Genomic DNA, 114,954 nt, shown 5'->3' on the forward strand with positions numbered 1-114,954 from the left:
GGCGGTTTCCGTCGTGATGACCGTGGTGGCGACAGCCGTGGTGGGGACAACCGCGGCGGTGGCTTCCGCCGTGATGACCGTGGTGGCGACAGCCGTGGCGGGGACAACCGTGGCGGTGGCGGTTACCGCCCGCGTGACGATCGTGACCGTGGTCCCCGTCGTGACAGTGACCGTCCTCCCTTCCGTCGTGACGACCGTGGTGGCGACAACCGGCGCGACGACCGTCGTGACAACGACCGCGGTGGATACCGTCCGCGCGATGACCGTCGCGATGACAACCGCGGTGGTGGCTTCCGTCGTGATGACCGTGGTGGCGACAACCGTGGCGGTGGCGGTTTCCGTCGTGACGACCGTGGTGGTGACAACCGTGGTGGCGACAGCCGCGGCGGTGGCGGTTACCGCCCGCGTGACGACCGTGACCGTGGTCCCCGTCGTGACGACCGTCCCGGTGGCGACCGCCCCGCCTTCCGTCGCGATGACCGTCGTGACGACAGCCGCGGTGGCGACCGCCCCGCCTTCCGTCGCGATGACCGTCGTGACGACAGCCGCGGTGGGTACCGTCCCCGTGACGACCGCCGTGATGACAACCGTGGTGCCGGCTTCCGCCGTGATGAGCGTCGCGACGACCGGCGTGATGACCGGCGTGACGACAATCGCGGTGGTGGCTTCCGGCGCGACGACAGTCGAGGTGGGGGATACCGTCCCCGCGACGACCGTGACCGTGGGCCGCGCCGCGACGACCGTGATGGGCGTCCCGGCGGGTTCCGTGGGCGTGACGACCGTGGGCAGGACGACCGCCGTGGCGGCGGCCGCTTCCGCGATGAGCGTGACCGCGACCGCGAGCCCATCCGCCGGCTGCCGATCCCCGAGGAGGTCACCGGCGACGAGATCGACAAGGACGTACGGCAGGAGCTTCAGAGCCTGCCGAAGGGGCTGGCCGAGGACGTCGCCAAGAACCTGGTTATGGTCGCCAAGCTGATCGACGAGGACCCCGAGCAGGCCTACGAGTATTCGAAGATCGCGCTGCGGCTCGCTTCCAGGGTCGCCGCCGTGCGCGAGGCCGCCGGTTTCGCCGCGTACGCGAACCAGAAGTTCAGCGAGGCGCTCGCCGAGTTCCGCGCCGCCCGGCGCATGACCGGCAACGTCGAGCTGTGGCCCGTCATGGCGGACTGCGAGCGCGGTCTCGGGCGGCCCGAGAAGGCTCTCGACATGGCCGGTGCGCCCGAGGTGGCCAAGCTGGACAAGGCCGGACAGGTCGAGATGCGGCTCGTGGCCGCCGGTGCCCGGCGTGACATGGAACAGCTCGACGCGGCCATCGTGACGCTGCAGAGCCCCGAGCTCGCTTCGAACTCCGTGCAGCCGTGGACCGCGCGCCTGCGGTACGCGTACGCCGACGCGCTGCTCGCCGCCGGTCGTGAGGACGAGGCGCGCGAGTGGTTCGCGAAGGCCGTCGAGTCCGACCGGGACGGCAGCACCGACGCGTCCGACCGGCTCGCCGAGATGGACGGGGTCGAATTCGTCGACGCCTTCGAGGAGGACTCGGACGAGGCACCCGCCGCCGTCGCAGGGGCCAAGGCTCCCGCGGGTGACGACGACGAGCCCTGGGTCGAGGACGAAGAGGGCGTCGAAGAGTTCTACGACGAGGACGACGAGGAGTTCGAGCCCGAGGACGACAAGGGCTGAGCTCGGCGGTGTGAGCGGCTGACTGCCGGCCGCGTATGACCAAGCATGACGAACGGGCGGGATCCCAGCGATGGGGTCCCGCCCGTTCGTCGTATGCGCCTACGCGCGCGTAGCTCGTGGTCAGTCGGCGAGTGTGCGCAGCACCAGACCCGTCGCCGGCTTCGGCCCGAAGGACGTCGACTTGCGGGGCATCGTCACGCCCTGCCGCGCGAGGTCGCGGACCACTTCCTCGCGGACCGGGTGCATGAGGACCGCCGTGCCGCCGTCACGTTCCGCCTTCGCCACGGTGGCGGCCGCGTCATGGATGTACGCGATGTGTTCCGGCGCGTCCTCGGGGATGCGCCAGACATGGTCGAGGAGCGTGGAGTGCAGGACCGTCGCGTCGAGCGAGCGCCAGGCCTCCGGGCGGTCGGCAGGGATCGTACGGGCCAGGAGGTCCGGGGACGGGGCGTCCGCGAGGTGGAAGGAGCCGGCGCCGGCGAGGAGGAACGCGTTGCCGTGGGCGGCCGCGTCGGCCAGGGCGTCCAGGGCGTGCGACAGCGGGCCGGGGACTTCGCGCAGGCGGAAGGAGCCCTTCAGCGCGGCCAGGGCGTCCGGGACCGGAAGGCGGTGCAGGAGGCGGTGGATGGCGCGGACGCGCAGCGGGTAGCGGGCCGTGTCGACGAGGAGGACCAGGCCGTAGTCCCACGGGGTCGGGGACGGTTGTTCGGAACGTAGGCGCAGATACGTCGCCCAGCGGTGGTGGCCGTCCGCGATCAGGGCCTGGTGATGGGCGAGGTCCGCGCGGATCTCCGCCAGCTCGGCCGGGTCGGTGACCGACCACAGGCGGTGGCCGAAGCCGTCCTCCGTGGTCGTCGCGAGGAGCGGGGGGCGCTTGACCGTGCGTTCGATGACCGCGGTCGCGCCCGTCGCGTTGCCCTCGCTGCGGTAGGTGAGGAGCAGGGGTTCGAGGTTGGCGGCCGTGGCGCGCATCAGGCCCGCGCGGTCGGCGACCACGTGCGGCATGACGTCCTCGTGGGGCAGGACGACCCCTTCGGACGGTTCGGACAGGCGCAGGGCACCGATGACGCCGCGCTGGAGATGGTCGCCGCCGCGCTGCTCGTAGACGTACAGCCCGGGGATCTCGTCGGGGGCCAGGATGCCCTCGGACAGCCAGCGGCGCAGCGTGTCGGCAGCGAGGGCGTTGCGGGTGTCCGGGGAGACGGCCTGCGGGAGGATCAGGCGGACGATGTTGTGCGGGTCCGCGGACTCCAGGTGGAGCAGACCGTCGGGGCGGACGACCACGTCGTAGGGCGGTGACGTCACGGCGGCGAGGCTGCCCACGCGCTCGGGGACGTACCGCACACCCCTGAACGGGATCAGGTCGAGGCCGTCGCTGCCGGTCGGACCTGGGGGACCTGCAGAGTTCATTGCTGCATCGTATGTGTGTCAGTGGCATGAGCGATGATCGGGGAGTGGGATCGAACGAGGAGCGATGTGTAATGAGCCAGATCGTCAGGACGCGGCCCGAAGGCAGCGAGCGGGCGCTGAACGAGGCGTACGACACGGCGCTGCTCGACCTCGACGGGGTGGTGTACGCGGGCGGTGACGCCATCGCGCACGCCCCCGAGTCACTCGCCGTGGCGCGGCGGGCGGGCATGGGCCTCGCGTACGTCACGAACAACGCGCTGCGTACGCCGGACGCCGTCGCCGAGCACCTGACGGAGCTGGGGATTCCGACGGACGCGGCGGACGTCATCACGTCGGCGCAGGCCGTGGCGCGGCTGATCAGTGAGCAAGTGCCGGACGGGTCACGGGTGTTGGTGATCGGCGGAGAGGGGCTGCGGGTCGCGCTGAGAGAGCGCGGGCTCGAGCCGGTGGACTCGGCCGACGACGAGCCGGTGGCGGTGGTGCAGGGGTACGGCGGGCCGGACATGGCCTGGGGGCGGTTCGCGGAGGCCTGTTACGCGATCGCGCGCGGTGTGCCGTGGTTCGCGTCCAATACGGACCTGACCATTCCGAGCGCGCGCGGCATCGCTCCGGGCAACGGCGCGGCGGTCGAGGTCGTCCGGATCGCGACGGGTGCGCAGCCGCAGGTGGCCGGTAAGCCGCTGCCTCCCATGCACCGCGAGACGATCCTGCGTACCGGCGCGGAGCGGCCGTTGGTGATCGGGGACCGGCTCGACACGGACATCGAGGGCGCGTTCAACGGAGAAGTGGATTCGCTGCTCGTCCTGACCGGCGTCACCGACGGCGCGCAGCTGCTCGCCGCGCCGCCCCAGCACCGGCCCACGTATGTCGACGTCGACCTGCGGGGCCTGCTCACCGGGCAGCCGGACGTCGTGGCGCAGGGGAACGGGTTCGCGTGCGGCGGCTGGGTCGCGACCGCGGGCGACGAGCATCTTGAGCTGGAGGGGGAAGGCGAGGCGATCGACGGGCTGAGGGCCCTGTGCGCGGCGGCGTGGACGGCGGCCGGGGACGGGACCTGCGAGCTCAGCGGTGCGAAGGCGCTGGCGCGGCTGGGGGTTTGAGGCGACGCGAAGGCGCGGCGCGGCTGAGGGCTTGAGACGGCGCGGGCGGGGAGGCGTCCCGGCGGGTGCGGATTCCCCGGGCCTCCTGCGCCTGTCCGGGCTTCCTTGCGCTTCCCCGCGCCTTCCCGCGCATCACCCGTCGTGAGTGACGCCCGCCCGCAGCGATGCCGGTAGCGACCTCGAAGAGGGCGGGGAGGGTAGGCTAACCTAACCTCGTGTTGGTCGACAGTCCCCCCGAACAGCGCGCGGACACTGCTGCCGCGCCCCCGAACCGCCGGGCGATACGTACGGTCGGGCTCCTCGGAGCCGTCGTCGTACTGCTCGTGCTCCTGGTCGTGAGCATCGCGATCGGGGCGAAATCCCTGTCCGTGGACCAGGTGTGGCACGGCCTGTTCGAGGACACCGGGACGTTCAGTGACGTCGTGGTGGGCGAGCGGCTCGCGCGTACGCTGCTCGGGCTTCTCGCCGGTACCGCGCTCGGGCTCTCCGGTGCGGTCCTCCAGGCGCTGACCCGCAACCCGCTGGCCGACCCCGGACTCCTCGGTATCAACATGGGCGCCTCGGCGGCCGTCGTCACCGCCGTCAGCTTCTTCGGCGTCACCTCGCTGACGGGCTATGTGTGGTTCGCCTTCCTCGGAGCCGCGGCCGTGGGCGTTCTCGTCTACGTCCTCGGGGGGACCCGCAACGCGACGCCGGTGCGGCTCGCGCTCGCCGGGACCGCCATCAGTGCCGCGCTCTACGGTTATGTCCAGGCGGTGATGATCATGGACGACGCTGCGCTCGGCAAGATGCGCTTCTGGACGGTGGGTTCGCTCGTCTCCGCCGACATGTCGACCATCCGGCAGGTGCTGCCGTTCATCGCAGTCGGCTCGGTGCTGGCCCTCGCGCTCGCGCGGCCGCTCAACGCCATGGCGATGGGCGATGACACGGCCCGCGCCCTCGGCGCGAACCTGAACAGAACCCGCGCGCTGTCCATGGCGGCCGCCACGCTGCTGTGCGGCGCGGCGACCGCCGCCTGCGGGCCCATCGTGTTCGTCGGCCTGATGGTGCCGCACGTCGTGCGCTCCTTCACCGGCCCCGACCTGCGCTGGATCCTGCCGTTCTCGGCCGTCCTGTCTCCCGTGCTGCTGCTCGGCGCGGACGTCGTCGGCCGGCTCGTCGCGCGGCCCGCCGAGGTCCAGGTCGGCATCGTCACCGCGATCATCGGCGGCCCGGTCTTCATCTACCTCGTGCGCCGGCGGAAGGTCACCCAGCTGTGAAGGCGATCCGTACCCGGGGCGGGATCTCCCTGCGCCTCGACTTCCGCGCGTTCGTGGTCGTCCTCGCGCTGCTGTGCGCCGCGCTCGCCGCGAGCGTCGCGCTGATCGGCACCGGCGACTTCCCCATCTCGGCCCCCGACGTGGTCCGTACGCTGCTCGGCAACGGTGACCCGGGTCAGGAGATCATCGTCAACGACCTGCGGCTGCCCAGGGTCCTCGTGGGCCTCCTCGTGGGCGCGGCGCTCGCGCTCGGGGGCGCGCTCTTCCAGGCCATCTCCCGTAATCCGCTGGGCAGTCCGGACATTCTGGGCCTCGGGCAGGGCTCCACGGCCGGTGCGCTCGTCATGATCGTGCTGTTCTCCGGGAGCGCGGCCCAGGTCGCGCTCGGGGCGCTCGTCGGCGGTCTGGTCACCGGGTTCGGCATCTACCTGCTCGCCTGGAAGCGCGGCGTGCACGGATACCGGCTCGTCCTGGTCGGCATCGGAATGTCCGCCATCATGACCGCGGTCAACGGCTATCTGCTGACCAAGGCCGACATCGTCGACGCCGCCCGCGCGACGGTCTGGATGACGGGATCCCTCGACGGCCGCGACTGGAAGCAGGTCTGGCCGCTGCTCGCCCTGTGTGCCGTCCTCGTGCCCGTCGTCCTCACGTACGCGCGTCCGCTGCGCATGCTGGAGATGGGCGACGACGTGGCGAACGCGCTCGGGGTGCGGGTCGAGCGGACGCGGCTCGTCCTGCTCGTGGCCGCCGTGCTGCTCACCGCCGCGGCCACCGCCGCCGCGGGGCCCGTCGGATTCGTCGCGCTGACCGCCCCCCAGCTGGCCAGGCGGCTGACGCGCTCGCCCGGCCCGAACATCGCGGCGTCCATGTGCATGGGCGCGGCCCTGCTCGTCACCGCCGACTGGATCTCGCAGCGCACCTTCGGCGCCGGCCAGCTGCCCGTCGGAGTGGTCACCGGAGTCGTCGGCGGTGTCTACCTGCTGTGGCTCCTGGTCTCCGAGCGGAAGGCCGGCCGGATATGAGCGACAGGAACCCCAGCCAGAGCAACAACCGGAGGAGCAACCCCGTGAACCGACTGTCCGCCGAGAACGTCACCCTGGGCTACGACCAGCGCGTGATCGCGTCGGAGCTCTCGGTCGAGATCCCCGACAACTCCTTCACCGTGATCGTCGGCCCGAACGCCTGCGGCAAGTCCACGCTGCTGCGCGCGCTGTCCCGGATGCTGAAGCCCTCGGCGGGCCGGGTGCTCCTCGACGGGCAGGCCATCCAGTCGATGCCGGCGAAGAAAGTGGCGCGCACGCTCGGGCTCCTGCCCCAGTCGTCGATCGCGCCCGACGGCATCACCGTCGGCGACCTCGTCTCCCGCGGCCGCTACCCCCACCAGGGCCTGCTGCGCCAGTGGTCCAGCGAGGACGAGCGCATCGTGCAGGAGTCGATGGCCGCCACCGGAGTCGCCGAACTCGCCGATCGCTTTGTCGACGAACTGTCCGGCGGACAGCGACAGCGCGTATGGATCGCGATGGCGCTCGCCCAGCAGACCCCGCTGCTCCTCCTCGACGAGCCGACCACGTATCTCGACATCCAGCACCAGATCGACGTGCTCGACCTGTGCGCGGAGCTGCACGAGGAGCAGGGGCGGACGCTGGTCGCGGTCCTGCACGACCTGAATCACGCGGCCCGCTATGCCACCCACCTGATCGCCCTGCGCGGTGGCGAGGTCATCGCCGAGGGAGCGCCGGGCGACATCGTCACCGCAGACCTCGTCGAGCGGCTCTTCGGGATGAAGTGCCAGGTCATCGACGATCCGGAGACCGGTACTCCGCTGGTGGTGCCGGCCGCCCGCAAGGCCAGGAAGGCCCCGGTCCGGGACACGGAGGCGCCCGCGAAGGCGGTGGTCAAAGCAGCGTCCTGAGCCGCAGCAGGTCGCGGAAGCCGGCCTCCAGCCGGATCCGGCCGGAGGCCCAGGCCCGCGCGAAGTTCAGCCGGCCGTCGACCATCGCGACCAGGTCGTCGCCGGTCATCGCGAGCCGGATCTGCGCCCGGTCCGGCGGCGGCCCGTCGACCGTGTCGAGGACCTCGATCCGGCCGTTCTCGAGCCGGCCCGTGAACGTGATCCCGAGGTCCGTGACATGGCAGCTCAGAGAGCGGTCGAGCGCAGCAGCACTGCGTACCCCGCCCTCCGCGCCCGCCAGATTGTCCGAGAGTTTGTCGAGTGCGGCACGGCACTCCTGCGTCGTCGCCATCGCGGTCGACCGTACCCCAGTGCTACGCGGTAGCGTCGAGGCATGAACGACTCTCATCCGGACCCCGACCAGGTGCCGGACCAGGCGGCCGGGGCCCCGGAGGTCCGGGACGAACCGTCGTACGAGCCGGCGGCCCCGGCTCCCCTGGGCGTCACGCGCACCCCCACCGGCAACGCGGACGTGGACGCCGGGCTCGACCGGCTGGCCGACGTCGACCACCTCCCTGCCGACGGGCACATCGAGGTGTACGAGGATGTACACCGGGGCCTGCGTGACGCGTTGACCGCGCTGGACGCACGCCCCGAGCCCGCACCCCCGAACCGACACAGGAGCTGAACCGAACGTGGCAGGAGTGGCACGACGCCGCCTCGACGCCGAGCTCGTCCGCCGGAAGCTCGCCCGCTCGCGCGAGCATGCGAGCCAGCTGATCGCCGCGGGGCGCGTCACGGTCGGCAAGACCACCGCGACCAAGCCCGCCACGCAGGTGGAGACGGCCGCCGCCATTGTGGTCACGCAGGACGACAGCGACCCCGACTACGTCTCGCGCGGCGGCCACAAGCTCGCCGGCGCCCTCGCGGCCTTCGTGCCGCAGGGGCTCGCCGTCGAGGGGCGCCGCGCGCTCGACGCGGGGGCGTCCACGGGCGGCTTCACCGACGTACTGCTGAGGGCCGGCGTCGCCCATGTCGTCGCCGTCGACGTCGGGTACGGACAGCTCGCCTGGTCGCTGCAGAGCGATGACCGCGTCACCGTCAAGGACCGTACGAACGTACGCGAGTTGACGCTGGAGGCGATCGACGGAAAACCCGTGGACCTGGTCGTCGGTGACCTGTCCTTCATCCCGCTCGGCCTGGTGCTGCCCGCCCTCGCGCGGTGCGCGGCGCCCGACGCGGACCTGGTGCTCATGGTGAAGCCGCAGTTCGAGATCGGCAAGGAGCGGCTCGGCAGCGGCGGTGTCGTGCGCAGCCCGGAACTGCGGGCCGAGACGGTGCGCACGGTGGCCCGGCAGGCGTTCGAACTCGGCCTCGGCGTACGGGGTGTGACGGCGAGCCCGCTGCCCGGGCCGTCCGGAAACGTCGAGTATTTTCTGTGGCTCCGCGCCGGTGCGCCCGCACTCGACCCGGCGGATGTCGACCGTGCAGTGGCGGAGGGGCCGTGTTGACACAGACTCGAGCTCGAACTGTTTTCCTGCTCGCGCACACCGGGCGGCCCGCCGCCATCCGGAGTGCCGAACTCGTCGTCGAGGGCCTGCTGCGCTGCGGCATCGGCGTACGGGTCCTGGAGTCGGAGGCGGCGGACCTGCCGCTCCCGCCGTCGGTGGAGCTCGTGAAGGAGGCGACCCCCGAGTGCCTCGACGCCTGTGAGCTGCTCGTCGTCCTCGGCGGTGACGGGACGCTGCTGCGCGGCGCCGAGTTCGCCCGCGCCTCCGGCGTCCCGATGCTCGGAGTCAACCTCGGCCGCGTCGGCTTCCTCGCCGAGGCCGAGCGCGACGACCTCGACAAGGTGGTCGACCGCGTCGTCACCAAGGCGTACGAGGTCGAGGAGCGCATGACCATCGACGTCGTCGTGCACAGCAACGGCGATGTCGTGCACCGCGACTGGGCGCTCAACGAGGCCGCCGTGCAGAAGATGTCGGCCGAGCGGATGCTCGAGGTCGTCCTGGAGATCGACGGGCGTCCCGTCACCGGCTTCGGCTGCGACGGCATCGTGTGTGCGACGCCCACCGGCTCCACGGCCTACGCGTTCTCGGCCGGCGGTCCCGTGGTGTGGCCCGAGGTCGAGGCGCTCCTCATGGTGCCGATCAGCGCGCACGCCCTGTTCGCCAAGCCGCTGGTGACGTCTCCGGACTCGGTGCTCGCCGTCGAGGTGCAGCAGCACACTCCGCAGGGCGTGCTGTGGTGCGACGGGCGGCGGACCGTGGAACTGCCCGCGGGCGCGCGCGTCGAGGTGCGGCGCGGGGCGGTGCCGGTGCGGCTCGCGCGGCTGCATCACGCCTCGTTCACGGACCGGCTTGTCGCCAAGTTCGCGCTGCCCGTCTCCGGCTGGCGCGGGAAGCCGCACTGAGCGGGAAGCCTCACCGAGTACGTGGGTGATCACGGTCGTACGACCGTGATCACGTCCGTACGACCGTGATTGCGCTGCGGCGCATCACCGACCGCACCGGGACACCGGTCGCGAGCAGCGTCAGCAGGAGCGTGCCCGCGACCGTCCCGGCGGCCAGTGTCCAGGGGACGTACGGCACCGGGGAGCCGAACGCCGTGTCGAGGATCGGCGCCAGCGTGACGAGCGCGATCAGGGCGCCGAGCAGCAGCGCCGTACCGGCGACGACGACGGCCTCCCACGCGGCCATGGAGCGCACCTGGCCGCGCTGGGTGCCGACGACCCGAAGCAGGGCCACGTCCCGGCGCCGCTCGAACGAGATCATGGCGAGCGTGTTGGCCGCGGCGATGGCGGCGAACCCCGCGTACAGCGCCGTACCCATGTAGTCGAGCCACACTTCGCCGGTGCTGCCCGCCGAGCCCGTGCGGTGCTGCGCCGTCGTGTGCAGCGTGACCTTGGTGAGGCCGAAGCCGACGACGAGGACGAGCGGGACGACGGCGGCCGAGAAGCGGCGGGGCTGCGAGCGGACGTTGAGCATCGCGAGCCGCGCACTCGCGCCGAAGCGGCCCACGAGCGCCGAGACCAGCCAGGCCGCGGGGCCCACGATGCGCGGTCCGAGCAGGCCCACTCCCACGCAGAACAGGATCAGGACGAGGAACGCACCCTGGCCCGCCTCCTCGGCATCCTGCCGGGACAGCAGCACCGAGAGGAAGCACGCCCCGGCCACCGCGACCAGGCCGAGCGGCGCCCTGAGCAGGCCGAGGCGCCGCCTGCCCGCCGCCGCCTCGGACAGGGCGTGGGCGGGCCGCAGAAGAGAGAACCGCAGCGACGAGAGCAGCGCGGCGACGGTCGACGTCACCACGGCGGCCCCGAGACAGACCGGCAGCGCGACCCAGCTGAAGCGGAACTGCGCCCCCGGCGGAATCAGACCGTGCGTGACCATGCCGGAGAACCAGGCCCTGGCGAGCAGCCCGCCGGCCGCGAAGCCCGCGAGCGCCGCGGGGACGGACGCGGCGAGGGCCTGCCTCGCCACCGCGCGGCGCACCTGACGGGGGCGGGCCCCAATGGCGCGCACGAGGGCGAGCTCGCGGTGCTGCTGCGTGACGGCGGTACCCATCGTCGAGACGACCACAAAAATCGACATGTAGATCGAACCGATGAGGAGAACGGCCGCGATGTCGCCGACGCCGTTCTCCGTGATGCGGTGGCGCGCGCCGGGCGGCAGTCCGTCGGTGCTCGTGGCGAGCAGCACGGTCGTCGACGCGCTCACCACCGTCGCCGCGAACAGCGCGGCGACGGCCGTGCCGACGAAGGCGGGCCGGTGTGCGGTCAGCGCTGCCCGGGCCAGTCCGGTAGTCATGCGATCCAGGGTGCGGGCGCGCGGGGCGCGGGCACCATACGGCGGGCATCCGCTCCGGCAGGGGGATATCCCCACCCTGGCGGGTGACAACGGATGACAAAAGGGCCCGGCGCAGCCGCCCACGACCTGCGGATTCGGACCGTGGGGCGGGAAGCGGGGCAGGGCCCGTCGCACACAGGGCCCCCGACCTCGTAAGGTCGTGTCCGTGTTGGAGGAGATGCGGATACGGTCGCTCGGAGTCATCGACGACGCGGTGGTCGAGCTGTCACCGGGATTCACCGCCGTGACCGGCGAGACCGGTGCGGGCAAGACGATGGTGGTCACGAGCCTCGGCCTGCTGCTCGGCGGGCGCGCGGACCCCGCCCTCGTACGGATCGGAGCCAAGGCGGCGGTCGTCGAGGGCCGGATCACCGTGCCCGAGGGCACGGCGGCCATCGTGCGCGCCCAGGAGGCGGGTGCCGAACTCGACGACGGGGCGCTGCTCATCAGCCGTACCGTCTCGGCGGAGGGGCGCTCCCGGGCGCACCTCGGCGGGCGTTCGGTGCCGGTGGGCATGCTGACGGAGCTCGCCGACGAACTCGTCGCCGTGCACGGCCAGACCGATCAGCAGGGGCTGCTCAAGCTGTCCCGGCAGCGGGGTGCTCTCGACCGGTACGCGGGCGACGCGGTCGCCGGGCCGCTCGCCAAGTACCAGGCCGCGTACCGCCGGCTGCGGGCCGTCAGCGCCGAGCTCGACACCATCGTCACGCGCGCGCGTGAACGCGCCCAGGAAGCCGATCTGCTGCGCTTCGGACTCGACGAGATCGCGGCCGTCGAGCCGCGCGCCGGCGAGGACGTCGAGCTGTCGGCGGAGGCCGAGCGGCTCGGTCACGCGGAGGCGCTCGCCTCGGCCGCCTCCTCCGCGCACGCCGCGCTCGCGGGCAACCCCGAGGACCCCGAGGGCGTCGACGCGACGACGCTCGTGGGCGGCGCCAACCGGGCACTCGAAGCCGTGCGTTCCCACGACCCGGCCCTGTCCGCGCTCGCCGACCGGATCGGCGAGATCGGCATCCTCCTGTCCGACGTGGCGGGGGAACTCGCCGGATACGCCGACGACCTGGACGCCGACCCGCTGCGGCTCGCCGCGGTCGAGGAGCGGCGGGCCGCGCTGACGCAGCTCACGCGCAAGTACGGTGAGACGATCGACGCGGTCCTCGCCTGGGCCGAGCAGGGCTCCGCGCGACTGCTCGAACTCGACGGCGACGACGACCGGATCGGTGAGCTGACCGCCGAGCGGGACGGCCTGCGCGGTGAACTGGGTGCCCTGGCGCAGGCGTTGACGGACGCCCGCACCGAGGCGGCGGCGCGCTTCGCAGCCGCCGTCACCCAGGAGCTGGCCTCGCTCGCCATGCCCCACGCGCGTGTGTCCTTCGACATCCGCCGCACCGACGACCCGGACGGCGTCGAACTCGACGGGCGCACCGTCGCCTACGGCCCCTCCGGCGTGGACGAGGTCGAGCTGCTGCTCGCCCCGCACCCCGGCGCCCCGCCGCGGCCGATCGCCAAGGGGGCCTCGGGCGGTGAGCTGTCCCGCGTGATGCTCGCCGTGGAGGTCGTGTTCGCCGGGACCGATCCCGTGCCCACGTATCTGTTCGACGAGGTCGACGCGGGCGTCGGCGGCAAGGCGGCCGTGGAGATCGGCAGACGGCTCGCCAAGCTCGCCAAGTCGGCGCAGGTCGTGGTCGTCACGCACCTTCCGCAGGTGGCGGCGTTCGCCGACCGGCAGCTCCTGGTCGAGAAGACGAACGACGGGACCGTGACGCGGTCCGGTGTCACCGTCCTGGAGGGCGAGGACCGGATCCGTGAGCTGTCCCGGATGCTGGCGGGCCAGGAGGACTCCGAGACGGCGCGGGCGCACGCGGAGGAACTGCTCGCCACCGCCCGAGCGGACGCGTGACCGGCCATGGACAAGCGTGTGGGCAAGAGTATGGACAAGCGTGTGGTGGGCCGGTTCGCGGCTCTCGCGGCCGGTGCCGTCGTGGCCCGCGCCGGGTATGCGGCGCTGCGGCGGGCCAGGCCGGGTGGGCCGGCCCTGTGGGAGCGGACGAACTTCGCGGGCCGGGCGGTCGACCTGTGCGCCGGGCCGGCCGTCGTGGCCGGGGCCGTCGCCGGTGCGGCCGCGGCCACCTCGGGGCGCCGGCGCGGGGCAGCCGTCCTGGCCGTGCTCGCCGCCGGGGCGTGCGGCGCGTACGACGACGTGGCGGGCGCCGGTGACCCGCGCAGCGGCTTCCGGGCCCATCTGTCGGCGCTGCGCGACGGTGAACTTACCAGTGGGGCCGTGAAGTTGATCGGCATCTCCGCGGCCGGGCTCGCCGCCGGCGCGTTGCTCGAGGAACGGATCGTGGACAAGGCGCTCGCCGGTGTCGTGATCGCGGGCGCGGCCCACTTCGTGAACCTGGTGGACGTACGGCCCGGACGGGCGGCCGCGGCCGTGCTCGCGCTCGGGGCGCCCGGACTGCTCAAGGGGGCCCTCGCCGCGGCCCCCATGGGTGCCGTCGCCGCCGTCCTGCCGGAGGACCTCGACGGGCGCACCATGATCGGCGACACCGGGGCGCACGCCCTCGGTGCGGCGCTCGGCGTCGCCGTCGTCGCGGGGAACGCGCGCGCCGGACTCCTCGCGCACGCGGCCGGACTGGTCCTCGCGGCGGCATACGGGGACAAAGTGACCGCACTGGCCCGTGGCGCGGAGTCAGTCCGACACACCTGAATTCACGCGTGTGAGTGATCCCGTACGACGTGTTGCCCATTCCGACACGGTCGGGACTCCGGGCCGGTGCCGGAACGCCGGTACGGGCTGGCATCCTTGGCCCAGACCGTTACGGCGCGACAGCCCCGCGCATTCCGCACCGACCGACCCAGGAGCCCCGGCCACGTGAGTCGCGTGAGCAGCCAGCCAGCGCACGGCCAGTCGCCGCTTCGCACCGTGCAAGTGCTGGGCGGCAAAAGCGCCGGAAGCAGCACGCACGTCAGGTCGCTGGCCGCCGGGCTCGTCGCCAGGGGAGTACGCGTCACGGTGTGCGCCCCCATCGAGGCCGCGCACGCCTACGGCTTCGCGGACGTCGGCGCCCAGCACGTCGCGGTGCCCCGCAGCAGCGACCCCGGGTCCGTCGCGGCGCTCCGGCTCGCCTGCGCCGACGCCGACCTCGTCCACGCGCACGGGCTGCACGCCGCGCTGCGTGCGTCCCTCGCGCTCAGCGGCAGGACCACGCCCCTCGTCGTCACCTGGCACACCCGCTCCCACGCCGAGGGCGCCCGCGCCCACCTGCTGCGCCTGCTCGAACGACGCGTGGCCAGGTCTGCGTCCGTGGTCCTCGGCGCCTCGTCGGACCTCGTCGAGCGGGCCCGCCTCCGCGGCGCCCGCGACGCCAGGCTGGCCGCGGTCGCCTTCCCGCCGCCGCGTCGCCCCGATGCAGCGGAAGCCGCGCCGGTGCCAGGGCCCGAGGGACCCGAGGACCCGGAGCGCCTGCGGCACAAGTCACGGGCCGAACTCGGCTCTGTGGACCGGCCGTTGCTGATGGCTGTCGGCAGTCTCGTGAAGCACCGCGGCTACGGGACGCTGCTGGATGCCGCGCGCGCCTGGCGCCACCTCGATCCCGTGCCGCTGCTCGTCATCGCGGGGGAGGGGCCGGAGCGGGGAGCGCTCCAGCACCGCATCGAGAGCGAGCAGCTGCCCGTACGGCTCGTGGGGCGCCGTGACGACGTCTCCGAGCTGCTCGCGTCCGCCGATGTGGCTCTGCTGACCAGCAGTTGGGAGTCCCGGTCGATCCTCGCGCAGGAGGCGCTCCACGCGCGCGTGCCGCTCGTCGCGACGGACGTCGGCGGCATTCCCGAACTCGTGGGCGACGCTGCGGAACTGGTCCCTTACGGCGACGCGCGCGCCCTCGCCGACACCGTGACGCGCCTGCTGTCCGACTCCGCACGTCGTGACCAACTCAGGGAGCGCGGCACCGTACAGGCGGCGTCGTGGCCCACGGAGGACGAGACGGTGGCCCAAGTGCTCAGTGTCTACGACGAGTTGACGGGGGCGCGGCCGGCGGGCTGAGCCGCTTCGGCCTCACGCGCCCCGGCAGGATGCCTCACCCCACGTGCCTGCGCGCCCGCAGCGCAAGGCTCAACGCGAGCACCGTCTGCGGGTCGTCGAGGTCCGTACCGAGCAACTCCCCTATGCGGGCCAGGCGGTTGTACAGGGTCTGGCGGTTCAGATGGAGCTCGCGGGCGGTCTCCGCCTTGCGGCCCGCGTGCGCCAGATACGTCTGGAGCGTGGGAAGCAGCGGGGGCTTGGCGCGGCGGTCGTGGGCCTGGAGGGGGCCGATCGCGCGCTCCACGAACGCCGCCAGGTCCGGATGGTCCCGCAGCCGCCACAGCAGCAGATCGATGTCGAGACGCCGCGCGTCGTACCAGGGCCGGTCCGACAGGCCCTGCGCCGCCGTGGCCGTCTCGGCCGCGTGCCGCAGGCCGGCCGCCGCCGCGGCCCAGCCACCCGCGCCGCCGACCACGACGACCGGCGGCTGCGTCCCGGCGCGCTGCATGCCCGCCCGCTCGACCCCGGCCCGCAGCGCGGCCGCCACCCGGTCCGCGACCGCCGTGCGCTCCGAGTCCGACCGCAGCCCGAGCAGCAGCGGGACGCGCCCCTCGACGGGCCGTACGCCCAGCAGGACCGGAACGCCCACCGCGGCCAGCTCCTCGGCGACCGCCCGCGCGAGGACCGCCCAGCCGCCGCCGGGGGAGAGGCCCACCGAGCCCACCGACGCCTCGGGCAGCCGCATCACGACCGGCAGCAGCGGCCCCTGCCCGCACGGCTTGAACCCGAGGACGCGCGCCTGCGCCGGGGCGTCGTCGGGCGTGATCCGGCCCTCCGCGAGATCCGTGAGGAAGTCGCCACGGCCGCGCGCCGCCAGCTCCTCCTCCTGGCGGGCCTGCATCAGCACGACGGCGAGGCTGCTCGCCGCCCGCTCCGCCGCGATCCGGTGCACGGGCGCCAGCGGGGCCGCGACCGGCAGCAGGACGAGGCGCGCCCGCACGGACCCGGTGCCGGGTCCGCCGCCCGGCACGTCGACGAGCACAGCCCCTGCCGGCGGCTCGTCCCGATCGGCGGGACGGCCGCGCATCCCCTCCCACACCTGGAGCGGGTCGGCGACCTCGGGCTCACCCCCGGCCGCGTACAGGAGCTGCCCGTCGGCCGTCTCCAGGAACACCGGGTTACCGCTGAACTCCGCGAGGATGCGCAGGACTTGGGGCACTCCGCCGCCGCCGAGCAGGGCCTCCGTGCAGCGCCGGTGCACCTCCTCGGCGCGCTGGAGGAGCGCGTAGTGCCCGTTGACGATCTCGGTGTGGACCTCCTCGGTGACCGTCACGAACGGCACCTCGCGGTGCAGCTGCACCAGCGGGAGGCCGGCCGTGCGCGCGGTCTCCACCAGCGCGGCCGGCAGCCGCGCGAAGCGCTGGCCCAGCTCGATGACGAGCGCGGAGATGCCGCGGTCGGCGAGCTTGCGGACGAAGGCCCGCTGCTCGGCGGGGCGCGTACCGATGCCGAACCCGGTGGTCAGGAGCAGCTCGCCGCCCTTGAGGAGCGAGGCGATGTTGGGCACCTCGCCCGCGTGCACCCAGCGCACGGTGCGCTGCAGCCGGTCACCGCCCGCCACCACTTCCGGGAGCCCGCTGCGCAGACCCGGCAGTTCCAGGGCCCGCTGCACGGTGATGCCGCCCTGGGTGCCGGGCGCGCTGCTGTGGGGGGCCTGAGTGTCCATGGTGCGGACGCTACCTGCGCGCACGTTCCGGGAAAACCTCCGGCCACCGGGCAGGACGCGGTTGACGCCGCCGGCGGCGCGTCCGCAGGGGGAGCGCGCCGCCGGAAAGGTGATCAGGGAGCCTGGCCGGATCAGGCCTGATCCGGCTGGATCAGGCCTGATCCGAACGAAAGGGCTCTAGCCGCCGTACGCCCCCGAGGCCGTCAGCCGCAGTGCCGTGTCGATCAGGGGCACGTGGCTGAACGCCTGCGGGAAGTTGCCGACCTGGCGCTGCAGACGCGAGTCCCACTCCTCCGCGAGCAGCCCCAGGTCGTTGCGCAGCGACAGGAGCTTCTCGAAGAGCGTGCGGGCCTCGTCCACGCGGCCGATCATCGCGAGGTCGTCGGCCATCCAGAACGAACAGGCGAGGAACGCGCCCTCGTCGCCCTCCAGGCCGTCGACGCCCGCGTCCTCGCCCGTCGTCGGGTAACGCAGGATGAACCCGTCCGGCGTCGAGAGCTCCCGCTGGATCGCCTCGATCGTGCCGATGACGCGCTTGTCGTCGGGCGGCAGGAAGCCCATCTGCGGGATCAGGAGCAGCGAGGCGTCCAGCTCCTTCGAGCCGTACGACTGCGTGAACGTGTTGCGCTCCTTGTCGTAGCCCCGCTCGCACACGTCCCGGTGGATGTCGTCGCGCAGTTCGCGCCACTTCTCCAGCGGCCCGTCCGCGTCACCCGACTCGATGAGCTTGATCGTGCGGTCCACGGCGACCCACGCCATCACCTTCGAGTGAACGAAGTGCCGGCGCGGCCCGCGCACCTCCCAGATGCCCTCGTCCGGCTCGTCCCAGTGCTTCTCCAGGTAGCGGATCAGCTTGAGCTGGAGCAGGGACGCGTAGTCGTTGCGGGTCAGGCCCGTCATGTGCGCCAGGTGCAGCGCCTCGGTGACCTCGCCGTAGACGTCCAGCTGGAGCTGGTGCGCCGCGCCGTTGCCGACCCGTACCGGCGCCGAGTTCTCGTAGCCGGGCAGCCAGTCGAGCTCCGCTTCGCCCAGCTCACGTTCGCCCGCGATCCCGTACATGATCTGCAGGTTCTCCGGGTCGCCCGCGACCGCGCGCAGCAGCCAGTCGCGCCAGGCGCGGGCCTCCTCGCGGTAGCCGGTGCGGAGCATGGAGGAGAGGGTGATCGCGGCGTCGCGCAGCCACGTGTAGCGGTAGTCCCAGTTACGGACACCGCCGATCTCCTCCGGCAGCGACGTCGTCGGCGCGGCGACGATGCCGCCGGTCGGCGCGTACGTCAGGGCCTTGAGCGTGATCAGTGAACGGACCACGGCCTCGCGGTAGGGCCCGTGGTACGTACAGTGCTCGACCCACTCGCCCCAGAACTCCTCCGTCGCCTCAAGGGACCCCTCCGGGTCGGGGAGGGCCGGCGGCTTCTGGTGCGAGGGCTGCCACGAGAGGGTGAACGCGATCCGGTCACCCGGCGCCACCGTGAAGTCGGAGTACGTCGTCAGGTCCTTGCCGTACGTCTCCGCGGACGAGTCGAGCCACACGGAGTCGGGGCCCGCGACCGCGACCGTACGGCCGTCGACCTTGTGCACCCACGGCACGATCCGCCCGTAGGAGAAACGCATGCGCAGCGCCGAGCGCATCGGGACGCGGCCGCTGATGCCCTCCACGATCCGGATCAGCTGCGGCGCGCCGTCACGCGGCGGCATGAAATCGGTCACGCGGACCGTGCCGCGGGGGGTGTCCCACTCGGATTCGAGGATCAGTGAATCGCCGCGGTACGTCCGGCGCGCCGCTGCCGGCGGCCCGGCTTCCGCGGAATGCGCCGGTCCCAGCCGCCAGAAGCCGTGTTCCTCCGTGCCCAGCAGGCCGGCGAAAATGGCATGCGAGTCGAAGCGTGGGAGGCACAGCCAGTCGACTGTTCCGTCCCGGCAGACCAGGGCTGCGGTCTGCATGTCTCCGATGAGTGCGTAGTCCTCGATGCGCCCGGCCACGTGCATCTCCAGTCGAACGGCCACGTACGCCCCCGGAAGGGCGATCGCTCTGCGGTCTCTGCGGTCAAGGGTTCGTGTTGGTACGTCGTCGTAAGAACGAACTGACGAGCTCTTGTTCCGGGAGTAACGGGCGGGGGTAGTGCCGTTTGCCGGCCTGGCTCGGCAGCGAGTGTCCGAGCAGGATACGACGCAGCGCGGTGATCCGCGCGCCGGTCCCGGCAACGAGAGTGGGCCGAAAGGGTGAGCGATGGGTGAGGCTTCGGTGATGCTGTGGTGAGGCATGTGCGGAGCGTGGCCGGAAGCAGCCTCGCCCACTCGCTGTTACCCTGGTAGCCCGTGGACCGGTGCGCTTCTGCAAGCAGTCGAAGCCCCCGAACCGCAGCGACGGCACCCCCGGAAATCTCCGGACCAGGCAAGCCGGTACGCATTCCAGACCGCGACCACGGGAGCCCCCTCTTGGCCATGACGCCCAAATCCACGACGACCAAGCACATCTTCGTCACCGGGGGTGTCGCCTCCTCCCTCGGCAAGGGCCTGACGGCCTCCAGCCTGGGTGCGCTCCTCAAGGCGCGTGGTCTGCGGGTCACGATGCAGAAGCTCGACCCGTACCTGAACGTCGACCCCGGCACGATGAACCCCTTCCAGCACGGTGAGGTGTTCGTCACCAACGACGGCGCCGAGACCGACTTGGACATCGGCCACTACGAGCGTTTCCTCGACGTGGATCTGGACGGCACGGCCAACGTCACCACCGGCCAGGTCTACTCCCAGGTCATCGCCAAGGAGCGGCGCGGCGAGTACCTCGGCGACACCGTCCAGGTCATCCCGCACATCACGAACGAGATCAAGCACCGCATCCGCCGCATGGCCACGGACGACGTCGACGTCGTCATCACCGAGGTCGGCGGCACGGTCGGCGACATCGAGTCCCTGCCCTTCCTGGAGACCGTCCGTCAGGTCCGCCACGAGGTCGGCCGCGACAACGTCTTCGTCGTGCACATCTCGCTGCTGCCCTACATCGGCCCGTCCGGTGAGCTGAAGACCAAGCCGACCCAGCACTCGGTCGCCGCCCTGCGCAACATCGGTATCCAGCCGGACGCGATCGTCCTGCGCGCCGACCGCGAGGTGCCCACCGCGATCAAGCGCAAGATCTCCCTGATGTGCGACGTCGACGAGGCGGCCGTCGTCGCGGCCATCGACGCCCCGTCGATCTACGACATCCCGAAGGTCCTGCACACCGAGGGCCTGGACGCCTACGTCGTGCGCAAGCTGGACCTGCCGTTCCGCGACGTGGACTGGACGACCTGGGACGACCTGCTCGACCGCGTCCACAACCCCGACCACGAGATCGTCATGGCGCTCGTCGGCAAGTACATCGACCTGCCCGACGCCTACCTGTCGGTGACCGAGGCGCTGCGCGCCGGCGGCTTCGCCAACAAGGCCCGCGTCAAGATCAAGTGGGTCACGTCCGACGACTGCAAGACCGCGGCCGGCGCCAAGAAGCAGCTCGGTGACGTGGACGCGATCTGCATCCCCGGTGGCTTCGGCGACCGCGGCGTGTCCGGCAAGGTCGGCGCGATCCAGTACGCCCGCGAGAACAAGATCCCGCTGCTCGGCCTCTGCCTCGGCCTGCAGTGCATCGTGATCGAGGCCGCGCGGAACCTGGCCGACATCCCCGACGCGAACTCCACCGAGTTCGACGCCGCCACCGCCCACCCGGTCATCTCCACGATGGCCGAGCAGCTCGACATCGTCGCCGGCGAGGGCGACATGGGCGGCACCATGCGCCTGGGCATGTACCCGGCGAAGCTCGCCGAGGGCTCCATCGCGCGCGAGGTGTACGACGGCAAGGAGTACGTCGAGGAGCGCCACCGTCACCGCTACGAGGTGAACAACTCCTACCGCGCCGAGCTGGAGAAGAAGGCCGGTCTGCAGTTCTCCGGCACGTCGCCGGACGGCAAGCTCGTGGAGTACGTGGAGTACCCGCGCGAGGTGCACCCTTACCTGGTCGCGACCCAGGCGCACCCCGAGCTCCGCTCCCGCCCGACCCGCCCGCACCCGCTCTTCGCGGGCCTGGTGAAGGCGGCCGTCGAGCGCAAGACCGGCGCCGCCGCGAACGGCAAGAAGGCCAAGTAAGCCGTGTAGGACAAGGGTTGTACGGTTGCCGGGGTGCGTGCCTTTTGGGGTGCGTGCCCCGGTTTCTGTTACCCCGGTTCTTTTTATGCGCGTAGGAGGATGTGTCGACATGACGACGATCAAGGACACCGCCGAGGAGTGGGAGGTCCGTGCGACCGAGACCCCCTTCGTCGGGAACAAGACCTCTGTGCGCACCGACGACGTGGTCATGCCCGACGGCTCGGTCGTCCGCCGCGACTACCAGGTCCACCCCGGCTCCGTCGCCGTCCTCGCCCTCGACGACCAGGGCCGCGTCCTGATCCTCAAGCAGTACCGCCACCCCGTGCGGCACAAGCTCTGGGAGATCCCGGCCGGACTGCTCGACATCCCCGGCGAGAACCCGCTGCACGCGGCCCAGCGCGAGCTCTACGAGGAGGCGCACGTCAAGGCGGAGAGCTGGCGCGTCCTCACCGACGTCTACACGACCCCCGGCGGCTGCTCCGAGGCCGTCCGCGTCTTCCTCGCCCGCGACCTCTCCGAGGCGGAGGGCGAGCGCTTCGAGGTGGAGGACGAGGAGGCCGACATGGAGCTGGCCCGCGTCCCCCTGGAAGAGCTCGTACGCGGCGCGCTGGCCGGAGAGCTGCACAACAACTGCCTGGTGGTGGGGGCGCTCGCGCTCACCGCTGCGCTGGGCGGGGACGGGTTGTCGTCGTTGCGGCCCGCCGAGGCGCCCTGGCCTGCGCGGCCGTTCGAGGCGTAGGTCGTCGGTGGCCGGTGTTCTGGGGGCTGCCGCCCCCAGAACACCGCTGTCGCCCTTCCGGCTCGTCCTCAAACGCCGGACGGGCTGACATGTGCGTGCCCGGGCAAGAAATACCTCCGGTCCTACCATCCCTTGATCCGATCAGGGGACTTCCCCGTGCCGCCCGCCGCGGAACGCCATTCCGCCTGAACTAGGCTCTGAAAGCGTCCCGCCCGAACTCCCGGCGGGTTCGGCACAGGTGGACGGAGCGTGGCCCGTGACGGATCAGGCGGTCGAACCGAAGGGCGGGCTGAAGAACAGTCAGTTCCTGGGCCGCAGCCGTGAGTTGAAGGAACTGCGCGCCGACATCGAGCGCGCCGGACTCGACACGATCGCCGGGCGAAAAGCGCCACGCGCGCGCGTGCTGCTCATCGCGGGCCGCCCGGGATCCGGTCGCACCGCGCTCGCCGAAGAGCTCCTCGGACAGGTCGCCGCCGACTATCCGGACGGCATCCTGCGGACCCGCCTCACCGCCCCGGACGGCACCCGTGTCCCCACCGAACGCACCGCACGCGAACTCCTCGACGCCCTCGACCTGCCGGCGCCCCCCGGCGAAGGCGAGGACGACCTCGCCGAGCGGCTGCGCGAAGGGCTCTCCGTCCGCAGGGCCGTGCTGTTCCTCGACGACGCGGCGGACGCCGAACAGGTCGACCCGCTGCTCCCCGAAACCCCCGACTGCCTGGTCGTCGCCGTGTCCGAGGGGCCGCTGACCGGAATCTCCGACGTGCGGCCCTGCACACTCGGCGGCCTCGACACGAAATCCGCGCTCGAGCTGCTCGGCCGGCACACCGGATCGGTCCGCATCACCGTCGACCCGCGCTCCGCGGAGTCCCTGGTCGAGGAATGTGGGTCCCAGCCCGCGGCGCTGGTGCTGGCCGGCGGCTGGCTCGCCGTACGGCCCAAGGAAGCCGTGGCGGACCTGGCCAAGCAGCTGCACGCGCAGACCGATGACGGGCCCGCGCTCGCCCGCGTCTTCCAGCACGCCTACGCGTCCCTGCCGGTGCCGGCCGCCCGGATACTGCGCTACCTGTCCCTCGCCCCCGAGGGGCATGTCGACCCGCACACCGCGTCCGCGCTGGCCGGCTGCTCCGTCTCCGCCGCGCAGACCACCCTCGATGACTTCACCGTGCTCGGCCTGGTCGGGCGGGTCGAGTCCGAGCTGCCCCAGTACGAGGTGCCCGGCTGCCTGATGCCGCTCCTGCGCGGCCTGACCGAGACCCACGACCGGCCCGGCGAGGTGCAGCTGGCCCGCGCCCGGATGCTGGAGCGCACCGTGCGCCTGCTCCAGTCCTGCCGCGCGGTCACCGAACCGGACGGCTCGCCCGCGCGCAAGAAGCTCGCGGGGCTGCCCCGCGCCCTGCGCTTCCCGAGCCCCGCGGCGGGCGCCGAGTGGCTGCGGGTCCGGCGGCCGGCGCTGCTGGCCGCCGCCCGCCTCGCCGTCGCCGACGGCGAGCTCGACACCCTGGCCAGGCGCCTGATGGCGGCCCTGACGCGGGCCCTGGCCGCGCACGTCGGCACGGAGGCCGCCGCCCCCGACCTCTACGGCATCCACCGCCTCGTCCTCGACGTCGCCGAGCGCAGGAAGCTGCCCCGTGAGAAGGCCGCGGCCCTCCTGAACCTCGCCGACCTCGACGCGCGGACCGGCCGGACCCAGGACGCGCTCACCCGCTACCGGGCCGCTCTGGACGCCGGACGCGAAGCCAGGGACCCGTATGCGACCGGCCGCGCGATGGAATCCGTAGGCGGTGCGTACCAGCAGCTGGGGGACTGGCACCGGGCCGCCGACTGGTACGGGCGCGCCCTCGCCCAGCGGCTCACCCGCGGCGAGCGCGCCGACGCCGCGCGACTGCACGGCCGCATCGGCACGGTGAACACCTACGCGGGCCGCTACGGCGACGCGCTGCGCAGCTGGCGCTCGGCCGCCGCCGGGTACCGCAAGGAGGGCGATGTCGCAGCTCAGGCGCGGGCGTTGAGCGAGATGGCGCGTGTCCAGGAGTATGCGGGCCGGCCCGAGGAATCGCTGCAGACCTGCCAGGAAGCGGTCGAGTGGGCGCGCCAGGCCAAGGATGTGCGGCTGCAGGCCGCGCTGCAGCTCCGCCTGGCCGACACCCTCGACCGGCTCGGGGACCCCGCGGCGGCCAAACTGCACCGCGGTGCGGCCGAGCGCATGCTGGGAGAGGAGCTGCCGATCGAAGGAAAGACCTCAGAACAGGGCACTGGCACCTACGAAATCCGCAGTGCATCCGAAGAAGATTGATGCTTTGAAAGGCTAGACAGCTAGAAATCCTTCATTAGACTGGCTCCGCCGCGTACTTCCGTGGTGTCTCCCGGTGCGCCCCCTAACGCACTGGTATGTAGTGCATTGCCCGAGAAATCCCTGAGCCAAGGACCGTGATCGACGATGAAGGTCGGCATCCCCCGCGAGGTCAAGAACAACGAGTTCCGGGTGGCCATCACCCCCGCCGGTGTGCACGAGCTCGTGCGCAACGGCCACCAGGTCTTCGTCGAGCAGAACGCCGGCGTCGGCTCCTCGATCACGGACGACGAGTACGTCTCGGCCGGTGCCCAGATCCTCGGCACCGCCGACGAGGTCTGGGCCACCGCTGACCTGCTCCTGAAGGTCAAGGAGCCGATCGCGGAGGAGTACCACCGCCTCCGCAAGGACCAGACGCTCTTCACCTACCTGCACCTCGCCGCCTCCAAGGAGTGCACGGACGCGCTCCTCGAGTCCGGCACCACCGCCATCGCGTACGAGACGGTCGAGACCGCGAACCGCGCGCTCCCGCTGCTCGCCCCGATGTCCGAGGTCGCGGGCCGCCTGGCCCCGCAGGTCGGCGCCTACCACCTGATGGCCGCCCAGGGCGGCCGCGGTGTCCTGCCGGGCGGTGTCCCGGGCGTGCTCGCCGCCAGGGCCGTCGTCATCGGCGGCGGCGTCTCCGGCTGGAACGCCGCGCAGATCGCCATCGGCATGGGCTTCCACGTGACCCTGCTCGACCGCGACATCAACAAGCTCAAGGAAGCCGACAAGATCTTCGGTACGAAGATCCAGACCGTCGTCTCCAACGCCTTCGAGCTCGAGAAGGCGTGCCTCGAGGCCGACCTGGTCATCGGTGCCGTCCTCATCCCGGGCGCCAAGGCCCCGAAGCTGGTCACCAACGAGCTCGTCTCCCGCATGAAGCCGGGAAGTGTCCTTGTCGACATCGCGATCGACCAGGGCGGCTGCTTCGAGGACTCGCACCCGACGACGCACGCCGAGCCGACCTTCCCGGTCCACAACTCGGTCTTCTACTGCGTCGCCAACATGCCCGGCGCCGTGCCCAACACGTCGACGTACGCGCTGACGAACGCCACGCTGCCGTACATCGTCGAGCTCGCGAACCGCGGCTGGGCCGAGGCCCTGCGCCGCGACCCGGCGCTCGCCCTGGGCCTCAACACCCATGACGGCAAGGTCGTTTACCGCGAGGTCGCCGAGTCCCACGGCCTCGAGTACACCGAGCTGGAGTCCCTGCTCGGCTGAAGCTGACGCCTCTTCGACCACTTTCGTCAACGGAAGTCGTCAATCTCACGCCTGCGGCCGGACCTTGTGAGGGGTCCGGCCGTATGCGTATCACTTGCGCATCAATACGGACTTGGTCAACTCGCCTCGAACGTAACCCTTTAACCGATTCGCGCACCCGCGAAACGCTTCGAACCGACGCCGCGCACCCTTGACACAAGGGTGTTCCGTTGCCGACACATCGGGCCGGGTCCGGCGGATTGTGTTGCTGCGGAGTGGTGACACGCCATAGAGTCGCCAACCGTCGGCATGGTGCCACGCTGACCTATCTAGAAGTTTCCTGGTCACCAAGGAGGTAAGACGACTTGTGAATGAGTCGACATTTACTCCCGGGGGTGGTCAACCAGGAACGGTTGCGAGGGAGCAAGGTCCCGCGGGGCTCGAGGCTGTCGGCTCCGTCGCGGTCCGTACCTTTGCCGCCCGTCAGAGCAGCCCCCTGCAGACGCAGACAGCACCCCAGAGCATGGATGGCCATCACGTGAACGCCATGGCCGGCGACCGAAGTGGCGAACGCACCCACTTCGCCGACTACGACGAACTGCCCGAGGGGCACTTCTACGACCCCGACGCCGAGTACGAGCCGGACCCCGAGTACGCGGCCACGCTCGCGCCCGACGCTGCCCGTCAGCGCCGCGAGCGCGTCGGTCCGACCGGACGCCCGCTCCCGTACTTCCCGATCCCAGGCCCGCTGACCGACCACGGCCCCGCGAAGATCATCGCGATGTGCAACCAGAAGGGCGGCGTCGGCAAGACCACGTCGACCATCAACCTGGGTGCCGCCCTCGCGGAGTACGGACGCCGGGTCCTGCTCGTCGACTTCGACCCGCAGGGCGCGCTCTCGGTCGGTCTCGGCGTGAACCCGATGGAACTCGATCTGACGGTCTACAACCTGCTCATGGAGCGGGGCATGGCCGCGGACGAGGTCCTGCTGAAGACAGCGGTCCCGAACATGGACCTGCTGCCGAGCAACATCGACCTGTCCGCCGCCGAAGTGCAGTTGGTGAGCGAGGTCGCGCGCGAGTCAACGCTCCAGCGGGCGTTGAAGCCGCTGATGGCCGACTACGACTACATCGTGATCGACTGTCAGCCCTCGCTCGGCCTGCTCACCGTGAACGCCCTGACGGCGGCTCACAAGGTGATCGTGCCCCTCGAGTGCGAGTTCTTCGCGCTGCGCGGTGTCGCGCTCCTCACGGAGACCATCGAGAAGGTCCAGGAGCGGCTCAACCCCGACCTGGAGCTCGACGGCATCCTCGCCACGATGTACGACTCCCGCACGGTGCACAGCCGTGAGGTGCTCGCACGCGTGGTCGAGGCGTTCGACGATCACGTCTACCACACCGTGATCGGCCGGACCGTGCGCTTCCCGGAGACCACGGTCGCCGGTGAGCCCATCACCACGTACGCCTCCAACTCGGTCGGCGCGGCCGCCTATCGCCAGCTCGCCAGGGAGGTGCTCGCCCGGTGTCACGCCGAGTGAGTCTGCCGGGGGCCGACGAACTGTTCCGTACGACCGGGGGAATGGGGCTCCAGGCGTCCTCCCCGAGGCGCCCGGTCAACGGCGAGGCACGGGTACCCGCTCCGGCGGGTGAGAGCGACGCCGTCGCCGCGGAGGACAAGCAGCGCGGCGAGGGTGGTGAGAGCGCCGAACACGCGGCGGCGGACGACGAGTCGGGCGAGTCCCGCAGCCGTGCCACCGAGGGCGACAAGCCCGCGGGGCGCCGTCCCCCGCAGGCGCAGGAAGGTTCTGCCTCCGCGGGGTCGTCGCGCAAGCGCTCCCGGGCGGCCGCCAACCGGCGGCCGAGCGGGCGTGAGCGCCACGACGAGAAGATCACGGTGTACGTCTCCGCCGAGGAGCTGATGGACCTCGAGCACGCGCGCCTCGTGCTCCGCGGGGAGCACGGGCTCGCCGTGGACCGCGGCCGCATCGTCCGCGAAGCGGTCGCCGTGGTGCTCGCCGACCTCGAATCGCGCGGAGACGCGAGCATTCTCGTACGCCGACTGCGCGGGCGGTAGCGGTAACGTCCGCCTGATGCCCGGATACGACGACGACTCCTCCATGCCCGGCCGGGGCGCGCGGCGACGCGCGCTGGGCCGGGGACCGGGGACGACGCGGCTGCCGGAGCCGGAGCCGGAGGTTGTTCCTGAGCCGGGGTCCGTTCCTGAGCCGGATGCCGACCCGGAGCCGGAAGTTCAGGAGCTTGCGGGTCCCGGCCCGGATCTGGAGATTCAGGAGCCCGCGGGCTCCGACCCGGAACCGGAACTTGAGCAGCCTGTGCCCGATGACGGGCGGTTCAAGGTACGGCTGGCCAACTTCGAGGGGCCCTTCGATCTGCTCCTCCAGCTGATCTCCAAACACAAGCTGGACGTCACCGAGGTCGCCCTGTCCAAGGTGACCGACGAGTTCATGGTGCACATCCGTGCCATGGGGCCCGAGTGGGATCTCGACCAGACCACCGAATTCCTCGTCGTCGCCGCCACGCTCCTCGATCTCAAGGCGGCCCGGCTGCTGCCGACCGCCGAGGTCGAGGACGAGGCAGACCTCGCGCTCCTCGAAGCACGCGACCTCCTGTTCGCCCGGCTGCTCCAGTACCGCGCGTACAAGAAGATCGCCGACATCTTCAGCGAGCGGCTCGACGAGGAGGCGCGGCGCTACCCGCGGACCGTCGGTCTGGAGCCGCACCACGCCGAGCTGCTGCCGGAAGTCGTCATCAGCATCGGGGCGGAAGGGTTCGCCCGGCTCGCCGTGAAGGCGATGCAGCCCAGGCCGAAGCCGCAGGTGTACGTCGACCACATCCACGCCCCGCTGGTCAGCGTGCGCGAGCAGGCCGGGCTCGTCGTGGCGCGGCTGCGGGAACTGGGCGAGGCGAGTTTCCGGGTACTGGTGGAGGACACCGACGACACCCTGACCGTCGTGGCCCGCTTCCTGGCGCTCCTCGAGCTGTACCGGGAGAAGGTCGTCAGCCTGGAGCAGGAGGAGGCCCTCGGGGAGCTTCTCGTGCGCTGGACCGGCGGGGAGAGCGAGGGGGAGCCGACCGTCACGGACGAGTTCGACAGGCCTCCCGAGACGGCCGGCAAAGACGGTGGAGAGACGAAGGCCGAGCGGGGCGGGGCGGAGGAGGAGCAGGCATGACGGGCATGAGCGGGCAGGAAGTCGTCGCCGGGGCCGACCGGGTCGCGGAGCTGGATCTCAGGCCGGCCCTGGAGGCCGTACTGATGGTCGTCGACGAGCCGGCGACCGAGGAGCACCTCGCAAAGATCCTGGACCGGCCCCGCAGGGCCGTGGCGGACGCCCTGCGGGAGCTGGCGGACGAGTACACCGTCCAGGGCCGCGGCTTCGAGCTGAGGCTCGTGGCGGGCGGCTGGCGGTTCTACACCCGGCCGCAGTACGCGGCGGCGGTCGAACGCTTCGTGCTCGACGGGCAGCAGGCCCGCCTCACCCAGGCAGCACTGGAGACCCTCGCGGTGGTCGCGTACCGGCAGCCGGTGAGCCGTTCGCGGGTCTCCGCCGTGCGCGGAGTGAACTGTGACGGCGTGATGCGAACCCTGCTCCAGAGGGGTCTCGTCGAGGAGGCGGGCGCGGAACCCGAAACAAGTGCGATCCTGTACAGGACGACGAACTACTTTCTGGAGCGGATGGGCCTGCGAGGCCTGGACGAGCTCCCGGAGCTGGCGCCCTTCCTCCCCGAGGCGGACGCGATCGAGGCCGAGACGCAGGAAGGGGTCCCGTCGTTCGACCCGGACGCACCCGATGCGCCGGGTTACGAGGACGCAGACGACTAGACGGAACTTTTGATGCGAAGCAGCAGCAGCGGCAGGAACAGCAGCGGAAACAACGGCGGGAGCCGTGGTGGCAACAGCGGCGGCCGCGGCAGCAGCGGTGGCGGCGGCCGGAGCGACGGCGGCCGAGGCGGCAGCGGTGGCGGCAGTGGCCGCGGCGGCAGCAGCGGTGGCGGCGGCCGCGGAAACTACCGGGGCGCCGGCAACGACCGTGACGACAAGCAGCAGGGCCGGCCGAGCAAGCCGCGCCCCGAGGAGCGGCGCTACGACGTGAGCCCCGCCGACGGCGGGCCGAAGAGGGGCCGGGGCGCGGCAGCGCGCGGCGGCGCCAAGGGCGGCCCCCGCACCTCCCAGGGCACCGGCGCCCGCGGCAGCGGTCGGGGCAGCGCCCCGTCGACCTCGCGGGAGTACGACGTCCGCCAGGAGGAGCGCAACCGCGACCGGTACGCGGGCAAGCCCACGGTCAAGACCCCCAAGACCTTCCCGGGCGCCGAGCAGGAGGGCGAGCGGCTCCAGAAGGTGCTCGCGCGGGCCGGTTACGGTTCCCGGCGTGCCTGCGAGGAGCTCGTCGAGCAGGCCAGGGTCGAGGTCAACGGCCAGATCGTGCTGGAGCAGGGTCTGCGCGTCGACACGGAGAAGGACGAGATCAAGGTCGACGGCCTGACCGTGGCCACGCAGTCGTACCAGTTCTTCGCGCTGAACAAGCCGGCCGGTGTTGTCTCCACCATGGAGGACCCCGACGGCCGGCAGTGCCTGGGTGACTACACGAACAACCGCGAGACGCGGCTGTTCCACGTCGGGCGGCTCGACACGGAGACCGAGGGCATCATCCTGCTCACCAACCACGGAGAGCTGGCCCACCGCCTCACTCACCCCAAGTACGGCGTGAAGAAGACCTACCTCGCGCACATCGTGGGCCCGATCCCGCGCGACCTGGGCAAGCAGCTCAAGGACGGCATCCAGCTGGAGGACGGGTACGCGAAGGCGGACCACTTCCGCGTCGTCGAGCAGACCGGCAAGAACTACCTCGTCGAGGTCACCCTGCACGAGGGGCGCAAGCACATCGTGCGGCGCATGCTCGCGGAAGCCGGGTTCCCGGTCGACAAGCTGGTGCGGGTGTCCTTCGGGCCGATCGCGCTGGGCGACCAGAAGTCGGGCTGGCTGCGACGCATGTCCAACACCGAGGTCGGCATGCTGATGCAGGAAGTCGACCTCTAGGAGCCCTGTCCGGGCTGCGGCCCGGTCCCGGCAGCGGCCCGCCTCTTGTGTGCACCACCCCCTCTCTTTATAGTCGGTAAGACCATAAAGAGAGGGGGTGGTGTGCGTGCGGGGCTATGACAAGCACGCCTTCGAGCCCTTCGCCGTCACCGTCGATCTGGCCGTCTTCACGATCCGGGACGGCGCGCTGAGGGTGCTGCTCGTCGAGCGGGGGCAGGACCCGTACGTGGGACGACTGGCGCTGCCCGGGGGCTTCGTCCTGCCCGACGAGTCGGCCGAGACGGCGGCGGCGCGCGAACTGGCCGAGGAGACCGGCCTGTCCGACGTCACCGGACTGCACCTGGAACAGCTGCGCACCTACAGCGACCCGGACCGCGATCCCCGTATGCGGGTCGTCTCCGTCGCGTTCGCGGCCCTCGTGCCCGACCCGCCCGAGGTGCGCGGGGGCGGTGACGCCGCCCGCGCGGACTGGCTGCCGTACGGCACGGGCGCGTACGGGCCGCTCGCCTTCGACCACGACCGGATCCTCGCCGACGCGCACGACAGCGTAGGCGCCCGCATCGAGAACACCTGTCTGGCCACCGCCTTCTGCCGGCCCGAGTTCACCCTCGGCGAGCTGCGCGGGGTCTACGAAGCGGTGTGGGGCGCCGGGCTCGACCCCGCGAACTTCCGACGCAAGGTCCTCGCGACTCCTGGGTTCGTCGAACCGGTGCACGGCGCCGCCCGGCTCACCGGCGGCCGCGGCAAACCCGCCGCGCTGTACAAGGCCGGGCCCGCCACCGCCCTGCACCCGCCCCTGCTCAGGCCCCTCGCGGAAGGACGACCCTCATGAAGAAGCGTGCGGCGACCGGCTCTCTCGTAGGGCTCGCCCTGGGGGACGCGCTCGGCTTCCCGACCGAGTTCAACGACGTCCCTTCGATCCTCGCCAAGTTCGGTCCCTGGCGGCAGATGGCCCTGCCCAAGCCCGCGATCGTCACCGACGACACACAGATGACACTCGCCCTGGGGCGCGGTCTGCGTACCGCGATGGACCGCGGCGTGCTCGCGCCCCTGCGTATGACCCGGCCCGTGCGCGAGGAGTTCATCGACTGGTACCAGTCACCGGAGAACAACCGCGCCCCCGGCAACACCTGCCTCCAGGCCTGCGACCTCCTCACGCGCGGCAGGCCCTGGCAGGAGGCCAGCCGCATCGGGTCCAAGGGCTGCGGCGCCAACATGCGCGTCGCGCCGGTCGGCCTCGCCCCCGGCCTCAGCGGCGAACAGCGCGCGGGCGCCGCCCAGTTGCAGTCCGCACTCACCCACGGCCACCCCACGGCCCTCGCCGCGTCCGACCTCACCGCGCATGTCGTCCACCTCCTGGCGCAGGGCGCGGAGCCGACCGGCCTCGTCGGGATGCTGCGCTCGTACGCGTACGAGAACCGGCAGAAATACCACGAGCCCTGGCTCGGCGACCTGTGGGCGCAGGCCGCCGATCCGAGCCCGGAGCACTTCATCGCGCGCGGCTGGGACGACTGCCTGGCCGCGCTCGAACGGCTCCAGGAGGCGCTGGCCTCGCCGTCGCCCGAGACCGACCCCTGCCTGGCCACCGGGGCGGGCTGGATCGCCGAGGAGGCGCTCGCCACGGGCCTGCTCTGCTTCCTGCTCTTCGTCGACGAACCCGTCACCGCCCTGCGCCGTGCCGCCTGCACCTCGGGCGACTCGGACTCGATCGCCTGCCTGACCGGGGCGTTCGCCGGGGCGTACCTGGGCGACGAGGTGTGGCCGGCGGACTGGTCGGAACGCATCGAGTACCGCAGCGACCTGCTGTCGCTCGGGGCGCTCTGGGACGCTTGAATGCTGAGGTCGAGCACGGGGCGGCCGTCGTCGGCCACGCGCGCGTGGCCGACGACATAGAGGCGCTGCACGCCGTCCTCGACCAGCGCAGGAGGGCTCAGTGCTGCCGGACGCCCCGACCGTCCACGACGCCCCGACCGTCCACGACGCCCTGCACGACCTCGTCGTACGGCTCCGGCTGAAGGGCTGACGCCCGCCGGACGTCGAACAGGAAGTCCGCCACCCGCGCCCGGTCCGGCTCGGCCGGCAGCGGGGTGCGGGTGGCCGCCTCCTCCGCCTCGGCGCCCAGGCGTGCCATCCGGGCCACCACGTCGTCCCAGGAGACCTCGCCCCGCCTGACCGAGAGGAGCCCCTCGCGGTCCTCGCCGACGTCGAGGGTCAGCCGGCCGGTGCGGAGCAGGTCGCGGCAGGAGGCGAGGAGGCGCAGCAGATGCATCGCGTGCTTCCAGCGCGGGGCGCCGTACTGCCGGACATCCGCGTCGAGCTTCTTGCGCTGGCCCAGCGCGTAACCGGTGAACGTGGCGTGGACCTGCTGGGACAGGAACGCCTCGCGCAGGTCGAGCAGTTCGCGGCCGGTGTCGGTGACGTGCTCCACGAGCGGTGAGTGCAGGCACTCCAGGATGTTCGGATTGGCCCGCAGGGCGAGCTCGCAGAAGCGCTCGAGCTCCCAGGAGAACTGCTCGTCCGCCGGGCCGTCGACATGCGTCGGCGGCTTCTCGAACCGCCAGAACATCCGCGTCGGCGCCACGTAGACGCCCCGGCGGTCGGTGTCGCTGCCGTCCGTGGCCAGGCCGAACGCCCGCGAACCCATCACGCAGGAGTAGATCGTGTGGTCGCGCACCAGGTCCAGGGCCTCAGTCATGGACGGAGCGTACGGGCCGTGTCCGGCCGGGGCGGACTGAATTTCCGGCGCCGTTGATCTGGCGCCAGGGATCTTCCGGAGGGCGGGCCGGCCAGTGCTGCCTGAGTGGCGACCGAGTGTGGTTCGGGTCACATTGGCATGGTCCGTGGACTCCAGAAGTGGGCCCGCGCAAGACTCCAAGAACGTTCCGAAAGGCGTGACCATGGCGGGTAACAACGATCTGGGAAGCCTGCTCAGCGGCCTCCTCGGTGACAAGGCGGGCGGCTCGGCGGGCGGGGTCCTCACCTCGCTCCTGGCGGCGTTCACCCAGGGGCAGGGCGGCTCCGCGGGCGGCAACCCGCTGGGCGGCCTCCTGGAGACGCTCGCCAAGTCGGGCCTCGGCGGGCAGGCGAATTCCTGGGTCGGCACCGGCGCGAACGAGCAGGTGACCCCGGACCAGGTCAAGGAGGCCCTGCCGGACGCCACGCTCCAGAAGGTGGCGGCCGAGTCGGGCGTCAGCCCGGACCAGGCGGCGCACGACATCGCGAAGGCCCTGCCCACGGCCGTCGACAAGCTGACCCCGGAGGGCCAGGTACCGAGCGTCTCGCTCGACGAGCTGGTCAAGGAGCAGAAGCTCTGACGTACCGCATCCCTGCGCGGCGTCCGTCTCGGCAGGCGGGCGCCGCGCGCCGGTGTCCGCGGGGCTGACTAGGCTTGGCACGTCAGCAGCCTGTACGTACGCAAGCAAGGAGCGACACCGTGGCGGTACGAGCGGTCCGGGGCGCCGTCCAACTCGATCGGGACGAAGCCGGACACATGGACGAGCAGGTCAGCGAGTTGCTCACCGCCATCCTTGAGCGGAACGGACTGACCTCCGAGGACCTGATCTCGATCTGGTTCACGGCCACGCCCGATCTGCACTCCGACTTCCCGGCGGCCGCCGCGCGCAAGCTGGGCATCGTCGACGTGCCGCTGATCTGTGCGCAGGAACTCGACATCGAGGGCGCGCTGCCGCGGGTCGTACGCGTCCTCGCCCACATCGAGTCCGAGCTGCCGAAGCCGGGGATCGCGCATGTGTACCTCGGCGCCGCCGCCGCCCTGCGCAAGGACATCGCCCAGTGAGAACCGCCCTTGTCATCGGCACCGGCCTCATCGGCACCTCCGCCGCCCAGGCGCTCGCCTCGCGCGGCGTGCAGGTGTACCTCGCCGACCACGACCCGACGCAGGCCAGCACCGCCGCCGCGCTCGGAGCGGGCACGGACGAGGCGCCCGAGGGACCCGTAGACCTGTGCGTGGTCGCCGTGCCGCCCGCGCACGTCGCGACGACCCTCGCCGACGCGATGGACCGGGGGGTGGCCCGCGGATACCTCGACGTCGCCAGCGTCAAGGGCGGCCCGCGCCGCGATCTCGAGGCACTCGGCCTCGACCTCAGCCCCTACATCGGTACGCACCCCATGTCGGGCCGCGAGCGCAGCGGGCCCCTGGCGGCCACCGCGGATCTCTTCGAGGGCCGCCCCTGGGTGCTGACCCCCACCCGCGACACCGACACCGAGGTCCTGAACCTCGCCCTGGAACTGGTCGCGCTGTGCCGCGCCGTCCCCGTCGTCATGGACGCGGACGCCCACGACCGCGCCGTCGCTCTCGTCTCCCACATGCCGCACTTGCTCTCCAGCATGGTCGCGGCGCGCCTCGAGCACGCCGAGGAGTCGGCCGTACGCCTGTGCGGCCAGGGCATCCGGGATGTGACGCGCATCGCGGGCTCCGACCCCCGCATGTGGATCGACATCCTCTCCGCGAACCCGGGCCCGGTCGCCGACCTGCTCTCCGCGGTCTCCGCCGACCTCGACGAGACGGTGAGCGCCCTGCGCTCCCTCCAGTCGTCGGACGAGGCGAAGCGGAGCGAGGGCGTCACCGGCATCGAGGACGTCCTGCGCCGTGGGAACGCGGGCCAGGTCCGCGTCCCCGGGAAGCACGGCGCGGCCCCGGCTGCGTACGACACCGTGGCGGTTCTCATCTCCGACCAGCCCGGCGAGCTGGCCCGGATCTTCGCCGACGCGGGTGCCGCGGGGGTCAACGTCGAGGACGTCCGTATCGAGCACGCGACCGGCCAGCAGGCGGGCTTCGTCCAGCTGCTGGTCCAGCCGGCCGCGGCCCCGAAGCTGACGGCGGCGCTGCGCGACCGCGGCTGGGCGATGCGCCAGTAGGGCCTGTCCCCAGGGGCTGTAAGGGCAGGGTGCTTGAGCCAGTAACCTTGTGCGGGGCGCCTTCGCGCCCCGCCTCCCTGTCCCGTGCACTGAGAAAGGTGTCCGCAGCCCCGTGGAAACCGCCGCAACCGCCGCAACCGCAGCCCCGGCAGCAGTGATCGTCGCCATCGACGGGCCCTCCGGCACGGGCAAGTCGAGCACCTCGAAGGCCGTCGCCGCCCAGCTCGGCCTCAGCTACCTGGACACCGGCGCCCAGTACCGGGCGATCACCTGGTGGATGGTGAACAACGGCATAGACCTGACCGACCCGACGGCCATCGCCGCCGTGGCCGGCAAGGCCGAGATCGTCTCCGGCACCGACCCGTCCGCCCCGACGATCACGGTCGACGGCACCGACGTCGCCGCTCCCATCCGCACCACCGAGGTCACCTCGAAGGTCAGCGCCGTCAGCGCCGTCCCCGAGGTGCGTGCCCGCATCACCGAGCTGCAGCGCTCCATCGCCGCCTCGGCGGAGCAGGGCATCGTCGTCGAGGGCCGTGACATCGGTACGACCGTCCTGCCCGACGCCGACCTGAAGATCTTCCTCACCGCTTCGCCGGAGGCCCGCGCGGCCCGCCGCAGCGGTGAGCTCAAGGGCTCCGACGTGAAGGCGACCCAGGAGGCCCTGATCAAGCGGGACGCCGCGGACTCCAGCCGCAAGACGTCCCCGCTGGCCAAGGCCGACGACGCCGTCGAGGTGGACACCTCCGAGCTCACGCTCCAGCAGGTCATCGAGTGCGTCGTGACCCTCATCGGGGAGAAGCAGGCAGCGAAGTGACCGCGCCTTCCCCCTCGGAAAGAGGCGCGGAGGTCGGCCGCCGCATCGGGGTCGGCCTCATGTACGGGCTGTGGAAGCCCCGTGTCCTCGGCGCCTGGAAGGTCCCCGCGACCGGCCCGGTGATCCTGGCCGTCAACCACGCGCACAACGTCGACGGGCCGATGGTCATGGGCGTCGCGCCCAGGCCGACCCACTTCCTGATCAAGAAGGAAGCGTTCATCGGACCGCTCGGCACGTTCCTGGGCGCCATCGGCCAGGTCGAGGTGGACCGGTCGACGGCGGACCGTACGGCGATCACGCGTGCGCTGAGCGTGCTCGACGAGGGGGGCGTCCTCGGGATCTTCCCCGAGGGCACCCGAGGGGGCGGCGACTTCGCCTCCCTGCGGGCCGGCCTCGCCTACTTCGCCGTGCGCAGCGGGGCGCCCATCGTGCCGGTTGCGGTGCTGGGAAGCACGAAGAAGCGCGGCCGGCTGATAAAGGCGCTGCCGCCGCTGCGCAGCCGCGTCGACGTCGTCTTCGGGGACCCGTTCCCGGCGGGCGACGGCAGCGGGCGGCGCACGCGCAAGGCGCTGGACGAGGCGACCGTGCGCATCCAGGAGCGGCTCACCACCCACCTGGAAAACGCCAGGCGCCTCACCGGGCACTGAGCGAGACTTTCAGTAGTGGACCGCCGTAAGCGATCAGACGGTCCACCGATCACCACGATGAACGACGAGGTACGGACTTCATGAACGACCAGATCCAGCCGGAGGGCTCGGCCGAACACGAGCACGGGGCCCTTGGCGACGCGGAGTACGCGGAGTTCATGGAGCTCGCCGCGGTAGAGGGCTTCGACATCGAGGACGTCGAGGGCGCGATCGAGGAGGCGGGCCACGGTCCGCTGCCCGCCCTCGCCGTCGTCGGCCGCCCCAATGTCGGCAAGTCGACCCTGGTGAACCGCATCATCGGCCGCCGCGAGGCCGTCGTCGAGGACAAGCCGGGCGTCACCCGCGACCGCGTCTCGTACGACGCCGAGTGGGCGGGCCGCCGCTTCCGGCTCGTCGACACCGGCGGCTGGGAGCAGGACGTCCTCGGCATCGACGCGTCCGTGGCCGCGCAGGCCGAGTACGCGATCGAGACCGCCGACGCCGTCGTCTTCGTCGTCGACGCGACGGTCGGCCCGACGGACACCGACCTCGCGGTCGTCCGGCTGCTGCGCAAGGCCGGCAAGCCGGTCGTGCTGTGCGCCAACAAGGTGGACGGTCCGAGCGGCGAGGCGGATGCCACCGCGCTGTGGTCCCTCGGTCTCGGCGAGCCGTACCCGGTGTCGGCTCTGCACGGCCGCGGCACCGGCGACATGCTGGACGCCGTCATCGAGGCGCTCCCCGACGCCCCGGCGCAGACCTTCGGCACCGCGATCGGCGGCCCCCGCCGCGTCGCCCTCATCGGCCGCCCGAACGTCGGCAAGTCCTCCCTCCTGAACAAGGTGGCGAACGAGGACCGCGTCGTCGTGAACGAGCTGGCGGGCACCACGCGCGACCCGGTCGACGAGCTCATCGAGCTCGGCGGCAAGACCTGGAAGTTCGTCGACACGGCGGGCATCCGCAAGCGGGTCCACCTCCAGCAGGGCGCGGACTACTACGCCTCCCTGCGCACGGCAGCCGCCGTCGAGAAGGCGGAGGTCGCGGTCATCCTGATCGATTCGTCCGAGCCGATCTCGATCCAGGACCAGCGCATCGTGACGATGGCCGTCGAGGCGGGCCGCGCGATCGTCGTCGCGTACAACAAGTGGGACACGCTCGACGAGGAGCGGCGCTACTACCTGGAGCGCGAGATCGAGACGGAGCTCGCGCAGGTCGCGTGGGCGCCCCGGGTGAACGTGTCGGCGACGACCGGGCGCCACATGGAGAAGCTCGTACCCGCGATCGAGACGGCTCTGGAGAGCTGGGAGACCCGCGTTCCGACGGGCCGGCTCAACGCGTTCCTGGGTGAGCTGGTGGCCTCGCACCCGCACCCCGTCCGCGGCGGCAAGCAGCCCCGCATCCTCTTCGGTACGCAGGCCGGCACGAAGCCGCCGCGGTTCGTGCTCTTCGCCTCTGGCTTCATCGAGGCCGGCTACCGCCGGTACGTGGAGCGACGCCTCCGCGAGGAGTTCGGTTTCGAGGGGACGCCGATCCACATCTCGGTCCGGGTGCGCGAGAAGCGCGGCCGCAAGAAGTGAGCTAGCGCGCAGCGCCTAGCGCTCGCGGCGTGGACCGGGCGGCAGTGCGGCAGGGAGGTTGCTCCCGGAGCCGTGCTGCCGCCCGTTCGTGTGCCAGGAGGCGGTCGGCGGCGAGCTGTGTGCGTGCTGGGGTTCGGGGTACGACGCGCTGTGCCGCCCGCTGCTGCTGTGGTGCAGGGCGTACGGGCCCGAGGCGAACGCGGAGAACGAGAGGTTCTCCTCGCCGCTGCGGTCGCCCGGCAGGGCCCGGAAGGACCGGCGGTACTCCGAGTACAGGGCGTCGTAGATCGGTGTGGCCGAGCGGCCACCCGCCGATTCATGCGTCCCGCGCATGGCGGGGATCGGGGTCGGATACTGCGGGCGGCGAGGAGGGTCGTATGCGTGCACGTAGGTGCCAACGACCCGCACACCCTCACGGATGCGGCCCGGACCGCGCTTTCGCAGGCCGCCGGGGGTGCGGGCGGCGCACGGGGAGATGCGCGGGCCGGACTCCTGGGCCCGGATACGACCGTGGGCCGGGCGCGCGCCCGGCCCACGGCCACTCACCACGGCTGGTGACGGATCGTCACGTACCTGCCAGCGGCATCGTCGCGCCGACGAGCAGCCCGTTCACCGCGGCCTTGTCGAGGGCGCCGCGGAGCAGGTCCTCGCGGGGCTGGCGGCCGATCGTGCCCGACGGGGCCGCGAAGACGAGGACGGAGTTCGTCTTGTTCGCCGCCGCACGCCAGCTGTCGGTGACGTGCAGCGGCTGGTGCGCCTGCCACCACGCGACCTGACCCGCGCCGCCGGCGCCGGGCTGGAGGACGGCGTGCAGCTGGCCCATGGCGAGCAGCACGGACCAGCCGTACAGCACCGGCGGCACCTCGCCGACCTGGGCGGTCGGCGTGAAGCCCTGCTCCACGAGGAGGGTAAGGAACTCGTCGACGCCGCCCGTCGAGCCGGGACGGGCGATCGGCCCGGTCGGCTCGACGACGAGCGCGGGGTGCAGCTCACCGGAGATCAGGACGAGCCCGCTGGTCACGCCGAGCACGGCCTGCTCCGGGACGGGCCGGGCCGAAGGCGAGGGGGCGGGGGAGGACGTGGCGGCGGGTGCGCCGCCGTCGCCGGTGATGGAACGTACGGCTCCCTGCAGCTGCTCCTCGGACACCTGGACGACCTGAGAGGGCAGGCAGGTGGAGTGGGCGAAGGCGAGGACGGCGGTCTCGTCGCCGATGAACAGGACGCTGCTGGTGCGCTCCTGTTCCGAATCGCCCGGAGTACGGCAGGACGTGCAGTCGTACGTGCCCGGGGCGTTCTCTCCGGCGAGCAGCCGGTCGGCTTCTGCGTCGCCGATCTCGGCGCGTACGTCGTCGCTGACGTCGAGCATGCGCGGCACGGGTGGCTCCTCGGATTCGGTGTGTTGCTGCGTCGAATGCGGCCGGGCGGTCCCCGGCTCATAAAGGAGACAACGGATGATCTGTGCCAGGGGTCACGCCTGGAAGGGGACGGAATCGACCCATCCGGCGCACGGTGCGAGCCGACTGCCGGAATCGGTCACTCCACATCAACTCCCGTTGTACACAAGGAGATTGGCGAGGAAGGGTAGGGCGCAGGTCGGCATGCCTACAGGTCGACAAATCCTGAAATCACGTAATGAAACAGGTGGCTGAAAACAGTCGCTGCCGGATGTACGCCTTCGGTGGAGGGAGAGGCGGCCGGCTGGGTGGGCCGACCGGGTATGGCCGGCCGGTGGGGCCGACCGGGTGGGGCCGGGTCCGTGCCGGGCGCGGCACGGCGGAGGCGGGGGAACGCCTGCTTAGCGTGACGCGATGCGCCCCATGCCCGTGGCCCGTACGCGCCCCGCACGCCGCTTCCTTCTCGCGGCCCTGCCGGCCCTGTTCGCCGCCATGCTCACTCCCGCGGCCGCGTCCGCCCCGCCGCCACCACCGGCCGCGGGTCCCGGGCGTCCGAACCTCGATCTGAGGGACTGCGTCAAGGACCACTGGCCCTGGGGCTGCCTCGCCGAGTGCGAGAGCAGCGGACGCTGGCACATCAACAGCGGCAACTCCTACTACGGAGGGCTGCAGTTCCGGCAGTCCACCTGGAAGGAGGGCGGCGGGCTCGTGTACGCCCCGCGCGCGGACCTAGCGACCCGCGCCGAGCAGATCGCGGTCGCCGAGAAGGTGCTGCGCACCCAGGGCTGGCGCGCCTGGCCCGTCTGTTCCAAGGTCCTCAAGCTCGACGGCCGGGTCCATGTGGTCAAGTGGGGCGAGACCCTCAGCTCGATCGCCGCGCGCTACCGCGTCAAGGGCGGCTGGCAGGCGCTCTACAAGGCCAACAAGCAGATGACCGGCGCCCACCCCGACCGCCTCAACGCCGGGACGGTGCTGCTCATCCCGAAGGCGTCGGCCAAGAGCCTCGGCTGAGCTCGACGGCCTCACCGGAGAACAGGGCGGCGCCGCGCCGCAGTTCGGGTGGGTCACTCAAGCGGGTGACATGGCCACGAACAGCTCCGTGGTGCCTCACCTCTCTCACCTGCCTTGATGTCGTAAAACGTCAAAAGGTTCCACGAATCGTCTCTCAATCACGCATCTGTTCTGGAACAAGATGATGATGACGCCCAACCTCTGCCGCCGCCCCCTTGTCTAACCATGCGGTAGGCGGACGAGACGGACTGTCCGCGAGGAACAGTGGAATACGGGGACGCATGCAGATCTCTTTCCTGATTCACAACGCGTATGGAATCGGAGGGACGATTCGGACGACGTACAACCTCGCGAACACGCTTGCCGAACAGCACGACGTCGAGGTGGTCTCCGTCCTGCGCCACCGCGACGAGCCGGTCTTCAGGCCCGACCCGAGGGTCCGGGTCAGGCACCTCATCGACATCCGCAAGGGCACACCCGGCTACGAGGGCGACAGCCCCGAATACCGCACCCCCGCCACGACGTTCCCGCGCGCCGAGGGCCGCTACGAGCAGTACAACGCGCTCACCGACCGCCGGATCGCCGAGCATCTGCGCGCGGTCGACGCCGATGTCGTCGTCGGCACCCGCCCCGGACTCAATGTGCACCTGGCCCGCCAGACCCGGCGCGGCCCCCTGCGCGTCGGCCAGGAACACCTCACGCTCGACAGTCACCCGACCGCGCTGCGCAGGCAGTTGCGCGCGGTCTACCCGCGGCTCGACGCGCTCACCACGACCACGGAGGCCGACGCCCGGGCGTACCGCGCGAAGATGCGACTGCCGGGCGTACGGATCGAGGCCGTGCCGAACCCCGTGCCCGCGCCCGGCGTCGAGCCGGCGGACGGCTCGGGCAAGTGGGTCGTCGCGGCCGGCCGGCTCGCGCCGGTGAAGCGGTACGACCTGCTGGTCAGGGCCTTCGACCGGGTCCGCGCCGAGCGGCCCGACTGGCGCCTGCGGATCTACGGCAGCGGCAAGCAGAAGGACAAGCTCCGCGCCCTGATCGACGAACTCGGTCTGTACAACCACGTGTTCCTCATGGGCCCCGCCCACCCCATCGAACCGGAGTGGGCGAAAGGTTCCATCGCCGCCGTCACCTCCAGCCTGGAGTCGTTCGGCATGACCATCGTCGAGGCGATGCGCTGCGGCCTCCCGGTGGTCGCCACCGACTGTCCGCACGGCCCCGGCGAAATCATCGACAACGGTGTCGACGGGCGCCTGGTCGAGGTGGGCAACGTCGAGGCGATCTCCGGCGGCCTCCTCGAACTGATCAACAACGACGCGCTGCGCGCCCGGATGGCGAGCGCCGCACTCAAGGACTCCGAGCGGTTCGACCCGGCGCACATCGCCGAGCGCTACGAATCGCTGTTCGGTTCGCTGACGGCCCGCCGCGGCGGAGGCCTTCTGCACCGCACTCGCGGCGCGCTGCTCGGGGGCGCGTACGCGGTGCGGGACGCGGGGCGTTCCGCGTTCACGGCCCAGGGAACGGCACAGAGAAAGGGGCGCACGGCATGACGCCGACAGCTTCGGCAGACTTCTCGGCCTCGGACGCCTCGTCCGAGCTTTCCGTGGGGGGCGGGGCCGTGGTGCCCCGCGCCGACTGCATCGCCGACTCGGCGGGCGGTCTCACCTTCGACGTGACGGACCACGGCGGGCCCGACCCGGCCCATCTGGTCCTCACCGAGCGGGACAGCGGCGAGGACGTGCGCCTGCCGCTGACCCCGGCGGGCGACGGCAGCCTCCGTGCGGCGCTGCCCAGCAGCGTCCGGCTGCCCGAGGGGCGCTGGGACGTCTTCGCGCAGGTGGCAGGCGAGGAGCCGCAGCGCCTGGCCCCCGGCCTCAACGACCTGCGGTCCCTCGTCGACCGCGTGCCCAGCGGCTCCCGCGGCTTCGTCGCCGTCCGCATCCCCTACACGACCAAGCACGGCAACCTCACCGTGCGCAGCTGGCTGCGCGCCCCGCACGCCGAGGCGGGCGAACTGCTCATCGCGGACGGCGAGATGACGGTCCGCGGCCGCGTCTACGGCACCGCGATCACCCCCAAGGCGTACGCGGAGATACGTTCACGCGAGGACGGCGGGCCCGCCCTGCGCACCGAACTGACGCCGAGCGGCGAGGAGTTCACCTTCCGCGTCGGGTACGAGGAGCTGGACGCGGGACGCTGGGACCTGTGGGTGCGCCCGGAGGGCGAGGACGGACTCGCGGTACGCGTCGCCCGGCTCCTGGACGACGTCGCCGACAAGAAGCCGATCTTCACCTACCCGACCGCGCGCCTCGACACCGAGCGCGGCCGGATCGCGGTCGAGCCGTACTACACGAGCGACAACGACCTGGCGGTCCTCGTGACCACCGCGGCCGCCGGGTAGCCCGCGCACGGCGCCCTTGCGGACCCTGGCTGTCCGCAAGGGCCGGCAGACTCGAACCCGGCGGGCTCACCCGGGACGGGCTCACCGGACCGGCTCGCGGACGCGGTCAGGACTGCTCGGGGTCGTCTGACCCGGGCTGGAGAACGGGCCGGCTCAGCGGACGGGTCGACGCGAACGCCGGATGGTGCAGATCGAAGGCCGGGGACTCGGAGCGGATCCGGGGCAGCGTGAGGAAGTTGTGCCGCGGCGCCGGACACGGTGTCGCCCACTCCAGCGAACGCCCGTAGCCCCACGGGTCGTCCACGTCGACCTTCTCGCCGTACCTGGCCGTCTTCCAGACGTTGTAGAGGAACGGCAGCGTGGAGAAGCCGAGCAGGAACGAGCCGATGGTCGACAGGGTGTTGAGCGCCGTGAACCCGTCGGCCGCCAGATAGTCCGCGTACCGCCGCGGCATGCCCTCGGCGCCGAGCCAGTGCTGCACCAGGAACGTGGTGTGGAAGCCGACGAACAGCGTCCAGAAGTGGATCTTCCCGAGCCGCTCGTCGAGCATCTTCCCGGTGAACTTGGGCCACCAGAAGTAGAAGCCCCCGAACGTCGCGAAGGCGACCGTGCCGAACACGACGTAGTGGAAGTGCGCGACCACGAAGTACGAGTCCGTCACATGGAAGTCCAGCGGCGGCACGGCGAGGATGACGCCGGTCAGGCCGCCGAACAGGAACGTCACCAGGAAGCCGACGGACCACAGCATCGGGGTCTCGAAGGACAGGGACCCGTTGATCATCGTCCCGATCCAGTTGAAGAACTTCACGCCCGTGGGCACCGCGATCAGGAACGTCATGAACGAGAAGAACGGCAGCAGCACCCCGCCCGTCACGAACATGTGGTGCGCCCACACGACGATCGAAAGACCGGTGATGGCCATCGTGGCGCCGACCAGCATCGAGTAGCCCCAGATCGGCTTGCGGCTGAAGACCGGGAGGATCTCGGAGACGATGCCGAAGAACGGCAGCGCGATGATGTAGACCTCCGGATGGCCGAAGAACCAGAAGAGGTGCTGCCACAGCAGCGCACCCCCGAACTGGGCCTCGAAGACCACGGCCCCGAAGCGCCGGTCCGCCTCCAGGACGAGCAGCGCCGCGGCGAGCACCGGGAAGGCCATCAGCACGAGGATCGACGTGAACAGCGTGTTCCACGTGAAGATCGGCATCCGGAACATCGTCATGCCGGGCGCCCGCATCCCGATGATGGTCGTCAGGAAGTTCACCGCGCCGAGGATCGTGCCGAAGCCCGCGAGCGCCAGGCCCATGATCCACATGTCCGCCCCGATGCCCGGTGAGCGCGTCAGGCTGTTGAGCGGGGCGTACGCGAACCAGCCGAAGTCCGCGGCCCCGCCGGGCACCATCAGCGAGCCGATCACGATCAGCCCGCCGAACAGGAACAGCCAGTACGAGAACATGTTGAGCCGGGGGAACGCCACGTCGGGGGCGCCGATCTGCAGCGGCATGATCTCGTTGGCGAAGCCCGCGAAGGTCGGGGTCGCGAAGAGTAGCAGCATGATCGTGCCGTGCATCGTGAAGAGCTGGTTGTACTGCTCGTTGGACAGCATCTGAAGCCCGGGCCGCGCGAGCTCCGCCCGCATCAGGAGAGCCATGACGCCGCCGGCGAGGAAGAACGCGAACGACGTGATCAGGTAGAGGTGGCCGATCTTCTTGTGGTCCGTGGTGGTCAGCCACTCCACGACGATCCGGCCCGGCGTCTTCGTCCGCGCCGCTCCTGCCGCCGGCTGCACACGCTGCACGTCCGTCGTACCCATCGCTTGCCCCCTCGCTTCTCGCGCCCTGGGCCTGCCTCGAGCACACGCCATGATGCTCGCGCCCCCACCGACTCCGACAGAGGGCGTACGGGAGCTCTGTGTCGCGTTCATGCAATTCCGATGGGGCGTCAACTGTTGAAGAGCGCCCGGGAATCCGAATTGGGACGGTCCCGGACGCGGTCATGGCGCTATTTCCGGGCACGTTATCCGGACCCTTTCTGTGAAGTCGCGGAATTATGCCGTGGCGCGCCCAGAACATGCGCAGAAGGAGCATCGAATCCCTCGTACGTGTGACGGAGTTCGAGTGAAACGCGTGTCGTGGACCTGTGACAAAAGCGTGACCGGAGGGGGACCGGTGACGAGGTGTGGTCCGCCCTGGTGTCAGGCGGCGCGGCCGCCTAACGTGGCGGTCATGGCACCCATTCCGACCCCTCCCGCAGAACCCCAGGACACCCTCGACACGTACGTCGGCCTCGATGCGCCCGGCGCCGAGCGGCGGGCCCGTGAGCGTGGCTGGTCCACGGTCAGGTCGCTGCCCCCGGGCGCGATCATCACCATGGAGTACCGCGCGGGACGGCTGAACTTCGAGGTGACCGACGGCACCGTGACCCGCTGCTGGAAGGGCTGACAGGACCGACAAGCAGCGCGAAGGCCCCCGGTTCCGTGACGGAACCGGGGGCCTTTCGGCGGGCGGGGATCAGTCTGTGCGTACCGGCCCCGCGGCCTGCGGCGCTCGCGCGCCTACGGCGGTCAGCCGCCGGCGACCGGGCGGGCCGACGTGGTGCCGCGCGGCACCCGGTCCGCGTGCGGCGGCCTGCGGCTGCCGGCCGGGGTGACCGGGGTGCGCTCGGAGCGCGCGGTGTGCGGACCCGGGGCGAGCAGTCCCGGGGGCCGCACGGCCCGTGCGGCGCCGACGGTCTCGCGTACCGGCGGCTCCTCCGATGCGGGCGGGGCGCCGCGCTGCGGAACCAGCGTGGGCGTGGCGGCGGCCGGGGCGGGCGCCGGGAGCGCACCGGAGCGGCGGTTGCGCCACAGCTCGCGCAGGGCGAAGACCCACGCCTCGACCTGCGCGATCAGCGGTTCGACCCAGGGCAGTGCGAGCAGGATGAGCAGACCCGCGGCCCAGCCGAGGAACACGTCGCTGAGCCAGTGCGTACCGAGGTACACGGTGGTCAGGCCGACGCTCAGCGAGATCACGGCGGAGGCGGCCGACAGCCAGCGCCTGGCGCGCGGCGTCGAGGCCAGATAGGCGAGGATTCCCCAGGTCACCACGGCGTTGGCGGTGTGGCCGGAAGGAAATATATCGCCGCCCTGCCACATCTCGTTCGAGCCGATCGTGGTCGCGTAGTGCGGGCCGAGACGGCCCATGCCGAGCTTGGCGGCGCCCACGGTGATGTTCAGGAGCAGCAGCGCGGCACCGAACATGAGGAGCGGCCGCAGCGTGTGCTGACGCCAGGAGCGCCAGCCGAGCCAGGCCATGACCATGACCGCGGTGGGTCCACGCTGGCCGAGCACGACCCAGTAGTCCAGGAACGCGTGGATCTCGGGCCACTGCTGGTACGGCCGGAAGAACATGACCTGCCAGTCGAAGGTGACCAGCCAGGACGTGATCAGCACGGCCACCACGATGGCGAGATAGAAGGACAGGGTGGCTCCGAAGAGCACGACCCTGTGCCGGCTCATCCTGGGCACATCCAGGTTGACCGGTCGTTCCGGCTCACGGTCGAGGCGGGCGAAGAGCCGCTCCAGACGGGTGAGGTTTCGTTCGGTACGCACCCAATCGACGCTACAGCGAGTGAGTGCCGAACCCAGCCGAATCACTCGGTTTGTGATGACGATGTGATGTGGGATTGCTCTCAACCGGGCGTTTATTCCTGTGGATATCACTATCCGACCGGGGCGTCGCCTTCAATTTCATTGATCATTTCTTGCATTCGTTTTTCGCCGCGCCTGAATTCGTTCACCGACGGCTTCCTTGGAATTTCCCGTCCGATCACTCGGGGCGATCGGACCGGCCTCCCGGGGCCCGCCGAGTCGATCAAGGAGGCCCCGACCCGTTCAGCCAGAAGGCCCCGTACACCGCCGACGCCACCGCCACGCCGCCGAGCACCGCCGCCGATCTGCTCGTGCGCAGCCGGGCGAGCGCCACCGCGACCGGCAGCAGGAGCGGGAAGGCGGGCAGGAGCAGCCGCGGCTTCGAGCCGAAGTACCCCGACGCGCACAGGGCGAGCGCGACGACGATCCCGCAGTAGACGAGCAGCGCGAGCGGCTGACCTCGCCGCACGCACAGGACGTAGAGCCAGATCACGAGCGCGACCCCGACGATCAGGCCGAGCCCCGCGAGCGCCGAGGGGAACGACGTGAACTTGTCGCCGACGAAGCGCGCGAAGGCCAGGCCGCCGTCGAAGCCGTTGCCCCACTGGCCCTGGATGTCGAGATAGCCGAAGAGGCCGCCCCCCGTGCGATGCCCCACCCAAAAGACGTACGCGGCGGCGCCCAGCGGGGCGAGCAGCACGCCGACGGCCATGTGACAGGAGATCCTCTTCTCCCGCACGACCTGGACCGCGGCCGTCGCCCAGAGCGCGGCGACCACCGCCGCCCCCACCGGCCGGGTCAGCCCCGCGAGCGAGGCGAGCAGCCCCGCGCTCACCCACCGTCCCGTAAGGACCGCGTACAGCGACCAGGCCGCGAGCGCCGTGAACAGGGACTCGCTGTACGCCATCGACTGCACGATCCCGACCGGGAGCACCGCCCACAGCACGACCGCGCAGACGCCGGCCCGCCGTCCGTACAGCAGCTCGGCCACCAGGAAGATCCCCCAGGCCGCGCAGAGCGACGCGAGCCAGCTCACCACCAGGCCCGCGTCCGCGTACGACAGCGGGCTCACCGCCGACACCAGTCGCTCCAGCCACGGCAGCAGCGGGAAGAAGGCGAGGTTCGAGTGCACCGTGCCGTCCGGCAGCCGCACCTCCCAGCCGTAGCCGAAATCAGCGACGCGGGTGTACCAGAGCGAGTCCCAGCGGGCGGTCAGCAGCGTGTGCGGGCTCTTCCCCTCCGCCGCGCTCCACACGGCGAGCAGGAGCAGGCCCAGGGCGCGCACCCCGGCATAGGCAAGGAGCGCGGGCGCCGCGCGCCGCAGCGCACCGGCCGCACGGGCCGGGGCGCGCCGCGGTTCTTGCAGGTCGACTTCGGTCACGGCGTCGATTATCGGCGCCGGACGCAACCGGACCGCACGCCGGTGCGTGGTCGAAGAGCGGAGCGTGGCGTACGCCACACTCCGCGGCCGGGCTCATGAGAGGTCCGCCACGTGTCACCGCAATGAACTCGCGTACTCTGGCGGCTCACTCGCCAATCGTTGCGTGGGCACGGGAGTCCGCTCCTTCCGGCCGCAACCGCGGGGAAGTCCCCACCCCGCGGATCCGCCGAGCGCGAGGGACCACTGGGAGGTACGCATATGTCCGGGACGATCACGGCCACCGCGCCCTCTCGCCTGCGGACCGCCGGGCCAGGCGCCAACCGCTGGGTCGTCCTCGTCGTCCTGTGCACCAGCCTCCTGCTCGTCGCCCTCGACGCGACCGTGCTGCACGTCGCCGTCCCCGCCGTCACCCAGGACCTGCGTCCCTCGGCCGTCCAGCTGCTCTGGATCGTCGACGCCTATCCGCTGATCTGCGCGGCGCTCCTGATCCTCTTCGGCACGCTCGGCGACCGCGTCGGCCGCAGACGCGTCCTGCTCCTCGGCTACGGCCTCTTCGGCGTGGCCTCCGCACTCGCCGTGTTCGCCTCGACACCACACATCTTGATCGTGGCCCGCGCGCTGCTCGGCGTCGGCGGCGCGATGATCATGCCCGCGACCCTGTCGATCCTGCGCGCGGTCTTCCCCGACCGGCGCGAGCGGGCCGTGGCGATCGGAGTCTGGTCCGCGGTCGCCGCCATAGGCGCCGCCACCGGACCGGTCCTCGGCGGCTTCATGGTCGAGCATTTCTGGTGGGGCTCGGTCTTCCTGATCAACATCCCGCTGATGGCCATCATGCTGCCCCTCGGCCGTCTCATACTTCCCGAGTCCAAGGGCTGTTCCGACGGGCCCTGGGACGTGGTCGGCGCCTTCATGGCGGCCGTCGGAATGCTCGGTGTCGTCTACGGCGTGAAGCGGCTCGGCGTCGACCGCGATCTGCTCGACCCGTCCGCCGTCGGCCCCCTCCTGGTCGGCGTGGCCGTGCTGATCGTGTTCGTGCGGCGGCAGAAGCGCCGCGAGCATCCGCTCATCGACATGAAGATGTTCGCCAGGCCCGCCTTCTCCACCGCGGTCGGCTGCATCGTCCTCGCCATGCTCGCCCTGGTCGGCCTGGAGCTGATCGCCGTCCAGTACCTTCAGCTGGTACTCGGCCTGAGCCCCCTGGAGACGGGGGTGCGGCTGCTGCCCCTCACTTTCGCGGCGATGGCCGCGGGCGTCCTCGGCTCGTCCCAGCTGCGCCGCTTGGGCCCGCGCCGCATGGTCTCGGCCGGCTTCGTGCTCACCGCGGCCGCGGTGCTCATGCTCACCCTGATGGGACAGCACGACCGGCCGTCGCTGCTCACCTTCGCCTTCGTCCTTCTCGGCTTCGGCCTGCAGACCACCCTCTTCGGGGCGTACGAGTCGATGCTCAGCGAGGCCTCGGCGCAGGACGCCGGCGGCGCCGCGGCCATCGGGGAGACCTCCTACCAGCTCGGCGCGGGCATGGGCATCGCCCTGCTCGGCTCGGTGATGAACGCCGCGTACGCACCCGGGATCGCCCGCGTCACGGGCGTGCCCGGATCCGCGAGCGCCGACGCGGGCAACTCGCTCGGCGAGGCGTACCAGGTCGCGACGCGGCTCGGCGGCAGTGCCGGTGAGGCGCTGCGCAGCGCCGCCCGGGTCGCCTTCGTCCACGGACTGCACGTGACGCTGTTCGTCAGCGCCGGGCTCCTGCTGCTCGGCGCGGTGGCCGCGCTGCGGCTGCCCAAGCGGATGGAGTGCGAAGCCGCTGCCCCGCAGGACGCGGAGGGCACGGCGAAGATCGGGCCCCAGCGCGGTCCCGAGCGGGTCGGCGTGGAGTCCACCGTCGCGTGACGGCCGCGGGCGGTGACCCGGCCTATAGGGCCGGGCCGTACCCACCCGTGACGCTCAGCTCTGGTTGAAGAAACCGTCCGTCGGACGGCTCTCCGCCTCGCCGTTGACCACCTGCGTGTCGGCAGGGCTCAGCAGGAACACCCGGTTCGCCACCCGCTCGATGGAACCCCGCAGCCCGAACGTGAGCCCGGCCGCGAAGTCGACGACGCGCTTGGCGTCCCCGGGCTCCATGGCCGTGAGGTTGATGATGACCGGGACACCTTCCCGGAACATCTCGCCGATGCCACGGGCGTCCCGGAATCCGTCCGGGGTGACCGTGCCGATCCGGCGGCCCTGTTCCTCGGCGGCGTCGGCCGCCACCTTCACGCGCGGGTCCGTGACCCAGGCGGCGCCGGTCTGGGGCTCGGACCCCTCGACCCTGTCGTCGTCGTAGCCGTCGTAGTAACGCTCGTCATCGTTGTCGTCGACGAGGCCAAGCCAGGCACTCGCCTTGCGCACCGATCCCATGGACGCCTCCTCTCACAGCGGTTCCTCTGCGTTCCGCATCCCTATGGTCGTCCATGATGCGGATGGTGCGCCAAGTGGATAGTCGCCGCGCGGGGTTTTCGTGACGCTACTGGTGCAGAGTCAACACGGCGCTGTCCCATGAATCCCAAGGGTCGTATCCCGTACGGCTGCTGACAGTGAGTGAAATATGATTCTTCGCGGCGTACGGGTGACGACCGGTGCGTACGGGTGAACGGCACCCTCGATACGATGCCGCAGCTTACGTCTTCGGGACCCTCGGGGGAGTCGTCTTGTTCGGAATAGTCCGGCCCTGCAGCCATCGTCTCGGCGAGGGGCTCAAGGCGCAGTGGATGGCTCATCTGTGCGGACTCTGCCTGGCACTTCGTGGCGACCACGGGCAGTTCGCGAGGGTTGTCACGAACTATGACGGTTTGCTGATCTCGGTTCTGACGGAGGCTCAGGCCGAACCCGCCGCCGGGGGACGGCGCACGGCGGGGCCCTGTCCGCTGCGCGGGATGCGCACCGCGTCCGTCGCGCAGGGCGAGGGGGCCCGTCTCGCCGCGGCCGTCTCGCTGGTCCTCGCCTCGGCCAAGGTCCGTGACCACGTCGCCGACGGCGACGGCCTCCTGGCCCGCAGACCGGTGGCCGCGGCGGCCCGCCGGGTGGCCACGAAGTGGGGAAAGGCGGGCTCCCGTACGGGTTCTGACGTGGGGTTCGATACGGCCGTCCTGGTCGACGCCGTGGAGCGCCAGATGGGGATCGAGGCGCTCGCCGGCCTCGGCACTCCGGTGCTCACGGTCACCGAACCGACCGAGACGGCGACCGCCGCCGCCTTCGCGCACACCGCGGTCCTCGCCGAACGCCCCGGCAACGCGGCGCCGCTCGCGGAGGTCGGCCGGCTCTTCGGACGGCTCGCTCACCTCCTGGACGCCGTGGAGGACAAGGAAGCTGACGCCGCGTCGGGTGCCTGGAACCCGCTCACGGCCACCGGCACGGACCTCGCCGAGGCGCGCCGCCTCGCCGACGACGCGCTGCGCGGCATCCGCCTCGCCCTGCGCGAGGCCGAATTCGTCGACGGCACGCTCGCGCATCTGCTGCTCGTCCACGAACTGCGCCGCTCGGTCGACCGCGCCTTCGGCACGTCGGGCTGCGCGCACGGCGCCGACGCGTCCCACGGATCCGGCGTCCCGCACGGCGCCGAACCCTCGCACGGCGCGCACGCCCCGTCGGCGTCCACCCCGCAACAGGGCCCGGGTGCGCCCGGCCCCTGGGTGCCCACCGGATCGGGCCCGTACGTGCCGCCCGGGTCCTCGGGCCCGTACGGCTCGCAGAATCCGTACGGCGGCGGGCAGGGCGGTCCCGGTGGTCCGGGCAGGCCCGGCGGCTTCGGTGGCGGGCCGTCCTTTCAGCCACCAAAGCCCGGCAAGCGCGGATTCCTCGCGGGGTGTGCCGCGGCGATCGGGCTCTGCTGCACCTGCAAGGTGTGCTGTGCCGACGAGTTCGAGGGGCCCTGGTCCCGGAAGAAGCGTGACGGCTGGTGCGGCGACTGCTGCTCGACCGACTGCAGCTGCTGCGAGGCGTGCTCCATCTGCGAATGCTGTGAGTGCTGCTCCTGCTGCGACTGTTGAGCCCTTGAGCCCTTGAGCCCGGGTCAGGAGTCGGTCAGTCCTTGATCTCGGGCGGTGAGATCTGCGACTTCTCGATCGCGGACTCGCTCGTGCCCCACTTCTTCAGGATCTTGTCGTACGTCCCGTCGGCGATCAGCTTGTTCACCGCCGCCCGGAACGCAGGCGCCAGCTTCGTGCCCTTCTTGAAGGCGAAGCCGACGTCGAGCCGGTGGTACTCGTTGAGGAACTTCAGCCCCTCCTGGTGGGCGACGGCATACCGGAGCCCGTTGATGGTGCTCATCACCACGTCGGACCTGCCCTGCTGGAGGGACGACCAGATCGCGCTCTGGTCGGCGTACGTCTTCACGCTGTACGCCTTCTTCCCGGCGTCCGTGCACAGGTGCTTGTTCTCCTCCAGGGTCGCCTCGAACGTGGTGCCCGCGCCGGTCGCCACGTTCAGGCCGCACAGCTGCCCGAGGTCCGTGACCTTCTTCAGATCGCTGTCCTTGCGGACGGCGAAGCCCTGGCCGTCATTGATGTACGTGACGAAGTCGATCGTCCGGCGCCGCTCGTCCGTGACCCCGAAGTTGCCTGTGCCCAGGTCGTACTTGCCACTGCCGAGCGCGGGCAGGATCGCCTCGAAACCGGCGGCCTCCCGCTTCAGCTTCAGCCCGAGGACCTTGGCGACGGCATCGGCGAAGTCGATGTCCTGGCCGGCGGCGGTCCTGCCGTCCTCCAGGTAGAAGGCGCCGGGCGGGGTGCCGCCGATGGAGGCGCCGACGGTCAGCTTGCCGCCCGCCCGGATGTCGGCGGGCAGCAGCTTGGCCGCCGCCTCGTCCTTCCTGACGTTCTTCACCACGTCGGTCGTGGGGATCCTGTCGCTCCGGCCGGCGGGCGCGGCGCCGCCCGCGGAGGCCCCGGGGTCGCCGGAGCCGCAGCCGGTCAGCGCCAGGGTGGCCGCGGTGATCAGCGCGAACGCGGCGGGGATTCGTTGATGGGTCGTCAAGAATATATGCATGGCGGGGAGTTCTGCCCTTCGGAGACAACAGGCACGCAGGTGGACGAGAAGAGGGGGAGGGGTACGCGAGAGCGTGGGTGTGTGAAGGCGCGGACGAGTGCGCGCACTTGGGCGCACCGTGAGACGCGGAAAACGAAGAAAAGGCAGAAACGCTCAACACGCTGCAAACGCGGTAAGCGTCAGGAAGCGTGGAGAAGAGGGAGAAACAGACGCGCAGTGGGCGTCAGAAGGGCATCAACAGGACGCCGACCACACTCGACCGAAGTCGATGTGGGAGCGCGTGACCAGCCACTGCTGCGGATGCATGGGGCAAGTGGAACAGGCATCCGTTTCCGCGTCAACTCACTTGAGACGTACAGCTCACACTCTGGACAGCCTTGACAGGTAGCGGAGCGAGCCCCTTACTCTCGGTGCGGGGACCGCTGCTGAGGGGCTCGGTCCGCAAGTTCCGTGTGAAGGCAAGACCGTGCTGGATCCCAGTGCCCACGGAGCCTTCGCATGTCCTCGAACACACTCGCAAAGACGGCGCCTGTCGCGGCCGGACCGCCCGCCGGGGCCGGTGAGGCGCAGCCCCGCATCGTCCGCCGGCCCCGCACCGGCCAGTGGCTCGCCGCCGCCGTCGTCCTCGTACTCCTCGCGCTCGCCGCCAACTCGGTGATCCGCAACGACGCCTTCCAGTGGGACGTCGTGGCCGACTACTTCACGTCGGCGTCCGTCCTGCGCGGACTCGGCCTCACCCTCTGGCTGACCGCCCTCGTCATGGCGCTCGGCTTCGCCCTCGGCACCCTGCTCGCCGTCATGCGCCTGTCCGCCAATCCCGTGCTGCGCGCGGTCAGTTGGGGTTACGTCTGGCTGTTCCGGTCCATGCCGATCCTCGTGCAGCTGCTGTTCTGGTTCAACATCGGGGCGCTGTACCCGCACATCCTCGGCATCAAGACTGTCAACCTGTTCGGGCCGATCACCGTCGCCATCATCGGCCTCACGCTGCACGAGGCCGCGTACGCCGCCGAGGTGGTGCGCGGCGGCATCCTCTCCGTCGACCGCGGGCAGATCGAGGCCGCGCAGGCGCTCGGGCTGAGCCGGCTGCGGCGCTGGCGGCGGATCATCCTGCCGCAGGCCATGCGCTCCATCGTGCCGCCGGCCGGGAACATGCTGATCGGCACCCTCAAAGGCACCTCCATCGTCAGCGTCATCGCCGTCCAGGACCTGCTCTACTCGGCGCAGCTCGTCTACCACCGCACCTACCAGGTCATCCCGATGCTCCTGGTCGCCACCATCTGGTACGTCGTGGTCACCTCGCTCCTCGGCGCCGGCCAGTTCTACGTCGAGCGGTACTACGCGCGCGGTTCGGAGCGCACCCGATGAGGCCCTCGCTGGTGATCGTGGGAGCCGGTCCGCGGGGGACCGGCATCCTGGAGCGGATCGCCGCGAACGCACCCGAGTACGCCGGCCTCGCACTCGACATCCATCTCGTCGACCCGTTCCCGCCGGGCGGCGGACGGGTCTGGCGGCAGGCGCAGTCCCCGCTGCTCTGGATGAACTCGCAGTCTCAGGACGTCACGATGTTCACCGACGACACGGTCGAACTCGACGGGCCGGTGCTCCCCGGACCCGCCCTGCACGAGTGGGCGGACCTCGACGGCCGCGACTTCGCCGACCGGCAGCGCCAGGGCGCCTATCTGCGCTGGGTGTACGAGCAGTCGGTGGCCGCGCTCCCGCCGGGCGTCACCGTTCACCACCACCCGCGCCGCGCCCTGCGCGTCAGCGGCCCCCGCGAGGGCCGCCAGCAGGTGTGGCTCGACGGGCGGGACCGTCCCCTCCTCGCCGACACGGTCATCCTCGCCCAAGGGCATCTGGACGCCGAACTCGACGAGGAGCAGCGGGAGTTGAGCGCGTACGCAGGCGAGCACGGACTCGTCCACCTGCCGCCCGACTTCACCGCGGACAGCGATCTGTCCGCGCTCGTGCCCGGTGAGGACGTCCTCGTCCGAGGCTTCGGCCTGGCGTTCGTCGACCTGATGGTGCTCCTGACCGAGGGCCGCGGTGGACGGTACGAGGGGGACACGTACATCCCCTCGGGGCGCGAGCCGATCCTGCACGTCGGCTCCCGGCGCGGCATCCCGTACCACTCCAAGATCGCCTACGACTGGACCGGCGAGCGCCCGCCGCTGCCCCGCTTCCTCGGCCCCACCGAGATCGACGAACTCCTCGCCCGCCCCGACGGCTACGACTTCCGGCGCGACGTGTGGCCCCTCATCGACAAGGAACTCGGCTTCGCCCACTACCACCGCCTGTTCACCGCCCACCCCGAGCGCACCCGCGTCGCCTGGACCGACTTCGAGGAGAAGTACGCCGCCGCCGAACCGCTGAGCGCCGAACTCCACGCCCTCGTGGCCTCCGCCGTGCCCGATCCGGCGGACCGCCTCGACCTCACGGCCCTCGACCACCCGCTGGACGGCGTACGCCACACCTCGTACGAGGAGCTCCAGGACGGGCTGCGCGGCTACATCACCGCGGACCTCGAACGCCGCCACGACCCCGCGCACAGCCCCGACCTCGCCGTGTTCCTCGGTCTGCTCTCCGTGTACGGGCAGGTCGTGCGGCTGGGCGACATCGGGTCCTGGTGGCACGGCTTCTTCAGCTATCTCGCCTCCGGGCCGCCGGGGCCGCGGCTGCGGCAACTGCTCGCGCTCTCGCGGGCCGGCATCGTGAAGTTCACCGGCGCCGACATGCGGGTCACCGCCGAGGACGGCGTCTTCCGCGCCACGAGCGCCACCGTGCCCGGCTCCGTCGTCGAGGCCCGAGCCCTCGTCGAGGCCCGCCTGCCGCACCCCACCCTCGCCCGCACCCGCGACCAGCTCCTGCGCGAGCTGTACGAGGACGGGGCGCGGGCGACCCCGGCCGGACTCCTCGCGGTCGACCCCGAGGACGGGCGCGTCCTGCACCGCGACGGCACCGCACACCCGCGCCGCTTCGCGCTCGGCCCGCACACGAACGCGCGCGGCGCCGGAGCGTTCACGCGGCCGCGTACGAACAGCCCCTCGTTCCGCCAGAACGACGCCACCGCCCGCGCGGTCCTGGCGCTCCTGCGCGACCTCTCCTGTCACGCCGCAGCCTGAGCCCCGGCCCCCGCCCCGTACCTTTCCGTCCTCTTGAGGAACCCCATGTCCCTGACCAGTGATCCACCCATCGACAAAACGACATCGGCTACGACAGCCGGCGACGCCGACGACTACGGCGCGCTGAAGGTGGTGCCCGTCCGCCACCCCTGGCGCTGGGCCGCCATCGTCGCGACCGCCGTGCTGCTCGCCCAGTTCGCGCACGGATTCATCACCAACACCGGCTGGGAATGGGGGGTGTTCGCCGACTACTTCACCGCCGACGTGATCCTCAAGGCGGTGTGGGTCACCCTTCAGCTGACGTTCTACGGAACGGCGCTCGGATTCGCGCTCGGCATCGTCCTGGCCTTCATGCGCCTGTCCGCCAGCCGGTTCCTCCAGGCCGTCGCCTTCGGCTACATCTGGGCGTTCCGCTCGATCCCGCTGATCGTCCAGCTGCTCTTCTGGTTCAACTTGGCGTATCTGTACAAGGAGTTGCAGTTCGGCATCCCCTTCGGGCCCGGCTTCTTCTCCTTCGACACGATGGGCCTGGTCGGCGCGATGAGCGCGGCCGTCCTCGGGCTCGCGCTGCATCAGGCCGCGTACGCCGCCGAGATCGTGCGCGGCGGCGTACTGGCCGTCGACAGCGGCCAGTTGGAGGCCGCGGCCGCGCTCGGCATCCCCCGGCTGCGGCAGATCCGCCGCATCGTCCTGCCGCAGGCCATGCGCTCGATCCTGCCCAACGCGGCCAACGAGGTGATCTCCCTCTTCAAGGGCACCTCGATCGTCTCCGTCATGGCGATCGGCGAGCTCTTCTACCAGGTCCAGGTCATCTACGGCCGCAACGGCCGCGTGGTCCCGCTCCTGATGGTCGCCACCGTCTGGTACGTGCTCCTGACCAGCGCGCTCTCCGTCCTCCAGCACTACGTAGAACGACACTTCTCGAAGGGAACCACCCGATGAGCGACGCGGGCGCCGACCGGACCATGGTCGACATCAAGGCCGTCCACAAGAGCTTCGGCACGCTGGAGGTGCTGCGCGGCATCGACCTGGAGGTGCGCACCGGCGAGGTCACCGTCGTCCTGGGCCCGTCGGGCTCCGGCAAGTCCACGCTCCTGCGCACCATCAACCACCTAGAGAAGGTCGACAGCGGCTGGATCAGCGTGGACGGCTCCCTCGTCGGCTATCGCCGCTCCGGCGACAAGCTGTACGAGCTGCGCGAGCGCGAGGTGCTCAAGCAGCGCACCCAGATCGGCTTCGTCTTCCAGAACTTCAACCTGTTTCCGCACCTCACCGTCCTGGAGAACATCGCCGAGGCCCCGGTCTCCGCGCTCAAGAGCCCCCGCAAGGAGGCCCTCGACCACGCGCGCAGGCTGCTCGACCGGGTCGGGCTCGCCGACAAGGCCGGCGCCTACCCGAAGCAGCTCTCCGGCGGGCAGCAGCAGCGCGTCGCCATCGCCCGCGCGCTGGCCCTCGAACCGAAGCTGCTGCTCTTCGACGAGCCGACCTCGGCGCTCGACCCGGAGCTGGTCGGTGAAGTCCTCGACGTCATCAAGGACTTGGCGCTCCAGGGCACCACGATGATCGTCGTCACCCACGAGATCGGCTTCGCCCGCGAGGTCGCCGACACCGTCGTCTTCATGGACGAGGGCCGCATCGTCGAACAGGGCGCCCCCGGCGACGTACTGGACGCACCGCGGCACGACCGCACGAAGGCGTTCCTCTCCAAGGTCCTCTGACCCTGGCGCCGTTTTCTTCACTCCCCTTCAATTCGCCTTTCCCACACAGGAGTTCACGCATGCTGTCCCGCCGCACCCTCGCCCTGTCCGTCGCCGCACTCGTGGCCGCGCCCCTGCTCACCGCCTGCGGAGGTGACAGCGATGCCGCGACCGGCACCGGCAAGGGCGGCTCCGAGAAGGTGGGCGGCATCAACATCGGGCCCGACCAGCACCGCATCCGCGCCAAGAAGGTCGACGCGATCGCGGCCGAGCTGCCGGCCGCGGTGCGCAAGCGCGGCACGCTCAGGCTCGGCGGCAGCGCCGACGCCTCGCCGCCACTGGGCTTCTACGCCACCGACGACAAGACCCGCATCGGCTCCGAGATCGACATCGCGACCCTCGTCGCCGACACGCTCGGTCTGAAGATCGAGTTCTCCCCGGTGTCCTGGGAGAACCTCTTCGTCGGCCTCGACAGCGGCAAGTTCGACGCCGTCTTCTCGAACGTCACCGTGACGGAGGAGCGCAAGGAGAAGTACGACTTCGCGACCTACCGGCTCGACAACATCGCGTTCGAGGCCAAGAAGGGCACGAGCTGGCGGGTCAAGGAGCCCAAGGACGTGGCCGGCAAGACCATCGCCGTCTCCTCCGGCACCAACCAGGAGAAGATCCTCGTCGACTGGAGCAAGCAGGACGAGAAGGCGGGTCTGAAGCCGGTCACCATCAAGTACTTCCAGAAGGACACCGACTACTACCTGGCTCTCCAGTCGGGCCGCATCGACGCCTACCTCGGCCCGAGCCCGAGCGCCGCCTACCACGTGCAGTCCGCGGGCCAGTCGCAGATCATCGGCACGCTCTCCGGCGCCGGGGACAAGATCCAGGGCAAGATCGCCGCCACGACGAAGAAGGACAGCGGACTCGTCGACGCGTACGCCGCCGCCCTCGACCACGTGATCAAGGACGGGTCGTACGGGCGCGTCCTGAAGCGCTGGGGTCTGTCGACCGAGGCGGTCGAGAAGTCGGAGATCAACCCGCCCGGCCTGCCCAAGCCGTAGGGCCCGTCCGCACCTCGTTCCCCCTCTTCCTCGCCCAAGGACCTGCTCATGACTACGTCAACCGGGCGCGGCCTGCTGCATCTCGCGGCAGCCGTCGACCAGCCCGAGCCCGACAACTATGCCGCCGATCCCTACGTCGCCCTCACGCGCCTCGCGGAACGCGGCGCCCTGGACTTCGTCACCCTCGGCGACTCCGTCGGCCGCCCGGGGCCCGACGCGCTCGCCGTGCTGGCCCGGGTCGCTCCGGCCACCGGCCGCATCGGCCTCGTGCCCACCGTCACCACCACGCACACCGAGCCCTTCCACGTGCAGGCCGCCGTCGCCACCCTCGACTGGGTGAGCCGGGGCCGCGCCGGCTGGCGGCCCGAGGTGTCCACCACCGAGCAGGAGGCCCGCCTCTTCGGCCGCAGGGCCGTCGCGCCCGCCACGGAGCTGTGGCGCGAGGCCGGTGAAGTCGCCGACGCGGCAACCCGGTTGTGGGACAGCTGGGAGGACGACGCGGAGATCCGCGACGTGGCGACCGGGCGTTTCATCGACCGGGAGAAGCTGCACCACGTCGACTTCCGGGGAAGCACCTTCTCCGTGCGCGGCCCGTCCATCGTGCCGCGCCCGCCGCAGGGCCACCCCGTCACGGTCGTCGACACCGCGGAGCCGCACGCGTACGACGTCGCGGCCCGCCACGCCGACGTCGCCCTGGTGAACGCGACGGGTCCGGCCCAGGCCGCCGCCGTGCGCGCCGGACTGCGCCGGCGGGCCGCCGAGTACGGCCGCGATCCCGACGCGCTGCGCGTCCTGGCCGCGCTGCGCATCGACCTGGGCGGCGGGGAGCGCGCGGCCGTGGCCGGCCACGGCGGCGGAGGGCCGCTGCCGAGCGCGGACGGCCCGCTCTACCGGGGCGGCCCGGTCGACCTCGCCGACCTCGTCACCGCCTGGCACCGCGCCGGCGCCGTGGACGGCTTCCACCTCACACCCGTCGAGCCGCGCCGTGACCTGGAGCGGCTCGTCAACGGCACGGTGCCGCTGCTCCAGCACCGCGGCCTGTTCCGCACGTTCTATCCGGGCAGCACCTTCAGGGAGCACCTGGGGCTCGCCCGGCCCGCCAACCAGTACGCCGCGCTCGCGGGGGACCCGTCATGACATCGACCGGCAAGCAGCGTAAGACCGTTCATCTCGCCGCCCACTTCCCTGGAGTCAACAACACCACCGTCTGGACCGATCCGCGCTCCCGCTCCCAGATCGACTTCGCGTCGTTCGAGCACCTCGCCCGCACCGCCGAGCGCGGCCTGTTCGACTTCTTCTTCCTCGCGGAGGGGCTGCGGCTGCGCGAGCACAAGGGGCGCGTCCACGACCTCGACGTCGTGGGGCGGCCCGAATCCATCACCGTCCTGAACGCCCTCGCGGCCGTCACCGAGCGCCTCGGACTCGCCGCGACCGTCAACGCGACGTTCAACGAGCCCTACGAGACCGCCCGCAGGTTCGCCACGCTCGACCACCTCAGCGGGGGCCGCGCCGCCTGGAACGTGGTCACCTCCTCCGACGCGTTCACCGGCGAGAACTTCCGCCGCGGCGGCTATCTCGACCGGGCGGACCGCTATACCCGGGCCGCCGAATTCGTCGCCACGGCACGGGAGCTGTGGGACGCGGGCCCCGGTCGGGCGGTCCGCCACCAAGGTCAGCACTTCGACATCGAGGGCGAGTTCACCCTGCCGCGCTCCCCGCAGGGTCACCCCGTCGTCATCCAGGCCGGGGACTCCCCGCAGGGGCGCGAGTTCGCGGCGTCCGCGGCCGACGTGATCTTCACGCGGCACGGCACTCTGGAGGCGGGCCGCGCGTTCTACGCCGATGTGAAGGGCCGGCTCGCGGCGTACGGGCGTACCGCCGGGGACCTGAAGATCATGCCGGGTGTCACCGTCGTTCTCGGCGACACCGCGGCCGAGGCCCAGGAGCGGGCCGCCGGGATCCGGCGCCAGCAGGTGTCCCCGCAGAACGCGCTCCTCACGCTGGAACAGATCTGGGGCGTCGACCTCTCCTCGTACGACCCCGACGGGCCGCTGCCGGACATCGATCCGGTCGTCGACTCCGGGCTCTCCCAGGGCCGGACCAAGCGCGGCGATCCCCGGGTCATCGCCGAGCAGTGGCGCGCCCTGTCGCGCGCCAAGGGCCTGTCCATCCGGCAGACCGTCATCGAGACCACCACACGCCAGTCGTTCATCGGTACCCCGGAGGCTGTCGCCGCCGAGCTCGACGAGTTCGTGCAGAGCGACGCGGCCGACGGTTTCATCCTCGTACCGCACCTGACACCGGGCGGCCTGGACGAGTTCGTCGACCAAGTGGTGCCCCTGCTCCAGGAGCGTGGGGCGTACCGCACGGAATACACCGGTACGACGCTGCGCTCCCACCTGGGGCTGAAAGAACCCGTACGCCCCGCACGCGAGGAAGGCCTGACCGCATGACCGACGACGCGACCGGCGCAGCCGGCGCCTGGCAGCAGTGGCACGAACAGCGGACCGCATCCGTCTCCGAGCCCTACGGACCGCTCGCCCTGACCGGCACCCACTGGCTCGACGACTATCCGGAAGGCAAACTTCCGGCCATTCCCGGGAAGTGGCGGGCCGACGGCGACTCGGTCGTCCTGACCGCCGCCCCGGAGGACGGACTCACCCGCGAGGAACAGCCGGTCACCGGCGAGGTGCGGCTCGCTGCGGACGCGCAGGTCGGCCTCGGCGAGCGCCGCCTGGTCGTGATCGTGCGCGAAGGCCTGTGGGCCGTACGCGACTTCGACCCGCAGTCGGGGCCGCGGCGCGCCTTCCGCGGCATCGAGGCCACCGCCCACGAACCGCGCTGGTCGGTCGAGGGCCGCTTCACGCCGTACGAGGAGAGCCGCACGGTCCGCGTGGAGAACGCCGACGGCAAGGAGCGCGGCCTCGGCCTCGGCGGCGAACTGGCCTTCACCCTCGAAGGGCAGGACCTCACCCTTCAGGTCGCCGTGCAGGCCGACGGCTCGCTGTGGGCCGTGTTCGCCGACGCCACCAGCGGCGACGGGACCTTCGGGTTCCGCTTCCTGCGGCCCGCGGCGCCCGACGCCGAAGGCCGTACGAGCGTGGACTTCAACCGCGCTGTGCTGCCGCCCTGCGCCTTCGCCGACCACTTCATCTGCCCCTTCCCGCCACCCGGCAACACCCTGCCGGTCAAGATCGAGGCGGGCGAACGGAACCTCGTCGGCCGCCACTCCGTCTGACAGGGGAGCCGAGCCCCGGCGGCCTGCGCACCACAGCAGCAGCCGTCGGGGCATGTGGTCGTGTACCGGACGGACGGCCGAAAGGCGCCCTTGTGCCAGTCAGTTGAAACGCCGAATACTCCCGAGCAGCGCTTGTCAGGGGCACCGCATCTTCGGAACATTCCGGAATCCGGAATCCGAACGGCGGGCCGCTGGCTGCGCCTCACGGGCCCCGACCCCACGCGGGCCCCCGACTCCTCTCGGGAGGAACGACCAGTGAGGATCAAGCGCACCACCCCCCGCAGTGGCATAGCGAGACGCGCCCGGATGATCTCCGTGGCCTCCGGACTCGTCGCCATCGGCGCACTCGCCGTCCCCACGGCCAGCGCGTCGGACGCGCCCGTCGCGCACACCTTCAGCGCGAACCAGCTCACCCAGGCCGGCACGTCCGTCCTGAAGTCCGATGTACCCGGCACCGCCTGGGTGGTCGACCAGAAGACCAAGCAGGTCGTCGTCACCGCCGACAGCACCGTCTCCCAGGCCGAGATCGCCAGGATCCAGAAGGCGGCCGGCAGCAACGCGGGCGCCCTGAAGATCGAGCGCACCCCCGGCACCTTCAAGAAGCTGGTCTCCGGCGGCGACGCCATCTATGCGAGTAGCTGGCGCTGCTCGCTCGGCTTCAACGTCCGCTCGGGCAGCACCTACTACTTCGTGACCGCGGGCCACTGCACCGACGGTGCCGGTACCTGGTGGTCGAACTCCTCGCACTCGACGACCCTCGGTTCGACCGCGGGATCCAGCTTCCCGGGCAACGACTACGGCCTCGTCAAGTACAGCAGCACGTCGACGACCCCGCCCGGAACGGTCGGCAGTCAGGACATCACCAGTGCGGCCACGCCGTCCGTGGGGACCACGGTCACCCGGCGCGGCTCGACCACCGGGATCCACAGCGGCCGCGTCACCGCGCTCAACGCCACCGTGAACTACGGCGGCGGCGACATCGTCTCCGGCCTCATCCAGACCACGGTCTGTGCCGAGCCCGGCGACTCCGGCGGCCCGCTCTACGGCGGCTCCACCGCGTACGGCTTGACCTCCGGCGGCAGCGGCGACTGCACCTCCGGCGGTACGACCTTCTTCCAGCCGGTCACCGAGGCGCTGAGCGCGTACGGAGTGAGCGTCTACTGATCCGTGTCCACCGGCCGGCGGTGACCGGCCGACGGGCAGCCTGACCTGCGGCCAGCAGCAGGGAGCCCCCGCACGGCAACTGCCGTGCGGGGGCTCGCTCTTGTGCGCGTTCCGGGGTTACCGTCGAAAGCGTCACCTTCGAAAGCGTCCCCTTCGAAAAGCCTGCCTGAGTGCCTGGGTCCGACCCCTGGAGGCCTCCATGGTCGAGGAGCTGCTGGCGGCGGGAGCCGCCGCCGCGTCCGCCCTAGTGATCTACGCGACGGCGGCGGCGCGCGTCGTCAAACAGTACGAGCGGGGCGTGGTCTTCCGTCTGGGGCGGCTGCGACCTGATGTGCGTGGCCCGGGGTTCACGATGATCGTGCCGTTCGTGGACCGGCTCCGTAAGGTCAACATGCAGATCGTCACGATGCCGGTGCCCGCGCAGGACGGCATCACCCGGGACAACGTCACGGTGCGGGTGGACGCCGTCATCTACTTCAAGGTGGTCGACGCGTCCGAGGCCGTCGTGCAGGTGGAGGACTACCGGTTCGCCGTCTCCCAGATGGCGCAGACGTCACTGCGGTCGATCATCGGCAAGAGCGACCTCGACGACCTGCTCTCGAACCGCGAAAAGCTCAACCAGGGACTCGAGTTGATGATCGACAGCCCGGCCATCGGCTGGGGCGTGCAGATCGACCGCGTAGAGATAAAGGACGTGTCGCTGCCCGAGACCATGAAGCGCTCGATGTCCCGGCAGGCCGAGGCGGAACGTGAGCGGCGCGCCCGGATCATCAACGCGGACGCCGAACTCCAGGCCTCCAGGAAGCTCGCCGAGGCGGCCTCGGAGATGTCCGAGCAGCCCGCGGCGCTCCAACTGAGACTCCTGCAGACCGTGGTGGCCGTCGCCGCCGAGAAGAACTCGACCCTCGTACTGCCCTTCCCGGTGGAGCTCCTGCGCTTCCTGGAACGGGCGACCCCGGGGGACGGGGTGCGGCAGCCGGCCGCCGAACAGCAGCCGTCGGGTCCCGGTCCGGTGGTGGCCGAGCAGCCGTCGGTTCTCGGCCCGGCAGCGTCGGAATCAGGACAGGACTAGACCTCACTCATTGCGGACCGCACCTCTGCGCGGAGTGTTTGCAGTGGGAACCGACGTGGTGCGACGGGCGCATGACGGGGGTGCACGCGGCCGGTGGAGCGCATAGCGTCAATCGCACGCGCGTCCTGAAGTCGACCTTGTGTGTCCCCTGTGGCCGTCGGGATAGTGGGCGCGTCAACCTACGGGACCGGCTCACCCCACAGCGGTCGGTTCCGACCCCCCACAGGAGGACGAGAGTTGAAGCACCGACGCATACCCAAGCGGCGTGCCGCCGCGGTAGGAGCGGGCATCGCCGCCCTGGTCGCCGCGGGAGTCACCTTCCAGACTGCGAACGCGAGCACGGACACCTCTGATGTGGCCCCGCAGACCCTGTCGATCGCGAAGGCCGGAAATCTCGCCTCGTCCCTGACCAAGGACCTCGGCGCGGACTCGGCGGGCACGTACTACGACGCGAAGGCCAAGCACCTCGTCGTGAACGTCCTGAACAAGGACGCGGCGGACGTCGTGCGGGCGGCCGGAGCCAAGGCCAGAGTCGTCGAGAACTCCCTGGCCGAACTGAAGGGCGCCCGCACCACCCTGAAGCAGGACGCGACGATCCCCGGCACCTCCTGGGCGGTCGACCCGGCCACCAACAAGGTCGTCGTGACCGCCGACCGCACGGTCGACACGGCCGCGTGGAGCAAGCTGAGCAAGGTCGTCGACGGTCTCGGCTCCAAGGCCGAACTCCAGCGCACCAAGGGGGAGTTCAAGCCCCTCATCGCGGGCGGTGACGCCATCACGGGCAGCGGCGGCCGGTGCTCCCTCGGCTTCAACGTGGTCAAGGGCGGCCAGCCGTACTTCATCACGGCCGGCCACTGCACCGAGGCGATCTCGAGCTGGTCGGACTCCAGCGGCCAGGAGATCGGCACGAACGAGCAGTCCAGCTTCCCGGACAACGACTTCGGTCTGGTCAAGTACACCGCCGACGTCGCGCACCCGAGCGAGGTCGACCTCTACAACGGCTCCAGCCAGCAGATCACCAAGGCGGGCGACGCGACCGTCGGCATGAAGGTGACCCGCAGCGGCTCCACGACCCAGGTCCACGACGGCACCGTCACCGGCCTGGACGCCACCGTGAACTACGGCAACGGCGACATCGTCAACGGGCTCATCCAGACCGACGTCTGCGCCGAGCCCGGCGACAGCGGCGGCTCGCTCTTCTCGGGCGACACCGCGATCGGCCTCACCTCGGGCGGCAGCGGCGACTGCAGCTCCGGCGGGGAGACCTTCTTCCAGCCGGTGACGGAGGCGCTGTCCACGTTCGGCGCCGAGATCGGCTGACGTAACGACAGCGAGACAGCCAGAAATCTGGACAGCCAGCCGCAGGGGCCGGCCCGTCATCGACGGGTCGGCCCCTCGCGTTCTGAGCGGTTCGGGTGTTCTGAGCGGTCCGGGCGCTTCGGGGTCCGGGCGGGGTGTCGGCTTTTTGGATCATGCCCCCACGGTCCGGGGAGCCCGGTGTTCGTGCAGGTGGGGCGGGGCTGAACGGGTGCCCGGGGAGTGACCTCACCCGGATGTCGCACATGCGTTCGATACTTGGTCTATGGTGGTGGTGGGGAGGCGAGAGCAGGTCGGTTCGAGGTGTGCAGGAGGTGCGCGTGCCAGGGTTCACGCATTTGCACACCGTTTCCGGGTTCTCCCTCAGGTACGGGGCCTCGCACCCGGAGCGGCTGGCCGAGCGTGCCTCCGAGCGGGGCATGGACGCGCTCGCCCTCACCGACCGGGACACCCTCTCGGGCTCGGTCAGGTTCGCCAAGGCCTGCGTCAAGGCAGGGGTGCGGCCGCTGTTCGGGACGGACCTCGCGGTGGGCGGACCCCCGCCGGCCGCACCCGCCGCGCCGGGCCACGCCCCGGCCGAGCGGCGCAGGCAGCCCGTGCGCGGCGGTGCCTTCATCGACGAGTCGACCCCGCGCGTGACCTTCCTCGCCCGCGACGGAGCCACCGGCTGGGCCTCCCTGTGCCGCCTGGTCACCGCCGCCCACGCCGCCGGCGAGACCCGGCTGACCTGGGAGGACAACCACGGCGACGGCCTGACCGTGCTGCTCGGACCCGCGTCCGACGTCGGCCGCGCGCTCGCCGCGGGACGCCCCGACAGGGCCGCGCGCCTCCTCGCCCCCTGGCGGGAGATCTACGGCGACGCCCTGCGCCTCGAAGCCGTCCACCACGGCCGCGGGGGAACGGGCCCCGGATCCCTGCGCCTGGCCGCCCGCACCGTCGGCTTCGCCGCCGAACAAGGCATCCGCCCCGTCCTCAGCAACGACGTCCGGTACGCCGACCCGGGCCTCGGCCCGGTCGCCGACGTCCTCGACGCCGCGCGTCGCCTCGTCCCGGTCGACCCCCGCAAGGAACTCGACAGCGGCGAGCGCTGGCTGAAGGACGCCGCGGCCATGCTGATGACGGCCGAACGGGTGGTCGAGGCCGCGGGCTTCCGCCGCGACGCCGCGTACCGGCTGCTCGAACAGACCAACGCCGTGGCGGCCGAATGCCGCGTCGACCCCGAGGACGATCTCGGCATCGGCTCCGTGCACTTCCCCGAACCGCGGCTCGTCGGCGCCGGGCGCCGCACCGCGCAGCGGGTCCTCGCGTCGCGGGCGGCGGCGGGGATGCTGCGCCTCGGGTACGACCGGAAGCGGGAGTACTGGGAGCGGATGCACCGCGAGCTGGACATCATCGCGTACCACGACTTCGCCACCTACTTCCTGACGGTGTCCCAAGTCGTCGACGACGTAAGGGACATGGGCATCCGGGTCGCCGCCCGCGGCTCCGGCGCCGGGTCCCTCGTCAACCACCTGCTCGGCATCGCGCACGCCGACCCGGTCGAACACGGCCTCTTCATGGAGCGGTTCCTGTCCAAGCGCCGCTCCGTCCTGCCCGACATCGACATCGACGTGGAGTCGGCCCGGCGCCTGGAGGTCTACCGGGCGATCATCGGCCGGTTCGGCGCCGAGCGCGTCGCGACCGTCTCGATGCCGGAGACGTACCGCGTCCGCCATGCCGTACGCGATGTGGGCGCGGCCCTGTCCATGGACCCGGCCGACATCGACAAGATCGCCAAGTCCTTCCCGCACATCAGGGCCCGCGACGCGCGGGCCGCGCTGGAGGAACTGCCCGAACTGCGGGAACTGGCAGGGGAGTCCCGGCGGGGCGGGGACAAGTACGGACGCATGTGGGAGCTGGTCGAGGCGCTCGACGCGCTGCCGCGCGGTATCGCCATGCACCCGTGCGGGGTGCTGCTCTCGGACGCCTCGCTGCTCGCCCGTACGCCCGTCGTGCCGACCAGCGGCGAAGGCTTCCCCATGTCGCAGTTCGACAAGGAGGACGTCGAGGACCTCGGCCTGCTCAAGCTCGACGTCCTCGGGGTGCGGATGCAGTCGGCGATGGCGCACGCGGTCGCGGAGACCGAGCGGGCGACCGGCTCCACGGTGGACCTGGACGCGGTGCCGCCCGGTGACCCGGCGACGTACCGGCTCATCAAGTCCACCGAGACGCTGGGCTGTTTCCAGATCGAGTCGCCGGGCCAGCGGGACCTGGTGGGACGGCTCCAGCCGGCCACCTTCCACGACCTCGTGGTGGACATCTCGCTGTTCCGCCCGGGTCCGGTCGCCGCCGACATGGTGCGCCCGTTCATCGAGGCGCGGCACGGGCGCGCGCCGGTCCGCTATCCGCACCGCGACCTGGAGGGGCCCCTGAAGGAGACGTACGGGGTCGTCGTCTTCCACGAGCAGATCATCGAGATCGTGAACATCATGACGGGGTGCGGCCGCGACGAGGCGGACCGGGTCAGGAGGGGGCTGTCCGACCCCGATGCGCAGGGGCGCATCCGGTTCTGGTTCGCGCAGCAGGCGGCGGCGCACGGATACGACGCCGAGACCGTCGCCCGCACCTGGGAGATCGTCGAGGCCTTCGGGTCGTACGGGTTCTGCAAGGCGCACGCCGTCGCCTTCGCGGTGCCGACCTACCAGTCGGCGTGGCTGAAGGCCCATCACCCGGCCGCGTTCTATGCGGGGTTGCTCACGCACGACCCCGGGATGTACCCGAAGCGGCTGATTCTCGCGGACGCGCGGCGGCGCGGGGTGCCGGTCCTTCCGCTGGACGTGAACAAGTCCGCGGTCGCTCACCGTATCGAACTGGTGTCTTATAATGGGGGCGGCGGTCACGGAAGTGGTGGTCGAAAAGAGGAGAAGTGGGGCGTGCGGCTCGCGCTCTCCGACGTGCACGGCATCAGCGAGGCCGAGGCGGCCCGCATCGAGGAGGGCCAGCCGTACTCCTCGCTGCTCGACTTCTGGGAGCGGGCCAGGCCCAGCCGGCCGCTCGCGCAGCGGCTCGCCCAGGTCGGCGGGCTCGACGCGTTCGGCGCCAACCGGCGCGATCTGCAACTCCACTTGACGGAACTCCACCGGGGAACACGCGGGTCCCGGGGCGCCCGCGGCGCTCAACTGCCCCTGTCCGGCGGCCACGGGACCGCGCCGGCCGGCCTGCCCGACCTCGGCGACGCCGAGCGGCTCAGCGCCGAACTCGGGGTCCTCGGGATGGACGCCTCCCGCCATCTCATGGGCGACCACGAGAAGTTCCTCGAGGAGCTGGGGGTGCTGACGGCGCGCCGCCTGCGCGAGGCCGAGCACGGCAAGGTCGTACTGGTCGCGGGCGCCAAGGTCGCCACCCAGACCCCGCCGATCCGCTCCGGCAAGCGCGTCATCTTCACGACTCTGGACGACGGCACGGGCCTGGTCGACCTGGCCTTCTTCGACGACGCGCACGCCGCGTGCGCGCACACCGTCTTCCACTCGTGGCTGCTCCTGGTCCGCGGCACGGTCCAGCGGCGCGGACCACGCAGCCTCAGCGTGGTGGGCGCGGCCGCGTGGAACCTCGCCGACCTGGTGGAGGTGCGCCGTCAGGGCGGCCTCGACGCGGTGGCGCTGCGCCTGGCGGAGCCACCCGAACAGCCGCCGTCCGACGGCGAAGACCCGGTGGACGGCCGCCGCATCCACATGGCCACGGGATACGAGATGCACCCCTGGGCGGACCTGCGTCCGGCGGGCGACGGCCAGTCGGGGCCGCCGCGCAAACTGTGGCACCAGAGCCCCGGGAGCGCAGGATGACGACCCTGTACGTGCGGTTCCTGCTGCCGCCCATGTACGAGGCGGCGTTGCCCCAACTGATCGGCCTGCTCGGCGAGTTCAGCCCGACGGTCGAGGCGCTGCCGCCCGACGCCGCCCTCGTGGACCTGGGCGGGGCCGTGCGCTACTTCGGGCGGGACGCCGTCGAACTCGCCGCGGTGATCCGGGTGCGGGCGCTCGCCCTGTACGGGGTGGAGTGCGTGATCGGCGCGGGCCCCGGCCCGATGCTGGCGCGGATGGCCGCGCGGACGGCCTCGCCCGGGGTGACCAGGGTGGTGCCGGGGGACCACGGCGCCGTGGCGGAGTTCCTCGCCGGGCAGCCGGTCGCCGCGCTGCCCGGCGTCGGCGCCGCCACCGCCCGCACCCTGTGCGAGTACGGGCTCGACACGCTCGACAGGGTGGCCGCCGCCCCGCAGGGCACCCTGCAGCGGCTCACCACCGCCCGCATCGGCCGTGAACTACACGAGAAGGCGCGCGGCGTCGACCGCACCCGGGTCACACCCAACGCCGCCACGCGGTCCATCGCCGCCGAACGCCCCTTCCCGCGCGACGAACTCGACCCGTACCGGCACCGCCGCGCCCTGCTCTCCCTCGCCGACGAGCTGGGCGCCCGGCTCCGCGACGGGAAGCAGGTGTGCCGCTCGCTGACCCTCACCGTGCGCTACGCCGACCGGTCCACGACGACCCGCAGCCGTACGCTCCCCGAGCCCACCGGGCACACGACCGCGCTGTCCACGGCCGCGTACCGGATGTACGAGGCGCTCGGCCTGCAGCGGGCCAGGGTGCGGGCGCTCGCTCTGCGGGCGGAGGGGCTCCGCCCGGTGGAAGGAGCCGCCCGCCAGCTGACCTTCGACCCCGCGGACGAGAAGGCGCGGGCGCTGGAGGCGGTGGCCGACCGGGCTCGGGCGAAGTTCGGACCCGGGGCGATCGTGCCCGGTCGGCTCGCCGCATGAGCCCCTGCCCGCCGCAGCCGCAGCACAGTATGTTGCAGAGGACTCTATGCAGAGATGTCTCTGCAACATAGGGTGCCGGCATGAGCGACGAAGCCGAGCGCCACGAGGACCGCCACAAGCCCGTTCGGCGTCTTGACGCCCGCAGCCTGCGAGGGCTGGCGCACCCCTTGCGGATGAGCATCCTCGAAATGCTGACGCTCGACGGCCCTGCGACTGCCACAGCTCTGTCCGCACGCCTCGGCGAGAACACCGGCACCGTCAGCTGGCACCTGCGGCACCTTGCAGAGCACGGGTTCATCGAAGAGGAGACCGGCCGGGGAACCAAGCGTGAACGCTGGTGGCGAGTCGTCGAGGAAACGAAGATCCTGGAGACCGCCGAGTTCCGCGACGACCCGGCCACCACGGGTGCGCTGTCGGTCTACATGCACGAGTTGGTGCACCAGTACTTCAGCCGGGTCGTGAAGTACTTGGGCGAGGATTGGGATGGTGATTGGCAGCGTGCCGGAACCATCTCCGACTGGCGGGATCTACGACTGACGCCGGTGCAGCTGAAGTCGCTCAACGACGAACTGATGGCTGTCATCGCCCGTCACGCTCTTCCCGCAGGCACAGAGCCGGTCCCTGGGGCGCTGCCGGTCATCGTGCAGATTCAGTCGTTCCCCCGCAAAGAGCGGAACAACGGGTGAGCCAGGCAACGGGCGTCAGTCTTCTGCGTCGGCATCGGGACTTCCGTCTGCTGTGGTGTGGTGAGATCGCCGGTAAGTTCGGTGCTTCCGTCACCGCTGTGACGATGCCCTTGATTGCCGTTTCCGCCCTGCACGCCAGCACGTTCGAGGTTGGCCTGCTGAGCGCCTCGGCCTGGATGCCGTGGCTTGTCATCGGCCTCCCCGTTGGCGCCTGGGTCGACCGAATGCGCCGCAGGCCCGTCATGCTGACCGCGGCCGCGACGTCCTTCCTGCTGTTCGCCGCTGTTCCACTCGCTGGACGGACCGGCTACCTCGACGTCGGTTTGCTGATGACCGTCGCACTGCTGACAGGCACCGCCACGGTGTTCTTCCAGACCGCCTACAGTGCCTACCTTCCCAGTATTCTCGACTCCGAAGACCAGCCTGAGGGCAACGCCAAACTGCACGGCAGCGCGTCCGCTGCACAGATCGCCGGTCTCGGTTCCGCCGGCGTGATCGGGCAGGCATTCGGCGTGGTGAACGCGATGTTCGCCAACGCGGCGACGTTTCTCCTCTCCCTCCTCTGCCTGGGGAGCATCCGGCATCGCGAGCCGCGCCGTGAGAGGACGACCGTCCGCTCTCAAACGCTGCGCGGCGAAGTCGGTGAAGGCTTGCGGCTGATTTTCGGCGATCCCTGGCTCCTCCCCCTGACCCTGTTCGGAGCGGCCTCGAACCTGGCTCTGATGGGATATCAGTCGATCCAGGTCGTCTTTCTCGTCCATGATGTCGGCCTGGCCCCCGGAGCGGTCGGCGGACTCATCGCGGCCGCCGGCACGGGCGGTATCGCCGGGGCACTCATGGCACGCCGAGCTTCCAGCTGGCTCGGGTCGGCTCGTGCAACTCTGTTGTTCGAGCTCGGGTTCGCGATATTCGCCCTGCTCATCCCGACCGCCTTCGCCGGACCTGGACTTCTCCTCTTCGTCGCGGGCGGATTCTGCGTGTCAGCAGGGGTGGTGGCCGGAAACGTCATCAAGGCAAGCTTCCAGCAGCGCTACTGCCCGCCAGAACTCCTCGGGCGCCTGACCGCAAGCACAGCCTTTCTCAACTACGGAACGATCCCGTTGGGAGCACTTCTCGGTGGGTGGCTCGGGACCGTCTTCGATCTCCGCACAGCCATGTGGATCACGACGGCGGGAGTACCGCTCGCCGCGCTCACACTGCTCTTCTCTCCGATCCGGCGTGCTCGTGACCTGCCGACGGCCCCTCGCTCCCTGATCGCTCCGGATGCGGTTTCCCATCCGGACCTTTCACCGCGGGCACAATGACGCGTCCCCTGCCGGCTCCTCGCCCGCTGCCGGCTCATCGACGGCACCCGAAGCGCCCCGGGGGGCCATGTCCCTACTGAGCCCAGGGCGGCGACAGGCGGGTGCCGTCCGCCAGTACCGCCTCCAGGCCCACGGACGTCGTGGTCCACATGGTGGCGGGCAGGTCGCCGGGGTTCTCGACCGTGAGGGTCGCGCCCGGGGTGGCGATCGCGGTGTCGCCCGCGACGAGCGTGTCCGTGCGCCCGTCGACCGTGAAGCGCAGGCTGCCGCTGAGCACGTGCAGGATCTCCTCGCGGGACACCGTGTGGGCGACGCCCGGGGTACCCGCCGGGATCTCGGTCCGCCAGGCGCACAGTTCCTTGCTGCCTGCGGCGGGTGTGGCGTACGAGACGAAACGGACGCCGTGCATCTCGTGGACGACGGCCTCGGAGGCGCGGATGACTGGCATGTCGACTCCCGATCGAGCGGTCATTTGGTCAAGCAACTTGACTACATAGTCAGGCAACTTGACCAAATCGTCAAGGGTGTTTGAATGGCTCCGTGCAGAACTCCGAGGCCATGGCCCTGTCCGCCGCCCTGCTCGCCGCTGCCGGTGAGCTGACGCAACGCATCCACGAGGGGGTCGTCGCCCGCGGCTTCGAGGGGCTGCGGCCCGCGCACGGATTCGCCTTCGCGCGGCTCTCCTGGGACGGCGCCACCGCCACCGACCTCGCCGCGCACCTGGGAGTCACCAAGCAGGCCGCGAGTCAGCTCGTCGACGAGCTGGTGCGCAAGGGCTACGCCGAGCGCCGGCCGCACCCGGACGACGCCCGCGCCCGGCTCGTCGTCATGACCGAGCGGGGGTGGGCGTGCGCGCGGGCCGCGGAGGAGTCCGCCGCCGACGCGGTGCGGCCATGGGTCGACCAGCTCGGTGAGCGCAAGGCCCGTGCCCTGCTGGACCAGTTGCTGGCCGTCGCGCCCAACGGCCCCATCAGGCCCGCCTGGTGACGATGCATCAATACCGTGCGCGTCCAGCTACCACTGCAAGTTTTTACTGACGCGTAACTTCACTCTTTTACTACTGGCGCGTAATTTACTGGCAGCACAGCATCCTCGTGATCCGGATCACAGGGCACGCACCCCACATCGCAACTCCCTTGAGCCGCAAGGAGATCACACGATGCTGCCCCGGAACTGGAAACGTGCGGTCAGATCCCTGACCGCGGCCCTGCTGCTCACGGCCGCGGCCACCACCGTCCCCGCCGCCGCCCACGCGGACTCCGCGCCGAGCAGGGGCTGGAACAACTACTCCTGCAAACCCTCCGCCGCCCACCCGCGCCCCGTCGTCCTCGTCCATGGCACCTTCGGGAACTCCGTCGACAACTGGCTGGTCCTCGCTCCCTATCTGGTGAACCGCGGCTACTGCGTCTTCTCCCTCGACTACGGGCAACTGCCCGGGGTCCCGCTCTTCAACGGCCTGGGCCCCATCGACAAATCGGCCGGACAACTCGACACCTTCGTCGACAAGGTGCTCGCCGCCACCGGCGCCCCCAAGGCCGACCTCGTCGGCCACTCGCAGGGCGGCATGATGCCCCGCTACTACCTCAAGTTCCTCGGCGGCGCCGCGAAGGTGAACTCCCTCGTCGGCATCGCACCCGACAACCACGGCACCACCCTCAACGGCCTGACGAATCTCCTGCCGTACTTCCCCGGGGCCGCCGACCTGCTGACCCTCGCCACCCCCGGCCTCGCCGACCAGATGGCGGGCTCCCCGTTCATCACCAAGCTCAACCAGGGCGGGGACACCGTCCCCGGTGTCCACTACACCGTCATCGCGACCAAGTACGACGAGGTCGTCACCCCCTACGCCACCCAGTTCCTGAGCGGCCCCGACGTCCACAACGTCAAGCTCCAGGACCTGTGCGCCGCCGACCTGTCCGAGCACGTCGCCATCGGCACCATCGACCGTGTCGCCTTCCACGAGGTGGCGAACGCACTGGACCCGGCCCACGCCACCCCCACCACCTGTGCGTCCGTGATCAGCTGACAGCACCAGGGCGCGAAAGGGCCGCCGCTTCCCCCCGGAAAGCGGCGGCCCGGTCCTCAAGGGCGTCAGCGGCTGTGGCGCCCGCCCGCCACGGAGCGGCGCCGGACCGACGCGAACATCGTCGCGGCACCGATCGCCAGAACCGCGGCGCCGCCCATCGCGATGTACGGGGTGGTGCTGTCGCCGCCCGTCTCGGCGAGGTTCTCGTCGGCGAGCGGCTTCGCGGCGCCGCCCTTCGCCTCGGGCCCGTTGCCGCCCGTCGAGTCCTCGGCGGCGTCGGCGGCGGGGGTCGCGGACTCCTCGGCCTGCGGCTCCGCGCTGCCCCCGGCGTCACCGTGGTGGTGCTCCACGGACGACTTGCCGGCGCCGTCCGCGATCTCCTGGTCCGAGGGCGCGGACGCGGCGGGAGCGGCCGCACCGGCCGCACTGTCCTTGCCGAACACCACGTCGGAGCAGGTGTGGAAGGCCTCGGGGGAGTCGGACCGCTGCCAGATCGAGTAGATGAGGTGGCGGCCCGACCGCGCCGGGACGTCACCGTCGAAGACGTAGTCGCCGTTCTCCATCTTCGGGTCGGTGACCTTGACGAAGGGCTGCGCCTCCAGGTCCGACCACTTCAGCGGCTTCGCCGGGTCGTACGAGTCCTTGGTGATGTACAGCTCGAACGAGCCCTTGTGCGGGGCCGTTCCCTTGTAGTGGAAGGTGTGGCTGCCCGCCGACATCGGGCTCGACGGCCAGTCCGCGCGCGGAAGATCGAGCCCCTTGTACTTGTCGTTGCCCGCGCTGCACAGCTTGCCGTCGGGGATGATCTCCTTCGACTTGCCCGCTGCGTTCGCGATGTTGACCGCGTTCCAGTCGTAGAAGGCCTGCGCTCCACTGGCCGCGACGGCGGCCTTGCACGCCGCTGACTGCGGGCTCTCCGGGCCCTCCGCGTAGCAGGCGGAGACACGGCTGACCGGGTCCGTCATCGAGCCGTGCGCCGACGCGGGCGCGGCGGCCAACGCGGTCAGGGCGAACGGAACGGCACCAGCGACGGCGAACGCGGCGGCCTTGCGGCGAACTGTCATGAGTGGGAACTCCTCAACGGCGGTTCAGGGGTGGGGGGAAGGGCCGCGACGAGGGCCCCGGCGGTGAGAAAGCTAGCCCCTGAAAACCGCGGAATCGCCTGCTGAGGGCAGGCGATGGCGATCTTTATGGCGGGTTTAAGGGAGGGCTAATCGGGGGCTCAGGCTGGGCGCTGCCCGGACGCTGGAAGGGCGTCGCTGGTTAGGCTGCTCGTCATGCATACGGTCATCACCGACAACGGGACCCGCGAGCCCATCGTCCTCGACGCTGCGGAGGTGATGTCCGATCCGGATCTCGGCGCCCGGTTCGAAGAGTCGGCGCACCGGATCCTGACGGACCTGGTCCGGGGAGGTGCCGCCCTCGGGTGGGTCGATCCTCCGTCGCGGGACGAGGTGGCCGAACTCCTCGACCACGTCACCTCCGAGGCGCACGCGGGTAACGCCGCCCTGCGCGCCGCGTACATCGACCGTCAACTGGTCGGGCTGGGCTACTGGCAGCGCTATGCGAGGCCCACACACCGCCCGCACGCCGACGTGGAGAAGATCGCGGTGGACTCCGCGGCCCAAGGTCGAGGTGTCGGTCGGGCCCTGACGGCTGCCTTGGTCGCGGACGCCCGGCGGGCAGGAATCGAGGTCCTGACCCTGGACGCACGGGGTGACAACAGCAGGGCCCTGAGCCTCTACCGGTCGTTGGGCTTCACCGAGTACGGCCGACTGCCTGATTTCGTCGCCGTCGGCGAACGCCGCTACGACAAGGTCTTCTGCATGCTGGACTTCCGCAGCGAGGGGTGACGCCGGGCGGCGTGAACGACGCAGGGCGTTCGAAGGAGCGGCGTTCCGGAGTCCGAGCCGCAGAGGGGTTGCGGCCGCCCTTGGCCGGGCGGCGGCCACCCGGCCCGCTCACTCGTCGGGCCACCACGTGCGCCGGATGTCCTTGCGCACTTCCGGACGGTCGTGGCGGCGCTCCGCGGCGGCGTCGTCCTGCTGCTGCCGGCGGGTGGTGCTGGTCTTCGCCACGGGCTTGTTGATGGTCACACGGCGCATGACTGCCTCCTGTGCCTACCCCGGTTCCACTGCGGTACCGCTGTAGACGTGTTCCCCGGAGCGTGACGCATCGAAGCGTGATTGTCAGTGGCAGGTGTCACGATCTGGATATGACGATGAGCGAGGACACCACGAATCGGGACATGGCGCCCCTCGATCGGGTCGACTGGGACTCCGAGGCCGCGTCCTTCGACGACGAACCCGACCACGGCCTGCGTGATCCCGCCGTGCGCGGGGCCTGGGCTGCGCGCCTGCGGGACTGGCTGCCGGACCACCCCTGCGACCTGCTCGACCTGGGCTGCGGCACGGGCAGCATGTCGCTGCTCGCCACCGACCAGGGACACAGCGTGACCGCGGTCGACCTGTCGCCCGCCATGGTGGACCTCGCGCGCGCCAAGCTCGCGGGCCGTGCAGCGCGGGTACTCGTCGGGGAGGCCGCGGCGCCGCCCGTCGCAGGCGCGACCTTCGACGTCATACTCGTGCGGCACGTCGCGTGGACACTGCCCGACCTCGACGGCGCTCTCGCGCACTGGCTCTCGCTGCTGCGGCCCGGCGGGCGGCTGATCCTGGTGGAGGGCGTCTGGGGAACGCTCAGCCCCGTCGGCATCCCGGCGGCCCGGCTCACCGGCGCCCTCGCTCCGCTCACCGCCCACGTCCGGCACGAACCGCTCTCCGGAGACGCGCTGTTGTGGGGAAGACAGGTCGAGGACGACCGGTACGCGGTGGTCGCGACGCTAGGCCAATAGCCGGCCGAACCCCTCGGTGCGCGCGAGGAGTTCGAGGTCGTCGAGGGCGCGGAGCGCGGCCGCCGCCGCGTGCGGGTCGCGCTCCGCGAGCCCGCTCGCCGCGAACTCGTCCTCGTCGAGGCGCAGTACCTCACTGCCGTCCGCCGAGACCCACAGGTCGAGATCGAGATCCTCCACGCGGAGCTCGCCGCCCTCGCGGACCGCCGGCCGGGTCACGTCGCAGTACCAGCCCTTGAGCATGCCGTCGCCGGTGCGCGCCTCCTTGACCGCGTACCACCGGTCCCGCCAGTAGTGCTCGGTGAAGACGTCGCCCGGCTCGAAGCGCACGAATCCGAAGTCCCTGACCCCGGGGGAGGCCCAGGCGGCGGTGACGGTCACGCGCGTGCCGTCGTCACGGACGACGTCAGCGGGGTAACGGATCTTGAGCAGGCCCGCCTTGACGATGACCACCTCGAAAGCTTCGGCCGGTTCAGGTGAGGGTCCGGACATGGCGTACCTCCGTGGCGCAGATCTCGTAGCCGAACCATTTGTTGATCGCGAGCATCGGGCCGTTCTCCGCGTCGTTGCCCGTGAACGCCTCCGTGATGCCGGCGTCGCGGGCACGGTGCAGGGAGTCGTTCTTGGCGAGCTTGGCCAGGCCCCGTCCACGGAACTCCCGTGCGGTGCCGGTCATCCCGGACGTGTAGCGGGTCTCGTCGTCGGTGCGGGCCAGGCTGAACGCCACGGGCCGGCCGCCGGCCACGGCCACCGACGTCAGCCCGTGGTCGGTCAGCGGATGGTGCCAGGTCTCGTCGAGCCAGTGCTCGTAGTCCGTGAACTCCGTGGCCACGTCGCTCGGTTCGTCGCTGACCGTCTCCGCGTCCAGGTCGAACAGGGGACGCGGGTCGTCCGCGAAGTCCGCGCCGGTCCGCAGTGTCACTCCGGCCGGCGGCGCGGCGAGCGGCGGCAGCGTGCCGTGCGCCAGGTCGAGGCGGAGGAAGTGGGCGGGGCGGCTCGCTCGGTAGCCGCGGCGGACGGCGAACGCCCGGTCCCGCGGGGTGTCGAGCACCCACGAGTAGACGGCGACGGCGCCCTCACCGGCCAGATACTCCTCCGCGGCCCGCAGGATCAGGGACCCGGCCCCGCGCCCCGTGCGTCCGGGGTCCACATAGACGTTCACATAGCCCTGCCCCGGGTCCGGGCTGTCGTACGCGATCCCGACCTGCGCCGTGCCGATCACCTCACCGTCGGCCTCGGCGACCAGCGGCCGGTACCGGGCGTCCGGATGGGCGTGCGCCAGATCGAAGGCGACCGAATCGGCGGTCGCGAGCATGGAGGGCAGTGCGGCGCGGCGCACCCGGGCGAACGCCGCGGCGTCTTCGGGGCGCAGGGCCCGGACGATCACAGTCATACGGCCGCACGCTACGCGCGGGTTGCGCCGGGGTGCCTCCCATTTTTCCCCGGTGCGGGACAATCGGCGCGTGACCTTGAAGATCGACATCGATGCGGGCGCGGCGACGGCGCCCTACGAACAGGTACGGGCCCAGATCGCCGGGCAGGCCCTCTCCGGGACCCTGCCCGTCGGCTACAAACTGCCGACGGTGCGCGGGCTCGCCGAGACGCTCGGCCTGGCCGCGAACACGGTGGCCAAGGCGTATCGGGCGCTCGAGTCGGACGGCGTGATCGAGACGCGCGGCCGCAACGGCACGTTCGTCGCCGCCGCGGGGGACGCCTCGGTCAGGGAGGCCTCGGCGGCGGCCGCCGCGTTCGCGGAGCGGGCCCACCGCCTCGGCCTCTCCGAGCCGCAGGCACTCGCCGCCGTACGGGAAGCGCTGCGGGCGTCGTACGGGGACAAGGGGTAGCGGGAAGCTCAGCCCCGCGCCTACGAGTACGGCCCCGCGCCTACAAGAACACGGCTCCGCGCTGACAAGTACGGTCCTGCGCGCGCCTGCAAGCGCAGCCCCGCGCCTACGAGTACGGCCCCGCGCCTACGAGTACGGCCCCGCGCCTACAAGAACACGGCTCCGCGCTGACAAGTACGGTCCTGCGCGCGCCTGCAAGCGCAGCCCCGCGCTGACAAGAACGGCCCCACGCCTGCAAGCGCAGCCCCGCGTCTACAGGTACAGCCCCGCGTCCGCCGACTCGCGCGGGTCCGGGACCGAGGCCGGGCTGGTGCCGCGGCGCAGTGCGTACAGCTCGGCGAGTGTCGCGCCGTCCCGGCTCACGCCCTCCTCGCTGCCGAGCCAGTTCACCGACTCGCGGTGGGTCAGGGGCCCCACCTCGATACGGGCCAGGCAGCGGCCGGGGCGCACGACCGCCGGGTGGAGGCGCTCCAGGTCCTCGTTCGTCGTGACGCCGACCAGGACGTTCCGCCCCTGCCCGAGCAGGCCGTCCGTCAGGTTGAGCAGGCGGGAGAGCGCCTGCCCTGCCGTGTGCTTGGCCTCGCCGCGGATGAGCTCGTCGCAGTCCTCCAGGAGGAGGAGGCGCCAGCGGCCCTTCGCCGTGCCGTCGTCCTCGCCGATCGCGATGTCCATGAGATAGCCGACGTCGGAGAACAGCCGCTCCGGGTCGAGTACGCAGTCCACCTGGCACCAGTCGCGCCACGACCGGGCCAGGGTGCGCAGCGCGGACGTCTTGCCCGTGCCGGGCGGCCCGTGCAGCAGGAGGAGCCGGCCCGCGATGTCCTCCGGGGTCGTCTTCATCAGCTGGTCCATGACCTCGGCGACCGGCGCCGTGTAGTTCTCCCGCACCTCCGCCCACGTACCGGCCGAGATCTGCCGCGTGGTGCGGTGCGGCCCGCGCCGGGGCGAGACGTACCAGAACCCCATCGTCACGTTCTCCGGCTGGGGTTCGGGCTCGTCGGCGGCGCCGTCGGTGGCCTGTCCGAGCACCTTCTCGGCGAGCTCCGACGAGGTCGCCGTCACCGTGACGTCGGCGCCCCTGTTCCAGCGGGAGACGAGGACGGTCCAGCCGTCGCCCTCGGCGAGCGTCGCGCTGCGGTCGTCGTCGCGCGCGGAGCGCAGGACCACCGCGTCGGGCGGCAGGAGGGTGGCCCCCGACCGCACCCGGTCGATGTTCGCCGCGTGCGAGTGCGGCTGCTCGCCCGTCGTGAAACGGCCGAGGAACAGCGCGTCGACGACGTCGGCAGGAGAGTCGCTGTCGTCGACGTTGAGCCGGATCGGCAGCGCGTCGTGCGGGTTCCCAGACATGCCGCCATGATCCGCCACGCACGGCGCTCCCGCACGGGATTTCCGCAGCGCGTCACACGCTTGCCCGCACGGCGTCCCGGTCCCGCGCGCCGTTACAACGCTGTCGCGGCGGAGTCTGTCCCTCCGCGAACGACCGTAGTTACTCTTGCCCTTGATGGGATGTCATGGGTGGAATTCGGGGGCGGGGCGGTGGCGGCTCACCGCCCTGCTCGGCGTGGGGGTGGCCGCTCTGGCCCTGGTGCTGACGGTGATCAGCACATTGCCGAACGACCGTGCCGACGACAGGGGCACCACGAGCGCGGGGGACAAGGTGCACGGCTCCCCGTCCGACCCGGGACAGCAGGGGCCGGCGGTCGGGTGGGGCTTCACGCACACCCAGTACAGCGCGGACGAGGGCGACGACGGCGCCACGCGGCGGGTCGAGGACATGCTCTCCGGCCAGGGGGTTCCGCAGATCCAGCACATCATGGGCTGGGGCGCGGGGAACCCGGAGCCCGTCAAGGGCCGTTACGACTTCGACGAGATGGACCGCCGGATCGACTTCATCAGGAAGTCGGGCGGCACCCCCGTCGTCACCCTGTGCTGTTCGCCGGACTGGATGAAGGGCGGCAAGGCCGGGGTCGACAACACGGACTGGAGCCAGCAGTCCCTGGAGACCGCGCCGGACCGCGCGCACTACAAGGACTTCGCCGCGCTCGCCGCGACGGTCGCCAAGCGCTACCCGGACGTGCGGCACTTCATCGTGTGGAACGAGTTCAAGGGCTTCTGGAACAACGGGAAGCAGCGCTGGGACTACGAGGGTTACACGGAGCTGTACAACCTCGTCTACAAGGCCCTCAAGAAGGTCGACAAGGACATCATGGTCGGCGGGCCCTACCTGGTGATGGACAGCGTCGACCCGCGCCAGACCGAGAACGCGTCGGACGATGTGAAGGGGCCCTGGGGCAGCATGGACCAGCGCGTCCTCGACGCCTTCGACTACTGGAACAAGAACAAGGCGGGCGCCGACTTCGTCGTCGTGGACGGCTCCAGCTACACCGTCGACGACGAGCTGCTGCCCGACGAGTTCAAGGCCACCGACAAGCTCACCGCCGTCGGCAAGTGGGTGGAGCAGCAGACCGGTGACCTGCCCCTTTGGTGGGCCGAGTACTACGTGGAGCCCGGCGACCGGAACGACGACCGCAAGGGCTGGAGCGAGCCGCACCGCGTCGCCGTCCAGGCGTCCGGCCTGGTCGCGATGGCCAAGGGCGGCGCGTCGTCCGGCTTCTACTGGAACCCGGAGGAGAAGACGGGTGCGACGTGCGCCGGCTGTCTGTGGACGCCCACGCAGTCGGGCGACGGCGGCGCGAAGCTGGCCATGTACGACCTGATCTCCCGCTTCCACAAGGCGTTCCCGCCGGGCAGCAAGTACGAGACGGTGCCGGTGGCCGCGGACGACGTGCCGAACGTGCGGGTGCTCGCCGACGACAAGGCCGTCCTCGTGGTGAACACCCTGAACCGGAAGATCAGCGCGCAGGTCGACGGCAAGCGGTTCGAGATGGATGCCTACGGACTGAAGTGGCTCGAGCGGAAGTAGGTCCGCCCGAGCCGCCTTCCGCCGTGCAAGGGCCTACGCCATCGTCAGGAACCTCTGGACGATGGACGCGAGCAGCACCGCGAGCAGCGGCAGCGAGAACCAGAAGCTGCTCTGCAGCCAGCGCAGCTGCCGCACGCCCGGCCGCACCGCCACCCGCACGATCTCGCGCGCCCCGAGCAGCAGGATCAGGGCGACCGCTGCGAGCCCGCCCACCACGGACCACGGGGTCCAGGTGATCTGCGGGCCGATCGGCCCCGGCTCCGCCTTCGGGACCTTGCCGCTCGGCTGCTTGCGCAGCTTGTACATCGTGACGTCGTCGTTGACGAGGACCTTCGTCAGCTCCTGGCGGTCGTCGAGATTGCGGATCAGCCGCGTCTCCCAGGTCTTCGAGTAGCCGACGTCCATCTGGAGATAGACGACCTGACTCTTGTTGATCATGAGGTACGAGTTCGGGCCCGCGTCCTTGAGCGCCTTCACCAGGCTGGAGACGAGCACCGGGTCGACGGGCGCGAGTGTGGGAACGTACTGCACCTTCTCCATGTCACGGGTGCCCCACGGCAGCGCGGGCGTGACGTTGTCGAGGGTGTCGTTGCTCATCCACAGGAGGCGGACCGTCGGGTCGTCGTGTGCGTAGACGTAGTCCATGGCCGCGACCTCGCCCGGCCTGATCCGCTCGAACGCCTCGTTGCCCCAGCGCGCCACCAGGAAGCCGCCCATCAGGATCAGGCCGGCCATCAGTGCCGCGAGCGGCGCGAGGCTCACCCGGTCGCGGTCGCGTTCCTTCGCGGTGACGCCGGTGCGCGGGAACAGCGCCAGCCCGGCGAGCAGCGCGGCGCCCGGCAGCGCGAACATGAAGACGCGCAGCGCCATCTCGCCGCCGTACGACTGCATCCCGAAGCCCAGGAACGGGACGAACGTCAGGACGAGGAGGGAGCGCTCCCGGTACTTGGCCTCGCGCCGCCGCCACCAGCCCCAGCACGCGAACGCCATCACGCCGCCGGCGAGCAGCACGCGCGCGTAGAGGACGAGTTTGTGGGCCGAACTGCCGCCCTGGATACGCCCGGAGACCGACGACGACACATTGCCGCCGACGCCGCCGAGCCCGCCGAACAGCTCGTCGAAGTGGCCCGACCAGTACGGCTCCGCGAGGAACGAGACCCACACGGCGACCAGGACCGCGAACAGGATCGGCAGGCCGCGCAGCTCGGAGCGGCCCACGAGCACCAGGACCGCGAGGACCCCGAGCATCACGAACGGGGTGAGCTGGTGGGCCGGCACCGTCGCCGCGAACAGGCCGATCAGGACGAGCAGCAGCACCGCCTGCTGACGCCGGTCGGTGGGTTCGACCTCCAGCTCGCCGGGCCGCCGCTTGGTCCACAGCACCCGCGGCGCCCGGAACCACACCAGCAGGATGGCGACGAAGGCCAGGTAGAGGAGGTACGTGAAGCCCTGCGGCGAGAAGTAGTCCTGGCCGACCCAGCCGCTGAGCACGAAGATCCACAGCCCGGTCCACTTCGCGCGCCAGCTCGCCCGCATCGAGCGCGTGAGCAGGAACATCGGTGCGAGGTAGAGCAGTTGCATGGCGAGCGGCCACCAGCGGATGACCTCGGTCATGTCCGTGACGCCGCACGCCTTGGCGACGAACGTCGCGGCGGCGAAGAACCCCGGCCAGCTCCAGCGCGCGTCCAGGTCGGGCACCGCCGAGCCGGTCCTGTCGATGTACTCCATGAAGCCCAGGTGCTGCCACGCCGTCGCGAACCGCGGCTCCGCCTCGATCACGGCGGGCAGGGCGTGCAGCGAGACGACCGTGGCGAGCAACGTCAGCAACAGCAGCCATTTGTGCGGGCGTTCGAGCCACAGGAGGGACGCGAACACGCCGACGAGGAGCGCCGCGCCGAGCAGCGTCGCGGGCGGCAGCACGGAGATGAGCCCGAGCCCGCCCATCGCATCGAGATCGCCGTCGCCCAGGCCCAGTACGGGTCCCCAGTACAGGCCGAGCGCGGCGACGAGCAGCAGCCCCAGGACGACGACGCGCGGGCTCAGGAGCGCGAGCCGGACCCGCGGGCCGCGGGCACCGGGCGCGTCCGTGGCCTGCTCGGGGAGGACCGCGGTGACTGACGCATCAGAAGTGCCGGAAGTACCGGAAGTACCGGAAGTACCGGAAGTGCCAGAGGTGCCAGAGGTGCCAGAGGTGCCAGAGGTGCCAGAGGTGTTCGAGGTGTTCGAGGTGTTCGAGGTGTTCGAGGGGTCAGCGGTAGCAGAAGTTTCGGATGTGGCAGAGGCAGAGGCAGAGGCCGGACCCGGACCCGGGGCCGGGTCCAGGTCCGCGCGCGGTCTCGGCGCCGGTGGGGACGGGGACTTCAACGCCCAGGTCGGCCGGTGCCCCATGTCGTCCTCCCCGCCCCCCGTCGCCGGCGTCCCGTGCGCGGGTGTCGCGGGCCCCGGCCGCACGTCGGGGCGCCGCTCCTGATGGTCCAGATTGAGCTGCACCGCGAGGTGCAGGGTGTCCGAGTCGAGTGTGCCGCGCAACGCCTGCCCGGGGCCCTGCCGCTTGCCCCCGGCGGTCACGTCCAAAGTGCCGAGGTCGGCCAGATCGCCGTCCGGGGCCGGTACGACGGGCGACGCGGCCGGGGGAGCGGTCCGCACGATGCGATACAGCTTCGGCGCGGCCAGCGCCACGATCACGGCCAGGCTGGAGATCTCGGCGACCCCCGCACCCGTCAGGCCCATCCGGGGCAGGAGCAGCAGCGTCAGACCGAGGACGAGGACGCACAACAGGCCCTGCAGCCAGGCGAGTCCGGCCGTCCGGCTCTGCGCGCGCAGCACCGCGAAGTACGTCTCCATGACCACGCGCAGTGCCGCGCCGACCGCGAACCAGCGCAGCAGCGGCGTCGCCGCGTGCGCGTAGTCGTCGCCGAAGACGTGCAGGACCAGCGGCGCCGCGAGGAACAGCAGCCCGCAGACCGGCAGCATGATCCGCGCCATCCGGCGCAGCGCGGCCCGGGTGTTCGCCGCGAGCTGCGCGGGGTCGTGCGAGCCCTCCACTGTGAGCGAGGCGCCCATGTTGATGGCGAGCAGGTTGACGGTGCCGCCGATGGTGGTGGTGATGTAGAAGTACGCGTTGTCGGCAGAGCTGACCTGCGAGGCGATCAGGACCGGGACGAGATAGACGACGGCGAGCGAGAACAGGGAGCCCGTGTAGTCGCCCGCCAGGAAGCGGCCCACCTCGCGCAGCGTCGGCGGGTCCGTGCGGTGCGCCGTGAGTTCGACGTGCCGCGGCACCAGACGCCGGAACACCATCCAGCCCAGCGGGATGACCGACGTCGCGATGGCCACGACCCACGAGACGAAGACCCCGGTCGTGGGGATCGCCACGGCGAACGCGATCAGCAGGCCCAGCTTCACCGTCGAGAAGACGGTGTTGCCGACCGGCACCCACAGCGCGCTGCGCAGTCCGGTCAGCACACCGTCCTGGAGCGTGAGCAGCGACCAGGCGACCACGGCGGCGATGAAACCGAGCCCGTTGAGCGGGCCGTGCAGGAACCGGTACGACGGCCCCCACACGTCCAGCGTCAGCAGGAAGACCACTGCCGCGCACGCGACGGCGAGTGAACTCCCCGCGTACGTACGGAAGATGAAGCTGCCGGTGCGCCGCCCCGCGATCGGGATGAAGCGGGCCAGCGCGCCCGTCAGCGTCACCGCAGTGAGCCCCGCGAGGAACTTCATCGCCGCGATGGCCGCCGAGCCCTGGCCCACCGAGTCCGCCGTGTAGTAGCGGGCCGCGGCGAGCCAGAAGCCGACGCCGAGCACCCCGGAGATGCCGGTGTTGAGCATCAGGGCATAGGCGTTGCGGAACAGCTGGTTCCCGCCGCCCGACCCCATGCCGTCGCCGTCCTTGTTGCCCTTGCCGCCCTTGCTCATGCCGGGCAGCCGCAGTCTGCGGCCGGCCGGCTGCTGGGGCTGGGGCTCGGTCGTCGGTGGGGTCGTGGCGGCCTGGGCGGTGGTCGTGTCAGACACGGGTTCGGATTGCCTTCCGGCGGACCTGTCGGGCTCTGCGGACCAGGGCGTACCCCTTGGTAAGGGCACGGTCCCCGGCGAAGTTACGGGCGATCGCGCGGCCCTCCACGAGCCGCGTGAACTCCTCGATACCGGTGGCGCGGCGCACGGTGACGCGCTGCAGGGCGTACGGGCCCTGCCGCCGCCGTGCCAGTCCGTTGCCGACGGCCAGGGACTGGGCGAACCCGGCCCCGCGCACCGCGGCGCGCACTCGCCGGCTGGAGTAGCCGTACGGGTACGCGAACGACACCGGCACCGCGCCGAGTTCGTCGGCGACGATCTCCTTGCAGCGCAGCAGCTCGAACCCGAGCGCGTCGTCGTCGAGCTGGTCGAGCTGCGGATGCGTGTGGCTGTGCCCGCCGATCTCCGTCCCGGCGTCGGCGAGCGCGCGCACCTCGTCCCAGCCGAGCATCGTGTCGAGCCCGCCCCCGGTGTCGTACGCCCCGCGCAGCCAGCCCGTCGACACGAACAGCGTCGACGGGAAGCCGTGCTTGGCGAGGACGGGGAGGGCGTGGCGGTGCACGCCCTCGTAGCCGTCGTCGAAGGTGATGAGGACGGGCCGCTCGGGCAGGGCGCGCCCCGGGGAGCGCCAGACCGCGGCGAGTTCGGCGGTCGTCAGGGGAGTGAGGCCGAGGTCGGCGACCGCCGCGAGCTGCTCGGCGAACGCCTCGGGCGTCACCGACAGCTCGCGCGTCGCGTCGTTCGGCTCACGCGCCACCGAGTGGTACATGAGGATGGGCACGGGCGTGCTCATGACGGCCCACCCCCCTCGGCGGCCCGCGCGTCCCCGATCTCCACGACCGAGAACGTCGCGCCCGTCCTGCGCGCCCGGAGACTGCCGAGCGCGTACCCGCCGGCCGTCGTGAGGACTCCGGCCACGATCGCCCCGGCCCGCCCCGCGCCCCCCGGCCGCGCCAGGACGAAGTCCCGCAGCCCGCGCGCCACTCCGGCCGGCAGGACCCGCGTGGCGTAGCGCCGCTCGGACTCCAGTCCCTTGTCCGCGCCCACGCTCTGCGCGACCAGCGCCTTGGAGAGGCCCTCGGCGTACGCCCTCGTGCGGAAGTAGGCGAAGCGCTCGCGGCCCGCGGGCACCCGGTGGTGGATCACGGCGCGGTCGTCGATCAGGAGCACCGCGTCCGGCCTGGCGCGGGTGAGCCGGATGCACAGCTCCGTCTCTTCGCAGCCGAGCGGCCGCTTGTCGCCGTCGCGGCCGATGCCGGTCGCGAAGCCGCCCGCAGCGTCGAACGCGGACCGCCGGAACGAGGCGTTCCCCCCGAGCACGTTGCGCACCCGCACCTTCCCGCGCGGCAGCCCCTTGTACGTACAGCCGACGACCCAGTCGAACTCCTCGGGGAACCACACGGGGCGGCGGCCCGAGGCCCAGACTGGCTCCGTACGCCCGCCCACCGCCATGACCAGGGGATCCTCGTACCCGGCGGCGAAGTGCCGCAGCCAGTCCCGCTCCGCGACCGCGTCGTCGTCGAGGAACGCGATGATCCCGCCGCGTGAGACGGCGATGCCCGTGTTGCGTCCGGCCGACAGGCCGCGCGGGCCCGCGTTGGCGAGCACGCGGACGCCGGCTGACTCCTTGTCGTCCTTGAACTCCTTGCCGAGACGCTCCAGGAGAGCCGGGTTGTGGTCGACCACCAGCAGCGTCTCGAGCGCCGGCAGCGACTGCGTCCGCACCGAGGACACCGCCGCGAGGATGTCCTCCCAGCGGTCCTCGGTGTAGACGCAGATCACCACGGACACGCCGCCGTGCGGGGCGTGAGCGCTCAAGACACCTCTCCCCGGCCCGTGTTGAGCATGGTCGCCTGCGCGCGGCGGAGCCGCTGCGCGCGCCGGGTCGAGCGCTCCTTGAGGATCACCTTGAGGACCCGGAGCCCGTCCCGCACGGCCCGCAGATTGCTCGCGCCGTGGATCCGCAGGTACTCGTGGCTCGGGATCTCCTGGACCTTGAGGCCGGCCTTGACGACCCGGATGTTCATCAGGGTCTCGACCTCGAAGCCGGTGCAGTCGAGGTCGATCTGGTCCAGGCAGTGCCTCCAGAACGCGTTGTAGCCGTAGCAGAGGTCGGTGTAGCGGGCGCCGAACTTCTTGTTGACGACCGCGCACAGTGCCCAGTTGCCGAGCTTGCGGATCGGCGTCATGTCGTCGGTGCCGCCGCCGTTGGCGAAGCGGGAGCCCTTGGCGAAGTCGGCGCCCGAGACCAGGGCGGAGACGTAGGAGACGATCTCCTGGCCGTCCGCGGAACCGTCCGCGTCGACCATCACGATGATGTCCCCCGTGCACGCCGCGAAGCCGGTGATCAGCGCGTCGCCCTTGCCCTTGCCGCGCTGCGGGACGACGACCACGTCGGGCCACAGTTCGCGGGCGACTTCCACCGTGTTGTCGGTGGAATTCCCGTCCACGAGAACCACTTCGTGGATCCAGTCGGGAAGTGTTTTGAAGACGTACGGAAGGTTTTCCGCCTCATTCATGGCGGGGATCACGACGCTCACCGGCGGCGTAATCGCGAGATGGGTCGAGATCGCCCTGTACTGGCTGGATATTGCAGGACGCACAAAAGAACTCATGAGTCTGGTCCCTCTCGTCCGGTGGACCGCCCGCCCCCGGGCGGTCCGATTGTTTATCCGGTTCGAAAGGGGGGTGCTCACTCGCGGCCATGACAAATAAAGCTCTGTACAGGCCGGGTGAGCTGGCAAAATAGACCGATCGACTAAATCGGCCACGCGGCACGCGACTCGGCTGGAACTCGGTCACCGAGCACGGCACCCCCCTACCGCGCCCCGCGCCGGACCATCGCGATCTTGAGCCCTCCCCTAGATCGCTATTGCGTTGATGGTCCGATGCGGGTGGATGTACGACGGTATTGATGATTGAGACTGTATGGCAAGACCTGCAACGAGGTCCCGCTTTTCTGTTGTTTTGACCTTTACCTGACTCTTGTCTTCAACTCCCCGAACGGATTTTCCCCATCCGTTTCAGGAGTTTGTCGGCCGGCTCGAAGAATTCAGGCCGGGACAGCACGGTGTTACGCAGCGCCCGGACCGGAGCGCGGCGCGCCCGGTGTCCGAGAGCGACCGGATGACGGCGCGTCACCCAACCCTCGTGCACGGTCAGTTCCCGTGTCTTGAGGGAGTCCTTGTATTCCTTCTGGCCGCGGCCGAGATCGAGATAGGCGATGCCGTCGGCGGCGGCCGCCTCGGCCATGCGCAGATGCAGGATCAGCCCCGGCGAGAACTTCGCGAACGCCGGGTCGTAGGCCGGGAACCAGCAGGCGAGCACGCGTTCCGAGCGGAGCCCGAAGTGTGCGGCGACCGGCTGCCCGCCCGCGTACAGGACCGACAGGATCCCGGCGAACGGCTCCGAAGAGGTGTGGAAGAGCTGCTGCGCAAGGCGGTTGATCCAGGCGTGCGCGAAGCGGTCGCTGCGGCCGGTCCTGCGGTACTGGGCCGACTTCCACTCCATCAGCGTCGCCAGGGCCCGTGGGTCGCGCTCGTCGTGCACGTAGCGCACCTCGCCGGCGTCCCGGCCCAGCTTGCGCTCCTTGGCCAGCGTCGTCCTGGTGAACTTGGGCGACCGCTCGCGCAGCAGGCGCAGATACGTCTCGTACCCCTGGTCGACGTCCATGACCGGGGAAGGGAAGCTGCCGGAGGCCTCGGCCTCGAACGGCTCCTGGCCTCCCGCCAGGTGGTCGAACTCCCATACCGAGAGCCCGCAGGCCCGCAGCAGGTCGCGGGCGTCCCACACGAAACCGGGTCTGTGCACCAGGCCCTGGCTGTCGGAGACGCCGAGGCCGACGGCTCTGCCGATGCCGGTGACGGATCTCTGGAACGGGAAGAACGCCGCAGGTTCGCCGTCCTCGCGCACGACGGCGATCCGCACGCCGCGCCGGCAGCGGCCCATCGCGAGGGTGAACTCGGGCGAGAGGAAAGGGTTCGCCAGCTCGGGCAGGCCGTGCAGATGCGCCTTGGACTGCATGGCCGTCCAGGCGGCCCGGTCGGCGGCGGTCAGCTCGCCGGGCCGGTGCAGGGTGACGTCCACGTCAGGAGTCCCGCCTTCCCGGTGCGCGGCCGAGGAGCCGCCGCGCGGGGACCATGGGCGCGACGAGGCCGACGACGCTGATCACCGCGATCGTGACGACCCCGCCGGTCACCGACCAGCGGTGCGTGGCGAGCATCGCCTCGGCCACGAGCAGGTCGAGCGCGACCGCTCCCGCGACGGCACAGATCCAGCGGCCCCAGGGATCGAGTCTGCGCAGCGCCGATCCGATCGCGGCGCCCGGCGCCGCGATCAGGAAGAAAAGTGTCAACGGGCCGCGCAGCGGCGACGAGATGTCCGCGAGCGCCAGTACCGCGCCGACCCCTGCGACGGCCGCGGCCACCCCTGCTGCCAGGGGTGATACGTCCCTGCTGCGTCCCCACTGCGCAGGTGACGGTGCTCTGTCTGATGACGGTGGCTTGATGCCGATGGTCTGCATTGGCGACTTTGCCCCCCGAAGCGCCGGATGCCGGGCTTCAATGTCGCGCAGTCCCGGGGCCCCAGTCAAGATGCGGAGGGAGTGTGCAGATGTCATACGCACGTTCCCCGGAGACCTGGTGCGCCTAGGGGGAACTCACGTTCACACCGGGTCAGTTGGGATCCGCCCGGGATCCCGGCTCGGATCCGGCCCGGACCCGGCTGGGATTCGCCGGGGATCCGGCGGTCTACGGGCGTAGCGCAAGGAAATTGAGGGTATGTCAAGTCTGACATGTACCTGCAATCGAACACCGGGCGAACTCTCGTGAGGCGCACGGGAAAAGGTTGACATGGACACTTCCCGTGAACTGTGGGGCGTGCTACCACAGTTGTGGCAGAGATCCTGCTAAAGGAGGTTTTCATGAGACGTTTCGGCATTACGGCGTACGTGACCTCAATCCTCTTCGCGGCCGGCGTCGCCCTCACCGGGGCGACGCCGGCCCAGGCATCCGAACAGGCCGCAGCCACGGGCTATGTGGCCCTCGGCGACTCGTACTCGTCCGGCGTGGGTGCCGGCAGCTACGACAGTTCCAGCGGCTCCTGCAAGCGCAGCACCAAGGCCTATCCCGCGCTCTGGGCGGCCTCCCACTCACCCTCGAGCTTCAACTTCACCGCCTGCTCGGGTGCTCGTACGGGTGACGTTCTCTCCGGACAGCTGGGCCCACTCGGCCCCGGCACCGGCCTCGTCTCGCTGTCGATCGGCGGCAACGACGCGGGCTTCGCGGACGTCATGACCACCTGCGTCCTGCAGTCCGAGTCGACCTGTGTCGCTCGCGTCAACGAGGCCAAGGCGTACGTCCAGAACACCCTGCCCGGCCAACTCAACTCGGTGTATTCGGCGATCAGCGCGAAGGCACCGGCCGCCCATGTCGTCGTCCTCGGTTACCCGCGCTTCTATCAACTGGGCGGTTCCTGCGTCGCGGGCCTGACCGAGACCGAGCGCGCCGCGATCAACGGCGCGGCCGACCTGATCAACTCCACCATCGCCAAGCGGGCCGCCGACCACGGCTTCGCGTTCGGCAACGTGACCTCGACCTTCACCGGTCACGAGATCTGCTCGGGCAGCGCCTGGCTGCACAGCGTCAACTGGCTGGACCCCAGCGAGTCCTACCACCCCACCGCGGCCGGCCAGTCCGGCGGCTACCTCCCTGTGTTCAGCGCGGCCGCCTAGTACCACCTGTACGTCTGCGCAGGTCTGCGTACGTCTGCGGACCTACTGCGACGGTGAAGGCGAGGGGGAGGTCCCGCCCGTAGGGGACTCCGTCTTGCACGTCACCGCGTACGCCACCGAGTTCGACGTGGCACGGACGGGGGCACGCACCTCCACGCTCACCTGGTTGTGGAGCGTGGCCCCGTCCGTGTAGCCCGTCTCGACATGGTCGACCGACCTGGTCCTCGGCCCGCCGGACGCGAAGCTGAGCGTCTTCCATCCCGGGTCGCTCGACTCGCCACTCGCCGTCACCCAGCGGTACTGGACGTCGACGGGCACGCGGCCCACCGTGAACGTCGCCCTGAAGGCCGGCGCCCCGTTCCCCGGCGGCGGACAGGTGCCGCTGTAGCTACCGCGCACCGCGGAGACACTGACGCGCACGGACTGCTGCGGCGGCGTCGAGTGCTCTGCGCCGCCCCCCTTGCCGGTGCTGTCGTCCCCGCTCGGCGAGCCTCCTCCGCCACCCTTCGAATCATCTTCCGAAGGGCTGTGCGACGGGCCGGAGGAAGTCCCGCCGGAACTCCCGCCGCCCCCATCCGAGTTGTCGCTCCCGTCACCGCGATTCATCAGCGCGTACGTGAGGCCGCCGAGCGCCAGGAGCAGTGCCACGACGCCGGCGAGCAGGACGGCGACGGACCTGCGGGGGCGCTCCTGTTGTGTGGTGGCCGGATCCGGGGAAGTCGTCGTCCCCTGTCCCGGGGGGAGCCGGGTGGGAACCGGAGCCGGCGGCGTCCCCTGCCGCGAGGTCTGCGTCGGCGTCGGCCCCGGGGACGCCAGGACCGTGCCCGCGCGGGGCGTGCCGCCCGCGCCCACCTGCCGCAGATCGCGCTCGGCGTCGGCCGCCGGAGTCCGCTCGGCCGGGTCCTTGCGCAGCAGCCCCTCGATGACGGGGGCCAGCGGGCCCGCGTGATGGGCGGGCGGCAGCTCCTCGTCCACGACCGCCCGCAGCGTGCTCAGCGGCGTCTGCTGCCGGAACGGCGACTGCCCCTCGACGGCCGCGTACAGCAGGACCCCGAGCGACCACAGGTCGGACTCGGGACCGGGCGTGCGCCCCAACGCCCGCTCCGGAGCGAGAAATTCGGGCGAGCCGACCATCTCACCCGTCATCGTGAGCGCCGAAGTGCCCTCGACCGTCGCGATGCCGAAGTCGGTCAGGACGATGCGTCCGTCGTTCGAGATCAGTACGTTGCCCGGCTTCACGTCCCGGTGCAGGACGCCCGCCTCGTGCGCGGCGCGCAGTGCGGAGACCACCTCGGCCCCGATGTGCGCCGCGCGCCGTGGGGGCAGCGGGCCTTCGGCGTCGAGGAGGTCGGAGAGGGAGAGCCCGCGCACCAGTTCCATCACGATCCAGGGGCGGCCGTCCTCGGTCGCCACGTCGTACACGGTGACCACGTTCCGGTGCGAGATGCGGGCCGCGGCCCAGGCCTCCCGCTCCAGGCGCGCGTACATCCGGTCGACCTCGCTCGTCGGGAGCCCGGCCGGGGCGCGCACCTCCTTGACGGCGACCTCACGGCCGAGGACCTCGTCGCGGGCGCGCCAGACGGTGCCCATGCCGCCCTCGCCCAGGGGGCTCAGCAGCCGGTACCGCCCGGCGATGACACGCGCCTCGCCGGCCCCTCGACTGCCCGGATACTCGCTCACGGGCGACCCCCATCCGTAGCGGTGCGATTCTTCACAAAGCTAGCCCAGTGTCCGTGAGATCGCCCACGTTCCGGACGTGACCGTTCCTGCCCGCCATGTCCAACTCGCCCTGGAATCCATCGGATTCGGTGAGTAATCGTCAACCTCCTTATAGGGGAGGTGAATCCTGCGACCGGGATACACGAGTGTCACGGCGGGGCGATAGGGTTAACCTGCCCGGGCCGGGTGCCCTCGTACGGGTGGGGAGTGACATGGAACAGATAACAGTGCGCAGCAGGCCACGTGTGCCTGCGATCACCTGCGGGAGCAGCGCGACCAGCTCGCGTCTCGACCGCCATCTCTCGGTGCTGGGCGGTCCCGCCGTCCCGCAGCGTGAGGCGGCGGAGGCGACGTTGCTGATGCGTGAGCTCACCTCGCGTGACGCCGCGCACGAGCGCAGCAGCAGGGGCGCGCGAGTGAGCCGGGTCTCGCTCTTCGCACCACTGCGGCGACTGCGCCGTTCGCTGTTCGGCGGCCGCCGCTGACAGGCGGTCATCACCGGCACAGCCCGATTCCGCGCTCAGGCGACCATGCCGTACCGGCACGGCGCCGCGATCTCCGCGACCGTCATCCCCACGGCACGCGGCGTCGCCCAGGTGTGCTCGCCTGACGCGGGACAGGGATCTCCTGCCACCCGGTATCACTCTCCCCGTTACGGCACGTGAGCCGCACCCTCCCCGCTCCCGGTGCGCGCCGTTCACTTTCGTCGCCCTGCGCCGCCGCGCGTCTCCTATATTCCGCGCGCAACCTCCGCACGGTCGGTCTCCCGCCATTCCAGGGCCTGTTGACGACCACCGTTGGCGTCGCCGCACGCAGTCATCCATGTCCGGTGCGTAACAGCTTTGTCATGCACGGATGTTGACGGGGCAATCTTCCGGGGCCAATGTTGCGCCTGATCCTGATCGTTTGGCCTGTACACGGAAACACCCTCACCTCACCCCCGGAGGTACGCGCGTGTGTGACCTGCACGACCAGCACGAGCACGAACATGAGCACGGGACGACGCAGACCGCCGCCGGTCCGCAGCTCAGCAGGCGCCGCATCATGCAACTGCTCGGCGCGGCCGGAGTGACCGCCGCGGCGATGACCGCCGAGGCCGACCCGGCGATGGCCGCGGCCGCCGACTCCATAGCCGAGGAGGCCGGTGCCTACAAGGCGCCCGAGGGTCTCGCCGAGGACTGCTCGGCCAAGTCCTCCGCCCTGGGCTGGATCGCCTCCAACTCCTCCCGCATCACGGGCCTGAACGAGGAGATCTGGGAGCACGCCGAGCTGTCACTGCGCGAGTGGAACTCCTCGCTCGCCGAAGCCGGATTCCTCGAAAAGGCGGGATTCGACGTCAAGTTCGGTACGGCCGGCTTCCCGACGGCGTTCACGGCGACCTTCTCGTACGGCAGCGGCGGCCCGGTCCTCGGCTTCAGCGGCGAGTACGACGCGCTCCCCGGACTCTCCCAGAACAAGGGCGTCGGCCACCACGATCCGCGCGAGTACATCCACGACCCCTTCTCCCCGAGCTACGGGCCTGGCCACGGCTGCGGCCACAGCGCCCTCGGTACCGCGGCGGCGGCAGCGGCGGCCGCGGTCGTGCAGGCCGCGAAGAAGCACAAGCTGCCGGTCACGGTGAAGTTCTTCGGCTCCACGGCCGAGGAGGCGCTGATCGGTAAGACCTACGCCGTCAGCAGGGGCGTGTACGACGGGCTCGACGCGTTCCTCGACTGGCACCCCTCCACTGCCAACGCCACCGGCTGGGGCACCAGCAACGCCATGACCGCGGTCACCTTCACCTTCCTCGGTGTCGCGGGCCACGGCGGCACCCCGCTCGGCAACAAGTCGGCCCTGGACGCCGCCGTGATGATGGCGACGATGTCGGAGTTCCTGCGCGAGGAGAACATGGCGCCGGCCGCGCGCCTGCACTGGGTCATCAACAACGGCGGCGACATCCCGAACGTGACCCCGGAGATCGCCGAGATCTCCTACTACGTGCGCGAGGGCAGCACGGCCCGTGTCCAGGTGCTGCTCGACAAGGTGATCGCGATCTCCGAGGCCGCCGCCAAGGCCTCGCAGACGAAGGTGCAGCACCGCATCACCTCCGCCTGCTGGAACCAGCTGCCCAACAAGGCCGCCGCGGAACTGCTGTACGACAACATGCGGCAGATCGGCCCGCCCGCGTTCACCGCCGAGGCGCACCAGCTGGCGAAGGACCTGCAGAAGTCCCTGGGGCTTCCCGAGGTCGGCATGCATGACAAGGTCGCCGAGCTGACCCCGCCCAACCCCGTTTTCCTGGGCGGCGGTTCGACGGACGTGGCCGACATCAGCTGGAACGTGCCGACCGTGTCGATGGGCGCCGCGCTCGCCCCGATCGGCGGAAAGTTCCACACCTGGTCCACCGCGGCGTGCGCCGCGGCGGCGCCCGGCCAGGCCGCGGTGATCGCCGCCGCGAAGTACCTGGCGGCGACTGCGGTCGACCTGATCACGCAGCCCGAGCGGCTCAAGGCCCTCAAGGACGAGTTCAAGGAGCGCACCAAGGGCGTCGAGTGGAAGACGGCCCTGCCGGACGGCTATGAGCCGCCCATGTACGAGCCGCCGACCTGGTTCCTGAAGAAGACCGGGCAGAAGTGGCCGCCGAACAACATCACCTGGCCGCCCCGACGTGTCGTCTCGAACGAGAAGTTCTCCTCCCTCGGACCCGAGCTGCCCCCGCAGAAGTAGACCGGGCCCGCGGTTCGCTCAGCGTCCGCCGGTGGTGTACCGGCGGACGGCGAGCGGCACGCACACCGCGAGCAGCACCGCGCACCAGGCGAGCGAGCCGGCCACCGGGTGCGCCACCGGCCACGAGGAGCCTCCCGGCACAGGGGCGTTGCCGAACAGGTCGCGTACGGCCGTGGCGACGGCGCTGATCGGGTTCCACTCGGCGAGCACGCGCACCCAGCCGGGGAAGCCCGCCGTCGGGATGTAGGCGTTCGACAGGAGCGGGAGCATGAACGTCGCGCCACCGAGCTGGCCCGCCGCCTCCTCGCTGCGTGAGACAAGTCCGAGCAGGATGCCGACCCACGTCGTGGCGAAGCGGAACAGCAGCAACAGGCCGAAGGCGCCCGCCGCTTCGAGCGCGCCGCCCTCGATCCGCCAGCCCATCGCGAGCCCGACGAGGAGCAGCGGCACGAGACCGGCCGCCGTCGTCACGATGTCGGCCGCCGCCTGCCCCAGCGGGACGGCCGCGCGGGTCATCGGCAGGGTGCGGAAGCGGTCCATGACGCCCCGGTGCGCGTCCTGGGCGGCGGTGAACATCCCGGTCATGATCCCGTTCGCGGCGGTCGCGACGAGCATGCCCGGCACCAGGAAGGCGCGGTAGTCCGCGCCGGGCATCGCCATGGCGCTGCCGAAGACGTATCCGAAGAAGAGCAGGAAGACGATCGGCATCGTCTGTGTCATCACGAGGATCGCGGGCGCGTGCCGGATCCGCTGCAGGTGCCGGCCGAGCATCGCCGTGCCGTCGTACAGGAGCGCCGTGGTCATCAGGTCGCCTCCGAAGGGGAGTTGGGGCCGGTGGGCGGTGTGGTCATGCGACGAGCTCCCGGCCGCCGGTGAGGCGCAGGAACGCCTCGTCCAGGGTCGGCGGGCGCAGGGTCGCGTCGACGATCGGGACGCCGGACGCGTCCAGTTCGCGGACGATGCGGGGGAGGGTGAGGGACTGGTCGAGGGTGACGACGCCGACCGTCCTGCGGTCCGGGTCGAGGGCCGGCTCGGCTCCGGTGAGCTGGTCGAGGACGACGGCGGCGGCGTGCAGGGCCGCGCCCTCGGCGACCACCACCTCCGCGTAACTGCCGGTCTGCGCCTTGAGTTCGGCGGGGGTGCCCCGGTGGGCGGCGCGGCCTCCGTCGATCAGCACCACGGAGTCGGCGAGCCGGTCGGCCTCCTCCAGGTACTGCGTGGTGAGCAGCACGGTCGTGCCCTGGCCGGTCAGCTCGCGCACCGCGTCCCAGATGCCGTTCCTGCTGTGCGGGTCGAGGCCGGTCGTCGGCTCGTCGAGGAAGAGCACGGCGGGCCGGGTGAGCAGGCTCGCCGCGAGGTCGAGGCGGCGGCGCATGCCGCCGGAGTACGTACGGGCCGTGCGGTCGGCCGCCGCGGCGAGGCCGAAGCGGTCGAGCAGTTCGTCGGCGCGGGTCCGCGGCAGCCGCAGGAGGCGGGCGAACAGGCGCAGGTTCTCGCGCCCGGTGAGGTCGCCGTCGACGGAGGCGTACTGCCCGGTGACCCCGATCCGGCGGCGCACGGCCCGGGACTCGGTCAGGACATCGTGGCCCGCGACACGCGCGGACCCGGCGTCGGGCCGCAGCAGGGTGGTGAGCACCCGGACGGCCGTCGTCTTGCCGGCGCCGTTCGGCCCGAGCAGCCCGCAGACCGTGCCTTCCGCGACGGCGAGATCGAGGCCCCGCAGGGCGTGGACCACCTGGTCCCCTGAACCGTAACGCTTCTCCAGACCTTCACTAAGTACAGCGTACGTAGAAGTCATGCGGCCACCGTAGCGCACTACGTACGGTGTACGTAACTACGATGGTGGGCGAGGTGATGACCGATGACGGGCCGACCGGCCGAACCCGAAGTGATCTGGGCGCGCCCCGAGCGCGCGGGACGTGGCCCGAAACCCGCCTACGGCAGGGGCGACATCGCGGCCGCCGCCGTGCGCGTCGCGGACGCGGACGGGATCGACGCCGTGTCGATGCGGCGGGTCGCGGGGGAGGTCGGCCTCGGCACGATGTCGCTCTACAACTACGTGCCGAGGAAGGACGACCTCTACGAGCTGATGATCGACGCGGTCAGCGCCGAGTACGACCTGTCCGGGCCGACCGGCGACTGGCGCGCCGACCTGCTGGACATCGCCCGGCAGGCGCGCGCCCTGATGATCCGGCACCCGTGGATGCCCCGGCTCATGTCACCCGTCTACGGCTTCAGCCCCAACGCCCTGCGGTACCTGGAGCACTGCATGGCCTGCCTCGAACCGGTCGACCTGCCGGCCGGCACCAAGATGGAACTCGTCGCGTCCCTCACCGGCGTCGTGACCTTCTACGTCGCCACCGAGATCGCCTCCGCCGAGCGGACCCGCTCCCTGCCCTGGTCGGAGGAGCAGGAGTACGCCGCGCGGACCGCCTATCTGGTCAGCCGGATCTCGACGGGTGAGTATCCGCACCTGGCCGCCGCGTTCGCCCAGAGCACCGGGCCCGTCGACATGGAGGAGGCCTTCGAGCGGGCCCTCGGGCGCACGCTCGACGGGTTCGTCCCCTCCTGAGCCTCGGGGGAGTGCTGGGTCGTGCAGGAGTGCCGAGCCTTGCAGGAGCGCTGGGCCCTAGAGAAGCGCGAACTGGCCGCCCGGGCCCTCCTCGTGATGGTCGAGGACCGAGGCCGGCCTGCGGGTGGCCGGGGCCGGCGGCAGGATGCGCGCCTCGCGCAGGACCGTCGCGGTAATGAAAGCGGTGGGTTCCGCCGTCAACTCCTCCTGCTGCGTGCGTAGTTCGGCCAGCAGCGCCAGTACCGTGACGATCTCCAGGAGCTCCGACGTCCAGGGCTGCGGCCAGCTGCGGGGGCGGATCCCGGCCAGCGTGCCCGGCTCGGCGGCCGTGGTCCTGCGGGCGAACCACTGCTCGATCACCCGTACCCCGCTCACCCGGAAGTCCCAGGCCTCGGCGGGGACCGGGGAGATGCGGCCGTCGCCGATGAGCAGGGCCTGCTCCTCGCGGTCGTAGAGCAGCTCGGCGAACGGGGTCTCCCCTGCTCGAACGGAGTTGAGAACTTGGGGATGGTCCGGGAGCGGGGCGCGCACGTACGGGCGGCGGCCGCCGGGGAGTTTGGGGCGGTCGCCGTCGGCGCCGCGGCGCAGCAGCCACAGGATCCGCTCGCCGAGGGCCGTGCCGGAGGCCCAGAGTCCGGCGTCGTCCGGGAGCGGGACCCGCGGCCCCTGCGGGGAGGGCCGCGCCGCGGCGAGGGTCCAGGCGAGCAGGTCCCGCGCCCCGACCTCGTGCCCGAACCGGCCGGACAGCTCGGTGAGCAGACCGGGCGTGACGTTCGGTTCAAGGCCCCCAGGGCGCCGGTACAGCGGGCGGATGCGGCCGGGACGTCCCGCGGGGGAGCGGCCCTCGGGAAGGATGGCGCAGGCGAGCACCGCGGGTCCGCCCGCCCCGGGCACGAACCCCTGCTCGACGACGAACAGCTGGTCCTCGTCGGCCACCCGCCACAGCTCGGGCCGGGCCGCGTCGATCAGCCGGTGGTCCGGTATCAGCCACTGCTCGTCGAAGGGGGCGTGCAGCACCCGGACGGGTTCCGGGCAGGGGCCCTCGGCGTGGGTCAGGTCGTCCGTCGCGGTGCGCCGGCCGGGGAGCTGGGCGACGGCCGTACGCAGGGTGCGCGCCCGGCTCGGTTCGAGCAGCGTCTCGCGCTCCGCCTGCGCGGCCTTCACGAACGCGGCCCAACGGGCCTTCAGGGAAGCCGGGTCCGGCGCCAGCGGCCAGGCGCGGCCGAGGCGCAGGGGCGCGACGGACCACGGCATGAGGTCCGCGAGCAGCGGCGCGTCAACAAGGCTTTCGAGGCTGTCGGGCGTCACGCCCGGCATCGTACGACGCGGTCAGTGCGCGTCGAGAGTGACCGTGAACGAGAACCGGTCGCCGCGATAGTGGATGACGGCGACATCCAGCGGCCGGCCGTCCTCGTCGTAGGTGACGCCCGTGTAGTGCAGGATCGGGCTGAGCAGCGGAACTTGGAGGAGCCGGGCCGTCTCCGGGTCCGCGAGCCGGGCCTCGACGGTGTCGGTGATCCGGCTGATGCGCACGCCGACGACGTCGCGCAGCACCTTCGTCATCGGCCAGCGCACCAGGTCGTCCAGGTCGACGCGGTCGGCGAGGTCGGCCCTGATGTAGTTGCGTGCGTGGTTCGTCGGCTCGCCGGTCTTCTCGTCGCAGCGCAGCCGGTGGTACGTCGCCACGGTCTCGGCCCCCGGGAAGTGCTCGGCGAGCGCTCCGGGCACCGGCACCGGGCCGTGGCCCAGCAGTTCGGTCGTCATGCCGGACTGCTGGGCCACGATGGCGTCGACCGAACCGAGCAGGCGCACCGGCGCTCCCCGCAGTGCGGCCGGTTCGATGAAGGTGCCGCGCCTGCGGTGCCGGGTGATGAGTCCCTCGTCCTCCAGCTCCTTGAGCGCCTGCCGCATGGTCAGGACGCTCACCCCGTAGTGCCCCGCGAGCTGTTCCTCGGTGGGCAGGCGCAGCGGGTCGTCGGGGGAGCGCCCGAGTATCGAGGCGCGCAGGGACTGCGACACCTGATACCAGAGCGGCAGCTTGCGGTTCAGGACGATCGAGTCCGGGGCGAAAGAGGTCACGGGGCTATCCGTATCGGTCGGGCGCGTTCAGTGCAACGGCTCAGGGCGACGGCTCAGTCCGACGTCCTGAAGTGCCGTTCGAGGCCGCTCCACACGTCGTCGTAGCCGCGCTGGAGGTGATCGGCCTGCGCCGCCTGGGCGGTCGCGGTCACCGGCCACCGGGTCTCGAACATGAAGGCGAGCCCGTCGTCGACCTTCTGCGGCCTGAGCTCGGCGGCCGACGCCTTGTCGAACGTCTCACGGTCCGGTCCGTGCGCCGACATCATGTTGTGCAGCGAACCGCCGCCCGGAACGAAGCCTTCAGCCTTGGCGTCGTAGGCCCCCTCGATCAGACCCATGTACTCGCTCATCACGTTCCGGTGGAAGTACGGCGGCCGGAACGTGTCCTCGCCGACCAGCCAGCGCGGCGCGAACACGACGAAGTCCACGCCCGCGAGCCCCGGGGCGTCGCTCGGCGAGGTGAGGACCGTGAAGATCGACGGATCCGGGTGGTCGTAGCTGACCGACCCGATGACATTGAAACGGCGCAGGTCGTAGACGTACGGGACATGGTTGCCGTGCCAGGCGACGACATCGAGCGGCGAGTGGTCGTACGTGGCGCGCCAGAGGTTTCCGCAGAACTTGTTCACCACCTCCACCGGCCCTTCGGTGTCCTCGTACGCGGCGACGGGGACCATGAAGTCACGGGCGTTGGCCAGGCCGTTGGCGCCGATCGGGCCCAGGTCGGGCAGGCGGAAGGGGGAGCCGTAGTTCTCGCAGACGTAGCCGCGGGCCACGGCGTCGAGGAGCTCGACGCGGAAGCGGACTCCGCGCGGGATCAGCGCGACGTGGCCGGGCTCCACGTGCAGCAGGCCGAACTCGGTGCGCAGCAGCAGGCCACCGCGCTCCGGGACGATCAGGAGCTCGCCGTCCGCGTCGCTGAACACCCGGTCCGTCATGGAGGAGTTGGAGTGGTAGAGGTGCACGGCCATACCGGTGCGCTGGGTCGCGTCCCCGTTCCCGCCGAGGGTCCACAGGCCCGCCAGGAAGTCCGTGCCGGGGGCCGGCTCGGGCAGCGGGTTCCAGCGCAGCCGGTTGGGGTCGGGGACGGACTCGGTGAAGGGGGCGGTGCGCAGCGCGCCGTTGTCCGTCCGTACGAACTGCGGGTGCGCGGCCGACGGGCGGATCCGGTACAGCCACGAACGCCGGTTGTGCGCCCTCGGCTCGGTGAACGCGCTGCCGCTCAGCTGCTCGGCGTACAGACCGAGCGGGGCGCGCTGCGGCGAATTGCGTCCGTGGGGCAGAGCGCCGGGCACCGCCTCCGAGCTGTGCTCGTTGCCGAAGCCCGAGAGGTGGGCAAGTCCCTCGGCGGTCTTCCTCGCGTCACGCATGTCGCTCCCTCGTCCATGATTCCTATGCTCAACCGTAGGATTCCCTCTTTCCTCGCGCAAGAGCGCACTGCGAAGCTGAACAGTCCTCTACTCTCCGGTTCATGCCCTGGACGCCGCCCGTGGATCCCGTGACCAACTCCGCGTCCCTGCGCCGCGCCCCCGTCCAGCAGCGCAGCGCCGAACGCCTGAGCCGGATACTCGACTCCTGCGCGGAGCTGCTCGACGAAGGCGGCTACGACGAGCTCAGCACCCGGGCCGTGGCGATCCGCGCCGGGGTGCCCATCGGCTCCGTCTACCGCTTCTTCGGCAACAAGCGCGCCCTCGTCGACGCCCTCGCCGAGCGCAATCTGCAGCACTACGCCGAGCGGATCGCCGGGCGCCTCGCGGGGATCCCTGCGGCCGACTGGCGCGGCGCGATGGACGCCGTCCTGGACGAGTACCTCGGCATGAAGCGCACAGTTCCCGGCTTCTCCCTCGTGGACTTCGGCAACCAGATTCCCGTCGGCGCGCCCGATGCCGGCCCCAACCACCGCCTCACCGACCGCCTCACCGAGCTGCTCGCCGTCCACCTCGACCGCACGCCCGACGACACCCTGCGCCGCACGTTCCTGGTGGCCGTCGAGTCGGCGGACGCCCTGGTCCGCCTCGCGTTCCGGCTCGACCCGGCGGGCGACGAGAACGTCATCGCGGAGACGCGGGAGCTTTTGCGGGCGTATCTGGCGCGGGCGCTGGACTGATCCGGGGACCCGGCGGGGGCGGGTAGCGGAGCCCGGAACATCCCCACCGGCCGCCCTGATCGCCACCCAACCCCGTGATCTGGAGTTTTGCGCTTATTGCTCGCACGTCAACATCTTGTTAACGCCGTTGTGCGCGCCCTAACGTCTCGCTGACCGCAAGGCCCCGGTGGAAGTTCAAGGGCGAACGTTAGGTATCCACATGTTGACCATCCTCGGCTTCGGCATGATTGCCACCTTCCTGGTGCTGATCATGATGAAGAAGGTGTCGCCGATCGCGGCGCTCGTGCTCATTCCGGCTCTCTTCTGCGTCCTTGTGGGCAAGGGAGCCAAGCTCGGCGACTACGTCGTCGCGGGCATCGGTGATCTCGCGCCCACGGCGGCGATGCTGATGTTCGCGATCGTCTACTTCGGTCTGATGATCGACGTCGGCCTCTTCGACCCGATCGTGCGCGGCATCCTGAAGTTCGCGAAGGCCGACCCGGTCCGCATCGTCGTCGGCACCGCCGTCCTCGCGGCGATCGTCTCCCTCGACGGAGACGGCTCCACCACCTTCATGATCACCGTCTCGGCGATGTACCCGCTGTACAAGCGCCTCAAGATGAGCCTGATCGTGATGACCGGTGTCGCCGCGACCGCGAACGGCGTCATGAACACGCTGCCCTGGGGCGGCCCCACCGCCCGCGCCGCGACCGCGCTGAAGCTCGACGCCAGCGACATCTTCGTGCCGATGATCCCGGCGCTCGCCGTCGGTCTGCTCTTCGTCTTCGCCCTCGCCTACGTGCTCGGCCGCCGCGAGCGCAAGCGCCTCGGCTACCTGTCCCTCGACGAGGTCACCGAGACCGTCACGGAGACCTCCGACGAGAAGGTGCTCGTGGGCGCCGGGGCCTCCGGCGGTAAGGGTTCCGGCTCCGGTTCCGGTTCCGGCAAGAAGGCCTCCGGCGGCGCCGGTACGGGCTCCGGCCCGGCCGCGCCCTCGTACGAGAACGAGGACGGCGAGACCTTCGCGGCCCTCGACCCGAACCGCGCCACCCTGCGTCCCAAGCTCTACTGGTTCAACGCGCTCATGACGGTCACGCTGCTCACCGCGATGATCATGGAGTGGCTGCCGATCCCGGTCCTGTTCATCCTCGGCGCCGCGCTCGCCCTCACGGTGAACTTCCCGCACATGCCCGATCAGCGAGCCCGCATCGCCGCCCACGCCGAGAACGTCCTGAATGTCTCCGGCATGGTCTTCGCCGCCGCCGTCTTCACCGGCGTCCTCCAGGGCACCGGCATGGTCGACCACATGGCCAAGTGGGTCGTCGGCGGGATCCCCGACTGGATGGGCCCGCACATGGCCCTCGTCACCGGCGTCCTGTCCATCCCGTTCACGTACTTCATGTCGAACGACGGCTTCTACTTCGGCATCCTGCCCGTCCTCGCCGAGGCCGGTAACGCGCACGGCGTCTCCACCCTCGAGGTCGCCCGTGCCTCCCTCATCGGCCAGCCGCTGCACATGTCGAGCCCGCTCGTCCCCGCCGTCTTCGTCCTCGTCGGCATGGCCAAGGTCGAGTTCGGCGACCACACGAAGTTCACGGTCAAATGGGCCGCGCTCACCGCACTGGTGATGCTCGGCGCCGGATTCCTCTTCGGGATCCTCTGACCTCGATGAGTCTCACCACAGAGCCCGGCAGGAGAAGCTGGCTGCTCCGCCTCGTCATCGCCTTCAGCTTCGCGCAGGGGGCGGTGTCGATGGCGCGGCCCGCCGTCTCCTACCGGGCTCTGGCGCTCGGCGCGGACGAGCGCGCGATCGGTGTGATCGCGGGCGTGTACGCGCTCCTTCCGCTGTTCGCGGCCGTGCCGCTGGGCCGCCGCACCGACCACGGCCGGTGCGCGCCCCTGCTGCCCGTCGGTGTCGTCCTCATCGCCGGCGGCTGCGCGCTCAGCGGCACGGCCGGCTCGCTCGCCGCGATGGCCGCGTGGAGCGGGGTGATGGGTCTTGGCCATCTGTCGTTCGTGATCGGCGCGCAGTCGATCGTCGCCCGGCAGTCGGCTCCGGCCGATCAGGACCGAAACTTCGGTCACTTCACGATCGGCGCGTCCCTCGGCCAGCTCATCGGGCCGATCGCCGCGGGCGCGCTCATCGGTGGGCCGGACCTGGGAGCCACGAGTGCGCTCGCGCTGCTCGTCGCGGCCGCCGTCGCCGCGGTCTCCTTCACCTCGCTGTGGCGCATCGAGCACCCTCGTACGACGACGGGTGCGGCCGCGCCTGCCGGGCCACGTGTGCCGGTCGGCCGGATTCTGCGCACCCGGGGTGTGCCCGGCGGCATTTTCATCTCGCTCGCGGTGCTGTCCGCGACCGACATCCTCACGGCGTATCTGCCGGTCGTCGGCGAGCACCGGGAGATCGCGCCGTCCGTCGTCGGTCTGCTGCTGAGCCTGCGGGCCGCCGCCACGATCGCCTGCCGGCTTGTCATGACGCCGATGCTGCGGCGTCTCGGCCGGGCGGCACTTCTCGCCACGACCTGTCTGGCCGCCGGGGTCATGTGTGCGGGGATCGCGCTGCCCGTGCCGGTGTGGGCGCTCGCGCTGATGCTTGCCGTGCTCGGGTTCTGCCTGGGGGTCGGGCAGCCGCTTTCGATGACGACGGTGGTTCAGGCGGCGCCTGACGAGGCGCGGTCCACGGCGCTCGCGCTGCGGCTCACCGGCAATCGGCTGGGGCAGGTGGCGGCGCCGGCCGCCGCCGGTCTTGTGGCGGGTGTTGCCGGGGTTGCGGCGCCGTTCCTGATGCTGGGTGTGTTGCTGGTGGGGGCGGCGGGGGTTGGTCTGCGGGGTGGGGGTGGGGGGTCCTCCGGGCGGGGTCTCTTCCCCAAGCCCGCCCCTTCCCGAACCGCTGCTCCGCCCCGGACCCCGCTCCTCAAACGCCGGAGGGGCTAGCTACGCCCCAGTGCTGCTTGCGCGCGGCCGTGTATGGCCCTGGCCTCCGCCTCCGCCAGGCGTTCGCCTGCCTCGTGGGCGCGGGTGGCCTCGGCCTCGGCAATGGTTGCGGCTTGGGCCGGGCGGCCCGCCTCCAAGTGGGCCCAGGCCGTGAGATGTCCCGCGTCCGTCGCGCCGGCCAGCAGGGCCAGTGCCTCCTCGGGACGGCCCCGGCGCACGCCCAACTCGGCTCGGGCCAGCCGTACTTCCTGCTGGGCCTGCCGGTCGCCCTGCGCATCGGCGGTACGGCCCGCGCGGTCCAGGAGGGCGGCGCAGGACTCCGCGTCACCCGACCGCATCCGTACCCGCGCCAGCGCGGCCAGCGCATACGGCGCGCACCAGCCCGTGTGCGGCTCCGACTCGCGTACGGCGTCCTGCGCGAGGTCGAGCGCCGCGTCGTACTCCTCCAGGAGCAGATGGAGTTCGGCGAGATTGGCCCGCTCGAAGGCCGCCGCCGTCGGGTCGCCGGAGCGCTCGGCGAGCGCGAGGGCGCGCTCGCCCGTCGTGATGGCCTCCCGCAGTCGCCCCGACCGGCGCGCGTGCTCCCGCAGGACGGAGAGGACCGAGCCGAGCAACTGCGGATCCCCGTACGCCTCCGCGTGCGGCAGCGCACGGTCCGCGACCGGTCTGGCCTGCGTGAAGCGCCCGGCGAGTGCCAGCGATGTGGCCTGCGTGGCGAGCGAACGTCCGAGCAGGCCGCGCTGCTCGGGACCCGTCACCCGTAGCGCCGCCGCGTGCGCTGCTTCTCCCGCGGTGACGGCTTCCGGGTAGCGCCCGGTGACGAAGCACAGGATCGAGCGGGCGAGATGGTGCGCGGTGGCCGCCTCGGGCGCGGTGCCGGCGGCGGGCGGCGCCGCGTCGAGGAGGGCGAGCCCCTCCTCCGTGGACCGGGTCTTCGCGAGGACCTCGCCGAGCCGGGCCGAGGCGAGGACGCGCCCGTCCGCATCGCCGCGGCGCGTCACGTCGTCGAGCGCCTCGCGCAGCACCCGCGCCGCGTCCTCGTACCGAGCCATGCGGCGCAGTACGGCCGCCCGGTCGATCCTGGCCCGCGCCGACTCGGCGGCGAACTCGTCGAGACGGTCGGTGAGCTGGGCGTAGTAGTGGTCCGCGGTGTCGTTCGCGCACAGGGCGGCGGCCCGCTCGGCGGCCTGCCGGAGGTAGCCGGTGGCGCGCGGGTCGTCGGCGCGCGTCAGATGGGCGGCGAGCGTGTCCACGGCGTCGGGCCTGCGCCGTAGCACGGCCTCCGCGTACGCCGAGTGGAGGAGGCGGCGGCGGGCGGCGGAGAGGCGCTCGTAGCAGGTGAGGCGTACGAGGGGGTGGCGGAAGGTGAGGCCGGGCACGCCCCGCCCGTCGGCGACGACGTCCCGCTCGGAGAGCACCGACGCCGCGACGGCCGCGTCGGCACCGGAGGTCGCCTCGGCGACCGACAGCGACGGGTGCAGGCCGGCGCTCGCCACGTCGAGAACCTCGGCGAGCGCCGCGTCCCCGCCGGCCACCGCCACGGCCTCCACGACCCGCCGCGCGGCGGGCCCGAGCCGCGCGAGCCGGGCGGCCACCAACTGCCGTACGCCATAAGGAGTCTGAGGCTCGAAGCCGCCGGCCCTCGCTCCCGCGTCCGAGCCGAGCCCGCTGCCGCGCTCGTCTCCATCGGTGCCGAATCCGCTGCCGCGCCCGCCTCTGTCCGTGCCGAGCCCGCGCCGGTCCCCGTCCGTCCCGAGCCCGCCCTCGCGCCCATCCCCGAGCGCCCGCGCCAGTTCCAGGGCGAAGAGGGGGTTGCCCAGCGAGAGGTCCCAGACCCGCTCGGGCACGTCGGACCCGGTCGGTAGGCCCAGCACGTCCGCTGCCAGGGTCAGGCAGTCGTCGCGGCCCAGGCGGGCCAGGTCCACATGGCGCGCGAGCCGCTGCCGTACGAGCGAGTCGAGGCCGGAGCGGCGCGGGTCGGTCTCGGTGAGTTCCTCCGCCCGGTACGTCACCACGAAGCGCAGTGCCCCGCGGGCGGCCCTGGCGCGCCGGGCCAGATGCCCGAGCAGCTGGAACGAGCCCGCGTCGGCGGCGTGCAGATCGTCGAGGACGACCAGGACGGGCGCGGTCTCCGCGAGGTCGCCGAGGAACCCCGCCGCTGCCCGGAAGAGCCGCTCACGCTCCTCCTCGGGGCTGCGTTCCGCGCCGCCGCCCGCCTGTCCCAACGACGGGAGAAGTGAGGCGAGTTCGGGATACTCGGCGCCCGCCATGGCGCGCTCCGCGGGCGGCCGGTCGGCGAGCCATCCGTCGAGGGCCTCGACGAACGCCCCGAACGGCGTGTGCCCCTCCGCGTCGTGCCCCGCGCCCCACAGCACGGCCGCGCCCTCGCCCGCCGCGCGGAGCGCCGCCTCCGTCACGAGCCGCGTCTTACCGAGCCCCGCCTCACCCCCGACGAGCTGTACGGGCGGCGCGTCGGGCGCGAGCAGCAGCCCGAGCGCCGCCTCGCGCCCGCGCAGGGGTGCGGGGGCCGGGCCGCGCAGCACGGCGGGCGGTGCGAAGCCTCCGGTGGGCCGGGCCACCGGGGGCGCGGCGTTGCCGCCGTCGAGGGCGAGCAGATGGAGCCGCTCGGTCTCCGGGCCCGGCCGCACGCCGAGTTCGGCGTCCAGGGACTCCCGGCAGGCGTGGAACTGGCGCACGGCCTGCCGCCGGAGCCCTTGCCGCAGATAGGCGCCGATGAGGAGCTGATGGGCGCGCTCGTCGGCCGGGTTCTCGTCCAGGGCCCGCCGGGCGACCGCCGCTGCCTCCTCGGGTGCGCCCTCTTCGAGGAGTGCCTCGGCGAGCGCGATGCGCAGCCGCTCGGACACCACGGCCAGCTGTTCGCGCCGGGCCTCGGCCCAGGGGGCGTACCGGTCCTCGGGCAGCAGCTCACCGGTGAACGCCTCGAGCGCGGTGCCGAGCTGAGAGGAGGCGCCTGCTTCGAGCGCTTTGTGCGCCAGGTGTTCCGCGTGGTCCGCGTCGATCCACACCGCGCGCGGATCGAGCCGGAGCAGCGCCCCGTCGGCGGTGAGGTACGACGACGTGGCGCGCGGCGCGAGCTCCGGTTCCAGGGCGCGGCGCGCGGCGTGGAGGGCGACGCGCAGGCTGCCGAGCGCGGCGGACGCGTCGGCGTCGGGCCAGCAGATGTCCATGGCCTGCTCGCGGTGGAGGCTGTGGCCGGGGGAGACCGCGAGGAGTTTGACGAGGGCGCGGGCGCTGGGGCGCGGCCACCGCTCGGCGAGTTCGGGCCCGCCGTCGCGAGTCACCCGGAACCCGCCGAAAAGGTGCAGGCGCAGCAGTGGGGGAGCGGGCTGTGTGCCGTGGTTCGTGCCGTCCGCGCCCATAAGGGCGCACTTTAATCCCCGTCTTCGGGCAGACCGCAGTCCCCCCGAACGGATGTCCGGGGGGACTGCGGCGATGGCGACGGTCAGGAGAGTGTGTTCACCGTCAGCTGGGAGATCGCGGTGAACGGGTTGAGGTACCGGCCGCCGAGCAGCTCGGTCGTCCGGTCGAAGCCCGTCTCGTCGAAACCGAGGTTCACGAGTTCGTCGACGCCGTCACCGTTCAGGTCGCCGGAGAAGTACTCCCGGGCGCCTATGAGGGTGATGTCGCCGATGCCGTCGGGGTAGTTGTGCCCCGCCGTCAGCACGGCGGGGTCCCACAGGTAGGCGCCCGCCTGGGTGCCGCCGATCAGGAGGCGACGTTCGCCGGGCCCCGTGAGGAACCCACCGGTCTCCACGGTCGGCAGCGTGTAGATCGAGAAGTCCTGGCCGCCGGCGGCATAGGTGCGGAACGACGCGGTCCCCGCGAGGTTCAGCCCCTCCGGCCCGGTGAAGTAGTTCCCGAGCGACCATGCGCCGCCGGCCATGCCCTGGTGGAGGACCTCACCCGTGCGGCTGTCGCGGATCTCGACGATGTTGCTCAGGCCGGTCGCGTCCGGCGCGCCCGAAGCGGTCGTCGAGGTCGCTCCCATCCAGGTGTAGACGACCGCGTGCCCGTCGGCGTACGGGATCTTCGGCGAGGTGAAGACGCCCCGGCTCAGGACGGCGCCGTAGAGCTTGCCGTCGGCGCTGTCGGCCGGGGCCTTCGGCGAGGCGGTCCAGCGCACGGTGCCCTTCTTGGCGTCGAGTGCGACGCCGTCGACCACGGGCGAGTCCTTGTCGAGGGAGTCGCTGCTCGTGTACTGCGCGTACACCCGGCCCTCACCCACCGCGGGGTCGCCGAAGACGACACTGCCCGCGTCGGCGGGCGCCGCGTACGTCCACAGCTTCGAGCCGTTGCCGCGGTAGGCCCGCAGCGCGTCCGTGGGCACGAGGATGTCGGCGCGCCGGTCGCCGTCGAGGTCGGCGACCGTCACGGAGCGGACGAACTGCCCGTTCCCGTCGATGCGTTCGAGGACCTTGCCGGTGCGGCCGTCGATGACGGCGACGGCCGTGTCCGCGGCGACCACGAAGTCGGCGTGGCCGTCACCGTTGACGTCACCCTTCTCGATCCGGTGGACCTGGCCCGGGACGGTGGCTTTCCACAGGAGCTTCGGCTTGCCCGCGGTCAGCGACGGGCCCGAGTACGCCCACACGCCGTCGGACTTGCCGCCGACCACCAGGTCGTTCTTCTTGTCGCCGTCGAGGTCGGCCGAGGCCGAGGACCACAGGTCGCCCTGGAGCGGCAGCACGCCCTGCTGCCTGCCGTTGCCCAGCGCGTAGGTGTGGACGTTCTGGTTCTGGTCGACGGTGCGCACGTGCTGACCGCCGCCGTCGCGGTAGACCTGGGCGAACATCGGCGAGGCGCCGAGGCCCTTCTCCCGCCAGCGCACGTCGCCGCTGCCGGAGAACACGGTGAGCGAGGCGTACTGCCCGCCGCCGGGGTTCTCCGCCGAGTTCATGCCGGAGTCGTCCTGGGCTGTCGTCACGAGGCTGCCGTCGACGACGTCGAGGCTCCAAGCGCTCGGCCCGTCATGGCCGTTGTCGGCGGCGCGCTTGACGGTCGAGGACCACAGAAGGGTGGCCGGGTCGGTGCCGTCCACGACCCGGACGGTGTTGGAGTTGATCCACAGGTACGGGTCGAGCGTGGACTCGCTGACCACGTACTCGGGCTTCCGGTCGCCCCGCAGGTCACCGATCGTCATGTCGGTGGGCAGCGCGTTGATCCGGGTGTCGAGCGTGGTCCGCTTGCCGTCGGCCAGGGAGTAGGAGTCGATCTCGTACTTCATGCCGTCGTTCGGGTCGGACTGCTCCAGGGCCACGAGCCGTCCGCGCGCGGTGTCCAGGTGCAGCTGGCGCGAGTAGAGAGCGCTGTCCGACTGCCACTTGACCTTGCCGTCCGCGGTGTCGAGCACGAGGGTGTGCCCGCTGCCCGCCGCCGTGGCGGTCCTGCGCTGGTTGTACGAGGCGGCGAGCAGACCGCCGCCGAGGTCCTCCAGAGCGCCCCAGGCCGTGCCGGCGCGCACCGAAGTGTCGTGCGTCCACGTGTCGGCGGGGTTCAGCGCCCCGTCGGCGTACGAGAAGCGGATGCCGGAGACGGTGGCGGTGGCGTCGGACGGGGAGTTGAGGTTGTAGTAGGGCGCGTCCGCGACGACGAGCGTCTTGCCGACGAGCTTCACGTTGTAGGCGTACGCGTACAGCTTCGACCACAGCGTCTTGCCGGTCTTCCCGTCGAGGACCGTGACGAAGGTGCCGTTGGGGAGCGACGAGCCGGGCGAGGTGAACGGGCGGTACGGGCTCACACCGACACTCGCGGAGAACACCACGTCGTCCACGCCGTCACCGGTCAGGTCGCCGGTCACGTACCCCTGGTCGGAGGCGGGCGTGAACGGGCTGACCGCGTTGTAGCCCATCACGATGCGCGCCGGGTACGGCTCGGTCTGCCAGGGCCGGGAGTTCTTGACGCCCCAGTCCGCGTACAGGGAGGCGTTGTCGCGCCGCCACAGGGCGGTGCCGTCGGCCTTGCTGCGCTGGACGCTGCCGAGACTGTGCAGGGTGAAGTATTCGCCGCCCTTGCCTCCGGCGGGGACGGTGGCGGCCAGGCCGCGCACGCCCTCCAGCGTGGACTTGGTGGAGATGGTGACGGCGCCGGCGGTGTCGGTACCGGTGCCTTCGTCGAGGTGGGAGCCGGAACCCTGGTCGTCCGTACCGGAGGTGCCGGAGCCCTCGGTCGCGCCCTGCGGGTCGACCGTCGCGCGGTCGGCGTCCGCGTAGGCGTCGAGCTGGGCGTGGTCCGCCAGCTTCTCGGCCTGGCTGTCGGTCAGCGTGAGAAGGGAACTGCCGTCGTCGTCGGCCAGGGCGGGCGGCGCGGCGCTGAGCGCCAGGCCGGCCGCGACCAGCGCGGAGGCGAGCCGCAGCGCCCGCCGGGAGTTGATTCTCATCACTTGGTCCCCTGCGCGATACGGATGGCGGCCTGGTCCTTGAGGACCGGCTTGTTGAAGGAGAACTGGAGGGCGTCGGTGCCGGACTGGTTCTCGATGCCGACGGTGGCGCTCGCTCCGGCGCCCGGCACGGACCGGTACTGGAGGGTGACGGCGCCGGTGGCCTCGTCGAAGACGGCCTCGAAGGTGACGCGGCCGGAACGCCCGTCGGCGAAGGCGGCGTTGTTCCAGACGACGGCGAACTTCCGGCTGCCGGACGTCCCCGTGGTCGAGGTCTGCACGCTGGACTTCTTGTCCACGGTCAGGTCGTCCCAGAAGGCGGCGACGGTGCCGTTGGGCTTGTCCACCGACGGGAGCGCGACGTTGTCGTAGTCCCCGAGGCGCGGCTCGAGGAAGTTGACCAGGCCGTTCGTGGTGACGCTCGCGGTGGAGTAGGAGACGCCGTACAGCTTCACGGGGAAGGGCAGCGCGATCGTCTTCGCGTCCTCGTCACCGCTGAGCGCGACCTTGCCGCTGCCGGCGATCCAGGAGTACGTCCCCGGGGTGCAGCTGTTGCCCGCGGCGTCGGAGCGCGCGGGGAGGCGGGCGGTCAGTGTCTCGTCGCCGTCGACGGCGAGGGCGCCGCTGTAGACGCCGTTGCACAGGACGGGCGCGGTGGGTGTGGCGGTCAGGGTGTACGAACCCTCCGCCACCTTCGGCAGGGTGAAGCGGCCGGATGTGTCCGTGGTGACGGAGGCGACGGGCGTGCCCGCGACCTGGACGGTGGCCTTGGCGAGGGGCTTGCCGGTGACGTCGAGGACGGTGCCGGACACGGCGTGCGAGGCGACCGCGTTCAGGGTGAAGTCCTCGGTGGCCTGCTCGCCGGTGGTGACGGTGACGCCCGAGGCGGAGCCGTTCGCGTAGCCGTAGCCGCTGAGGGCGAAGTCGTACGTGCCTGCCGGGAGCGTGAGCCGGTAGGTGCCGTCGGCCGAGGTCGTGACCGTGCGGGTCGAGGCGGAGCCCGTGGCCTTCACGGTGACGCCGGAGAGCGCGGCTCCGGTCGCCTTGTCGGTGACCTTGCCGGTGACGACGGCCGCCGTGTGCGGGGCCTTGTCGACGGAGGCGAAGATGTCGAGCTTGCCCTCGCCCCACACGTTGTTGGCGCCGGCGGTGCCGCCGCAGTGCGTGTCGTCGACGTCGACGGCTCCCTCGTCGAGGAGCTTGCGCGTCGCGTCGATGTCGCCGATGAGGGAGGGGGCCGACGCCCACAGCAGGGCGACAGCGCCCGCGACGTGCGGTGTCGCCATCGACGTACCGGAGATCGACTTGTAGGTGTTGCCCGGCCAGGTGGAGCGGACGTTGACGCCGGGGGCCGAGATGTTCGGCTTCATCGAGCCGTCGAGGCGGGACGGTCCGAAGCCGGAGAAGTCGGCGATCTTCCCGTTCACGTCGTACGCGCCGACGCCGTACGCCGGTGCCTGCGAGCCCGGCGCGTGGCCGGTCGAGCAGGTCACGCCGTCACCGTCGTTGCCGGAGGCGAACGCCTCGAAGATCCCGGCCGCGTTCCACGCCTCGACGATGTCCTGGTAGAACGTCGTGTCGCCGCCGCCCCAGGAGTTGTTCACGATGTCGGGGGCGAGGTCGGGGCGCGGGTTCTGGCCGTTGTGGTCGGTCGGGGCGAGGATCCACTGGCCCGCCGCGAGCAGCGAGGCGTCCGAGCAGGAGCTGGACTCGCAGCCCTTGGCCGCGATCCACTTCGCGCCGGGCGCGACACCGACCCCGCCCGCGCCGACCATGGTGCCCATGGTGTGCGTGCCGTGGCCGTTGTTGTCACAGGGCGCCGAGGTGGGGCACTGTCCGGTCGGGTCGTACCAGTTGTAGTCGTGCGTGAAGGAGCCGTCGCCGTTGTTGCCGCGGTAGTTGGCCTTCAGCGCGGGGTGGTCGTACTGGACGCCCGAGTCGACGTTCGCGATGACGATGCCCTCGCCGCGGTCGTCGTACTGGTCCCAGACCTGGTCGGCCTTGATGTCCTTGACGCCCCACTCGGGGGCGACCGGGTCCGCGTCGGTGGCCGCGCCGGCCGTCGCGCGCTCCGTGGCGTCCAGCTTGTAGTGCTGCTCCTTGACGATCGAGGCGACGTCGGAGCGCTTCGCGAGCTGCGCCACGAGCTTCTTGTCGCCGGTTACCTGGACGGCGTTGACGATCCAGTAGTCCTGGTGCCCGACCCGCTCCTTGTCGAGGAACGACGTCAGCGAGCTCTGGCTCTCGGCGGCCTTGCCGCGCAGTGCGGAGAAGGCGGACTTGGCGCGCGAGGCGTGGGTGCGCTTGCCGCGCGCCGACGAGAGGTCTGCCTGGTCCTTGAGCACGACGAAGAACGAGGCGTCGCCGCCGTCGTCCACGGCGGCGCGCAGTGCGGAGTCCACCTTGGGCGACGGCGGCGCGGAATCGGCGGCGGCCGCCGCCGAGGGCAGCGGTCCGGTCAGCAGGGCGGCCGCGATCAGTGCGGCCGCCGCCCACGAATGGGGTCTCCC

Annotated in this window: 97 protein-coding genes (1 of these 97 only partly in view); 63 read left to right on the forward strand and 34 right to left on the reverse strand. The window is 71.3% G+C overall.

Annotated elements, in window-relative coordinates:
• The coding region (locus tag AC07EJ_RS31855; RefSeq protein WP_478885581.1) for a hypothetical protein at positions 1-979 on the forward strand (979 nt) is incomplete at its 5' end.
• The gene (locus tag AC07EJ_RS31860) at positions 964-1,683 is read left to right on the forward strand and encodes a tetratricopeptide repeat protein (protein ID WP_389483227.1); all 720 of its coding nucleotides are present in this window, start codon (positions 964-966) and stop codon (positions 1,681-1,683) included. The genes AC07EJ_RS31855 and AC07EJ_RS31860, both read left to right, overlap by 16 nt.
• A gap of 120 nt (positions 1,684-1,803) precedes the next feature.
• On the opposite strand, the gene AC07EJ_RS31865 is transcribed toward AC07EJ_RS31860, so the two are convergent.
• The gene (locus AC07EJ_RS31865) at positions 1,804-3,093 is read right to left on the reverse strand and encodes a DUF1015 family protein (RefSeq protein WP_393588784.1); all 1,290 of its coding nucleotides are present in this window, start codon (positions 3,091-3,093) and stop codon (positions 1,804-1,806) included.
• Positions 3,094-3,164: 71 nt separating this feature from the next.
• Here AC07EJ_RS31865 and AC07EJ_RS31870 point away from each other — a divergent pair, with 71 nt between their 5' ends.
• The 4 genes from AC07EJ_RS31870 (at position 3,165) to AC07EJ_RS31885 (ending at position 7,367) form a co-directional block, all read left to right on the forward strand.
• Entirely contained in the window at positions 3,165-4,193 is a 1,029-nt protein-coding gene (locus AC07EJ_RS31870) for an HAD hydrolase-like protein (RefSeq protein ID WP_478885582.1), read from the forward strand.
• A 215-nt stretch (positions 4,194-4,408) separates the two neighbouring features.
• Positions 4,409-5,452: a FecCD family ABC transporter permease gene (locus tag AC07EJ_RS31875; protein ID WP_389483235.1), complete on the forward strand. Its 1,044-nt coding sequence runs from the start codon at positions 4,409-4,411 to the stop codon at positions 5,450-5,452.
• Positions 5,449-6,477, forward strand: coding sequence for a FecCD family ABC transporter permease (locus tag AC07EJ_RS31880; protein ID WP_478885583.1), 1,029 nt, complete (start codon positions 5,449-5,451; stop codon positions 6,475-6,477). Before AC07EJ_RS31875 ends, AC07EJ_RS31880 begins: the two co-directional genes overlap by 4 nt.
• Positions 6,474-7,367, forward strand: a complete 894-nt coding sequence (locus AC07EJ_RS31885; protein ID WP_393588789.1) for an ABC transporter ATP-binding protein — start codon at positions 6,474-6,476, stop codon at positions 7,365-7,367. The genes AC07EJ_RS31880 and AC07EJ_RS31885 overlap by 4 nt, the downstream gene beginning before the upstream one ends.
• Here the strand turns inward: AC07EJ_RS31885 and AC07EJ_RS31890 are convergent.
• Complete coding sequence (locus AC07EJ_RS31890; protein ID WP_389483242.1) at positions 7,351-7,698, reverse strand: SCP2 sterol-binding domain-containing protein; 348 nt, start codon at positions 7,696-7,698, stop codon at positions 7,351-7,353. The two genes, AC07EJ_RS31885 and AC07EJ_RS31890, sit on opposite strands and share 17 nt — an antisense overlap.
• Positions 7,699-7,740: 42 nt before the next feature.
• Between AC07EJ_RS31890 and AC07EJ_RS31895 the strand changes: the two genes are divergently transcribed.
• The 3 genes from AC07EJ_RS31895 to AC07EJ_RS31905 are packed head-to-tail and all read left to right on the forward strand — an operon-like array spanning position 7,741 to position 9,759.
• Positions 7,741-8,034: a hypothetical protein gene (locus AC07EJ_RS31895; RefSeq protein WP_389483245.1), complete on the forward strand. Its 294-nt coding sequence runs from the start codon at positions 7,741-7,743 to the stop codon at positions 8,032-8,034.
• Between the two features lie 7 nt (positions 8,035-8,041).
• Positions 8,042-8,857 (forward strand): TlyA family RNA methyltransferase, encoded by an 816-nt coding sequence (locus AC07EJ_RS31900; RefSeq protein WP_389483248.1) that lies wholly within the window; start codon positions 8,042-8,044, stop codon positions 8,855-8,857.
• Positions 8,854-9,759 carry an NAD kinase gene (locus tag AC07EJ_RS31905; RefSeq protein WP_362909649.1) on the forward strand — a complete coding sequence of 302 codons (906 nt, stop codon included), beginning with the start codon at positions 8,854-8,856 and terminating at the stop codon, positions 9,757-9,759. Before AC07EJ_RS31900 ends, AC07EJ_RS31905 begins: the two co-directional genes overlap by 4 nt.
• A gap of 49 nt (positions 9,760-9,808) precedes the next feature.
• On the opposite strand, the gene AC07EJ_RS31910 is transcribed toward AC07EJ_RS31905, so the two are convergent.
• Positions 9,809-11,155 carry an FtsX-like permease family protein gene (locus AC07EJ_RS31910; RefSeq protein WP_478885584.1) on the reverse strand — a complete coding sequence of 449 codons (1,347 nt, stop codon included), beginning with the start codon at positions 11,153-11,155 and terminating at the stop codon, positions 9,809-9,811.
• 217 nt (positions 11,156-11,372) lie between these two features.
• Between AC07EJ_RS31910 and recN the strand changes: the two genes are divergently transcribed.
• The 3 genes from recN to AC07EJ_RS31925 all read left to right on the forward strand — a co-directional run bounded on the left by recN (position 11,373) and on the right by AC07EJ_RS31925 (position 15,236).
• Positions 11,373-13,091, forward strand: coding sequence for a DNA repair protein RecN (recN, locus tag AC07EJ_RS31915; protein ID WP_389483480.1), 1,719 nt, complete (start codon positions 11,373-11,375; stop codon positions 13,089-13,091).
• A 30-nt stretch (positions 13,092-13,121) separates the two neighbouring features.
• A complete protein-coding gene (locus AC07EJ_RS31920) occupies positions 13,122-13,901 on the forward strand; it encodes a hypothetical protein (protein ID WP_478885625.1) in 780 nt (259 codons plus the stop codon).
• A 165-nt stretch (positions 13,902-14,066) separates the two neighbouring features.
• A complete protein-coding gene (locus AC07EJ_RS31925; protein ID WP_478885585.1) occupies positions 14,067-15,236 on the forward strand; it encodes a glycosyltransferase family 4 protein in 1,170 nt (389 codons plus the stop codon).
• Positions 15,237-15,270: 34 nt separating this feature from the next.
• Here AC07EJ_RS31925 and AC07EJ_RS31930 read toward each other — a convergent pair whose 3' ends face one another.
• Both AC07EJ_RS31930 and AC07EJ_RS31935 read right to left on the reverse strand, forming a co-directional pair.
• Positions 15,271-16,941 carry a PucR family transcriptional regulator gene (locus AC07EJ_RS31930; protein WP_389483256.1) on the reverse strand — a complete coding sequence of 557 codons (1,671 nt, stop codon included), beginning with the start codon at positions 16,939-16,941 and terminating at the stop codon, positions 15,271-15,273.
• 177 nt (positions 16,942-17,118) lie between these two features.
• A complete protein-coding gene (locus AC07EJ_RS31935) occupies positions 17,119-18,927 on the reverse strand; it encodes a glycoside hydrolase family 15 protein (protein ID WP_389483486.1) in 1,809 nt (602 codons plus the stop codon).
• Positions 18,928-19,383: 456 nt separating this feature from the next.
• Between AC07EJ_RS31935 and AC07EJ_RS31940 the strand changes: the two genes are divergently transcribed.
• The 11 genes from AC07EJ_RS31940 (at position 19,384) to AC07EJ_RS31990 (ending at position 32,219) form a co-directional block, all read left to right on the forward strand.
• Positions 19,384-21,057 carry a CTP synthase gene (locus AC07EJ_RS31940; protein ID WP_389483258.1) on the forward strand — a complete coding sequence of 558 codons (1,674 nt, stop codon included), beginning with the start codon at positions 19,384-19,386 and terminating at the stop codon, positions 21,055-21,057.
• A gap of 109 nt (positions 21,058-21,166) precedes the next feature.
• Positions 21,167-21,796: an NUDIX domain-containing protein gene (locus AC07EJ_RS31945; protein ID WP_389483260.1), complete on the forward strand. Its 630-nt coding sequence runs from the start codon at positions 21,167-21,169 to the stop codon at positions 21,794-21,796.
• Between the two features lie 256 nt (positions 21,797-22,052).
• Complete coding sequence (locus tag AC07EJ_RS31950) at positions 22,053-24,092, forward strand: tetratricopeptide repeat protein (RefSeq protein ID WP_393588793.1); 2,040 nt, start codon at positions 22,053-22,055, stop codon at positions 24,090-24,092.
• Between the two features lie 144 nt (positions 24,093-24,236).
• A complete protein-coding gene (gene ald, locus AC07EJ_RS31955; protein WP_389483265.1) occupies positions 24,237-25,352 on the forward strand; it encodes an alanine dehydrogenase in 1,116 nt (371 codons plus the stop codon).
• A 346-nt stretch (positions 25,353-25,698) separates the two neighbouring features.
• Positions 25,699-26,868, forward strand: a complete 1,170-nt coding sequence (locus tag AC07EJ_RS31960) for a ParA family protein (protein WP_100599009.1) — start codon at positions 25,699-25,701, stop codon at positions 26,866-26,868.
• A complete protein-coding gene (locus AC07EJ_RS31965; protein WP_389483268.1) occupies positions 26,853-27,404 on the forward strand; it encodes a hypothetical protein in 552 nt (183 codons plus the stop codon). Before AC07EJ_RS31960 ends, AC07EJ_RS31965 begins: the two co-directional genes overlap by 16 nt.
• Before the next feature lie 16 nt (positions 27,405-27,420).
• Positions 27,421-28,521 carry a segregation and condensation protein A gene (locus tag AC07EJ_RS31970; RefSeq protein WP_393588798.1) on the forward strand — a complete coding sequence of 367 codons (1,101 nt, stop codon included), beginning with the start codon at positions 27,421-27,423 and terminating at the stop codon, positions 28,519-28,521.
• Positions 28,518-29,171, forward strand: coding sequence for an SMC-Scp complex subunit ScpB (gene scpB / locus AC07EJ_RS31975; RefSeq protein WP_389483274.1), 654 nt, complete (start codon positions 28,518-28,520; stop codon positions 29,169-29,171). Before AC07EJ_RS31970 ends, scpB begins: the two co-directional genes overlap by 4 nt.
• A 12-nt stretch (positions 29,172-29,183) precedes the next feature.
• The gene (locus tag AC07EJ_RS31980) at positions 29,184-30,386 is read left to right on the forward strand and encodes a pseudouridine synthase (protein ID WP_389483276.1); all 1,203 of its coding nucleotides are present in this window, start codon (positions 29,184-29,186) and stop codon (positions 30,384-30,386) included.
• 97 nt (positions 30,387-30,483) lie between these two features.
• Positions 30,484-31,218, forward strand: a complete 735-nt coding sequence (locus tag AC07EJ_RS31985) for an NUDIX hydrolase (RefSeq protein ID WP_389483279.1) — start codon at positions 30,484-30,486, stop codon at positions 31,216-31,218.
• Positions 31,215-32,219 (forward strand): ADP-ribosylglycohydrolase family protein, encoded by a 1,005-nt coding sequence (locus AC07EJ_RS31990; RefSeq protein ID WP_478885586.1) that lies wholly within the window; start codon positions 31,215-31,217, stop codon positions 32,217-32,219. Before AC07EJ_RS31985 ends, AC07EJ_RS31990 begins: the two co-directional genes overlap by 4 nt.
• A 97-nt stretch (positions 32,220-32,316) precedes the next feature.
• On the opposite strand, the gene AC07EJ_RS31995 is transcribed toward AC07EJ_RS31990, so the two are convergent.
• Complete coding sequence (locus AC07EJ_RS31995; RefSeq protein WP_393588489.1) at positions 32,317-33,081, reverse strand: nucleotidyltransferase domain-containing protein; 765 nt, start codon at positions 33,079-33,081, stop codon at positions 32,317-32,319.
• A gap of 202 nt (positions 33,082-33,283) precedes the next feature.
• Here AC07EJ_RS31995 and AC07EJ_RS32000 point away from each other — a divergent pair, with 202 nt between their 5' ends.
• From AC07EJ_RS32000 to der, 6 genes are all read left to right on the forward strand, one after another.
• Positions 33,284-33,700: a YidB family protein gene (locus AC07EJ_RS32000; protein WP_478885587.1), complete on the forward strand. Its 417-nt coding sequence runs from the start codon at positions 33,284-33,286 to the stop codon at positions 33,698-33,700.
• 119 nt (positions 33,701-33,819) lie between these two features.
• Positions 33,820-34,182 carry a chorismate mutase gene (gene aroH / locus AC07EJ_RS32005; RefSeq protein ID WP_389483290.1) on the forward strand — a complete coding sequence of 121 codons (363 nt, stop codon included), beginning with the start codon at positions 33,820-33,822 and terminating at the stop codon, positions 34,180-34,182.
• A complete protein-coding gene (locus AC07EJ_RS32010; protein WP_393588486.1) occupies positions 34,179-35,264 on the forward strand; it encodes a prephenate dehydrogenase in 1,086 nt (361 codons plus the stop codon). Before aroH ends, AC07EJ_RS32010 begins: the two co-directional genes overlap by 4 nt.
• Positions 35,265-35,376: 112 nt before the next feature.
• A complete protein-coding gene (gene cmk / locus AC07EJ_RS32015; RefSeq protein ID WP_389483294.1) occupies positions 35,377-36,081 on the forward strand; it encodes a (d)CMP kinase in 705 nt (234 codons plus the stop codon).
• Between the two features lie 59 nt (positions 36,082-36,140).
• The gene (locus AC07EJ_RS32020) at positions 36,141-36,728 is read left to right on the forward strand and encodes a lysophospholipid acyltransferase family protein (RefSeq protein WP_389483488.1); all 588 of its coding nucleotides are present in this window, start codon (positions 36,141-36,143) and stop codon (positions 36,726-36,728) included.
• A gap of 80 nt (positions 36,729-36,808) precedes the next feature.
• Positions 36,809-38,281, forward strand: coding sequence for a ribosome biogenesis GTPase Der (der, locus tag AC07EJ_RS32025; protein WP_389483295.1), 1,473 nt, complete (start codon positions 36,809-36,811; stop codon positions 38,279-38,281).
• Between the two features lie 15 nt (positions 38,282-38,296).
• On the opposite strand, the gene AC07EJ_RS32030 is transcribed toward der, so the two are convergent.
• Together AC07EJ_RS32030 and AC07EJ_RS32035 are read right to left on the reverse strand one after the other, a co-directional pair.
• Positions 38,297-38,614, reverse strand: a complete 318-nt coding sequence (locus tag AC07EJ_RS32030) for a hypothetical protein (protein ID WP_389483298.1) — start codon at positions 38,612-38,614, stop codon at positions 38,297-38,299.
• 232 nt (positions 38,615-38,846) lie between these two features.
• Positions 38,847-39,656 (reverse strand): hypothetical protein, encoded by an 810-nt coding sequence (locus AC07EJ_RS32035; protein ID WP_478885588.1) that lies wholly within the window; start codon positions 39,654-39,656, stop codon positions 38,847-38,849.
• Between the two features lie 433 nt (positions 39,657-40,089).
• Between AC07EJ_RS32035 and AC07EJ_RS32040 the strand changes: the two genes are divergently transcribed.
• The 3 genes from AC07EJ_RS32040 to AC07EJ_RS32050 all read left to right on the forward strand — a co-directional run bounded on the left by AC07EJ_RS32040 (position 40,090) and on the right by AC07EJ_RS32050 (position 43,087).
• Positions 40,090-40,686 carry a LysM peptidoglycan-binding domain-containing protein gene (locus AC07EJ_RS32040; protein ID WP_389483304.1) on the forward strand — a complete coding sequence of 199 codons (597 nt, stop codon included), beginning with the start codon at positions 40,090-40,092 and terminating at the stop codon, positions 40,684-40,686.
• Positions 40,687-40,967: 281 nt separating this feature from the next.
• On the forward strand, positions 40,968-42,236 hold the full coding sequence (locus AC07EJ_RS32045; RefSeq protein ID WP_389483306.1) for a glycosyltransferase family 4 protein: 1,269 nt from the start codon (positions 40,968-40,970) through the stop codon (positions 42,234-42,236).
• Complete coding sequence (locus AC07EJ_RS32050) at positions 42,233-43,087, forward strand: hypothetical protein (protein WP_478885589.1); 855 nt, start codon at positions 42,233-42,235, stop codon at positions 43,085-43,087. Before AC07EJ_RS32045 ends, AC07EJ_RS32050 begins: the two co-directional genes overlap by 4 nt.
• A 106-nt stretch (positions 43,088-43,193) precedes the next feature.
• Here the strand turns inward: AC07EJ_RS32050 and ctaD are convergent, their stop codons facing one another.
• Positions 43,194-44,900, reverse strand: a complete 1,707-nt coding sequence (gene ctaD, locus AC07EJ_RS32055) for an aa3-type cytochrome oxidase subunit I (RefSeq protein WP_389483311.1) — start codon at positions 44,898-44,900, stop codon at positions 43,194-43,196.
• A 412-nt stretch (positions 44,901-45,312) separates the two neighbouring features.
• Here ctaD and AC07EJ_RS32060 point away from each other — a divergent pair, with 412 nt between their 5' ends.
• Positions 45,313-45,528, forward strand: a complete 216-nt coding sequence (locus AC07EJ_RS32060; protein ID WP_389483314.1) for an I78 family peptidase inhibitor — start codon at positions 45,313-45,315, stop codon at positions 45,526-45,528.
• A 122-nt stretch (positions 45,529-45,650) separates the two neighbouring features.
• Here the strand turns inward: AC07EJ_RS32060 and AC07EJ_RS32065 are convergent, their stop codons facing one another.
• Complete coding sequence (locus AC07EJ_RS32065) at positions 45,651-46,676, reverse strand: phosphatase PAP2 family protein (RefSeq protein ID WP_389483316.1); 1,026 nt, start codon at positions 46,674-46,676, stop codon at positions 45,651-45,653.
• Between the two features lie 262 nt (positions 46,677-46,938).
• Complete coding sequence (locus AC07EJ_RS32070; RefSeq protein ID WP_389483319.1) at positions 46,939-48,096, reverse strand: hypothetical protein; 1,158 nt, start codon at positions 48,094-48,096, stop codon at positions 46,939-46,941.
• A 258-nt stretch (positions 48,097-48,354) separates the two neighbouring features.
• Between AC07EJ_RS32070 and AC07EJ_RS32075 the strand changes: the two genes are divergently transcribed.
• Positions 48,355-49,986, forward strand: a complete 1,632-nt coding sequence (locus AC07EJ_RS32075) for an MFS transporter (RefSeq protein WP_478885590.1) — start codon at positions 48,355-48,357, stop codon at positions 49,984-49,986.
• Between the two features lie 54 nt (positions 49,987-50,040).
• On the opposite strand, the gene AC07EJ_RS32080 is transcribed toward AC07EJ_RS32075, so the two are convergent.
• Positions 50,041-50,493 (reverse strand): cell division protein SepF, encoded by a 453-nt coding sequence (locus tag AC07EJ_RS32080; RefSeq protein ID WP_389483324.1) that lies wholly within the window; start codon positions 50,491-50,493, stop codon positions 50,041-50,043.
• 290 nt (positions 50,494-50,783) lie between these two features.
• On the opposite strand from AC07EJ_RS32080, the gene AC07EJ_RS32085 reads away from it, so the two are divergent.
• Complete coding sequence (locus AC07EJ_RS32085) at positions 50,784-52,121, forward strand: DUF5685 family protein (protein WP_389483326.1); 1,338 nt, start codon at positions 50,784-50,786, stop codon at positions 52,119-52,121.
• 34 nt (positions 52,122-52,155) lie between these two features.
• Here the strand turns inward: AC07EJ_RS32085 and AC07EJ_RS32090 are convergent, their stop codons facing one another.
• Entirely contained in the window at positions 52,156-53,118 is a 963-nt protein-coding gene (locus AC07EJ_RS32090; protein ID WP_478885591.1) for an ABC transporter substrate-binding protein, read from the reverse strand.
• 498 nt (positions 53,119-53,616) lie between these two features.
• Between AC07EJ_RS32090 and AC07EJ_RS32095 the strand changes: the two genes are divergently transcribed.
• The 15 genes from AC07EJ_RS32095 (at position 53,617) to AC07EJ_RS32165 (ending at position 72,559) form a co-directional block, all read left to right on the forward strand.
• Positions 53,617-54,483 (forward strand): amino acid ABC transporter permease, encoded by an 867-nt coding sequence (locus AC07EJ_RS32095; protein WP_389483330.1) that lies wholly within the window; start codon positions 53,617-53,619, stop codon positions 54,481-54,483.
• Positions 54,480-56,237, forward strand: a complete 1,758-nt coding sequence (locus AC07EJ_RS32100; protein WP_478885592.1) for an FAD/NAD(P)-binding protein — start codon at positions 54,480-54,482, stop codon at positions 56,235-56,237. The genes AC07EJ_RS32095 and AC07EJ_RS32100 overlap by 4 nt, the downstream gene beginning before the upstream one ends.
• Before the next feature lie 45 nt (positions 56,238-56,282).
• Entirely contained in the window at positions 56,283-57,179 is an 897-nt protein-coding gene (locus AC07EJ_RS32105) for an amino acid ABC transporter permease (protein ID WP_389483334.1), read from the forward strand.
• A complete protein-coding gene (locus AC07EJ_RS32110; protein WP_478885593.1) occupies positions 57,176-57,955 on the forward strand; it encodes an amino acid ABC transporter ATP-binding protein in 780 nt (259 codons plus the stop codon). The genes AC07EJ_RS32105 and AC07EJ_RS32110 overlap by 4 nt, the downstream gene beginning before the upstream one ends.
• Positions 57,956-58,014: 59 nt before the next feature.
• The gene (locus AC07EJ_RS32115) at positions 58,015-58,986 is read left to right on the forward strand and encodes an ABC transporter substrate-binding protein (protein WP_393588470.1); all 972 of its coding nucleotides are present in this window, start codon (positions 58,015-58,017) and stop codon (positions 58,984-58,986) included.
• A gap of 48 nt (positions 58,987-59,034) precedes the next feature.
• Positions 59,035-60,123: an LLM class flavin-dependent oxidoreductase gene (locus AC07EJ_RS32120; RefSeq protein WP_478885594.1), complete on the forward strand. Its 1,089-nt coding sequence runs from the start codon at positions 59,035-59,037 to the stop codon at positions 60,121-60,123.
• Entirely contained in the window at positions 60,120-61,439 is a 1,320-nt protein-coding gene (locus tag AC07EJ_RS32125) for an LLM class flavin-dependent oxidoreductase (RefSeq protein WP_389483342.1), read from the forward strand. The genes AC07EJ_RS32120 and AC07EJ_RS32125 overlap by 4 nt, the downstream gene beginning before the upstream one ends.
• Positions 61,436-62,224, forward strand: coding sequence for a DUF1684 domain-containing protein (locus AC07EJ_RS32130; protein WP_393588467.1), 789 nt, complete (start codon positions 61,436-61,438; stop codon positions 62,222-62,224). Before AC07EJ_RS32125 ends, AC07EJ_RS32130 begins: the two co-directional genes overlap by 4 nt.
• A 255-nt stretch (positions 62,225-62,479) precedes the next feature.
• Positions 62,480-63,388, forward strand: a complete 909-nt coding sequence (locus AC07EJ_RS32135; protein ID WP_389483347.1) for a S1 family peptidase — start codon at positions 62,480-62,482, stop codon at positions 63,386-63,388.
• 199 nt (positions 63,389-63,587) lie between these two features.
• Entirely contained in the window at positions 63,588-64,460 is an 873-nt protein-coding gene (locus AC07EJ_RS32140; RefSeq protein ID WP_478885595.1) for a slipin family protein, read from the forward strand.
• A gap of 237 nt (positions 64,461-64,697) precedes the next feature.
• A complete protein-coding gene (locus AC07EJ_RS32145) occupies positions 64,698-65,780 on the forward strand; it encodes a S1 family peptidase (protein ID WP_389483351.1) in 1,083 nt (360 codons plus the stop codon).
• Positions 65,781-66,097: 317 nt separating this feature from the next.
• Positions 66,098-69,598 carry a DNA polymerase III subunit alpha gene (locus AC07EJ_RS32150; RefSeq protein ID WP_478885596.1) on the forward strand — a complete coding sequence of 1,167 codons (3,501 nt, stop codon included), beginning with the start codon at positions 66,098-66,100 and terminating at the stop codon, positions 69,596-69,598.
• Positions 69,595-70,569 (forward strand): DNA polymerase Y family protein, encoded by a 975-nt coding sequence (locus AC07EJ_RS32155; RefSeq protein WP_389483355.1) that lies wholly within the window; start codon positions 69,595-69,597, stop codon positions 70,567-70,569. Before AC07EJ_RS32150 ends, AC07EJ_RS32155 begins: the two co-directional genes overlap by 4 nt.
• 80 nt (positions 70,570-70,649) lie before the next feature.
• Positions 70,650-71,255, forward strand: coding sequence for a helix-turn-helix domain-containing protein (locus tag AC07EJ_RS32160; RefSeq protein WP_393588463.1), 606 nt, complete (start codon positions 70,650-70,652; stop codon positions 71,253-71,255).
• Entirely contained in the window at positions 71,252-72,559 is a 1,308-nt protein-coding gene (locus AC07EJ_RS32165) for an MFS transporter (RefSeq protein WP_478885597.1), read from the forward strand. Before AC07EJ_RS32160 ends, AC07EJ_RS32165 begins: the two co-directional genes overlap by 4 nt.
• 73 nt (positions 72,560-72,632) lie before the next feature.
• On the opposite strand, the gene AC07EJ_RS32170 is transcribed toward AC07EJ_RS32165, so the two are convergent.
• Positions 72,633-73,007, reverse strand: coding sequence for a cupin domain-containing protein (locus AC07EJ_RS32170; protein WP_389483359.1), 375 nt, complete (start codon positions 73,005-73,007; stop codon positions 72,633-72,635).
• A gap of 92 nt (positions 73,008-73,099) precedes the next feature.
• Here AC07EJ_RS32170 and AC07EJ_RS32175 point away from each other — a divergent pair, with 92 nt between their 5' ends.
• Together AC07EJ_RS32175 and AC07EJ_RS32180 are read left to right on the forward strand one after the other, a co-directional pair.
• On the forward strand, positions 73,100-73,546 hold the full coding sequence (locus AC07EJ_RS32175) for a MarR family winged helix-turn-helix transcriptional regulator (protein ID WP_389483360.1): 447 nt from the start codon (positions 73,100-73,102) through the stop codon (positions 73,544-73,546).
• A 172-nt stretch (positions 73,547-73,718) separates the two neighbouring features.
• Positions 73,719-74,585 carry an esterase/lipase family protein gene (locus AC07EJ_RS32180; RefSeq protein ID WP_389483362.1) on the forward strand — a complete coding sequence of 289 codons (867 nt, stop codon included), beginning with the start codon at positions 73,719-73,721 and terminating at the stop codon, positions 74,583-74,585.
• Between the two features lie 65 nt (positions 74,586-74,650).
• Here the strand turns inward: AC07EJ_RS32180 and AC07EJ_RS32185 are convergent, their stop codons facing one another.
• On the reverse strand, positions 74,651-75,649 hold the full coding sequence (locus tag AC07EJ_RS32185) for a lytic polysaccharide monooxygenase (RefSeq protein ID WP_478885598.1): 999 nt from the start codon (positions 75,647-75,649) through the stop codon (positions 74,651-74,653).
• A 213-nt stretch (positions 75,650-75,862) separates the two neighbouring features.
• Here AC07EJ_RS32185 and AC07EJ_RS32190 point away from each other — a divergent pair, with 213 nt between their 5' ends.
• Complete coding sequence (locus tag AC07EJ_RS32190; protein WP_389483430.1) at positions 75,863-76,438, forward strand: GNAT family N-acetyltransferase; 576 nt, start codon at positions 75,863-75,865, stop codon at positions 76,436-76,438.
• Between the two features lie 108 nt (positions 76,439-76,546).
• Here the strand turns inward: AC07EJ_RS32190 and AC07EJ_RS32195 are convergent, their stop codons facing one another.
• Positions 76,547-76,690, reverse strand: coding sequence for a hypothetical protein (locus AC07EJ_RS32195; protein ID WP_199842054.1), 144 nt, complete (start codon positions 76,688-76,690; stop codon positions 76,547-76,549).
• Positions 76,691-76,800: 110 nt separating this feature from the next.
• Here AC07EJ_RS32195 and AC07EJ_RS32200 point away from each other — a divergent pair, with 110 nt between their 5' ends.
• The gene (locus AC07EJ_RS32200; RefSeq protein ID WP_389483432.1) at positions 76,801-77,436 is read left to right on the forward strand and encodes a class I SAM-dependent methyltransferase; all 636 of its coding nucleotides are present in this window, start codon (positions 76,801-76,803) and stop codon (positions 77,434-77,436) included.
• Here AC07EJ_RS32200 and AC07EJ_RS32205 read toward each other — a convergent pair.
• Together AC07EJ_RS32205 and AC07EJ_RS32210 are read right to left on the reverse strand one after the other, a co-directional pair.
• Positions 77,425-77,925 (reverse strand): ribonuclease FAU-1 family protein, encoded by a 501-nt coding sequence (locus AC07EJ_RS32205; protein WP_393587324.1) that lies wholly within the window; start codon positions 77,923-77,925, stop codon positions 77,425-77,427. The genes AC07EJ_RS32200 and AC07EJ_RS32205 overlap by 12 nt on opposite strands.
• The gene (locus tag AC07EJ_RS32210; protein ID WP_389483436.1) at positions 77,906-78,826 is read right to left on the reverse strand and encodes a GNAT family N-acetyltransferase; all 921 of its coding nucleotides are present in this window, start codon (positions 78,824-78,826) and stop codon (positions 77,906-77,908) included. The genes AC07EJ_RS32205 and AC07EJ_RS32210 overlap by 20 nt, the downstream gene beginning before the upstream one ends.
• A 70-nt stretch (positions 78,827-78,896) precedes the next feature.
• On the opposite strand from AC07EJ_RS32210, the gene AC07EJ_RS32215 reads away from it, so the two are divergent.
• Positions 78,897-79,277: a GntR family transcriptional regulator gene (locus AC07EJ_RS32215; RefSeq protein WP_389483438.1), complete on the forward strand. Its 381-nt coding sequence runs from the start codon at positions 78,897-78,899 to the stop codon at positions 79,275-79,277.
• 252 nt (positions 79,278-79,529) lie between these two features.
• On the opposite strand, the gene AC07EJ_RS32220 is transcribed toward AC07EJ_RS32215, so the two are convergent.
• A complete protein-coding gene (locus AC07EJ_RS32220; RefSeq protein WP_389483440.1) occupies positions 79,530-80,624 on the reverse strand; it encodes a DUF5925 domain-containing protein in 1,095 nt (364 codons plus the stop codon).
• A gap of 154 nt (positions 80,625-80,778) precedes the next feature.
• Between AC07EJ_RS32220 and AC07EJ_RS32225 the strand changes: the two genes are divergently transcribed.
• Positions 80,779-82,200 (forward strand): GH39 family glycosyl hydrolase, encoded by a 1,422-nt coding sequence (locus AC07EJ_RS32225; protein WP_389483442.1) that lies wholly within the window; start codon positions 80,779-80,781, stop codon positions 82,198-82,200.
• A 33-nt stretch (positions 82,201-82,233) separates the two neighbouring features.
• On the opposite strand, the gene AC07EJ_RS32230 is transcribed toward AC07EJ_RS32225, so the two are convergent.
• The 6 genes from AC07EJ_RS32230 to AC07EJ_RS32255 form a co-directional block, all read right to left on the reverse strand.
• Positions 82,234-86,217 (reverse strand): lipopolysaccharide biosynthesis protein, encoded by a 3,984-nt coding sequence (locus AC07EJ_RS32230; RefSeq protein WP_478885599.1) that lies wholly within the window; start codon positions 86,215-86,217, stop codon positions 82,234-82,236.
• On the reverse strand, positions 86,210-87,010 hold the full coding sequence (locus AC07EJ_RS32235; protein ID WP_393587315.1) for a polysaccharide deacetylase family protein: 801 nt from the start codon (positions 87,008-87,010) through the stop codon (positions 86,210-86,212). The genes AC07EJ_RS32230 and AC07EJ_RS32235 overlap by 8 nt, the downstream gene beginning before the upstream one ends.
• Positions 87,007-88,035, reverse strand: coding sequence for a glycosyltransferase family 2 protein (locus tag AC07EJ_RS32240; RefSeq protein ID WP_393587313.1), 1,029 nt, complete (start codon positions 88,033-88,035; stop codon positions 87,007-87,009). The genes AC07EJ_RS32235 and AC07EJ_RS32240 overlap by 4 nt, the downstream gene beginning before the upstream one ends.
• The gene (locus AC07EJ_RS32245) at positions 88,032-88,832 is read right to left on the reverse strand and encodes a glycosyltransferase family 2 protein (protein WP_389483450.1); all 801 of its coding nucleotides are present in this window, start codon (positions 88,830-88,832) and stop codon (positions 88,032-88,034) included. The genes AC07EJ_RS32240 and AC07EJ_RS32245 overlap by 4 nt, the downstream gene beginning before the upstream one ends.
• A 376-nt stretch (positions 88,833-89,208) precedes the next feature.
• A complete protein-coding gene (locus AC07EJ_RS32250) occupies positions 89,209-90,240 on the reverse strand; it encodes a GNAT family N-acetyltransferase (RefSeq protein WP_478885626.1) in 1,032 nt (343 codons plus the stop codon).
• Between the two features lie 64 nt (positions 90,241-90,304).
• Positions 90,305-90,643 carry a hypothetical protein gene (locus AC07EJ_RS32255; protein WP_478885600.1) on the reverse strand — a complete coding sequence of 113 codons (339 nt, stop codon included), beginning with the start codon at positions 90,641-90,643 and terminating at the stop codon, positions 90,305-90,307.
• A gap of 495 nt (positions 90,644-91,138) precedes the next feature.
• Between AC07EJ_RS32255 and AC07EJ_RS32260 the strand changes: the two genes are divergently transcribed.
• Positions 91,139-91,948, forward strand: a complete 810-nt coding sequence (locus tag AC07EJ_RS32260) for an SGNH/GDSL hydrolase family protein (RefSeq protein ID WP_478885601.1) — start codon at positions 91,139-91,141, stop codon at positions 91,946-91,948.
• A gap of 42 nt (positions 91,949-91,990) precedes the next feature.
• On the opposite strand, the gene AC07EJ_RS32265 is transcribed toward AC07EJ_RS32260, so the two are convergent.
• The gene (locus AC07EJ_RS32265; RefSeq protein WP_389483456.1) at positions 91,991-93,628 is read right to left on the reverse strand and encodes a serine/threonine-protein kinase; all 1,638 of its coding nucleotides are present in this window, start codon (positions 93,626-93,628) and stop codon (positions 91,991-91,993) included.
• Between the two features lie 251 nt (positions 93,629-93,879).
• On the opposite strand from AC07EJ_RS32265, the gene AC07EJ_RS32270 reads away from it, so the two are divergent.
• Positions 93,880-94,152: a hypothetical protein gene (locus AC07EJ_RS32270; protein ID WP_362908775.1), complete on the forward strand. Its 273-nt coding sequence runs from the start codon at positions 93,880-93,882 to the stop codon at positions 94,150-94,152.
• Positions 94,153-94,621: 469 nt separating this feature from the next.
• Positions 94,622-96,373: an amidohydrolase gene (locus AC07EJ_RS32275; protein WP_478885602.1), complete on the forward strand. Its 1,752-nt coding sequence runs from the start codon at positions 94,622-94,624 to the stop codon at positions 96,371-96,373.
• Positions 96,374-96,391: 18 nt separating this feature from the next.
• On the opposite strand, the gene AC07EJ_RS32280 is transcribed toward AC07EJ_RS32275, so the two are convergent.
• Positions 96,392-97,177, reverse strand: a complete 786-nt coding sequence (locus AC07EJ_RS32280; RefSeq protein WP_389483460.1) for an ABC transporter permease — start codon at positions 97,175-97,177, stop codon at positions 96,392-96,394.
• A 43-nt stretch (positions 97,178-97,220) separates the two neighbouring features.
• Entirely contained in the window at positions 97,221-98,171 is a 951-nt protein-coding gene (locus AC07EJ_RS32285; protein ID WP_389483462.1) for an ATP-binding cassette domain-containing protein, read from the reverse strand.
• 63 nt (positions 98,172-98,234) lie between these two features.
• Here AC07EJ_RS32285 and AC07EJ_RS32290 point away from each other — a divergent pair, with 63 nt between their 5' ends.
• Complete coding sequence (locus tag AC07EJ_RS32290) at positions 98,235-98,945, forward strand: TetR/AcrR family transcriptional regulator (protein ID WP_478885603.1); 711 nt, start codon at positions 98,235-98,237, stop codon at positions 98,943-98,945.
• Between the two features lie 57 nt (positions 98,946-99,002).
• Here the strand turns inward: AC07EJ_RS32290 and AC07EJ_RS32295 are convergent, their stop codons facing one another.
• From AC07EJ_RS32295 to hmgA, 3 genes are read right to left on the reverse strand one after another with little or no spacing between them, the layout of a single operon-like run.
• Entirely contained in the window at positions 99,003-100,262 is a 1,260-nt protein-coding gene (locus AC07EJ_RS32295; protein WP_478885604.1) for a type ISP restriction/modification enzyme, read from the reverse strand.
• Positions 100,263-100,274: 12 nt separating this feature from the next.
• Complete coding sequence (locus AC07EJ_RS32300; protein ID WP_389483468.1) at positions 100,275-101,024, reverse strand: GntR family transcriptional regulator; 750 nt, start codon at positions 101,022-101,024, stop codon at positions 100,275-100,277.
• A gap of 53 nt (positions 101,025-101,077) precedes the next feature.
• Positions 101,078-102,394, reverse strand: coding sequence for a homogentisate 1,2-dioxygenase (hmgA, locus tag AC07EJ_RS32305; RefSeq protein WP_478885605.1), 1,317 nt, complete (start codon positions 102,392-102,394; stop codon positions 101,078-101,080).
• Positions 102,395-102,495: 101 nt separating this feature from the next.
• Between hmgA and AC07EJ_RS32310 the strand changes: the two genes are divergently transcribed.
• The 3 genes from AC07EJ_RS32310 (at position 102,496) to AC07EJ_RS32320 (ending at position 106,047) form a co-directional block, all read left to right on the forward strand.
• A complete protein-coding gene (locus tag AC07EJ_RS32310) occupies positions 102,496-103,131 on the forward strand; it encodes a TetR/AcrR family transcriptional regulator (protein WP_393587301.1) in 636 nt (211 codons plus the stop codon).
• Positions 103,132-103,330: 199 nt separating this feature from the next.
• Positions 103,331-104,773 carry a CitMHS family transporter gene (locus AC07EJ_RS32315; RefSeq protein WP_393587299.1) on the forward strand — a complete coding sequence of 481 codons (1,443 nt, stop codon included), beginning with the start codon at positions 103,331-103,333 and terminating at the stop codon, positions 104,771-104,773.
• A gap of 5 nt (positions 104,774-104,778) precedes the next feature.
• Positions 104,779-106,047 (forward strand): MFS transporter, encoded by a 1,269-nt coding sequence (locus AC07EJ_RS32320; RefSeq protein WP_478885606.1) that lies wholly within the window; start codon positions 104,779-104,781, stop codon positions 106,045-106,047.
• Here the strand turns inward: AC07EJ_RS32320 and AC07EJ_RS32325 are convergent.
• From AC07EJ_RS32325 to AC07EJ_RS32335, 3 genes are all read right to left on the reverse strand, one after another.
• Positions 106,044-109,427, reverse strand: a complete 3,384-nt coding sequence (locus tag AC07EJ_RS32325) for an ATP-binding protein (protein ID WP_478885607.1) — start codon at positions 109,425-109,427, stop codon at positions 106,044-106,046. The two genes, AC07EJ_RS32320 and AC07EJ_RS32325, sit on opposite strands and share 4 nt — an antisense overlap.
• Positions 109,428-109,510: 83 nt before the next feature.
• Positions 109,511-112,444 (reverse strand): FG-GAP-like repeat-containing protein, encoded by a 2,934-nt coding sequence (locus AC07EJ_RS32330; protein WP_478885608.1) that lies wholly within the window; start codon positions 112,442-112,444, stop codon positions 109,511-109,513.
• A protein-coding gene (locus AC07EJ_RS32335; protein WP_478885609.1) for a S8 family serine peptidase crosses the window boundary here: on the reverse strand, positions 112,444-114,954 show its 3' portion. Its footprint extends 63 nt past the window's final position; the window shows 2,511 of its 2,574 coding nt (coding positions 64-2,574); the start codon falls outside the window, past its right edge; it ends in the stop codon at positions 112,444-112,446. The genes AC07EJ_RS32330 and AC07EJ_RS32335 overlap by 1 nt, the downstream gene beginning before the upstream one ends.

The organism is Streptomyces sp. NPDC045026 (genome assembly GCF_056432625.1).

Coding starts and splice junctions, on each gene's coding strand:
- AC07EJ_RS31860 (WP_389483227.1), top strand. CDS start 964: ATGGTCGCCAAGCTGATCGACGAGGACCCCGAGCAGGCCTACGAGTAT.
- AC07EJ_RS31865 (WP_393588784.1), bottom strand. CDS start 3,093: ATGAACTCTGCAGGTCCCCCAGGTCCGACCGGCAGCGACGGCCTCGAC.
- AC07EJ_RS31870 (WP_478885582.1), top strand. CDS start 3,165: ATGAGCCAGATCGTCAGGACGCGGCCCGAAGGCAGCGAGCGGGCGCTG.
- AC07EJ_RS31885 (WP_393588789.1), top strand. CDS start 6,474: ATGAGCGACAGGAACCCCAGCCAGAGCAACAACCGGAGGAGCAACCCC.
- AC07EJ_RS31890 (WP_389483242.1), bottom strand. CDS start 7,698: ATGGCGACGACGCAGGAGTGCCGTGCCGCACTCGACAAACTCTCGGAC.
- AC07EJ_RS31895 (WP_389483245.1), top strand. CDS start 7,741: ATGAACGACTCTCATCCGGACCCCGACCAGGTGCCGGACCAGGCGGCC.
- AC07EJ_RS31910 (WP_478885584.1), bottom strand. CDS start 11,155: ATGACTACCGGACTGGCCCGGGCAGCGCTGACCGCACACCGGCCCGCC.
- recN (WP_389483480.1), top strand. CDS start 11,373: ATGCGGATACGGTCGCTCGGAGTCATCGACGACGCGGTGGTCGAGCTG.
- AC07EJ_RS31920 (WP_478885625.1), top strand. CDS start 13,122: ATGGACAAGCGTGTGGTGGGCCGGTTCGCGGCTCTCGCGGCCGGTGCC.
- AC07EJ_RS31930 (WP_389483256.1), bottom strand. CDS start 16,941: ATGGACACTCAGGCCCCCCACAGCAGCGCGCCCGGCACCCAGGGCGGC.
- AC07EJ_RS31935 (WP_389483486.1), bottom strand. CDS start 18,927: ATGCACGTGGCCGGGCGCATCGAGGACTACGCACTCATCGGAGACATG.
- AC07EJ_RS31940 (WP_389483258.1), top strand. CDS start 19,384: ATGACGCCCAAATCCACGACGACCAAGCACATCTTCGTCACCGGGGGT.
- AC07EJ_RS31945 (WP_389483260.1), top strand. CDS start 21,167: ATGACGACGATCAAGGACACCGCCGAGGAGTGGGAGGTCCGTGCGACC.
- ald (WP_389483265.1), top strand. CDS start 24,237: ATGAAGGTCGGCATCCCCCGCGAGGTCAAGAACAACGAGTTCCGGGTG.
- AC07EJ_RS31970 (WP_393588798.1), top strand. CDS start 27,421: ATGCCCGGATACGACGACGACTCCTCCATGCCCGGCCGGGGCGCGCGG.
- scpB (WP_389483274.1), top strand. CDS start 28,518: ATGACGGGCATGAGCGGGCAGGAAGTCGTCGCCGGGGCCGACCGGGTC.
- AC07EJ_RS31980 (WP_389483276.1), top strand. CDS start 29,184: ATGCGAAGCAGCAGCAGCGGCAGGAACAGCAGCGGAAACAACGGCGGG.
- AC07EJ_RS31990 (WP_478885586.1), top strand. CDS start 31,215: ATGAAGAAGCGTGCGGCGACCGGCTCTCTCGTAGGGCTCGCCCTGGGG.
- AC07EJ_RS31995 (WP_393588489.1), bottom strand. CDS start 33,081: ATGACTGAGGCCCTGGACCTGGTGCGCGACCACACGATCTACTCCTGC.
- AC07EJ_RS32000 (WP_478885587.1), top strand. CDS start 33,284: ATGGCGGGTAACAACGATCTGGGAAGCCTGCTCAGCGGCCTCCTCGGT.
- AC07EJ_RS32020 (WP_389483488.1), top strand. CDS start 36,141: ATGTACGGGCTGTGGAAGCCCCGTGTCCTCGGCGCCTGGAAGGTCCCC.
- der (WP_389483295.1), top strand. CDS start 36,809: ATGAACGACCAGATCCAGCCGGAGGGCTCGGCCGAACACGAGCACGGG.
- AC07EJ_RS32030 (WP_389483298.1), bottom strand. CDS start 38,614: ATGCGCGGGACGCATGAATCGGCGGGTGGCCGCTCGGCCACACCGATC.
- AC07EJ_RS32040 (WP_389483304.1), top strand. CDS start 40,090: ATGCGCCCCATGCCCGTGGCCCGTACGCGCCCCGCACGCCGCTTCCTT.
- AC07EJ_RS32045 (WP_389483306.1), top strand. CDS start 40,968: ATGCAGATCTCTTTCCTGATTCACAACGCGTATGGAATCGGAGGGACG.
- AC07EJ_RS32050 (WP_478885589.1), top strand. CDS start 42,233: ATGACGCCGACAGCTTCGGCAGACTTCTCGGCCTCGGACGCCTCGTCC.
- ctaD (WP_389483311.1), bottom strand. CDS start 44,900: ATGGGTACGACGGACGTGCAGCGTGTGCAGCCGGCGGCAGGAGCGGCG.
- AC07EJ_RS32060 (WP_389483314.1), top strand. CDS start 45,313: ATGGCACCCATTCCGACCCCTCCCGCAGAACCCCAGGACACCCTCGAC.
- AC07EJ_RS32075 (WP_478885590.1), top strand. CDS start 48,355: ATGTCCGGGACGATCACGGCCACCGCGCCCTCTCGCCTGCGGACCGCC.
- AC07EJ_RS32080 (WP_389483324.1), bottom strand. CDS start 50,493: ATGGGATCGGTGCGCAAGGCGAGTGCCTGGCTTGGCCTCGTCGACGAC.
- AC07EJ_RS32090 (WP_478885591.1), bottom strand. CDS start 53,118: ATGCATATATTCTTGACGACCCATCAACGAATCCCCGCCGCGTTCGCG.
- AC07EJ_RS32095 (WP_389483330.1), top strand. CDS start 53,617: ATGTCCTCGAACACACTCGCAAAGACGGCGCCTGTCGCGGCCGGACCG.
- AC07EJ_RS32100 (WP_478885592.1), top strand. CDS start 54,480: ATGAGGCCCTCGCTGGTGATCGTGGGAGCCGGTCCGCGGGGGACCGGC.
- AC07EJ_RS32105 (WP_389483334.1), top strand. CDS start 56,283: ATGTCCCTGACCAGTGATCCACCCATCGACAAAACGACATCGGCTACG.
- AC07EJ_RS32110 (WP_478885593.1), top strand. CDS start 57,176: ATGAGCGACGCGGGCGCCGACCGGACCATGGTCGACATCAAGGCCGTC.
- AC07EJ_RS32115 (WP_393588470.1), top strand. CDS start 58,015: ATGCTGTCCCGCCGCACCCTCGCCCTGTCCGTCGCCGCACTCGTGGCC.
- AC07EJ_RS32120 (WP_478885594.1), top strand. CDS start 59,035: ATGACTACGTCAACCGGGCGCGGCCTGCTGCATCTCGCGGCAGCCGTC.
- AC07EJ_RS32125 (WP_389483342.1), top strand. CDS start 60,120: ATGACATCGACCGGCAAGCAGCGTAAGACCGTTCATCTCGCCGCCCAC.
- AC07EJ_RS32130 (WP_393588467.1), top strand. CDS start 61,436: ATGACCGACGACGCGACCGGCGCAGCCGGCGCCTGGCAGCAGTGGCAC.
- AC07EJ_RS32140 (WP_478885595.1), top strand. CDS start 63,588: ATGGTCGAGGAGCTGCTGGCGGCGGGAGCCGCCGCCGCGTCCGCCCTA.
- AC07EJ_RS32155 (WP_389483355.1), top strand. CDS start 69,595: ATGACGACCCTGTACGTGCGGTTCCTGCTGCCGCCCATGTACGAGGCG.
- AC07EJ_RS32160 (WP_393588463.1), top strand. CDS start 70,650: ATGAGCGACGAAGCCGAGCGCCACGAGGACCGCCACAAGCCCGTTCGG.
- AC07EJ_RS32170 (WP_389483359.1), bottom strand. CDS start 73,007: ATGCCAGTCATCCGCGCCTCCGAGGCCGTCGTCCACGAGATGCACGGC.
- AC07EJ_RS32180 (WP_389483362.1), top strand. CDS start 73,719: ATGCTGCCCCGGAACTGGAAACGTGCGGTCAGATCCCTGACCGCGGCC.
- AC07EJ_RS32185 (WP_478885598.1), bottom strand. CDS start 75,649: ATGACAGTTCGCCGCAAGGCCGCCGCGTTCGCCGTCGCTGGTGCCGTT.
- AC07EJ_RS32190 (WP_389483430.1), top strand. CDS start 75,863: ATGCATACGGTCATCACCGACAACGGGACCCGCGAGCCCATCGTCCTC.
- AC07EJ_RS32195 (WP_199842054.1), bottom strand. CDS start 76,690: ATGCGCCGTGTGACCATCAACAAGCCCGTGGCGAAGACCAGCACCACC.
- AC07EJ_RS32200 (WP_389483432.1), top strand. CDS start 76,801: ATGACGATGAGCGAGGACACCACGAATCGGGACATGGCGCCCCTCGAT.
- AC07EJ_RS32205 (WP_393587324.1), bottom strand. CDS start 77,925: ATGTCCGGACCCTCACCTGAACCGGCCGAAGCTTTCGAGGTGGTCATC.
- AC07EJ_RS32210 (WP_389483436.1), bottom strand. CDS start 78,826: ATGACTGTGATCGTCCGGGCCCTGCGCCCCGAAGACGCCGCGGCGTTC.
- AC07EJ_RS32220 (WP_389483440.1), bottom strand. CDS start 80,624: ATGTCTGGGAACCCGCACGACGCGCTGCCGATCCGGCTCAACGTCGAC.
- AC07EJ_RS32225 (WP_389483442.1), top strand. CDS start 80,779: ATGGGATGTCATGGGTGGAATTCGGGGGCGGGGCGGTGGCGGCTCACC.
- AC07EJ_RS32235 (WP_393587315.1), bottom strand. CDS start 87,010: ATGAGCACGCCCGTGCCCATCCTCATGTACCACTCGGTGGCGCGTGAG.
- AC07EJ_RS32245 (WP_389483450.1), bottom strand. CDS start 88,832: ATGAGTTCTTTTGTGCGTCCTGCAATATCCAGCCAGTACAGGGCGATC.
- AC07EJ_RS32250 (WP_478885626.1), bottom strand. CDS start 90,240: ATGCAGTCCAAGGCGCATCTGCACGGCCTGCCCGAGCTGGCGAACCCT.
- AC07EJ_RS32260 (WP_478885601.1), top strand. CDS start 91,139: ATGAGACGTTTCGGCATTACGGCGTACGTGACCTCAATCCTCTTCGCG.
- AC07EJ_RS32270 (WP_362908775.1), top strand. CDS start 93,880: ATGGAACAGATAACAGTGCGCAGCAGGCCACGTGTGCCTGCGATCACC.
- AC07EJ_RS32280 (WP_389483460.1), bottom strand. CDS start 97,177: ATGACCACGGCGCTCCTGTACGACGGCACGGCGATGCTCGGCCGGCAC.
- AC07EJ_RS32285 (WP_389483462.1), bottom strand. CDS start 98,171: ATGACTTCTACGTACGCTGTACTTAGTGAAGGTCTGGAGAAGCGTTAC.
- AC07EJ_RS32290 (WP_478885603.1), top strand. CDS start 98,235: ATGACGGGCCGACCGGCCGAACCCGAAGTGATCTGGGCGCGCCCCGAG.
- AC07EJ_RS32295 (WP_478885604.1), bottom strand. CDS start 100,262: ATGCCGGGCGTGACGCCCGACAGCCTCGAAAGCCTTGTTGACGCGCCG.
- hmgA (WP_478885605.1), bottom strand. CDS start 102,394: ATGCGTGACGCGAGGAAGACCGCCGAGGGACTTGCCCACCTCTCGGGC.
- AC07EJ_RS32310 (WP_393587301.1), top strand. CDS start 102,496: ATGCCCTGGACGCCGCCCGTGGATCCCGTGACCAACTCCGCGTCCCTG.
- AC07EJ_RS32315 (WP_393587299.1), top strand. CDS start 103,331: ATGTTGACCATCCTCGGCTTCGGCATGATTGCCACCTTCCTGGTGCTG.
- AC07EJ_RS32320 (WP_478885606.1), top strand. CDS start 104,779: ATGAGTCTCACCACAGAGCCCGGCAGGAGAAGCTGGCTGCTCCGCCTC.
- AC07EJ_RS32325 (WP_478885607.1), bottom strand. CDS start 109,427: ATGGGCGCGGACGGCACGAACCACGGCACACAGCCCGCTCCCCCACTG.
- AC07EJ_RS32330 (WP_478885608.1), bottom strand. CDS start 112,444: ATGAGAATCAACTCCCGGCGGGCGCTGCGGCTCGCCTCCGCGCTGGTC.